The organism is Exiguobacterium sp. TDN 0502, from assembly GCF_050846835.1.
Taxonomy (GTDB): domain Bacteria; phylum Bacillota; class Bacilli; order Exiguobacteriales; family Exiguobacteriaceae; genus Exiguobacterium_A.
In genome coordinates this window covers 57,672-172,220 of sequence record NZ_JBOZGJ010000003.1, presented here as the reverse complement: position 1 = coordinate 172,220, position 114,549 = coordinate 57,672, and the positions used below count along the sequence as shown (strand labels likewise).

Sequence of the window (114,549 nt, the reverse complement as noted above, 5' to 3'; positions counted from 1 at the left end):
AGATGAAAATCGATCAGTTGAAACAAGTACTCGAAATGCTCGATCAGTCGAGTGTAAACGAACTCTCACTCGAGACGGATACGTATAAATTGAAGTTGAAGAAACAAGGAGAGACGGTGACGGTTTCGCATCAAGCGCCGGCTGCACCAGTAGCGACTCCAGCTCCTGCGAAACAAGCGGCAGCACCTGTTGAGGAAGAAGCGGTTGCAGACGAGACGGTCACGATCAATGCCTTGATGGTCGGAACGTTCTATTCGCGACCGAATCCAGATAAACCAGCATACGTCAAAGTCGGCGATCAAATTGAAGTCGGTCAGGTCGTCTGTGTTCTGGAAGCAATGAAACTCTTTAATAACTTAAACTCGGAAATATCCGGAACGGTCGTCGAAATTCTTGTCGCCGATGGAGATCTTGTTGAATTCGGTCAACCACTCTTCCGGATCCGTCCGTAAACGGAGGTGAACAGCATGGAAAAATTATTGATTGCCAATCGTGGAGAAATCGCGGTCCGGATTATTCGAGCGGCGAAAGAACTCGGAATACAGACTGTAGCAATCTACTCGACGGCGGATAAGGATGCTTTGCACGTCCGCCTAGCGGACGAAGCGTACTGCATCGGTGAAGCCAGTTCTGCATCGTCCTACTTAAACGTCACGAATATTCTTGCTGTCGCGACGAATCGTCAAGTGACGATGATCCATCCGGGTTATGGTTTCTTAGCGGAGAACGTCGATTTTGCCGAAATGTGTGAAGCGTGCGGCATTAAATTCGTTGGTCCGACGTCGGATGCAATCCGTCAGATGGGGATTAAGGACGTCGCGAAGAAGACGATGATCGAGTGTGGGGTTCCTGTCGTACCGGGTTCAGATGGAACGGTCACGGACGAAGAAGCGGTCGCGCTCGCGCAAGAGATCGGCTACCCGGTCATCATCAAAGCAACAGCGGGAGGCGGCGGAAAAGGGATACGTGTCGCCCGTTCGGAAGAAGAATTGATCAATGGCTTGAGTGAGACACGCCGTGAGGCAAAACAAGCTTTCGGTAACGGGGACGTGTATTTAGAACGCTTCATCGAAGAGTTCCGCCACGTCGAAGTACAGGTACTAGCGGACCGCCACGGGAATGTCATTCACCTCGGCGAACGAGACTGTACCGTCCAGCGTCGGATGCAGAAACTGATCGAGGAAGCACCGTCGCCAGCGGTCAGTGAAGCGACACGCCTGAAGATGGGGGAAGCTGCCGTTAAAGCGGCAAAGGCGATCCAGTACACGGGAGCCGGAACAATCGAGTTCATCTTCGTTGAAGAAACAGAGGAGTTCTTCTTCATGGAGATGAATACGCGGATTCAGGTCGAGCACCCGGTAACCGAGATGATCACGGGATTCGATCTCGTTCAAGCGCAATTGCAAGTCGCGCTCGATCATCCGCTTGCCGTCAAACAAAAGGATATCAAGTTCCATGGTCATTCAATCGAGTGTCGCATCAACGCCGAGGATCCAGACCATGACTTCCGTCCGTCTGCCGGGCGTGTCACACAATACGTGACACCAGGTGGTATGGGCGTCCGGATTGACAGCGCTGTTTATCCGGGATACATGATTCCACCATATTACGATTCGATGGTCGCGAAGCTGATCGTTCATGCGGAAACACGGGAAGAAGCATGTGCGAAAATGGAGCGGGCACTGGCTGAATTTTGGATTGAAGGTGTCAAGACGACGATTCCGTTCCATGAACGTGTCTTAAGTCACCCGGTATTCCGTCGTGGTACGTTCACGACGAAATTCGCCGAGCGTGAGTTGAAAGGAACGATCGTAAACTGAATCAGGACGGGAGTTTGCACGACGAACTCCCGTCTTTTTTTGGCGTTCTCTATGTTTTTTAAAAGAGGAATGTGCTAAACTAACTGATTGAGAACGACAAAAAAAGGAGCACGCAAAATCATGATGAAACGACACATGGCACGCGAACTCGCAGTCCAATCTTTGTTCCAAATGGAACTCTCGGATCTGACTGCACAAGAGGCCATTGAATTCGCGGTAGAAGGTAAGGAATACGATACATTCGTCGAGCAATTGGTGAACGGTGTCGAAGAGAACAAAACAACGATTGATCAACACATTCGCGAAGCACTCGTGAACTGGTCGTTCGAACGACTCGGAAACATCGAGCGGACGATTCTTCGCTTAGCCGTTTACGAATTATTGTTCGAAACGAACATCCCGGTTCGAGTGACGATCAACGAAGCCATCGAATTGACGAAAGCGTTCGCAGATGAAGAAGCAACGAAAATCGTCAACGGTGTTCTCGGTAAGGTCGCGCAAGGCGTCGTCAAAGAAAATTCGTAACCCGATGTAAAACCGAATAGAGACAAACAGACAGAAGAGTGAATCGAACTTTTTGGGGGAGTGGACAAATCATGGCAGTAGTAATCGATGGAAAACAGGTAGCCCATTCATATCGTATGAAGCTGAAAGAAGAAGTCGCACGTCTGAAAGAACAGCGGATTCAACCGCAATTGACTGTCATCCTGATTGGCGAAGATCCAGCCAGCCAATCTTATGTACGTGGGAAAGAAAAGGCGGCGAAGGAAATCGGCATGGATTCGGAGTTGATCCGGCTTCCGGCAGAAACAACGGAATCAGATCTCCTTCACCTGATCGAACGACTGAACGTTGATGCGAGTGTCCACGGGATTCTCGTGCAATTGCCGTTGCCTCAGCATATCGATGAGAGTAAGGTCATCTTTGCGATTTCTCCTGAAAAAGACGTCGATGGTTTCCATCCTGTCTCTGTCGGAAAAATGATGATCGGGGAACCGACATTTTTACCCTGTACACCAAACGGGATTCTTCATCTCGTCAAAGAGATGAACGTACCGATTGCCGGTCAACATGTCGTCGTCGTCGGACGGAGTCAAATCGTCGGTAAACCGGTTGGTATGTTGTTCTTGAATGAATCGGCTACCGTTTCCTATTGTCATTCAAAAACAAAAGATCTCGGTGCGATGACGCGCCAAGCAGATATCTTGATTGTCGCAGTCGGCGTACCAAAGCTGATTACGGCAGATATGGTAAAGCCGGGCGCTGTCGTCATCGATGTCGGTGTCAACCGTGTCGATGGTAAACTCGTCGGTGATGTTGAGTTTGACACGGTACAAGATGTGGCGTCGATGATTACACCTGTTCCGGGTGGTGTCGGTCCGATGACGATCACGATGCTACTGCATAATACGATTGAGGCTGCGCGATGAGCGAACCCCTTCACGTTTCCGATTTAGTCCACTATGTCAAACGGGAACTAGAAGGCGACGCCCTTCTACAACAAGTCCAGGTGGTGGGAGAAGTGTCGAACTTTAAACGACACTCTTCCGGTCACCTTTATTTTACGTTGAAGGATGAGCAGTCACGGATGAAAGCCGTCATGTTTGCCCGGGATGCCAGTCGAGTCAAGGCGGACGTCCGCGAAGGCATGCGTGTCGTCGTCACGGCGCGCTTATCCGTTTATGTGTCATCCGGCGAGATGCAGCTTTATGTCGAACGGATGACGGAAGATGGTGTAGGTGCGCTGTATGAGGCGTTCTCGCGCTTGAAGGGGGATCTCGAAGATCGCGGTTGGTTTGATCCGACGATCAAACAGCCGTTGCCTGCTTTTCCCGAGCGCATCGGGATCATCACGTCCCCAAAAGGAGCGGCGCTTCATGACATCGCAACGACACTCCGTCGCCGTTATCCGCAGGCAGCCATCGTGTTCGCCCCGGTCCTTGTACAGGGAGCGGACGCGGCACCGCAAATCAGTCGTGCCATTCAGTTGATGAATGAGCATGCTGCCTGTGACGTGTTGATCATCGGTCGTGGTGGTGGTTCAATCGAGGAGTTATGGGCATTCAATGAGATGTCCGTCGTGACAGCCGTGTTTGAATCCCGTATTCCAATCGTCTCGGCCGTCGGTCACGAAACCGATTTTACGATCAGTGATTTCGTTGCGGACGTTCGTGCTGCGACACCAACGGCAGCGGCAGAACTCGTCACACCGGAAGCGGCAGAACTCGTCCGCCGGGTCGAGGATGTACAGCGACGTTTAGAACGAACGTATGCCCAACTTATTAAGAGTAAGCAGGAACAAGTGGCGCGTCTTTCCGCGAGCTACGGTCTGAAGTCGCCACGCGTCCTACTCGGACTAAAACAGGAACAACTGGACCGGGCGGAGATGTCACTCCAAAAAGAAATCCAGTACGTCGTAACGCAAAACCGGCAGCGGGTGGAGCGTCTTCATACACGCTTAATGCGAGTACCTGTGCGGGAACGATTCGTGCAACAAAAGGCGACGATTGAACAGTCGCGTCGCCGACTGGAAATGATTCGCCGAATTTTGCAATCGAAACAACAGCAGGTGCGTCATGTGCTCGCGCGACTCGACTCTGTCAGTCCGACGCATGTTCTGATGCGCGGCTATACGTATGTCGAACAGGATGGACAAATCGTTCGCTCCGCGAAGGCATTGACTGCGTCTTCGTTCGATATCCGCTTCCATGATGGAACGATTCGTGCTAAACGAGAGGATGGGGAATAAGGATGGAGACGGAACAATCTTTTGAAGAGGCACTAGAACGACTAGAAGAGATCGTCACGTTACTAGAAGAGGGCGAAGCCCCTCTCGAACAAGCGATGGCTCTATATGAAGAGGGCGTCAAACTGACAGCTCTTTGCCAAGGAAAGTTATCTGTTGCTGAAAAAAAACTCGATCAAATCCTGGAACAAGATGGTACGCTGCGGGAAAAAGGAGGAGCGCAATGATTGCTTTGAATGAGTGGAAACTACAAGTTGAAAACAAGATGGCAGAATTCATGGAGCGAATTGACGCACCGGAGCGGTTACGCGACTCGATGCGGTATTCACTTGATGCCGGTGGAAAGCGGATTCGTCCAGCCTTGATTTATGCTGTACTTGATGCCTTCTCGATCGATCGTTCAAAAGGGGATGCGACTGCTGCGGCACTCGAGATGATTCATACATATTCACTGATTCATGATGATCTTCCTGCAATGGACGACGACGATCTCCGTCGTGGACGACCTACGAATCATATTGCTTTTGACGAAGCGACAGCGATTTTAGCAGGGGACGCCTTGCTTACGAACGCCTTCAGCTGTCTTCTTGAGACACCGGATTCGCCTGACGTGAAGCTTGCCCTTGTTGAACGGTTGGCAGCAGCAGCGGGTGCTGCGGGCATGGTCGGCGGTCAACTCGACGATATGCTCGGCGAACGTGGCGGCATCAATGATGTAGCGGAGCTTGAGTCGATTCACCGCCGGAAAACGGGAGCACTGCTCGTCTTTGCGGTCGAAGCAGGTGGATTACTTGCCGCAGTCAGTCCGACTGATCTTGCGCACCTGCACCAATACGGGCGTCACCTTGGAATCGCCTTCCAAATTCAAGACGACATTCTGGATGTAACCGGAGATGCCGAAAAAATCGGTAAACCGGTTGGAAGTGATGAAGGGAACGAAAAAGCGACGTATCCGAAACTCCTCGGTCTTGAAGGTGCAAAACGTGCACTGACCGCTCAGGTGGAAGCAGCGGAACAAGCGATTGATGCATTATCGGTCGAAGCGACGACACTTAAGGAACTGCTCGACTTCGTGGTCAAGCGCGACCATTAAGCAGGACGACGCATCTGCGTCGTCTTTTTCTATGCTGACAATGGCGCTCGATAGATTGTTCTAGTACAATGTAGGGTACAAACCCTATAAGATTGTAAGGAAAAGAGGCGGTAAGGTATGAAATTGACAGAAATACAGGATCCGTCATTTTTAAAGCGTATGTCGGTCTCCGAACTCGAAGTCCTCGCTGGCGACATTCGACGCTTTTTGATTGAAGAATTAGCGACGACAGGTGGACACTTGGCACCGAACCTCGGTGTCGTCGAGTTGACGCTTGCGTTGCATCGTGAATTCAACAGTCCGAATGACAAGTTCGTCTGGGATGTCGGACACCAAGCATACGTGCATAAGATTCTCACAGGACGTGCGAGCCAGTTCGATACGCTCCGCAAGCATAAGGGGCTCTGTGGGTTCCCAAAACGCAATGAAAGCGTACATGACGTCTGGGAGACAGGACACAGCTCGACGTCCTTATCAGCAGCAATGGGGATTGCTGTTTCGAATGAACTGAGCGGTAAGAGTGATCGTGCAGTCGCAATCATCGGTGACGGTGCGTTGACAGGTGGTATGGCGCTCGAAGCATTGAATCACATCGGCGCAGAACAACAAAACGTCATCGTCATCTTGAATGATAACGAGATGTCGATCGCACCGAACGTCGGGGCAATGCATCAAATGCTCGGACGGATTCGTTCCTCACGGAAAGTGCGTTATGCACAAGACGAACTCGAAACGTTGATCAAAAAGATTCCGGTCATTGGCGGACGCCTTGAAAAAGGAAGCGAGAAATTGAAGGAAGCCGTCAAAGGAGCACTTGTCCCTGGCATGTTCTTCGAAGAGCTCGGCTTTAATTACTATGGTCCGGTCGATGGACACGATCTCAATGATTTGATCGAACAGCTCAACTACGTGAAAAAAGAAGAAGGACCTGTCCTGCTTCATGTCATCACGAAAAAAGGGAAGGGCTACCGCCCAGCAGAATTCGATGGTGTCGGTACATGGCACGGTCTTGGACCGTACAAGATGGAGTCCGGCGAAGTCATTAAAGGAAAATCCAAAGCGCCAAGTTATTCGTTTACGGTAGCAGACACGTTGACGAAGATGGCACGCGATGATGAAAAGCTGACATTGATCACACCGGCAATGAGTGTCGGTTCAAAACTCGATTGTTTTGAAAAAGAATTCCCAGAGCGGATGTTTGATGTCGGAATCGCAGAACAACATGCTGTGACGTTTGCAGCAGGTCAAGCGACGCAAGGCATGAAACCTGTCGTATCGATCTACTCGACGTTCTTCCAGCGTGCGTACGATCAACTCGTACACGACGTCGCGCGTCAAAATCTCGACGTGACATTTACGATCGACCGGTCAGGACTTGTCGGTGCGGATGGAGAGACACACCAAGGGGTCTTCGATATCGCTTTCATGCGCCACGTGCCGAATATCCGGATCGTCATGGCGAAGGATGAGAACGAGCTGCAGCACTTGCTTTATTCTGCTGTCAAATACGAAGGACCGATTGCCGTCCGTTTCCCACGAGGCGAAGGAATCGGTGTGCCGATGGATGAGACGTTACACGAGATTTCGCTTGATACATGGGAAGTCGAACGTGAAGGAACAGATGTCGCGATTCTTGCATTCGGACCACAAGTGCAGGATGCACTCAAGATTGCGGATCTCCTAGCGGACGAACTGTCGGTTCGTGTCATCAATGCGCGGACGATCAAACCGCTTGATGAAACGATGCTGAATGCCCTTTACGCAGAAGGCATTCCACTCGTGACACTCGAAGAAGCCGTCCTAAAAGGTGGATTCGGATCAGCTGTCCTTGAGCATGCGAATGAGCAGGAAGCATTCCCGCGCGTCAAACGCTTCGGTATTCCGGATTGGTATATTGAGCATGGCGGTGTAAACGAATTACTAGAAGAAATCGGATTATTACCTGGACAAATCGCGGAAGAAGTACGCGCTTTCGTCAATCAAGGAAAGAAACAGAGTGTGTGACGATTCATGGAAAATGTAAAGAAAATCCGCCTCGACGTTCTTCTCGTCGAGCGCGGTTTGTTTGAAACGCGTGAAAAAGCGAAGCGGTCAATCATGGCGGGACTCGTCTTCAGCGGAACGGAACGATTGGAGAAGGCCGGGGAAAAGGTCAAGTCGGATATCGATCTGCACGTCAAAGGTCAACTGATGCCGTATGTCGGTCGTGGTGGCTTTAAGATGGAAAAAGCACTCCAAGTATTCGATTTTGATGTCTCGGGTAAAACGGGTCTCGACATCGGATCGTCGACGGGTGGTTTTACGGACTGCTCCTTACAAAATGGAGCAGCGCATATGTATGCGCTCGATGTCGGTTCCAATCAGCTGGACTGGAAGCTTCGCTCGGATGACCGCGTGACGGTGATGGAGAAAACGAACTTCCGGCATGCGACGCCAGACATGTTCCCGATCGCACCACAGTTCGCGACGATCGATGTTTCGTTCATCTCGTTACGGTTGATGCTTCCGCCACTGAAGACGATCCTTGTTGAAGGAGGAGACGTCATGGCGCTCGTCAAACCGCAATTCGAAGCAGGTCGTGACGATATCGGTAAAAAAGGCATCGTGCGGGATGAACGGATTCATGTCCGAGTGCTCGATGAGATGATCGAATTCTTCATTCAGCAGGGGTTCTACGTCAAGCAGCTCGACTATTCACCGATTACCGGGGGAGAGGGTAACATCGAGTTCTTGTTACATGCGCGCCTGGGTCAAGCTGGGCTTGATCCATCCGTCCATGCGGCAGAGACAGTCAAGCAAGCGCACGCGAGTCTTTAACCGAACAGATGAAAACGAAGGCGGATCCGGTTCATGGGTCCGTCTTCCTTGTGCTTTGGTCCAATGTAAACCGTATAATAAAATGGCAAACGTGGACTTTTAATGATTTATTGGATTACAATAGTAACATCGAAGAATACTGTGAGGTGCAGGAATGACAAAGGGGCAACGGTTGATTAAGATTCGGGAAATCATTACCCAATCGGAAGTAGAAACCCAGGATGAATTGGTAGAGGAATTACGGAATGCAGGATATAAGGTGACACAGGCAACGGTATCACGAGATATCAAGGAACTCCATCTCGTCAAAGTTCCGTTGAATGATGGGCGTTATAAGTACAGCTTACCCGCCGACCAACGTTTCAACCCGCTCGGAAAATTACGGCGTCTGCTTGGAGATAGCTTCATCTCGATCGATTCTGCTCAAAATCTGATTGTCATGCATGTCCTCCCTGGAAATGCGAATGCAGTCGCTGTCTTACTGGACCATTTGAGCTGGAGTGAATTGCTCGGAACGGTGTGCGGAGATGATACGATTCTGTTGATCGCACGAAGTGAGGAACAGGCGGAAGAAGTGACGGAACGAATATTAGAAATGCTGTAAGGAGTTGACAGGATGTTAGCTGAATTATCGATCAAACAATTTGCGATCATTGACGAGCTACAGATCGACTTTAAAAAAGGGATGACTGTCTTGACTGGGGAAACAGGTGCCGGTAAATCAATCGTGCTCGATGCAATCGGATTGTTGATTGGTGGACGTGGATCCGCGGAATTCGTCCGGTACGGGGAAGATCGGGCGGAACTCGAAGGATTGTTTCTGATTGAGGACGATCATCTTGTCTATGACCTCGCGGAAGAGTACGGCATCGATATCGAAGATGGCCTGATCATCTTACGACGTGATCTGTTCGCGACCGGAAAGAGTGTCTGCCGCGTCAACAATAAGCTAGTCACGCTGACGATCTTACGTGAGTTCGGACGTGTTCTCGTCGACATGCACGGGCAACATGAACATCAGCATTTAATGGATAGCGCGTATCATCAAGCGATTCTCGATGACTTCGCGCAAGAGGCAATCGCGCCGCTTCTTCAAGCCTACCAGATCGGTTACCAAACGTATGAAGAAAAACGGACGGCTTTGCAATCGCTCGCTCAAAGTGAACAGGAACTCGCCCAACGGATTGATTTATTATCGTTTCAGACGGAAGAGATCGAAAGTGCAAAACTTCGGGCGCATGAGGAGGACGACTTACTCGTCGAACGGAATCGTCTCGCGAATTTCGAGAAGCTATATGCGTCGTTGAAGACAGCTTATGATGCCTTACATGATGAGATGCGCGGCATTGATTCCGTTGGGGATGCGATGCGTGAGTTGCAGCAAGCATCAAGCATCGATGAACAGTTTTCTCAGCAAAGTGACGCGATCGCGAGCGCCTTTTATGGACTGGAAGAAGTCGGGTACGCGATACGGGATCAACTTGAAACACTTGAGTTCGACTCCAATCGGCTCGATGAGATCGAACAACGTTTATCGGTCTTTCAACAGCTGAAACGAAAGTATGGCGCAACAATTGAAGAAGTCATCGCATACGGTGAGAAGATTCGGATTGAACTCGACACGATGACGAACCGAGATGAACGCATCGAACGTCTAAAAGATGAAGTCGAACAGCTCGAAGGCGAATTGTTCGAGATCGGTGGTCGGCTCTCGCAACAGCGCCGAAAAGCGGCAATCCAATTAAGTGAAGCGATTCATTTGGAGTTGCGTGAGCTTTATATGGAAAAAGCACGGTTTGAAATTCGTTTCCTTCAAGATGGCAAGACACCGGCGTTGCGTAAGAATGGGATTGACCAAGTGGAATTCTTCATCATGACGAATGCAGGAGAGCCGTTCAAATCGCTTGGAAAAGTTGCATCGGGCGGAGAATTATCGCGCATCATGCTTGGACTGAAGTCAATCTTCTCGCGCTCCGTCGGGGTTGCTTCGATCATTTTCGATGAAGTCGATACAGGGGTATCAGGTCGTGTCGCACAAGCGATGGCTGAAAAGATCTATCGTTTGTCAGTAGACGGACAAGTACTGTGTATCACACACTTACCACAGGTCGCTTCAATGGCGGATCAACACCTCTATATTCGAAAGATCGAGGAGACGGATCGTACGACGACGCAAGTCAACGTGTTGTCTCAATCTGATCGAGGAAATGAACTCGGGCGGATGATCTCTGGCGCACATATGACGGATTTGACGTTACGTCATGCCGAAGAATTGATGGATCAGGCGAAGACGATGAAAGAATCGCTTAAAAATGGGGTGTAAGGATTGATTAAAGTCGGGATAGCAGATGATAATCGCGAAATGGTCGAACTGATTCGCCAACATATCACTGCGCAAGAAGACATGGAAGTCGTTTGCGTCGCCTACAACGGCGAGAGTTGTCTCGAACGGATGAAAGAACACGAAGTCGATGTATTGCTCCTCGACATCATCATGCCCCATCTAGATGGGCTCGGTGTCCTTGAAGAGTTGATGAAGAAAAAGAAGAATCCTGCTGTCATCATGCTGAGTGCCTTCGGTAAGGATGAGGTTTCGCAACAGGCGGTCACGCTCGGAGCATCCTATTTCTTAGTTAAACCGTTCAGTATGGATCAGCTCGTTCAAAAAATCCGGCTTGTGACGAATCAGGGACAATCGCCGACGGTCGAAACGATTGATTTAAAAGTCGGGACGACGCTCCGAGAAGTCGGAATCGCGCCACATATTAAAGGGTTCACGTATTTAAAGGACGCCGTGTTGATGGTACTCGAACGGGAAGATTTACTCGGTTTGATCACAAAAGAGCTCTATCCGACGATCGCGAAAAAACATCAAACGACGGCTTCTCGCGTCGAACGGGCGATGCGTCACGCGATTAAATCCGCCTGGAATGAAGGGATGCAGCAGCACAAACTGTTCAATGGTCGAATCGAACAGGAGAAAAGCCCGAAGAACTCGGAATTCATCTCGTATGTATCGAATCATATGAATCAGGAGCAATCTGGTTGAAGCCATACACCGTCTGTTTTGTAGACGGTGTATTTTTTATCCTATTTCCGTTCATAACGAACGACCGACACGCCATTAGGAAACGTTCTTTCCTCCATGACGTCCCAAGTGAGAGGAATCATCCCTTGATCAGGAAACAGACGTTTACCGGACCCGATGATGACAGGATAGGTGATCAAGCGTAGTTCATCGATCAAGTCAGCTTGAAAAAGCGCGTGTACGAGTTGACTGCTGCCCCAGACATGAAACGGTGGACCATCCTGTTGTTTTAAGCGCTCCAGTTCAGAAATCGGATGCTTTAAATAAGTCGTCGGCTGCCAAAGAACAGGTCGTTCATGAGGCGTGGCGACATATTTCATAGCACGGTCGGCTGCCGGCCAGATATCGGCATGGAGTGGCCAGTAACTCGACCATTGCTCGTAAGTCGTGCGACCAAGCAGCAGGGAGCAGTCCTCATGCATCCACCCGCGGATGATCTGACCGATTTCAGGATGCTGAAACGAAGCGGTCCAGCCACCTTGTTCAAACTGGTTACTTAAATCCTCGTCCTTACCACTCGGGGCCTGAATGACACCGTCTAATGACAGGTGTTCGAATACGATGATTTTTCGCATACAAGCGCTCCTTTCGATTGTGTTCTTCCTCCAGCATACAGCAGAGATCAAAAAAAAATAAAAGCGTTTACAAATAAATATTGCATAAACTGAAATGTTTGTTATAATAAAGATACCAAATGATTTGGCAAGACGTCAGATGAACGTCGAGTCGGCGAGGACTCCGGAAATCCCGTTGATGAACATCATCTCAGAACGCCAACTGTAAATGGCTCAAGAATGCCGGACGACATTCTCTTGGTAGAAGTCGTACCAAGGTATCTTGTTCATTCTAGATGGGAAATCTCGAATGAATGGGAGCTTCCATGATTTCGAAGCTAGGGAAAAGTGGAAGGTAACGGATCGTCTAAAATGAAAAGTACAGTTCGTGAAAAGGAGTGTTGTCTAGCAGTGATTGTTAGCAACCGAATGTTTGACTGCTTCAAGCGGATGACATTACGCTCCACCTAGGTCCCGAGTACAGTCAGATGATGGAACTGAAATACCATTCTATCGTTAGCCCGATAGCCAGATCTGATTTCTTTCCACCTCTTCATTAAGAGGAACACCTAAGGTTTTGGAGTACACGAATAGTTCTACTATGAGAGGAGTTCATCCGTAAGTGAAACCAATTTTATACGAGTAAAAGGTCCCGCGCTTGAAATGAGTTCAAGAGATGGGGACCTTTTTCTGTGTTCATTTTTTTTGATAACGGTCGGAGACTTTGCCGCGCTTACGATCTCGATAAAAGACATATCCTGCAACAAATCCGATGCCACCCATCGCTAGAATCAGACCAACGATACCTTGTAAGACATATACATATGCTGCATCGCCTAAGTATTTGAACGGGACTTGAGCAATCAGAAACACGCTATCGCGCATGAGTTTAATGCCGATTGCACCGATGATACCGGGAATCAGCAACGAGAGCAAACCAATGATACGCATAGGACGCCACTCCTTTCCAAGCGTATTGTATCAAAAAATCAAACGTTCTGCGAATCGGGTTTGCTTCCCTATTTTATTCCGAGTAGGATAGAAATGTAAGCAGTTTCAAAGGGGGAATTCATATGCATCATCTACTTGTCATTGGGGCAGGTCAAGGGGGAACAGAAATCCTACATGCGTTCCAACGTTCACCGCTATTGACGGTCATCGGTCTGGTTGACACGAACATGGACGCTCCAGCAATGGCGCTTGCTCGCCGGGCAGAGATCCGCATTGAGGCCGATTGGTCGGCATTTGAAGGAACAGACGTTGATTTCATTATCGATGCTACTGGAGAACAGGGAGTACTCGAACGTCTGATACATGATTTTCCAGGCGTGGCCGTCTTACCAGGCGAATTCGTCAGGGTCTTACTCGAGCGTCTGACAGAAAAAGAAAAGATGCTCGAAGCGATCATTCATTGTACGAGCGAGGCGATTTCCGTTGCCGATCAGGAGGGGCAGACGATGCTGATCAATCCTGCCTATACACGCATGACCGGCTTTACGGAGCGAGATGTCGTTGGAAAACCAGCCAGTGCTGACATCGGGATGCAGGAGTCGGTTCATTTAAAAGTCTTGAATACGGGGGAGAATGTGCGAGATGTCCGAATGAAAATTGGACAAGATCAACGCGATATCATCGTCAACGCGGCACCTGTCATCGTCGATGGACAAGTCCGCGGTTCCGTTGGCGTCATTCGGGATATTTCGGAAATGAAGGCATTAGCGAAAGAGTTGAAAGCAGCACGCCAAAAAATTCGGACACTCGAAGCGAAGTATACGTTTGACGACATCATCGCCGAGAGTGAAGCGATGCGCTTCGTCGTCGATCAAGCAAAGCTTGCGGCAACGATGCCCGTCAACGTCTTGATTCGTGGTGAATCGGGAACCGGAAAAGAGTTGTTCGCGCATGCGATCCATGCAGCGAGCGAACGCAAATATGAACAATTCGTCCGCGTCAACTGTGCGGCGATTGCACCGACGTTACTCGAAAGTGAACTATTCGGGTACGAGGAAGGCGCGTTCTCAGGAGCGCGGCGCGGCGGGAAACGGGGATATTTCGAAGAAGCACACGGAGGTTCGCTATTCTTAGATGAGATCGGCGAATTGCCACTCGACGTCCAAGCCAAACTGTTACGGGTGTTACAGGAAAATGAAGTCGTCCGTGTCGGTGGCACGAATGCGATTCCGGTCGATGTCCGGATCATCGCGGCGACGAATGCCAATCTAGAAGAAAAAATCATCATGAATGAATTCCGCGAAGATCTCTATTACCGAATTAATCGTTTACCGATCCACATTCCATCTTTACGCGAACGACCAGACGATATCGCACCACTGACCTTACATCTGCTTCGAAAATTGAATCAAAGTTACGGACGATCGGTCGGACGGATTTCGGATGATGTACTTGAAGCTATGAAAAAACAACCGTGGAAAGGGAACGTCCGTGAACTCGAAAATGTCATCGGACGGGCTTTGATCTTTACGGATAAGACAGAGACTGTCTTACGGAAAGGGCATCTCCAACTCGTCGCGCCACAAACGACGAAAGCCACGACGCGACAAAAAAAGGAAATTAAACATTTATCGGATGAGATGTCCCACGTTGAAGAACGATTGATTCGGGAAGCGCTTACTGCCTTTAATGGCAACAAAACAGAAGCGGCGAAGCAACTCGGGATTTCACTCCGGGCGCTCTATTATAAAGTGGAACGATTTAACATCTATTCGTAAGACGCAAATTTTTGCGTGCAATATATTGCAAAAAATGCAAAAGCGTGCAAAATTAAAGACGTTCTTGCTTGTCCTACCGTCTCTTTTGATTTGGCACGAAAATTGCTGTTACTATTTATGTATGACAGGTAAGGGGGGAATACGGTGAGATTCAGTGAAATGGTCGAGCAGGCAGCTCGACTCGAAGATTCCGTCGTTGCGATTGCGGCTGCGGATGACGAAGAAGTGATGGATGCTGTCGCATTAGCAATTGAAAACGATTTAGCTCGTTTTCATTTGTTCGGGGATGCGACGCGAATCCAGAAGATGATTCAAAAACGGGCATTACGGGAGTCACAATTCGTAATCACCCATACCTCTACATCGCAAGAAGCGGCGGAACGCGCCGCCCATGCCGTTCGCAAAGGGGATGCGAGCGTCTTGATGAAAGGGCTCGTTCCGACAGCAACGTTCATGAAGGCTGTCTTGAACAAAGAAACGGGTCTGCGTTCAGGAAATGTCTTGTCGCATGTCGCGCTGTTTGAAGTACCAGGACGTGAATCGGCGATTGGATTGACCGATGCAGCGATTCATATCCAACCGTCACTCGAAGACAAAGTGAAGATCATCGAAAACGGTGTCTCCGCTTTACGGGCGCTTGGGTACGGATTACCGAAAGTCGCAGTCTTAGCTGCCGTCGAAGTCGTTAATCCGACGATGCAGGCTACGATTGATGCTGCGCTTTTGACACAAATGAACCGCCGTGGTCAAATCAAGGATTGCCTTGTCGACGGACCACTCGCACTCGACAATGCCGTAAATCTCGTCGCTGCCCAGCAAAAAGGATTAACAGGCGATGTAGCGGGTCAAGCGGATTTACTCGTCGTCCCACAAATTGAAGTCGGGAACGTCATCTACAAATCACTCATGTATTTCGCACATGCCTCGGTTGCGGCGATTCTCGTCGGAGCACGGGCTCCAGTCGTCTTAACAAGCCGTGCTGATACAGCAGAAGCAAAAATGTACTCATTGGCCTTCGCGCTATTAAATGCGCAACAGACGAAAAAAGTAAAACAAACAACCTGAGGAGGAACTTAAAATGGTCGAAACAAACGTAGAATCACGCTTCAGTATCTTTGAAACAATGGAGATGGAAGATTACGAACAGGTCGTTTTTTGTCACGATAAAGTATCTGGGTTAAAAGCCATCATCGCGATTCACGATACGACACTCGGTCCGGCACTCGGTGGACTCCGTATGTGGAACTATGCCTCAGACGAAGAAGCATTGATTGATGCGCTCCGTTTATCAAAAGGAATGACATATAAGAACGCAGCAGCTGGCTTGAACCTCGGTGGTGGTAAAGCGGTCATCATCGGAGATGCGAAGACACAAAAATCGGAAGCACTCTTCCGCGCATTCGGGCGGTATGTTCAGTCACTGAACGGTCGTTACATCACAGCGGAAGATGTCAATACGACAGTAGCAGACATGGACTACATCCATATGGAGACGGACTTCGTTACAGGTGTCAGCCCAGCATTCGGATCAAGCGGGAACCCATCACCGGTTACGGCGTACGGTGTTTACCGTGGTATGAAAGCAGCAGCAAAAGAAGTGTACGGAACAGATTCACTTGGTGGAAAAACGATTGCGATCCAAGGTGTCGGTAACGTTGCCTTCAATCTATGCCGTCATTTGCATGAAGAAGGGGCGAAGTTGATCGTTACGGACATCAATCAAGAAGCACTGCAACGTGCAGAAGAAGCATTCGGTGCCTTGATCGTCGCACCAGAAGACATCTATAGCGTTGATGCGGATATCTTTGCACCATGTGCTCTCGGTGCAACATTAAACGATGAAACGATTCCACAATTGAAAGTCAAAATTATCGCCGGTGCGGCAAATAACCAACTCAAAGAAGACCGTCACGGTGACATGCTTGAAGAACGCGGTATTTTATACGTACCAGACTTCGTCATCAATGCCGGTGGTGTCATCAACGTTGCCGATGAACTTGACGGATACAATCGTGACCGTGCCATGAAAAAAGTTGAACTCGTCTACGATGCAGTCACGAAAGTGTTTGAAATCGCAAAACGCGATCATTTACCGACATACCGGGCGGCTGAGAAAATGGCAGAAGAGCGCATCGCAACGATGCGTAGTGCCCGCAGTCAGTTCCTGCGTCGTGATAAAAACATTCTAGGATCACGCGGCTGATCAGAGGAGGATATTCATGAGCGAACGTATTTTAACGATCAATCCCGGTTCGACGTCAACGAAGATCGGTATCTTCGAAGGAACGAACCAGGTGTTCACGAAGACGTTACGCCATCCAGCGGAGGCGGTCGGAGGACCGCTTCCAGCGCAGCTGGAGATGCGTCGTCACGTGTTACTCGAAGTGTTGGCTGAAGAACAGATTGATTTGAAAGCGCTTACGGCGGTCGTTGGGCGCGGTGGGTTACTCCGACCGCTCGTCAGCGGTACGTACGCCGTCAATCGGGAAATGCGAGAAGACTTACTCAGCGGTATTTTTGGCGTCCATGCATCGAACCTCGGTGGACTCCTTGCGGACGAAATCGCGCGGACACTCGACATCCCATCGTTCATCGTCGATCCGGTCGTCGTTGACGAGCTAGAGCCGATTGCACGGATTACAGGCTTACCTGAACTTGAACGAAAGAGTATTTTTCATGCCTTGAATCAAAAAGCTGTCGCGAAACGGTATGCGAAGGAAATCGGACGTCCCTATGAGGAACTGCGCCTGATCATCGCGCACATGGGCGGCGGGATTACGGTAGGCGTGCACCAAGAGGGGCGTGTCATCGACGTCAACAACGGACTTGACGGAGAAGGTCCGTTTTCGCCAGAACGCAGCGGATCGCTACCTGTTGGTCAACTAGTAGAACTATGTTATAGTACCAAGTATAAACTGGAAGAGATGAAGCGTCTGGTCGTTGGGTCAGGCGGACTTGTCGCGCACTTGGGAACGTTTGACGCGATTGAGATCGAGCGCCGGATTGAAGAGGGCGACGAAAAAGCGGCGTTGTTATATGACGCGATGGCGTACCGGATTGCAAAAGAGATCGCTGGTCAAAGTGCCGTCTTGTTCGGTCAGATCGACGCGATCATTCTAACAGGCGGACTTGCCTATAGTGATCGGTTGACGCGTGCGATCGAAGAACGCATCGCCCACCTCGGTCAAGTCGTACGTAGTCCTGGTGAAGATGAGTTACAGGCGCTCGCAGAAGGAGTGTTGCGTGTCTTACGTGGGGAAGAAGAAGTTAAGGAATATGGAGGCGAACCAACATGGCTAGAGAATTCGACGTCGTTGTCCTAGGTGGCGGACCCGGTGGATATGTCGCCGCGATCCGCGCGGCACAAGCCGGGAAGTCGGTAGCAATCGTGGAACAAGGAAAATTAGGCGGGACATGCTTACATCGTGGCTGTATCCCATCTAAAGCCTTTTTGAAATCAGCAGCAGTCTATCAGACGGTCAAACACGCTGCTACATATGGCGTGGACGTACCGGAATCGTTTTTACGATTCGAACAGGTCAAACAACGTAAACAAGAAATCGTAGATGGATTAGAAGCCGGTATTCAGCACCTGATGAAAAAAGGAAAGATTGAAGTCTTTCACGGTCGGGGTTCGATTCTTGGACCAAGCATCTTTTCACCGATGCCGGGAACGATCAGCGTCGAGCCGGAAGAAGGCGAAGGCGAATTGATCCTTCCGCGTCAACTGATCGTCGCGACAGGGTCGCGTCCACGTCCATTAAACGGACTCGCTTTTGATTCAGAGTATGTCCTCAGCTCGGATGATGCACTCGACATGGCAGACTTGCCGAAATCGATCGTCATCATCGGTGGCGGCGTCATTGGTGTCGAATGGGCATCGATGTTGACGGATTTCGACGTCGCCGTAACGGTCGTCGAATTCAGCGATCGGATCTTACCGACGGAAGATGTGGCAGTCAGCCGTGAAGTCGCCCGTCAGTTGAAAAAGCGGGGCGTCAAGATTCATACCGGCGCAGCTGCACAAAGTGATACGTTCCGGATGTCGGAAGACGGTGTCTCAATCGCGATCGACCGGAACGGCGAACAGACGACGCTTGAAGCGGATAAATTGCTTGTCGCCATCGGTCGAATGGCGAACGTCGAAGGCATTGGGATTGAAAACACGAATATCGTCGTCGAAAATGGCTTCATCCAAGTCGATGACCATTTCCGGACGAAGGATCAACATATCTATGCGATCGGGGATGTCATCGGTCGCTTACAACTGGCGCACGTTGCGTCAGCAGAAGGTGTCAAAGCGGTCGAGGCGATCGTAAACGGAACGACGACACCCCTTGAGTATGCGTTCGTACCACGTTGTATCTACAGCGTACCGGAAGCGGCATCGGTCGGTTTAACGGAAGACGAAGCAAAACGTGCCGGAATGGATGTCAAGGTAGGGAGCTTCTCGTTCAACGGGTTAGGGAAAGCACGGATCGAAGGAGAGGCGGCAGGCTTCATCAAGCTCGTCTCCGATGCGAAGACAGATGATCTCGTCGGCGTTCATATCGTCGGACCAAAAGCAACGGAACTGATCAGTGAAGGTGGATTAGCACTCGTACTGAATGCGACGGCATGGGAAGTCGGACAGCTCGTACATCCGCACCCAGCCTTGTCAGAAGCATTCGGAGAAGCAGCACTTGCCGTCGACGGACTTGCGGTTCACGCCTAAGGAGGAATTACGGATGGAAAAGATAGAATTCAAAGAATTAGTAGAACTCGGATTAACGGAACAGGACGCAATTCAGATGTTCGAAACGATGGTCCGTGCGCGGAAGATCGACGAACGGATGTGGAAATTGAACCGGGCAGGAAAAATTCCCTTCCTCGTCTCATGTCAAGGACAAGAAGCGGCTCAAGTCGGTGCAGCATTCGCCCTTGAAAAAGGAACGGATTACATCTTGCCGTATTACCGTGATTTAGGCGTCGTCTTGCACTTCGGTCAAACATCACGCGATATCATGCTGTCGGCATTCGCAAAGGCAGAAGATCCGAACTCAGGTGGTCGCCAAATGCCAGGGCACTACGGTTCACGTGCATTAAACATCGTCACAGGTTCAAGTCCGGTCACGACACAAGTCCCACACGCTGTCGGAATCGCACTGGCTGCGAAGATGCGTAAGGAACCACTCGTTGCCTACGTCTCGTTCGGAGAAGGTTCTTCAAACCAGGGAGATTTCCACGAAGGAGCGAACTTTGCCGGAATCCATAAGCTCCCGGTCATCTTATTCTGTGAAAACAATAAATACGCGATCTCGACACCTCTCTCGAAACAGCTGTCGGCGAAACACGTCGCTGACCGGGCAATCGGCTACGGAATGCCTGGTTATACGGTGGACGGCATCGATCCACTTGCTGTCTATAAGGTCGTCAAGGAAGCACGCGAACGTGGATTACGGGGCGAAGGTCCAACATTGATCGAGGTTGAAGTCGAACGCCTCGTGCCACACTCATCGGATGATGACGATAAATCATATCGTTCTGCTGAAGAACTCGATGCCTTAAAAGCACGTGACGGAATTAAACTCTTCCGTGCACGTCTGATTGAAATGGGTGTCCTGACGGAAGAATCAGCGACTGAAATCGAACAAGCGATGGAAAAAGAAGTCGATGAAGCGACAGCTTATGCGGAAGCAGCGGCTTACGACGCACCAGAAAATGCATTACGTTACGTGTACGACGAGGAGGAAACAAAATGACGACGTTAAGTTTAATCGAAGCGATCAACAGTGCAATCAAAGAAGAGATGGAACGCGACGAGTCTGTCTTCATCCTCGGCGAAGATGTCGGTGTCCGGGGTGGTGTTTTCCGGGCGACACAAGGATTGCTCGAACAATTCGGAGAAGAACGTGTCATCGATGCACCGCTCGCTGAAAGTGCGATCGCCGGTGTCGGAATTGGAGCTGCGATGTACGGGATGCGCCCGATTGCTGAAATGCAATTCGCTGACTTCATCATGCCAGCCGTCAACCAAATCGTCAGTGAAGCGGCGAAAATTCGGTACCGTTCGAACAATGACTGGACGTGTCCGATCGTCATCCGCGCACCGTTCGGCGGCGGTATTCACGGGGCACTCTATCATTCTCAGTCGGTCGAAGCGATGTTCAACTCGACGCCTGGTCTGAAAATCGTCATCCCATCGAATCCATATGATGCAAAAGGATTACTGAAGGCAGCGATTCGTTCGAATGATCCGGTCTTGTTCTTTGAGCACAAACGAGGCTATCGTCTGTTAAAAGGAGATGTTCCGGAAGGTGATTATACGGTCGAAATCGGTAAAGCAGACGTCAAGCGTGAGGGCGAAGACGTGACGATCATCACTTACGGGCTATGTGTCCATATGGCACTTGAGGCAGCAACACGCCTTGAAAAAGACGGAATCGATGTCCACATCCTTGACTTGCGGACCGTCTATCCAATCGACCGCGAAGCAGTCGTCGAAGCAGCGAAAAAGACAGGGAAAGTCTTGCTCGTCACGGAAGACAATAAAGAAGGTAGCGTCATGAGTGAAGTGTCGGCGATCATTGCAGAAGAAGCATTGTTCGATCTTGATGCACCGATTGAACGACTCTGTGGTCCAGACGTCCCGGCGATGCCATACGCTCCGACGATGGAGAAGTTCTTCAACATCTCAAGTGAGAAAATTGAAGATAAAATCCGGACGTTACACGCATACTAAGGGGGAACTGACCGATGAAGACTGAAACACTTACGATGCCACAACTCGGGGAAAGCGTCACGGAAGGAACGATTTCGTTGTGGCTCGTCAAACCGGGCGATACTGTCAAAAAATATGATCCGATTGCGGAAGTCATTACCGATAAGGTAACGGCAGAAGTCCCATCTTCGTTTGATGGTGTGATCGAGACACTGCTTGCGGAAGAAGGCGATACGTTGCAAGTCGGTGACGCGATCGTCACGATGCAGGTCAGCGGTGGATCAACGGAAGTTGCGGCGACCGAACAAGAAGTGCCGGCTGTCGAAGAGACGACGACGTCTGATACCTCGATGAAAAAACGCTATTCACCAGCGGTCTTGAAACTATCGGGAGAACATGGCATCGACCTCGAACAAGTGACGGGTACGGGAGCTGGCGGACGGATTACCCGGAAAGATCTGTTGAAACTGATCGAATCCGGCTCGATTCCAGCGCCACAAGCAACTGAACCAAAACCGGAAGCACAAGCATCTCCGGTAGCGACTCCAGCAGAAGCACCACCCGCACCAAAACGTCCAGCTAGTGCGCCACAGTCGACAGAGACGGGTGACATCGAGATTCCGACTGCCGGTGTACGTCAAGCCATCGCTTCGAACATGGTCCGCGCGAAACACGAAGCACCACATGCTTGGTTGATGATCGAAGTCGATGTGACGAACTTGGTCGAAGCACGGAACCGTCATAAAGATGCATTCTTCAAACAAGAAGGGGTCAAATTGACGTTCTTGCCGTTCTTCATGAAGGCGACGGTCGAAGGATTGAAGAAACATCCGATCATGAACTCGACATGGGCGGGAGATAAGATCATTCAAAAGAAAGCGATCAATCTATCACTTGCTGTCGCGACGCAGGAAGCTCTGTTCGTACCGGTCGTCAAGAATGCGGATGAACTAAGCATCAAGGGGATCGCACGCGCGATTGATGACTTCGGGAAACGGGCACAAGCCGGCACGTTGTCATCTGCAGAGATGCAAGGCGGGACGTTTACGGTCAACAATACGGGCTCATTCGGTTCAATCCAATCAGCACCGATCCTTAACTTCCCGCAGGCGGCGATTCTATCCGTTGAATCGATCGTCAAACGTCCAGTTTGGGTGAACGGCATGTTCGCAGCACGCGACATGGTCAACCTCTGTATGTCGATCGACCACCGCGTACTCGACGGACTCGTTGCCGGACAGTTCCTCCAAACCGTCAAACAAGCGCTCGAATCGATTGATCCGAACCAACTTTCCTTATACTGAGAGTTTCCAGTTGACAGGGAAGAAGAAGCATCGTAATATAAGAATCAACTCAACACACGATAGCAAAGACGAAGAGAAGTAACTTGTGAAACGATTCAAGAGAGCTGATGGGTGGTGCGAATCAGTATCGGGCAACAAGCGAATGGCCTTCTGAGCTTCAGACCGAATCCTTTCAATGGGTAGTAGGCTCTGACGGGTTCCTCCCGTTATCGGGGTCGACGAATCAGGACAACGGTCCGGTTCGTTTCAAAGGGGACGGTGTCAGCATCGTCAACGAAGGTGGTACCGCGGGTCTTCCCGTCCTTCATGTTCTGCATGAATGGGCGAGAAGACCCTTTTCGTATACAATCGAATCGAACAAATCGTAGAGTGAGTTAAGTAGCGAAACAACATCGGCGTTTCAGAGAGCGGAAGAATGGTGCGACTTCCGTACGGCGAGGTTTCGTGAATGGTCTCATGAGAGCGTGGCTGAACGAAGAAGTAGGTCGCGACGGATGCCCCCGTTACCGTAGGCTATGATGTCTCTTCTTTAGACGCATCAGACAGAGTGGGAACGGTCGAACCGTTCCAATTGAGAGGTGGCACCGCGAGATCATCGTCCTCCATACAGCATATGCTGTGTGGAGGACTTTTTTTATATTCCAGGAGGCGAACAGGGATGGTTCAGACAGATACACTTATCATCGAACAACTTGAACTAAACGGCGACGAGATGACGCCGATCATGATTTTTCAACAACTGAGCGGAACACAGAAATGTTTACTTGAAAGCTCCGCCCATACGGATCAAGGACGGTATTCAATCATCGGTGTTGATCCGGTGGAGATGATTCGGGCAGAGGGACGAACGGTGACACGGGAGGAGTTGACGACAGGTCAACAGACGCAGGAAACGGGTGATCCAGTACGCCTGATGCAACAGATGATTCTCCGCAAGGGTGTCAAAGAAGACCTTCCATTCTTAGCAGGCGGGATCGGATATGTCGGATACGACATGATGCGGGCGTATGAGACGATCGGAGCGGTGCCGGAACGAACGCGCCAATTACCGGACGCGCTGCTCGCCGTCTACGACCAAATCATCCTGTTCGATCATCTTGAGCACCGTGTCCATTTGATTCAGACGTCGCTCGGTGGCATCACTGATCGTGACGTCTTACGTCAACGTTTGGCAGAACGAAAAGCACAACTCGAGCAACCGCGAGAGCGAACGGACATCGAGCGACCACTCCGGGATGTCATCTATGAACCATTGATGGATCAAGAGACGTTTGAAGGGCTCGTTGAGCAAGCGAAGACACATATTCGGCAAGGGGATGTCTTCCAACTGGTTCTCTCGCAACGACTCGATGCGACGTTCTCAGGTAATCCGTTCCAATTTTACCGGAAGCTCCGCAAGGATAATCCGAGTCCCTATCTCTTTTATATCGACTTAGGGGAAGCCATCGTACTTGGTGCTTCTCCTGAAAGCCTCGTCCAAGTCAAAGGAGACCGGGTGACGACGAATCCGATTGCCGGTACACGTCGCCGGGGGAAGACGAAAGAAGAGGACGAACGACTGGCAGAAGAGTTGCTGCACGACGAGAAGGAACGAGCGGAACATCGAATGCTTGTTGATCTCGGGCGTAACGATCTCGGTCGGATTTGCCAGATCGGTACCGTTGAAGTGACACGATTGATGCAAATCGAGCGATTCAAGAACGTCATGCACCTCGTCTCGGTCGTCGAAGGGACGTTAGCAGTCGGTAAGACCGGAGCAGATGCACTCGTCTCTTGTCTCCCGGCAGGCACGGTCACCGGTGCTCCGAAAATCCGGGCGATGCAACTGATTGATCAGTATGAACAGGTCAAACGAGAAGTATATGCCGGGGCGGTCGGCTATTTCGATATTCGCGGGAATATGGATTTTGCCCTCGCCATCCGGACGATGGTCATCAAGGATGGCGTTGCCTCCGTTCAAGCAGGTGCTGGTATCGTTTATGACTCGATTCCACGCCTTGAATATCAGGAGACATTACACAAAGCAAAATCACTACTGGAGGTTTGGAAATGATCGTCCTGATTGATAACTATGATTCCTTTACCTATAACCTATATCAATACGCATCGGTTTACACGGACGTCCACGTCATTCGAAACGATGCAATCAGCATCGAAGCACTTCGTGAGATGAAGCCGGACGGTATCATTCTCTCACCCGGTCCCGGTCGTCCGGCTGACGCCGGCATCTGCATCGATCTGATTCGTCAACTATCCGGTCAAGTTCCGATTCTCGGCGTCTGCCTCGGGCATCAGGCAATCGGGGAAGCGTTCGGGGGACGTGTCGTCGAAGCACCGGTCATCATGCACGGAAAAACATCAATGATTCAACAAACCGGTCAACTCTTTCGTGAGATGACGGAAACGCTAGAGGTCATGCGCTACCATTCCCTGATCGTCGCGCGAAACGATTTACCAACGGAACTCATCATCACGGCAGAAACGGAGGACCGGACGATCATGGCGCTCGAGCACAAGACACATCCGACATTCGGCATGCAGTTTCATCCGGAATCCGTCGGAACACCACAAGGACAACAGATGATTAAACGATTCATTGAATTGACGAAGGAGTGACGAACGATGAAAGAGACGTTATTAAAATTAGCGGAAGCAAAACATTTACGATATGAAGAGATGCAACAGGCAGCACGCGAACTGTTTGCGGAAGACGTGACCGATAGCGAAATTGCCGCTTTTCTCGTTGCACTAAAAGCAAAAGGGGAGACTGCAGAAGAATTAGCCGGTCTCGCTTCAATCATGCGTGAGGTCGCACTCGACATTCCGGTCACAGGTGATTTCATGGATAACTGTGGAACAGGTGGCGACGGTTCACAATCGTTCAACATCAGTACGACAGCCGCCTTCGTCCTAGCAGGTGCCGGCATGAAAGTCGCGAAGCACGGGAACCGGAGTGTCTCGAGTAAAACGGGCAGCGCTGATGTGCTCGAAGCACTCGGGGTTTCGCTTGACGCAACACCGGAACGCTTAGCAGAACAGCTTGAGACGAACGGAATTGCCTTCTTGTTTGCGCAACGGATGCATCCACGCGTCAAGCAAATCATGAAGGTCCGCCGCGACCTACGGATTCCGACAATCTTTAACTTGATTGGTCCGTTAACGAATCCGGTTCCGCTTAAGACACAACTATTAGGAATTTACCGGGAGGATATGCTTGAGACGATGGCGTTGACATTACACCGACTCGGACGGAAGCGGGCGATCGTCTTGCACGGCGCAAACGGAATGGATGAAGCATCGCTTGCCGGAACGAACCAACTCGTCTTACTCGACGAAGGGGAATTGATCCGTTTCAGTCTTCACCCGGAGGAAGTCGGACTGAAGACAGCTCCACTTGAAGCGATCCGCGGTGGGAGTGCAAAAGAGAACGCGGCGATATTACTCCGTGTTCTGGGTGGAGAGAATGGTGCTTATCGCGATACCGTCTTACTGAACGCTGGGATTGCGCTCTTTGCAGCGAACCGGGCGAAGACGATCGAAGAAGGAATCGCTCTAGCAGCAGAGAGCATCGACTCAGGACGAGCGATGGAACGATTAAATCAATTAAGACAAATGACTCGGGAGGAAGCAATCGGATGAATATCTTAGAGCGCATCATCGAAACGAAACGGATAGAAGTTTTACAATTGAAATTAAACGGGGTCGAACGAACTGAGCGAGAGGCATTGAAGCCGTCCATCGCACAGCGATTAGTAGGCACTGATTTATCCGTCATCGCGGAAATCAAACGGGCTTCACCTTCTAAAGGGGCAATCGCACTCGACGTCGACGTCGTCGCACAGGCAAAACAATATGAATCGAGTGGTGCCACTGTCATCTCCGTCTTGACGGACGAGACGTATTTCAAAGGGTCGATGGACGATTTAGCGGCAGTCGCTTCAGCAGTCGATATCCCCGTCCTTTGTAAGGATTTCATCATCGATCGGGTTCAGATTGACCGAGCTAAAACACACGGCGCACGGTTGATTCTCTTGATTGTCGCTGCCCTCGATCAGGAAACGCTTGCTGACTTGTACGCGTATGCTTACGCGGAAGGACTTGAGGTCTTAGTCGAAGTCCATGACGAAGAGGAATTACGCCGGGCAGAGGCGATTGATGCGCAGATCATCGGTATTAACAACCGCAACTTAAAGAAATTCGAAGTCGATTTGCAGACATCGGTCGGATTACTGAAACAGAAGCAACCTGGTGTCCGGTACATCAGTGAAAGTGGGATTAAGACGGTCGAGGAAGCACAGCGGTTACACGCGGCCGGTGCAGACGGAATTCTCGTCGGCGAGACATTGATGCGGGCAGATGATCCGCAAGTCTTCATCCGAGAAGCGAGTGGCGTCCGCGTATGACACGGATTAAGTTTTGTGGTCTCCGGGAAAGAGACCATGTCGAAGCGGCAGTTCGCTTCGCCGATTACATCGGTTTTGTCTTTGCCAAGAGCAAACGACAGGTCACGCTGGAAGAGGCAGCACGTCTCAGACGCGACATTCCGAGTACGGTTCAAGTCGTCGGTGTGTTCGTCTCCCCGACTTATCAACAGGTGATTGACGCCGTCGAACAAGTCGAGCTGGATCTCATTCAAATTCATGGGACCATCCCGAACGGCAAGCTACCGGTTCCCGTCATTCAAGCGGTTCCCGTGACGGACATCACAGAAGCACAGCAACTGGCGGATTATCTGCTCGTCGACGCACCGGTTGCTGGAAGTGGCGAGACATTCGACTGGTCACAAGAGATTCAAACCAACCGTCCGCTGTTCATTGCTGGCGGTTTGACAGCAGGGAACGTCGAAGAAGCAATCAAACGTTATCACCCGTTCGCCGTCGATGTCTCAAGTGGTATCGAGACGGATGGACGAAAAGATCCGATCAAAATGCAGGCATTCGCAGATGCCGTAAAGGAGAGAAAACTATGAGCTACGCACAACCGGATACATTAGGTCAATACGGTAAATATGGTGGTCGTTATATCCCGGAAACATTGATGCACGCCGTGATTGAACTCGAGGAAGCATATGCAGCAGTGAAGGAGGATCCAGCGTTTCAAACACGGATGGACGAATTGCTGAAAGAATACGTCGGACGTGAGACACCACTTTACTTCGCTGAACATTTGACGAAAACAGTGGGAGGCGCAAAAATCTACTTGAAACGAGAAGACTTGAATCATACCGGTGCGCACAAAATCAACAATACAATCGGACAAGCATTACTAGCTGAACGGATGGGGAAGCGGAAAATCGTTGCCGAGACCGGGGCAGGGCAACATGGTGTTGCAACAGCAACGGTTTGTGCCTTACTTGATCTCGAGTGTGTCATCTTCATGGGGGAAGAGGACGTCCGGCGCCAGGAATTGAACGTCTTCCGGATGGAGTTGCTCGGAGCAACTGTCATCCCGGTCACACAAGGGAGTCGGACACTCAAAGATGCCGTCAACGAGGCACTTCGCTACTGGGTCAAACACGTTGACGATACGCACTACTTGATGGGCTCCGTTCTCGGACCGCATCCGTTCCCGCAACTCGTGCGTGACTTCCAAGCAGTCATCGGAAAAGAAACACGTCGTCAAATCATCGAAAAAGAAGGACGTCTGCCGGAGGCAATCGTCGCGTGTGTCGGCGGTGGCAGTAATGCGATCGGGATGTTCCATCCGTTCATCGATGATACGGACGTAAAATTGTACGGGATCGAAGCAGCCGGTAGCGGTGTTGAGACGGACAAACACGCGGCGACGATGACAAAAGGAGAGGTCGGTGTCTTGCACGGCTCGATGATGTATCTCTTACAGGATGCGCACGGTCAAGTACAAGAAGCACACTCAATCTCAGCAGGACTTGATTACCCGGGCGTCGGACCGGAGCATAGTTTGCTCAAAGATATCGGTCGCGTCCAGTATGAGGCGGTGACCGACGGCCAAGCACTGGAAGCACTACAACTATTAAGCCGCAAGGAAGGAATCATCCCGGCACTTGAATCAGCACACGCGATTGCCTATGCGACACAACTCGCTGCTGAGATGAAGAAAGATGAAGTTCTCGTCATCTGTTTGTCTGGACGGGGTGACAAAGATGTCGTCACTGTTCGAAACGCACTAAAGGGGGAAGCATGATGCGATTAGAAACAGCGATTCGTAGCGTTACAAGTAAAGGTGAAAAAGCCTTCATCCCGTACGTCATGGGGGGAGATGGAGGAATCGATCAACTCCCAGAAATCCTGACGTTCCTCGCTGAATCCGGCGCGACGGCGATTGAAGTCGGCGTTCCGTTTTCGGATCCCGTCGCCGATGGTCCGGTCATTCAAGAGGCGGGGCTCCGGGCGCTAGAAGCGAACGTCGGACTTGAGGATGTTCTTGAGGCAGTTCGGATTGCCCGTCAGACCGTCGATGTTCCAATCGTCTTGATGACGTACTTGAACCCGATTTTCCGATATGGGTTAACGGCGTTTCTAGCGACATGCCGCGAAGTCGGGGTCGACGGCTTGATCATTCCCGATTTGCCGCTTGAGCAGAGCGAACAGTTTTTCGAAAACGAGGACAAGTCAGACATCGCACTCGTTCAACTCGTTTCCTTGACGAGTCCGATGGAGCGGATCCAAAAGATTGCCGATCAAAGTGAAGGATTCCTTTATGCCGTCACAGTCAACGGAACAACAGGTGGACAGACGACGTTTGATACGACGCTCGAAGACCACTTAGCGAACGTCGCGGCCAACAGTCCAGTACCGGTCCTTGCCGGATTTGGGATCAGTACACCGGAACACGTCAAACAATTGAGTCGACCGGTTTCTGGTGTCATCGTCGGCAGTAAGATTGTCGACTTACTTCATCAGAACGATCGAGAAACGATTCAACAGTTGATGGCAGCACGTCTTGCGACGACTCCTTCACATTAATAAAAAGAGCGGATGATCACACGATCATCCGCTCTTTCGTATAGAGATTACTGTTGGACGAACTACTTCTGCAAGTTCGTATATAGCGGCTCGCTTCCGAGTTCCTCATAAAATGTTGCGGCCCGGTCGTTGACCGACCAAACATTTAAGCGAGCAGTATCGACCTTTCACTTGAGCGCGATTTCCTCCGCAACCTGCATTAACTGGAGACCAATTCCCGACGAACGGTGGGAATCCGTGACACCAACGTCAGTGATGTTCAAAATCCGAACGGGTGTAAACCGGTCGGGTGCCGGTGCAGTCCACATGCCAGACAAGTAATCAATGAGTGTTTCTCCGTCGAGCGCCGTCAGTGGAGGCAGAGCAGGGTGAATCATCACACCATAAAGACAATCATCGATTTTGTTTGAGGACTTCTGCGACGAGTCCAGATACATACGGACTGCCGCGATCTTCTTTTTCGACCGATTCGATCATGATGGCAACGAGAAGATCTTTTTTATCGTTATCGTAACCGACAAAGAAACCATTCTCTTTTCCGTCGGTTTCGCCTGCTTTTTTCAATTCTGCCGTACCTGTTTTACCGGCAACATCCACTTCCTTGATATCAGCCGGGAGCGTGTAACCGTTATGAACGACGTCATAGAGATCATCGCGAATCATCTTCGCGTCTTTCGCATCCAGTAGATCTTTTTTGAAGACTTGCTTCGTTTTTTCTTCTTGTAAAAGAGTCGGACGATAGATTGTTCCATCGGTCAGGAAAATTTCATACATCGATGCTAAGTGCAGAATATTCGTCAACATCTGTCCTTGTCCGTAGGACGTGTCCATCAGCTGTCCATCTGAAGCAATCGTGCCGTCGTTTGAGATCTGTGAGGCACGTAACGGATACGTAAACGGTAGCTTTTCGCCGTACCCGAGTGCTTCAAGTCCAGACGTGAACGCCTTCGTTCCGACCTGTTCGAGTGTCGAGCGGGCAAAGTAGATGTTATCGGAATAAACGAGCGCATTGTGCAGATTAACGGGTGCTGGCGTCTCATGAATCCGCGTGACGTTAAAACCATCGATCTTATTTTTCAGTCCATTGATTGTATAAGCTTTTTCGGGATCGAGCGTTCCGCTCTTCAATCCGACAGCAGCCGTCAGTGGTTTTTGAGTCGAACCGGGTGCGAAGGCACTCGTGAATCGGTTCAACAACGGTTGATCCGAATCCTGCGTCAGTTCATCGAGTCGTGCTTGCGAGATTCCTGACATGAGTTCGGAAGGATCAAAGCCAGGAGAGCTGAGTAAGACACGCGTCTCACCAGTCCGCGGATCAATCGCTGATGCCGTGCCCGGATCCTCCTGCATCGTGTCGTACGTTTTTTTCTGAAGGGCGGCATCAATCGTCAACGCGATATCTTCACCATCCGTCGGTTTCGTTTCGGCAACGGTAACGCTTGAACCGTCTTTTTTCTGTAAGGTGATTGTCGCCCCGGCTTTACCGCGTAAGCGATCATCAAGTACTTGTTCCAGCCCGCGTTTCCCGACTTGTTCACCGGCTTGGATTTGATTTTTCGATTCTTTAATTTCGTCCGCTGTTGCAGAACCGATATAACCGATTAAGTGTGAAGCCGCCTTCCCGAGTGGATATGTTCGGACTTCCGTCTCCTTGACGCTGATACCTGGAATGTCGCGCAATTTCGCAACCGTTGCTTCGTCGGTCAGTGTTTTGAGCGGAACGAATTGTCCATCTTTCACCCAGCTCGCCTTCAAGGAATCTTTGACCGAAGAGGTCGGGCGGTCGAGCAATTCGGCGACTTGTGCGACGTCTTTTAATTGCCCGGCTGTCGCGCCGACTTCATATCCTTTCCCGGAGGTCGCGAGCGGTTTATCGTTCGCATCAAGTATATCACCACGTTTGCCTTCGACGGTTTGCAGCTGGACTTTATCGTCCTTTTTAAAATCTTTTAGGACAAAAGAAGAATCCCAGTCGATGAACCAGTTTTCGGTCTCACCTTGTTTTTCAAATGTCAATGGAACTTGTTTATCGTAAGCGACGGATCCTGCAATCGTATCAAATGAGATTTGGACGGGAAGAGACGCTTTTTTATCATCTGTCGCTTCCTCTGCTTTTTTTCGCTCGACGGATAATTTTTTAATATCAAGCGATTTCGATAATTGTTTCGTCCGCTCGATAAATTCTTTTTTACCGTATTCTTTTTTAGTAGCCGTACTCGCATACGTATACATCTTATCGTAATCTTGTTTTTCCCAAAGTTTGATGTAGGCATCAAGCCGTTCTTCTGGTGTCGGCTGATCTTGACAACCGGCAAGTAACGCCACACCAAACGTTGCGGATAAAAGAAGAGGGGTCGTTCGTTTCATGTGTTTCGCCTCCGTTGTGGATTAGACTCATAATCATACCGTACCATTCCTGTCAGGAGATTTCATCTGAAATACAAAACCGGACTTCTCGCCATGAGAAGTCCGGTGAATCAAGCTTAGTTGAAGTAATTGAGGGGATTGACGCTGTTCGCAGCAGACGTTCCGCTGTAAACATAAGATCCGCGATGCATCTCGAAATGAAGGTGAGCACCGAATGCATTGCCTGTCGCGCCGACGGTTCCGATTTTCGAACCTTTAGCAATCGTTTGTCCGACTGAAACAGAGCGGCTATTTAAGTGTGCATATACCGTCGTATATTGGATGCCGTTGACCGTATGTGTCATCATGACGTGATTACCGTATGCACCGTAGTAACGAGATGTGATGACCTTTCCAGCAGCTGATGCGTAGACAGGCGTACCCGTCGGAGCACCAATATCGATGCCGTTGTGGAACGTATAACCGTAAACACCGCTCGCAGCACCGTATCCTTGTGTGATCGGACCGCTTGCTGGACGGGAGAAGCCAGTCGTTGCTTTTGTTGAAGTCGTTGTACTGTACTTTTTGACATATGTAGAAGAGACGTAGCGTGATGCACCACCATACGAAATTTTTGTCCATGAACCGGAAACACCAAGATAATTAAATGTCTGTCCTGTATTGACGCTACCGACGACTTTATAAGCTGTTGATGGACCTGTCCGGACGCGAAGTCCGTCTGCCATGACTTTTACTTTATATGTCGTTGCGGCCTCAACTTTCGAAGCACTCGTTGTCGCAAAACCGGAAACTACCAAAGCTGTCATTGTCATTGTTGTAAGTAAACGTTTCATTGAGTGTATTTCCTCCTTAAAAATCTGAAGCGACAGAACTGATCATTACAAAATTGTAAGAATTTATGTATATTTATTTATTTTAGGGAATGTTTTTTTGCTTGAGATGATTATAGCATCGTCAATAACACAAAAATATTTCAAATATGTTTCAAAATTACGCTTTGTTAACATATATTGTAATGGTTTTTTTAGTAAAAAAAGAACTGACAGTGCGTCAGTTCGTTGAAAGAGTAGACCTATTAAGGTGAATCAGGTGAGAAGACGGTCAAATGTTGGGGGAGAACTTCAACAGTAACGGGAACATGACCCGCTGTATCCCCATCAGCATTGATCGGGAGCTCCTCTTTCGAACGGATCTCGACACGTTTCGTCGTGAAGTGTTCGATTTGATCTGCTTTTGATAATCCGCCCGTGATGAGCTTCGGCAGTGCCTGGAGGGCATCAATGAACCCAAGTTTTGTGATGATGAATCCGTGGAGCAGTCCATCATCGACCTTTGCCTCTTCCGCAAATGATTCAAATCCGCCGACAGAATTCGTCAAAGCGATGATGAGCAAGTGTGCTTCTCCATCGAACTGTTTCTCATCAGAATGGATTTCAATCGGATAAGGACTGTGATCTTTAAAAGCTTTCAGACCTTCGATGAAATACGCAACCGATCCGAGTGACGTCTTTTGTTCGACACTGACCTCTTCGACTGCTTCGGCAATTAAACCGACGGCGATGACATTCATGAAATAGTGATCATCGTACTTGCCGATATCGAGAGGACGGGCAGGGGCGTCCGCTAAGATCCGGATTGCTTCTTCCGGATCCGTTGGAATCTTCAGTGCCCGGGACAAATCATTGACGGTTCCGAGCGGTACGATTCCGAGTGTTGGGCGATGTGATTGCTCGGCGATCCCGGTGATGACCTCGTTGACTGTTCCGTCACCCCCCATGGCGATGACAGCATCATACCTAGATTCGGCAGCGTGACGAGCGAATTCCGTCGCATCGTGTTCTTTTTCCGTGAAACGGACGTCAACGGTTTGAAAGCGAGTAGCGAGTGTCTCCTCGGCGAGCATCGCGTGTTTTTTTCCGAGTTCTTTACCTGACGATGGGTTGATGATCAGCATGACGTGAGACAAGATGAATTCCTCCTTCGATACAATCTGTTGACTTTTTCCCTGTCCGACGCAAACATAATCCAAGTTCTCTTTTTTAGCAGATTAAAAGCACCGAGTAGGCGCAAAGGCATACTCGGTGCTAAAGTTCGAAACGATAGATGATTTATTGGGAAGGTGGTACTTCACCAGCTGCAGGACGCGCTTCTTCTTCAACATCCCAGCACTCTGTATTTTCGATGCCGAGTGCTTTTGCTGAGAAGACAGGATCGAGTCCCTGCTTCCGTTGTTGCTGGTAGTCTTTGATGACTTTGAGGGCAATGCCTCCCAACAGAAGGATTGCCGTCATGTTGATCAACGTCATCCCTGCCATGAAGAGGTCGGCAAAACTCCAAACCATACCAAGGCTGAGAACGGATCCGATGAAGACGAAGCCCATTGTCGCAATCCGGAAACCGAAGACAGCTGCAGGACTCTGTTTGATGAACTCGATGTTCGTCTCACCGTAGTAGTAACTACCAACGATTGAACTGAAAGCAAATAAGAAGACGCTTAGTGCGATGAATGGTGGAGCAATCGCACCGAATTCCTCAGAGAGTGCGTTTTGTAACATGCCGATCCCTTCACCGTTTCCAGCAGCATAACTATCACTGAGAAGGATGATTGTTGCTGTCGCTGTACAGACGATCAACGTATCAAGGAATACACCAAGTGTTTGCAAGAAACCTTGTTTTGCTGGGTGTGAGACTTCAGCAGCAGCAGCGGCGTTCGGAGCAGATCCCATACCAGCTTCGTTCGAGAACAAACCACGTTTGACACCAAGTGAAATCGCAGCACCGACCGAACCACCGACTGCTTGTTCGATCCCGAAGGCACTTTTGAAAATCATTGCGAAGACACCAGGTAGCTCAGTGAGGTTCGTAACGACGACATAAAGAGCAGCAATCAAGTAAAGTCCTGCCATGATGGGAACGACGATCGCAGAAAACTTTGCGACACGGTGGACACCACCGAAGATGACAAGTCCTGTCAAGACGACGAGTACAGCACCGACAATGGCTGTATTGATACCGAACGCATTGTCAAAAGCAGCAGCAATCGTATTCGATTGAACGGAGTTGAAGATGAGTCCGAATGTAACGGCAATCAAGATTGCGAAGACGATTCCAAGAGCACGATTCTTTAAGCCTTTTTCGATGTAGTAGGCAGGACCACCACGGTATGCGTTCGATTTTGTATCCCGCACTTTGTAGACTTGAGCGAGTGTACTCTCGATAAGCGCTGTCGCACCTCCGAGTAACGCGACCATCCACATCCAGAAGACGGCACCTGGTCCACCAAGTGTGACGGCGATCGTAACACCGGCAAGGTTACCAGTACCGATCCGTGTCGCAGCCCCGATGAAGAATGATTGGAGAGAAGTGATGCTTTCTCCTGTATCATCCGTCGTTTGTTCACTCTTATCGAGTGTGACGCGGAACATCTCTTTTAAGTAGGTGAATTGAATGAAGCCGGTCCGGATCGTAAAGTAGATCCCGCCGCCGATCAAGACGGCAATGAGTACATATGACCATAAGATGTTGTTCGCGTAATCGACACTTCCTTGAATAACTTGCTGAATGGCATTCATGATGATGTATTCCTCCCAAAGAATAATAAAAAGCTATAAGCTAAATTATACGAATTTTCAGATAATAAGCAACAAAAAAATAAAATTAAATTTTAAAACTTAATAAAGTGAACTAAATCGATGTGGTTCAATCCTCAGAAAAAAGAACAAGACTGCCGTTCTCTAAAGGAGACGGCAGTCTTGTTGAAGGGACTCATTCAAATTGGAACAGCTGATCATATAAGGCATCGAGTTGTTGCTGAAGGGAGTTCGAAACCGTGTTGTTCGACCGTTCCTGTTTTTCGATTTTCCGTTCAAGCCGCTCAATCTGTTTTTCTACTTCATGTTGCGACAAACGTGTTGGGCTTTTGGGGATTGTTTTGCTTGGTGAAGGCATAGCTAGCACGGCCCGCTTTTGCTGGGCATAAGAATAGGTACCGTGATAGCGCGTCAGACCATGTTCTAGCCAAAAAATCTGCGAAAACAGACGATTCAAGAAATAGCGGTCGTGTGAGACAGCAATCAGTGTCCCGGAAAAATCTTCGAGGGCCTCTTCGAGTATCTCCCTAGATTCGATATCCAAATGATTCGTCGGTTCATCAAGAATCAATACGTTGACATTCGAATGAACGAGGACGGCAAGCTGCAGTCGTACACGTTCTCCGCCGCTCAGTGACAAGACAGATCGGAAGACAGTCGGTCCGAAGAACAGGAACCGGGCAAGAAGATGACGGGCTTCCGCTTCCGGAACGGCAATCCGTTGTCTGAACCAGTCGATCAATCGGGCGTCCTCTTCGAAATAGGCGTGTTGGGACAAATAACCGACATGATTCGATGGTCCGCACGTAAGCGTACCCGCGTCCGGTGACAATTCGTTCAGCAGCAGCGACAGCAACGTCGACTTTCCGCTTCCATTCGTTCCGACGATAGCGATTCGATCCTCTGCCATGATCTCGAACGAGATTGCATCAAAAAGTGGTCGCGTCTCGTAGGCGAAAGACAGGGTTTCAGCGCGAAAGACGACTTGGCTCGTGTGATCGGTAGAAGAGAACGAGACGTCAGCAGTTTTGGCTTCGAGCTGTGGTCGTTTAATCCGTTCGATTCGCGCGAGCGCCCGTTCCATCGATTTTGCTTTACGGAACAGCTTCTCACTCGGTGGAGAGGCTTCGTTCGCCCATTGCCTCAGTCGACGAATCGCTTCTTTCATCTTCTTGATTTTTTTCTGCTGCTCCTGATACGCATGGAACTGTTCGAGCAGCCGACGTTCTCTCTCGACGACGAACGCACTGTAATTGCCGGTATAAGATGTCAGTTTGCCATCTTCTAATTCGACGATCGAGGTGACGACGGCATCTAAGAACACTCGGTCGTGAGAGACGAGCAGGACGGTTCCGGTATAGTCCCGTAAAAACTGCTCCAGCCATTCAACGGCAGCTAAATCGAGATGGTTCGTCGGTTCGTCAAGAATGAGGAGATTCGGTGCCATCAGCAATATACGACCGAGACAAATCTTCGTCTGCTCACCGCCGCTTAACTGATGGAAGGGGCGAGTGAGTAACGGCCGAAGGTGCAGACCGTTCACCATGCGCTCGATCTTTGAATCGAGCAAGTAACCGTCTTGTTGTTCGAACGCATTTGTCGCTTCTGCATAACGCATCAGTAAAATATCGAGGCCGGCAGTGGGGGCGGCCATCTCTTGTTCTAAACGTTGCATCCGAGAACGGATCGCGAGGATGTCCTCAAACGCTGTCCAAAGGACGTCGAGTCCGGTCATCGTCTCACAATATACAGGAAGTTGTTCCAAGTAACCGATCGTCAAACCATTTTTTTGGTAGATGACACCACCGTCCGGCTGATCGAGTCGAGCCAGTAAGCGAAGCAATGTCGTTTTACCACTCCCGTTTCGTCCGATCAAACCGACGCGGTCGTGTTCGTTTAAGAAGAGGGAAACGTCCGTTAAGACCGTCTCGCCTCCGAATTGTTTAGTCAGGTGTTGAATGTCGCAAATCATCATTATCTATTCGATCCTTTCGCGCGCATCAAAAAAGGAGAGCGCAAATAGCACTCTCCATCACGTGTGAAAGATGCGCTTTGCTGTATTTTTCAGTCATGAAGTTCTAAAAAGGGCAGACGGGTGCCTTAGAACGCCATTCCATGAAAAATCGCGCGCAACAGATACAATTGTTCCATTAACCAATGTTTGCACGCGGCAAAGTCCATCTTTTCACACCACCTTCCGTTTCAGATACAGGTAGTTTACCATTATTTTGTCAGATGAGGAAGTCTGAATTATTTGAATACCCCGGCAATCGAGCTGAAGAAGTCACTTAATCCATCAAATAGTTTAGCGAAGAATCCTTTCGTCTCCTCGGACGTTGCAAAGGCGTGGATATCTTGACCGGCATTTTTCAGTCCGCTCTCGATTTGTCCCCAGTTGATGTTCGCTTGTTCCATTTGATTGAACAGATTCGTCAATCGATCCATTTGGGCGTCAGACAATTGAATATTGTTGTTTTGAATGACTTGGACGATCAGATTTTCAATCTCGACTTTCGTTTGCGGTTTTTGATTCGCGATCTCCGCCTTGATCTCGTTCATCAAGTCAGCGACTTTATCCGTTCCGACCGTCTTTCCGACGTCGGATGTGACTGACAATTCTTGCTGTGCTAGATCCTTGCGTTCGTCACTCAGCTTGATCCCAGTCTCAGCCGAAGTTTGATCGTATGCCTTCATGATTCCCGTCAGTGCCGATGTCCCGGTCACCTTGTACGGGGAAGTGATCGTGATGTCGGCATCTTTGACACCCGCCGTGACGAGAGCGTTAAGATACATGTCCTTCGTGACCCACGTGATGTTTTCCGTTGCAACAGAAAGCCCGTCGCCTTTTTCCGTCAACTCGATCTTAGCCGACGAATACATGTTGCCGCCTTTTTGCGATTGCGGGATGTTCTTCCCGAGATACTTTTCTTCGTCGGCAGAAGTGGCGATGATCGGCGTGATGCCTTCCGGTGCATTAAGACGTGAAAGCACCCAAGCTTTATCCTTCGCGCCGAGTGACTCACCGAGTGTGACGATGGTCTTGTCGACGACCTGCTCGGCGGATGCGGCTGTTGGGAGTAATAAAGCAGAAGCGATAACGGCTGACGCCATGATTTTTGTTGGTGTATGCATAATGAAATCCTCCAATTGTAAGTAACAGAATGAATTATAGTATCAGGTACTAAAGTAAGTGTACGAGAACGAAAGACGTTCGGAATCGGTCTACAGATGGAGAGGGCATCCGCCTTCTGACACTTCAATGTATAGCGGAACGAGGACAACTTGACTTCCATTTTCAGCATGCTATAGTGGATTTGAATCGAATAATGACCACTAGGGGAGTCGGTAGGCCGACTGAGACGAACGAAGACGTTCGGACCCTTTGAACCTGATTAAGTTCGTACTTACGGAGGGAAGTGGCGTCAAGTCTTGTTCTTCTTGCGCCATGCCCGTGTGTTTCGGGGTGGTGTTTTTTCGTTTCATAAAAAACGAGGAGGATGAGATCATGACATTTACACAAGAAATCAAGCAGGCGGCACAAGCGTACTGGGATAGTAGTTTTACGCACCCATTCGTACAAGGAATCGGAGAAGGGACGTTACCGCTCTCGAAATTTCGGCATTACGTCATGCAGGATGCCTATTACTTAAAACACTTTGCGAAGATACAGGCGAAGGCAGCGTCAAAAGCAGACGACTTTGCGACGATCGCAACGCTTGCCGAGCACGCGACGTCAACTTACGGAGCGGAATTGAGTCTCCATCAATCATTTTTTGAGCCGCTCGGGATCACGGAAGCGGATCTTGCGGCGTTCGAACCGGCACCAACAGCCTATGCCTATGTCTCGCACATGCATCATGCGAGCGAGGGAACACTCGGTGAGACGATTGCTGCCATTTTGCCATGTTACTGGCTGTATTACGAAGTCGGTCAACAGTTACTGACGTGTACACCGGAAGAAAAAATCTATCAGCAATGGATCGACACCTATAGCTCGGAATGGTTCGAAAAAGTCGTCTTTGAACAGATTGCCCGGCTCGATGCGCTGGCGGAACAAGCCAGTCCTGCGGAACGCGAGCGCATGAAACGGCATTTCGTGACGAGCTGTTATTATGAGTTGCTGTTTTGGCATATGGGCTGGACGGAAGAGACGTTTACGTCGGTCTATGAGACGATTCCGGCGCGAACCGTATCTTCTTGAACCAATAGATGGTAGAATTAGGTATATCTTGTAGCGAAAGTAGGGATGGAAGTGGGAATCGTCGTCATTTTGCTGGTCATTATCGCGGCCTACGTCGTGCAACGAATGCTTGGAAAAGCAAACGTTCGATTTGCTGGATACATCATTCCCATATTGATGACGGTGTATGGCACATATGCTACGATTTGGAATTTGAAGGTAACGTTTCAGTTTGAATTCAGTAGCGGTAGCTTCATTTCAACAGTCATAATGATTGTCATCTATGGACTGCTGATCTACTCGCTTTATCGCGTCTACCAGCGTGCGAAAGAAGAAGCGGAATATCCGTATCAATCGTTAAAAGACCGAGGCATCCTTTAAAGGAGCTTCGGTCTTTTCTGTATCACGCCCTCATTTTTTCCAGTTTTTAAAGCCGTCCCCGAATTCGAGATGGAGTTGATCGGTGAAAAGTCCATTCTTAAAGACCGGTACATCAACGGGTAAGGTTCCTTGCGGCTGAAACGTTCCGAAGATTGCGCGGATACCCGCAGGCAGGTTCGGTCCGGCGGATTTCAGATTGCCTGCTTCAGAGTCCGGTCCGTTCGGATCCCCTTTAAAGCCATAGACGAGGACATGTGCCGGTGCATCGGGTTGAACGGCGACGTCGTATGGATTACGGAGGCTGAGCAAGACAGAGGGGGTATTCGTTTGGTTCGCATAGCGGAAGATTGAAGCCGGTATCGCTTGTTCCGGTGCGGTTGATAGCAGTTTAGCGCTCGTATTGACGTTTGAGCCGACGATGACATAGTCCGCAACATCGAGTTGCGCTCGAAGAGTTGGATTTTGTTCAAGTGGTCGTGTAGTAGCTGAGTAATTCGCTGTCGTCACGTGCCAGTTTCGATTCTTCGGTAGGGATGCGATCGTCTTTTTCATGCTATCCGTCTGATCCGTTGCCGGAGCGATCACCAGAACGTGTGCGTTCTTTTTCGGTTTGAACGGTAACGTCCGCTGATCATTTTTCACGAGCGTGACAGCAGCTTCCGTCATCGCGCGTTCTTTGGCTTTATGGTCAGGACTACCGACGACTTGTTTGGCTTGCGCGAGTTTATCGGCTAGCGATGTCGTATCCGTCGTACCGTTCCAAATCCCGCGCTCTGCTTTGAGCGTCAGAATCCGTTCGACCGATTGGTCGATCCGTTCTTCCGAGAGTCGACCGTCTTTGACCGCTGCAATCACGTCCTTGAAAATCCGGTCGAGTTTTGCGACATCCTGCTCGGAACGAAGAATCGTCGGCATGAGGGCGATGTCGACACCGGCATCAAACGTTTTTAAGACGGCTTCTGATTCTGTAAAGTTATCAGCGATCGCCTGCATGTTCAACGCGTCTGTGATGACGATGCCGTCATAGCCGAGTTTTTCGCGAAGCACACCCGTGATGACGTCATCCGACAACGTCGCGGGTAAAGGGAAGGTACCGTTTTTCGAGGTGACGACTTCGGATTCGATTTGCGGCATTCCGATATGGCCGGTCATGACCATATCGATGTCTTCAGCGATCGCTCGCTTGAAGGGAACGAGTTCGACTTGCTCCAGTTCCTGAAGAGAGCGATCAACGACCGGTAAGCCATAATGGGAATCGGTTGCGGTATCGCCGTGTCCGGGGAAGTGCTTGGCAGTCGCTGCGACACCTTCAGACTGAATTCCCTTCATTAGAGCGGAACCGAGTCTGCCAACGAGTGCGGGATCACTTGAGAACGAACGGACACCAATGACCGGATTCGCCGGATTACTGTTGACATCAAGTACCGGACCGAAGTTGACATTGATGCCGAGCGCATGCAGTTCGGAACCGATGATATGCCCTGCATCATTCGCATAAGTACTACTCCGGGTTGCACCTAACGCCATATTGCCGGGTAAGTTCGTACCCGTTCCGAGCCGAGTGACGATGCCGCCTTCTTGGTCGATCGTGACGAAGAGCGGAACATCATTGCTAGTATCCTGCTTGACGACTTCTTGCATATCATGAACGAGTTTCGTCGTCTGTTCGGTTTCACTAACATTTTCAGCAAACAAGATGACGCCGCCTAAGTCATAACGGTCGATGATGTTTGCGACTTCTGGGGCAAGGGACGTATGATTACGTCCATTCCACTGCCGAAAGTCAGGCATGATCATCTGACCGATTTTTTGCTCGAGTGTCATCGCGTCAATCTTTTGATTGATCCGCTCTGCTGATGATTCTGTTGCTGCCATGACAGGCAAACTGCTTGAGACGAGTACTGCTGCAAGTCCGGCTGTTACCGTGAACCGTCGGATTTGTTTCATCGTATACATCCTCCTCTAATTGAACCATGACTGGAAATCCTTTTCGATACGGACAGTATAGCAAGGGGATTATTCTAAAACAATATTTTATTTGAAAACGATTACAAATTAAAATAAATTTCAGAAACTATCTATCGAATTACACAAAAAAGTGACTCCCCTGAAGAGGAATCACTTTCACGTAACACAATCGATTGATCAGCTATAGCGTTCGACGATGTTCGTCAACTGCCGTTCAACGAATGACTGATCTTGCAGTTCGCTATTGGATAGATGTAGCTGGATCATCGATTCATCGGCTCCGGCCATTTCACTGAACAGTGATCCAAGACTATGCGCACGACGGTCGACTTGGACGATTAAATCGATTCCGGAACGGTCTTGCAACATGATGATCTCAATCTCATCCAGTTTGTGAGCGTAGTGTGTATTGCGAGCTGAATACTCAAGTTCCTGGGCAATCGGTAAATCTTTACGGAACCGCCCGGGCAATTTTTCCGTATCGGCTTTTTTCAGACGGAAACCGAGGGATTCCATCGCATTCAAGACCGTCGTTTGGTAACGGTTTGCTTCAACGATGACAGCGTCCCGGTCTGACGGGTCAACGGCTTGTGCGATATCAAGACCCGTCTCGATCCATGATTTCGATTGGCTGACGGAAAGCGGTGTATTCAACGGAACACGTAATGTAAAAGGAATCTCGCGTTCGACGCCCGCTTCGATCGTGAACTTTGCTTCATTTAAAGCAAACCGGTCGAGCGTGAAGGTCGTGAACGTCGTGCTATCATTGACTTCTTGTTTGTACTGCGTGTTGAATGCTAGATAAATTCGATCAATTTCTTGATCGACGTTTCCGCCCTTGATATGGACGATACCGTGAATCTGACCGCCTGGTTCACAGCGGTCATCCGTCAAGCGTGTATCGACCGTAGCGGCACCGATTCCGATTTGTGAGAGAATTTTTTTGAACATGATGAATTCCTCCTTTTAATTACGTACGAATCATGAAGCGTGTAAACTTGTCGAACGGGAACGAATTTGCTACAGTTTCGAAAGAACATCAGAAAAGGACGGGACGACTAGTGGAACTACATGAATTAAATGCGAGCCTTGCCTCGCGTATCACGCAAGGAACACTGATCCATGCAACGATGAGTAATCCGCGTCAAAAATCAAATGATCTCCGGCGAATCAAAGTAAAACCGATTCTATTAAGAGATACGGTGATGATACAGGTTGAGTTTCAATTTGAACGCGTCATGAAGCATGAAAATATTTCGACCGAGGATTTCATCGGTCGTCTTAGTGACTGGTTTACGGAATTTCGGCAATTTCTTTTCCGCTTTGAAGAGGAAGAGTGGCAATTCCAGCTTTCGAAAAAGATGAAGGTTGCGATCAAGACATCAAAAAAAGAGCCGATGAAAGCTCTCTTGTCGCACGACCGGAAAAAAACCTATCTATTAGAAGACGGTGTACCGGTTCCGTTCTTGATCCGTCTTGGCGTCATGACGGAAGCGGGGCAGGTCAAAAAGCAGAAGTACGATAAGTTTAAGCAGATTAACCGGTTCCTTGAATTCGTCGAGGACAGCATCGCTGCCTTACCGAAAGGAAAAAAACTGCGGATCCTGGACTTTGGCTGCGGGAAGTCGTATTTGACGTTCGCTCTCTATCATTATTTGAAGGTCGTGAAAGGATTCGACCTTGAAGTGACGGGGCTAGATTTAAAGAAGGAAGTCATCGAAGAATGTACACAAATTGCACGTGATTTGGATTATACGGATCTGACCTTCCGCGTCGGAGACGTTCATGATTACACCGGTGAGACGGAAGTCGACCTGATGGTGACACTTCACGCTTGTGATGTCGCGACAGATGTTGCCCTCGCGCGAGCTGTCGACTGGAATGCATCGGTCATTCTGAGCGTACCGTGCTGCCAAAAGGAATTGAACCGTCAACTCGATTGTTCGCCGCTTGACGTCATGTTGCAACATGGATTGATCAAAGAGAAGTTTGCCTCACTCGCGACAGACTCGATTCGTGCCGAGTTACTGACACTCGTCGGGTATGAAGCGCAGTTGCTCGAATTCATCGATCTCGAGCATACACCGAAAAACGTCCTGATCCGGGCATACAAACAAAACAAACGACCGACGGAAGAGAAAATCGACCGCTACATCGCGTTCCGTGATCTGTTGCACGCGCGACCGTTTTTAGAAACTGAATTAAGCGGCAGACTTGGACAGATTTCACCGAAACTCGTACAATAAGAAGGAGAACGAATCAAAGGAGGCAATACGATGGATTTCCAAATGTATTTTGAAGATGTCGTCCAAACAGCCCGCAAAGAAGCGCAAGCTGCTGGATTTGAAGAATTAACGACGCCAGAGAGCGTGGATGAAGCAATGAAACGCGAAGGGCTAACACTTGTCCTTGTCAACTCAGTGTGTGGATGTGCCGGCGGGATCGCCCGTCCTGCTGCAGCGTATGTTAACCGGAAAGAGGGCATCAAGCCGGATCATTTCGTTACAGTATTCGCTGGACAAGATCGCGAAGCGACAGACCGTGCACGTGAGTACTTCGAAGGTTATCCACCTTCATCTCCATCATTCGCACTCATGCAGGATGGGAACATTCTCTCGATGGTCGAGCGGTTCGATATCGAATCGTTCACGGCAGAAGAAGTCGTCGAGAAACTCGAATCATTGATTGAAATTTACGCATAAGCGAGAAAGACTCCTGAAGAGGGGTCTTTTTTTGTGGTTTTATGAGATTAGCATAATAAAAATAAAAATTGAAAACGTTTGCAAAAGTGTATAAAAAGTCACTTATGCATGATTTATGAATAGAAAGTCAAAATAATTTATATATTTATGCTTTACAGTGAATAAATATTCGTATATCCTAAAAGCAATAGAACAGGTCAGGCTTTTCGGTATTGAATTGGACATACACATAAGCCATACTATTGTTAAAGTTCTGACAATTGAGCGTTGGAAGGGGAAAACTCGAATGAAAAAATTATTAGCAACGGCAATGGCAGGCATTCTGGCAGTCTCGATGGCAGCATGTGGGGCGTCGGAAGAATCAACAGGTGGATCAAGTAACAGCGATAAAGTATTGACGATGGGAACGTCAGCGGACTACTTCCCATTTGAGTACATCGATACGAAAAAAGGAGAGGATATCGTCGGTTTCGACGTTGCCATCGCCAAGGAAGTCACGAAAAATCTTGGGTATGACCTGAAAATCGAAGACATGGAGTTCGGTAGCTTACTCGGCGCCCTCAGCTCAGGTCGTGTCGATTTCGTCATGGCAGGGATGACACCAACGGAAGAACGGAAGAAAAACGCCGACTTCACGGATATCTACTTCGAATCGAAAAACTTAGTCATGACAAAAGATACAGCCATCAGTTCGGAAGACGAACTCAAAGGTAAAAAAATCGGTGTCCAACTTGGTTCAATCCAGGAAGGTCTCGCAAAAGACCGTTACAAGGATAGCGAAACGGTTCCATTGAACAAGATTCCAGAAATCATTCAAGAATTGAATACAGGACGAATCGATGCCCTCATCATCGAGGACGCGGTTGCTGTGAAGTACATGGATCAGGATGCATCCCTTAAAACGTACCAGATTGAAGAGGATGGTCCAGCAGGATCAGCGATCGCCTTCAAAAAAGGGGATAAGATGCGTGACGATTTCAACAAGGAACTGAAGAAGATGATCGACAGTGGGGAAATCGATAAATTAGCGGAAGAATGGTTCCAAAAAGAAGCAAAATAAGTCAAGTGCATGGGGGTGGGGGTAACCTCATCCCTTTTGTGCGACGTTAGGAGATTGATTATGATAGACTTTACAAAGATTCAAGATTCAATTCCATACATTCTCGAGGGGATTCCGGTCCTCTTCCAAGTCGTCATCGTCGCGGCGATTGCCGGGATGTTGATCGGGATCGTCGTCGCGGCACTGAAGATTACGAAGAATCGCTTCATCCGCTTCATCGGTCATGCCTATACGGCCATCTTCCGGGGGACACCGCTGATTTTGCAACTCGCAATCGTCCACTTCGGTTTACCGCAGTTGACAGGGTATGTCACGACAGGATACCAGTCGGCAATCATCGCCTTCTCGTTAAACTCCGGAGCCTATATCTCGGAAATCATCCGCGCGGGAATTCAAGCCGTTGATCGTGGTCAATGGGAAGCGGCAGATGCACTCGGTATTTCGTATTTCAAACAACTGCGCTCGATTATTTTACCGCAAGCCTTCAAAAACATTCTTCCGGCAATCATGAACGAATTGATTACGCTGACGAAGGAGTCGGCGCTTGTTTCGACGGTTGGTGTACTTGACGTCATGCGCCGGGCACAAATCGTCGGTGGAGAAAAAGCGATTTATTTCGAACCGTTGTTATTTGCCGGATTCGTTTATTTCGTTCTCGTCATGGGATTGAGCTTGATAGGCCAACAAGTCGAAAAAGCTATGAGAAAGAGTGGGTAATCAGATGGAACCTATGATCCAAGTCACCGATTTGCATAAGCAGTTCGGAAAATTAGAAGTATTAAAAGGTATCTCGACGACGGTGACGCGCGGAGAAGTCGTCGCTGTCATCGGACCGTCGGGATCCGGTAAATCAACGTTTCTACGGTGTATCAACTTACTGGAACAACCAACGAGTGGAACGATCATCGTCGATGGTTTCGAATTGACGAAACCAAAGGCGAACATCTCAAAAGCACGTCAGAACATCGGGATGGTCTTCCAGCAGTTCAACTTGTTCCCGCATAAGTCTGTCCTCGATAACCTGACGTATGCACCCATCAACGTCCTCGGCATCTCAAAGGATGAGGCGGTCAAACGGGCGGAAACGTTACTTGAGCGTGTCGGTCTGGCTGAAAAACGCGATAACTATCCGAACCAGTTGTCCGGTGGACAAAAACAACGGGTCGCGATCGCACGCGCCCTTGCGATGGAGCCGAACGTCATGTTGTTCGATGAACCAACGTCAGCGCTTGACCCGGAGATGGTCAACGAGGTACTTGACGTCATGAAACAGCTGGCTGAGAGTGGGATGACGATGGTCATCGTCACACACGAGATGGGCTTCGCTAAAGAAGTCGCCGATCGTGTCCTCTTCCTCGATGAAGGGATTCTGATGGAAGAAGGTTCACCGGTCGAACTCTTCGACAATCCGAAGACGGACCGAGCGAAAAAATTCCTCGAAAAAGTCTTATGATCACAGTACGCTAACTCTGAAAAAGGGTTAGCGTTTTTCGGTTTTTAGTAGAGGGGGGATAAGAATGAAAAAACTGCTTGAAGGTCATCATACTCGTTTGACGCGCTTTCAATCGGAAGATACTGAAGTGATGCAACGATTGCTTGACGACGCAACGTTTGCCCGTCACTTCAGTGCGACACCATTCCGTCATTTGTCGACGGACAAAATTGAAAAGATGATGGCGACGGATGCACCGGAGACGTTCCGGTTCGCAATTCGTAATTTTGAAGATGAGCGGATGATCGGCGTCGTTGCACTCGAAGATATACTGTACACACACGGCACGGCCTGGCTGATGATCGGAATCGATCCGGATTGTGAAGGACAAGGATATGCGACGGATGCCATAGCGACACTGCTTGAGTATGCCTTTTTAGAGTTGAATCTGTACCGGATTCAATTGACGGTCTTTGCGTATAATACACGTGCGATTGAATTATATGAACGACTTGGTTTCGTCGAGGAGGGAAGATACCGTGCTTTTTTACGTCGGGACGGAAAGCGGCATGACATGTTACTGTATGGATTACTCGAGCCGGAATGGAGGGAACGACGATGATTCAAGAAACGGAAATCTTCGTCCGGTCGTTTCATGCGACGGACTTTTCAGGTCATGACTACGCCCACATCGAGCGGGTGCGTCGTTTAGCGTTACATATTGCAAGACAGGAAGGCGGTGACACCCGGATCATCGAACTCGCTGCCTTGCTTCATGACGTCGCAGATAGCAAACTCGGAGGAACGACAGAGACGGTCGCAACCTTCTTACAAGGAAAGGTGACGGAGGAAGAACAGGAACAGATAGTAGACATCATCGCGAGCCTGTCCTATAAAGACGGTACACGCCCACCGATGCAGACGATCGAAGGGCAAGTCGTCCAGGATGCCGACCGCCTCGATGCGATCGGGGCAATCGGGATTGCCCGGACGTTTCAGTTCGCCGGTCGGTTCGGGGAGCCGATGCATGTACCTGGACTCGCACCACGAGCGCCCGGTGACCGGACGGGGGAGACGAGTGCCTTGAATCATTTTGAAGAGAAGCTATTTCGACTCAAAGATTTAATGAATACGAATACTGCTCGCGAAATCGCTGAAGAACGGCACCGTTACATGCTCGAGTTCGTTGCACGCTTTAGACAGGAGTGGGAAGGTGTTTAAACAAACAGCCCGGAAGAACAACAACGTTCGACCGGGCTGTTTCTGTTAACTTAAGATGATCGCTGTAATCAGACCGAGTGCTGCGAACAGACCAACGATCGAACCGCCTTCTTCGTGAGCTTCCGGCATCATCGTCGAAGCGAGCATTGCGATGATGCCACCGCTTGCAAAGCCGCCGATCATCGCGAATTGCATATCAGGTAACTCAGCTAGAATCGAATAGCCGGCGAGTGAAGCGAGAGCGGAAATCAGCCAAACGATTCCCCACATCAGGAGGACCTTCTTCTTCGAGAAGCCGTCCTTGCGTAACCCTGTCGTACTCGAAAGTCCTTCCGGAATGTTACTGACGAAAATCGCCGCGACGAGTGCCGCGCTGACATTTCCCGATAACAGACTGGCACCGATCATGATGGATTCAGGAATCGCATCGAGAATCGTTCCGAAGAAAATCGCTGTTCCCGTTCCTTCATTCCCGCCGGACGAGCGTTTCCGTTTACTCGCACCGCGGGAAGAAACATAGAGATCAAAACCGGTAAAGACGAGTGCCCCGACGATAAAGGAAATCGCGACGACAAGCGTCGTTGATTTTTTTAAAGCTTCGTCTAACAACTCGAATGTTGCTGCACCGATCAGAATTCCGGTTCCAAACGACATGATATACCCGATCAGCCGTTGTTTTAAGGGTAAGTACAATCCAAATAAAGCACCGATGACAACGGCACCACCTGCTAGCGCTCCCCAACCGAACGCACCCCACATACAATCGCCTCCTTCTTGTCCTTTCTACCTGTTCTAGATAATTCATAAACATAGTGAATAGAAAGAAAAATAGTTCGAGACGAATGTAAGGGGCTGACTCAAAAAAAGAATGCCGCGTCTTTTCATGCCCTTTCCTCAGGCGAGACACAAGCTGGTTTTCTGCTTCATTCAAGCAGGGAAGCGGATCTTGTTCGTCTCTGACAGCGCAAAAATGCGCTTTTTCCTTTAGGAGTGGCGTAAAACGCGTCATTCTTATCTTTATGGAAACTGACTTCTTAAGTCATTGAACCTCAATCATCAGAACGGTTGTTTATTTAACCAATGTCCACCGTCAAGAGCGATACATTCTCCGTTTAAATAACGCGCTTGATCCGATACCATCCACGCAGCAAGCGTCGCAATCTCTTCAGGTGTACCGAATCGGCCGAGTGGTACATTACGACGAATCCGCTCCGCGTGTTCCGGTGAGAGGGCTAGTTTATCAGCGCCGCCGGTCCGTTCGATCGGACCGGGACTGATTGCGTTGACTCGTGCCTGGTACTTGTAGCCCCATTCGACCGCAAGCGTCCGTGTCAGGTTCAGGACACCGGCTTTCGCAGCCGCACTCGGCGCGACTCCGGCACCTGCCTGCCACGCATATGATGCGACGATGTTGACGATCTGTCCGCCAACGACCTGGTCTTCTTGCCAGCCTTTGACAAGGGCGTGACAGCAGTTGAACGTACCGTTGAGGACGATATCGATGACCGTCTTCCAGCCATTCGGGGATAACTCATCCGTCGGGCAGATGAAGTTGCCGGCGGCATTGTTGATCAAAGCCTCAAGCCGTCCGAACTGTTCGCGTGCTTGGTTGACAGCAGCGAGACAAGCATCTGCGTCCCGGACATCCATCTGGATCGTCAAATGGTCCCCTTGAATCTGACCTAATGCTTCATCCATGAGTTGCAGACGTTCCGCATCGCGTCCCGTAACGACGACATTCCAGCCGGCTTCTTTCAAAGTGAGCGCCATCGCTTTCCCCATTCCGTTCGTTCCACCCGTCACCATGATGGTGTGTGTCATAATGAATCCTCCTTTATGTAATGAATGAACAGCCATTCATATTCTTTATTCAAAAAAGAAGGAGCGAACTCCTTCTTTTTTGATTTATTTCGTTGCGAGTGCCGTATCCGTCAAAACAGGAACGACTTGTTTTTTACGCGAGACGACACCTTCGAGGTAGACGAGGTTGTTCGTCGCTTCCAGTTCGTAGGCACGTTCGACAAGGTTCGCTTCCTGACCGAGAACGAGGGCGACCGAGTTGTTCGTCAAGATATCCGTAACGATGAAGACGAACAGATCCAGTTCTTTTTCAAGAATGACTTCGTTGATTGCTGTTTCGAGTTCTTCTTGACGAAGCAAGACTTCCGCCGTATCGACCGTGTTGACTTGAGCGATTTCGACTTTGAGTGTTCCCATCGTGAACTCTTTCGCGTCAAGCGAAATCAATTCAGGCACGGATTTCTTCGAGAGATCAGCACCAGCTTTAAGCATTTCAAGACCATAGACGTTCGCATCGACACCGGCGATTTCTGCAAGTTCACGGGCGGCGATGATGTCCTGCTCCGTGCAAGTCGGCGATTTGAACAGAAGTGAGTCAGAAATGATCGCTGATAACATCAAACCAGCGATTTCTGGTTTGATCGCAACACCATGTTCCTTATAGAGCTTGTTGAGGATTGTTGCTGTACAGCCGACTGGTTCTGCCCGGTAGTAAACAGGATCTGATGTCTCAAAGTTTGCGATCCGGTGATGGTCGATGACTTCTGTTACGGTAACGGCATCGATATCGTTCGCACTTTGTTGACGTTCGTTGTGGTCGACTAAGATGACGTGTGACGCTTCCGTCGCAACTTCTGTCACTAAACGTGGAGCTGTCGCTTTGAACGTATCGAGTGCGAATAACGTTTCGTCGTTCATTTCACCAAGGCGGATTGCTTCGGCATTGACACCGAGTGCTTTCTTTAATTCCGCATAAGCGATTGCCGATGTGATCGTATCGGTATCAGGATTTTTGTGACCGAAAACTAAAACTTTTTCCATGACGTGTTCACTCCTCAATGATTGTTGTCTCGCCCTATAGTGTATCATATCTCCGTTTTAGAAGGCGTTCATTTTCACTAGGATACCGGCGATTTTTTCGCTCCAGAACGGGTCGGACGCGTAAAAGACGTTCATCCCTTTTTGTTTGTTTCCGAGGTAGGCACCCCGGTAATACCGACCGTCCCGATTGAGATAGTCATTTGCGATGAAGCGGCCGGTCTGCTGAATCGAGTCCGTCAAGGATGTATAGACGGTCGCATCTTCTCCGGGGGCGGAATCCGTCGCATTGACGCCAAACAGATTGTTTTTCTCACGGGCAATCTCTGACCGTCCATAATCGGATTCATGGATGGCATGTGCGAGCAGGTAGGCAGCATTGACGCGGTATTTTTTTTCAACGGACTTAAAGACTTTTCCTTTACCAATCAAGGGGCTATCTGGAGCCTGACCCTTGATGAAGGCATCGAGCTGTTTGGCACTGAGACGCGTCGGTTTCGTCAAGTCGCGTGTCAGCGTCTTTGATTCGACATAAGCATTCGTCCGGGAAGTCGTCTTATTTGCTTCACCGGCGACGATCAATCCACCGAGCCCGCCGTCCGCGACGATGTAATGAAGGAGGCGGTCTCCTTTCGTCTGGTAATAGGATGCGTTCGAGACACGTTCTGCTGGAAACGGACGTAACCGGTCTGACGGCACATAACCGGTCACACCGGCAATGCTGACCCGGCTCGTCTCGTTCCCGAAATCGAGCAGCTGGACACGCGTGCCGGAAGCGACGTAGGTGAGTCGTTTCTTTAAGTCAGCATCACGATGGATCGAAAGAATACCGCGATCATCGACGATGCCGGTGCCTTTTCCACCGAGATAGACGTAGCGGTCATCCGATGAGCGTTTGACAGCACCGCGTGTTCCGGCATAGTCCTTTGCTTCCGCAAACGTCTGAAAATCCTGTTCAGTAATATCCCCGTCATCATAGCGTTCGGTCGTGTACGGTGCCGGCGGTGTTAAGACAGTCTTCGGTTCCTCCCGTAGCCAAAAGAACAGGAGGACACCAACTAAAAAGAAAAACAGTAATCCTTTTATCGACCCGGTCCGTCGTACAGGACGACCGGGTCGGATCGTGCGTGTCGTCAACGAAAATCACGTCCTTTAAAAAAGCGATGGACATTCACGTCCAACGTAGGTAGTCTAACAAAGAAAAACATCAGGGGGTGACATACGTGCAAATTGGTTACCGGACACTGAAAACGGCTGTCGCAGCTGCTGTTGCCATGTGGGTCGCCGAGTGGCTAAAACTCGATTATTACGTCTTCGCCGCCATCATCGCCATCTTAAGCATCCAGTCGACGCGCAAGAAGACATTCCGTTCTTCTTACGAGCGGATCATGGCATCGTTTCTTGCCATCATCCTCGGTTTTATTCTGTTTGAGGTCATCGGGTACCGACCGGTGACACTGTTGATCTATTTCATTTTATTTCTTCCGGCAGTGCAACGCCTCCGACTTCAGGACGGTTTCATCACGAGTGTCGTCATTCTGACACATTTATATACGGAACGACAGCTCAATGTCCATATTCTATTGAACGAGTCCTTATTACTTGGAATCGGTGTCGGTATCGGGATGCTTGTCAACATGTATATGCCGAGTCTTGATTTGTTGATTGACGACCGACGAGAAAAGATCGATCAACGGATTGCTGCCTTATTCTTCGAGGTCGCCGCTGCGATCGAGACAGGGCGGGTCAATCACCATGCGTTGACGCTAGATGAGACGGAACGTCTGCTACGTGAAGGAAAGGATGCCGCCTTAAAACGGATGGGAAACGCGATCGGTCGCCGTAATGATGACGAGGATTATGCGTATTTCCGGATGCGGGAGCAACAATTCGAGCTCTTACGCGGGATTGTCCATCATGCCGAAGAACTCGTCCTCGTCGTCGAGGAAGGAAAAAAAGTCGCCGGCTTCTTTCGGACGATTGGCGACAATGTCCGACCAGAAGCCGACGCAAGGGTGTACATTTCAGAACTAGAATTATTGCTGGCACAATTTCGGGCCTCTGCCTTACCCGTCACCCGGGAGGAGTTCGAGGTCCGTTCCGCCTTACTGCACATGTTGCAGGAAGCAGAACAGTATCTACGCCTTAAACAACGGTTCGTCAATCAAAAGAAATAGAACATCGTCGAAGCGAACGTACCGAGCAAGAAAATCGCCAGGATTCCGATTGTCGTCCATTTGATGATGCGTTGTTGTTTTGATGGTTTTGCCATGCTGTCATGCACTCCTCTCTTGAATTCAACTGATTATTGCCATTGTACAAACAACCTTTCAGAAGTGCAAACGTCTGTCGGGATGGTATACTGATAAAGCGCTAGTGGATTCATCAATATAAGAGGAGGGTTTTGACATGGTTAATGAACAACGCGTATTGGATACGTTTTTAGAACTCGTTCAAATCGATTCCGAATCAAAAGAAGAGGCACGGATTTGTGCTCACTTGAAAAAAACGTTCGAGGATCTCGGATGTGACGTGTTTGAGGATGACGCTTCGTCTAAGACGGAACATAAAGGAAATAACTTGATCGTTACGCTCCCTGCGACACAAGAAGGTGTCGATAAAATTTATTTCACTTCCCATATGGATACAGTGTTCCCGGGTCAAGGCATCAAACCGATCATCGAGGACGGCTACGTCAAAACGGACGGAACAACGATTCTTGGAGCGGATGATAAAACAGGTCTCGCCTCTATCATTGAACTCGTTCATGTACTCAATGAGACGAAACAGCCGCACGGTCAAATTCAGTTCGTCATCACAGTCGGTGAAGAATCTGGACTCGTCGGGGCGATGGTCCTCGATTCATCAAAAATCGATGCGGATTACGGTTTTGCACTCGATTCAGACGGGAAAGTCGGAGACATCATCACGGCTGCTCCGACACAAGCAAAAGTCAATGCGAAGATTTTCGGGAAAACAGCACATGCCGGTGTCGCACCGGAAAAAGGTGTCTCAGCAATTACGATTGCGTCAAAAGCAATCGCGAAGATGCCACTCGGTCGAATCGATGAAGAGACGACGGCGAACATCGGCCGATTCAGCGGTGGTGGCCCGTCGACGAACATCGTTTGCGATTACGTCGAAATCTTCGCGGAAGCACGGTCACTCGTTGCTCCGAAGATGGAGGCACAGACGGAGAAGATGAAAGCGGCGTTCGAAGAAGCGGCAGCGGAACTCGGTGGTCGTGCCGAAGTTGAAGTCAAAGTCATGTACCCGGGCTTCAAGTTCGAGGACGGGGATCAAGTCGTCGAAGTCGCAAAAGCAGCGATCACACAACTTGGACGCACGCCACGCCTCTTGCATTCGGGTGGTGGATCGGATGCCAACGTCATCGCTGGTTTTGGTATCCCAACGGTCAACTTGGCTGTCGGATATGAAGATATCCACACGACGAATGAGAAGATGCCAATCGAAGAACTCGTCAAAACAGCGGAACTTTGCGTGACGCTAGTCGATTACATCACGAACAAATAAGCTGGTAAAACACAAAAAAGAGTGTACCGCAACATTGCGGTACACTCTTTATCATTGTACGATTAAACTACTTGAGGACGATCCACATATTCCATAGACTCTAGAACGAGTTCTTCCGTACATAATAAGGTCGAAGCGATTTCATCGATTTGAATCGACTTTCCGTATTTTTGCCGATAACTCTCGTTCAGTTTGCGGGCTTCCCGGACGATGCGGGCATAAGTCCGTTCAATCTTAGTCATGGAAAAAACCACCTTCCAAATCTGAATAGGTACAGTTTACCATGCTTCATCAGACGAAAGGTGTATTTTGTGTATAAAAAATGCTAATTTTACGAAAAGGGGAAAAAGATGGAATTTTATTTTTTAGGGACAGGAGCCGGTATGCCGTCGAAACAACGGAACGTCACATCGATTGCCTTGTTACACCCCAAGATGACATGGTTGTTCGATTGCGGGGAGGCAACGCAGCATCAAATCCTGCATAGTCCGATCAAACCGCGGAAAGTCAATGCGATTTTCATCACCCATTTACACGGAGATCATATCTTTGGTCTGCCCGGTTTCATCAGTACACGGGCAGCATTAGAGGGGACAACCCCCTTGACGATATACGGACCGCCAGGAATCCGAGAGTGGATCGAAGCGACGTTGCGCGTCACGGGAACGTATTTACGGTATACACTCCGGATCATTGAAGTTGAGGACGGTCATACGTATGAACAGGACGGTTTTCTGATTACTGCGCGCCTGCTCGAACACCGGTTTTTGGCGTTCGGATACCGGCTTGAAGGACCGCAGGAGCGGGGCGCTTTACGCGTTGATGCCCTGAAAGCACTCGGTGTACCGTCTGGTCCGCTCTATCGCCGGATCACACAGGAAGAGACGTTCGAGTTCGATGGTACGGTCTATGCATCGTCCGACTTTTTAGAAGCACCGAAATCAGGTGTCAAGCTGGCTGTCCTCGGCGACACGATGCCATGTGAAGCATCGGTGACGCTTGCACACGGTGTCGATGTACTAGTCCATGAAGCTACCTTTGCAGACCGAGAAGTTGAACATGCCGGACGTTTCGGTCACTCGACAGCCCGACAAGCAGCTGAAATCGCTCGAGCGGCAGAGGCGAAAACGTTACTCCTGACACATGTATCGGCACGATATGTCGAACAGGAAGATTTGCTTGAGCAAGAAGCACGGGAAGTTTTTCCGAACAGTCACCTGATGCATGACCACCGGGTCGTTCCGGTCAAAGGATAGACGATGGATTTTCTCATATTGTGGGCGCTGTTCTTACTCGCTGCGAGTGGATTAGCATTTTTGCTCGAGCGGCGGACCGAAAAAGAAACATATTTGTACATGAAGTTCATATTCTATGCCTGCCTCGGTGCTGTATCCTTTCCGGTCTATGATATTCAGTTGCCGCTTGGGATCATCGTGTTCCTGATCGTCTTGCACCCGAAGAAGAACTCCCGTTATAAACGGTACATGGCGTTGTTCGGATTTTTATTTTTCCTGTTCCAACTGTTTCTCGGTCCCTTTGATGCAGGTGTGTTGCGGGAAGAAACCCAACAGATTGGCCGCGTAGCAATCACAGATGATTCGTTCGACAGCTTTCTTGCACAAATCGAGCGGCGCGTCGGTGAGGATGGTCTTCGGTTAGAGCAAAGTCAGTTGATGTTCGATCAGGGAGGTAATCTTCGGAACGCGTCGTTTGAGATGCTTGTCCAAACGCCAAAACGATTCATCCGCTATGATGTCAGCTATCAGGAACTGACAGGGGCGATTTCCTATCGGCCACGTGAAGAGTTGGCGACGAAATCATTGACATCGTATTATCAAAAGTTGATTGATGCCAGCCAATCATTTGAAACATTGCGGAAAGTGTCGATGCATGAGATTCTGCACGATTCCAAAACTCCGTATATCGAGATGGATCTTGACGGGCTTTATGAAACGTTCAGTCTGCAGGATGCAACGGTCTTTTTGATTGATGACGAAGGGAAGCTGATTCCCTATGTCAATACAGGGGATGATGTCTTAGCGAATGCGATTCGATTGACGTATTTGCGTTCTGATGGTCAATCCTTACGCGATAAAACCATTCTGCTATACAATTACAGCTTTGAGACATCAAGGCGAAAAGGAGTCGTACGATGAAAAAATGGCTATTTGCGGCAAGTATCGTGTTACTTGCCGGTTGCGCGGAAGCAAAAGAGGAAAACCAAACAGCGTCTTGTGAGGCGGAAGTCAAGGTATCGGTCGTCGATCACGTCATGGATAAGACGTTGTTTAATAAAGACGTATGCTTGAACGAAAAAGATACAGCACTGGATGCCCTGGAAGATACAACGCTCGATGTCGTCAAAACAGGTAAAGGTGAGATGGCATACGTAACGGCAGTCGATGGGATCCGTGAGAAATCGGCTGGAGCAGGTAGTGGCTGGGTCTTCGGGGTCAACGGCAAACCAGGCGAAGTCGGTGCCGGAAGTTTTGAACTGAAAAAAGGAGATCGTCTCGAATGGCGATTTGAAAAAGATGCAATGGCTTATTTTGAGTAAACCAGATCGGGAGCGACTTCACCCAGTGAACGTCGCTCTCTTTTTCATCGGTATGTTGACGATTCCGTTCGTCCTCACACATGATCAATCAGTGATCGTCGTCTATCATCTGCTCTTGTTCTTATTCGTTCAGGAACGAATGGTGTTTCGTTATTTAGTCCTTCCAGCTCTTTATGCGGTCATGATGTGTATACCGCTTCTTTATGGGGCAAGTATCGACACAGTAGCAATTTACGAAACGACAATCCGCGTAACGTTATTCGTCACCTCGAGTCAATGGATTTTTACGTTGGTTCGACTCGATCAGATGGGACCATTGTTTCGTTTCTTACCTCGATTGACACGATTGACGGGGATGGTGCTGGCGTTGATTCCGTCTTTCTTACGAACTTGGCCGGAAGTCAAGATGAGTCATCCGAAAGCGTCGCTTGCCGTTCGACTGGAGCGGATGGCCGCCTATCATATCCTACCAATTGAAGCGGCGCCGTCTCGCTTACGATCGGTTACGAGACGTGATGTTCAGACCGGAGTACTGCTGACAACGGGACTGATGCTTTGTTTCACACCATGGTCCATCATTTCGGCGCTGTTGCTGCCAATATCATTATTATTTACAAAAGGAGGAATCCGGGATGCCTATCATGTATACCGACACAAATCGCGAAGCGCGGCTACATCAACAGGCGAGCGAACATGAACAACCCGTCTTGACACCGGAGCGCTTGCTTCATGGACGTGTCCGGGATCTTCTGGCGACGGGTTCCTTGTTTCGGGCAGGAGAACTCGCGACCTTGCTTGGACTAGAAGCTTTTTTCGAAGCAGAGTCGAGTGAACTCTCATCCGGAGAACAACAGCTCGTCGGACTCGGTCATGCGTTGTCTTCGTCACCAAAGGCCTTGTTCTTGTCGGAACCGTTTCTCTTTCTTGATCATGTGAGGCGAAAGCGATTGATGGGATTGCTTGAAGAAATCGAACGACGGTTTGATTGTCAGATCCATTGCTCGATGACGATACAATCCGACTTGGCGATTACGAGTCGCGCTACTGAACTGACAGGTCGTGTCCTGAATCGGATCGAAAACGTCCAACACCGTTATCCGTTACAGACACGCTATGCACTCGTGACAGAAAAATTGTCGTTTCATCAAGGTGAACGCATTGCGATCATCGGTGCGAATGGTAGTGGGAAGTCGACACTACTTCGACTCGCACTCGGTGTCGAGCGACCGCTATACGGAAAAGTCCGTCGATCGGGGGAGACGCATTATGTACCAGCGCATCCGATGCTTGCGCCATTAGACGATCGAAGCGGTAGTTTTACGACGCAAAAAAAACGTCTCTTGGACGATATCGATTGGAGTAAAGACAGCTATTACTTTGATGAACCGACGGCTGGTCTTGATGACAGCGCACGAATGGCTTTCGTCGCATCGTGGAAGCAGAATCCGGCGAATCTGATTGTCATGGCGACGCATGATCCAGTTCTCATTCGGGCAGCACAGCGGATCATATATCTCGTGCACGGAGAAGTTGCTTTTGATGGACCGACGAAGGATTTTTTACAAGAAAGTCGGTTGTTCGTATGATCGTCGCAACGGTTCTAATCGTCTGTCTGTTTTTAGTCATGTTTGAGAGACTCCAGATGACGGATCAGCGATTACGATTCATCGCCATCATTACGGCGGCGGCAATTGTCGGACGGTTGTTGTTTTCTGGTTTGCCGAATATTCAGCCGGCAACGGCACTTGTCTTATTAGTAGCCGTCTTCGTCCATCCGATCGTCGGGGCCATTTCTGGGATGCTTGTCGTCGTGTTGACGAGCTTGTTTCTCGGAAGCGGTCCGTTCGTACTCTTTCAAGCGCTGGCGTATGCAACGATTGCCAGTCTAGGAATCGTTCCGTTTCTTCGTTACCGGATCGTATTGACTGGATATGGATTTCTAGCTGGTTTCTTATACGGATGGGTAAGTAATCTCGGTTTCTTAGTGTTGACAGATTTCTCGTGGCAGGCCTTTTTGACACTGCTTGTAACCGGGGGGACATTTGATATGCTTCACGGATTCAGTAACGCGATCTTCATTTGGATATTGTTTCCGATTTTTTTGCGAATTTTGCATTCATTCGATGAAAAGAAGGGTACAGAATAGTAACATACCGAACAGGAGGGAAGGCATATGCTGGGATCATCGATTTCGCTTGCTTATGTCGTCATGTTGCTCATCGTCTCGAGTGTTGGCTTAGTGTTTGGCAGTATCTTGTTGATGAAAGGTACGATTAGAGGACGTTACGCTGCTTGTTACTTACTTGCTGCCGCCATTTTCCCGAGTGCTATGCTGATTACCTCTTCACAAGGATTACTATGGCAACATTTACGGTTCGAGAGCTCCTGGTTCCTTGCGATCGTCTCCTGGTTACTCGTCTTATCGACGGGCTATATCGTCTCGATCACGGGTGCGCTCGTCATTCGTTATCTGTATCGCTATACGACGACCTTTGATCGCTTCAAACGTTATGCAACGCGGCGTTTTCGTCATTACGAGGCATAAATATAAAAACGGAAGAACCAGCTATCTGGTCCTTCCGTTTTTTTCATGAATTCGCGTACAGGAGTTCTTCTTCTGTCGACGATTCTTGCTGACGAGCAGGATCTTGAATTCGACCTGTCACTTCTGTCAGGAGACGGCGTGGCAAGAGACGGGACAAAGAAACCATGGCGCGGTTGCCCGCACCTGGCACGACGACGCGGCGTCCTTTGAGCATACCACGGTACCCGGCGAAGGCGACGAGGTGTGACGGCATACTCTTGAACGGCAGGGTGATGTTCGCCCGGTTGAAGAAGTTCGTATCAGTTGGTCCCGGGCAGAGGCAGCTCACGCTGACGCCAGAGCCATCGACTTCCGTTGCAAGTGCTTCGGAGAACGAGAGGACATAGGCTTTTGTCGCATAGTAGACACTCATGTAAGGTCCTGGCATGAAGGCAGCGACCGACGCGACATTCAAGATGCGTCCAAAGCCACGCTCAACCATTCCCGGTAAAAGACGTTTCGTCAAATCCGTCAAGGCGACGACGTTGACCTGGATCGAGTTGATGTCTTCTGTTGGATCAATTTCCGCAAAGCGTCCCGACGTGGCGAAGCCAGCATTATTGAACAATAGATCAACTGTCAATTCTTGTTCCTCTAAGTACTGCACGAGACGATCAACGCTGTCGCTTAGTGATAAATCAGCAGCGAATACATAGACCTTGATCTGATAGCGTTTTTCAAGGACCTGTTGCAGTTCCTTGAGTTTCTTTTCATTGCGGGCAACGAGGACACAATCGAAACCGTCTCGCGCTGCAAGGACAGCGAGATCGAGTCCGATTCCACCCGATGCACCGGTAATCAGTGCCGTTTTTCGTAACATAGGACATTCCTCCATTCGAAATCGTGAATCTGAGTCTAGTGTATACCATTCCATACCGTTCCCGCGAATCCTGTTTCGTAAGCATTTACTTTTCTTATCACTGGTCCAACCAGTATGATAGAACAGTAGAGGGGAAGTGGAACAAATGAGGAAAAAAGTAACCGTCGCGCTGTTGCTCGCGACGTTTTTAGCCGCGATCGAGGGGACAATCGTCGCAACGGCCACACCTGTCATGGCGAGTGAATTGAACGGGGCAAAATTAGTCAGTTGGATTTTTGCCGGCTTCTTGTTGTTCATGGCTGTCTCGACACCGATTTACGGCAAGATGGCCGATTTATATGGACGAAAACGTGTCCTGTTATTCGGAATTGGTGTCTTCACAGTAGCATCACTAGCGTGTGGACTTGCTCAATCGATGGAGATGTTAATCGTCTTCCGTGCCGTTCAAGGGATCGGGGCAGGAGCCGTGTTGCCGATCGCGATGACGATCATCGGTGATTTGTATACATATGAGGAACGCGGGAAAATCCAAGGCATTCTCAGTGCCGTCTGGGGGATTTCGGGTGTCGCCGGACCACTTGTCGGTGGATTCCTCGTCGAATCGCTTTCGTGGCGCTACATCTTCTTATTGAACGTACCGTTTGCCTTATTGTCGTTTTTCATGATCGTCGTGTACTACAAAGAGACGGTCCATGAAACGGAGCGGAAAATCGACTACCGGGGTGCTTTACTGTTTGCGCTTGGGATGAGCGCGTTTTTGTACGGTTTATTATCAGGCAGTGAATCGGAGACATTCCTACGCCCGATCATCCTAGCCAGCTTTTTCATCAGTTTCGTTTTACTGTTTACGTTTTATCGGGTCGAGAAAAAGGCGAGTGATCCACTCTTGCCGCCAGCAGTCATTCGCCATCCGGTCATTCTTGTGATTAACTTGGCCGTTTTCTTTTCGGCGTGGGTGCTTGTCTCGATGTCGGCATATATTCCGATCTTTGCCCAGGGGGTACTCGGCAAGAGTCCGACCGAAGCTGGGTTCATGTTGATGCCACTGTCGCTCTTTTGGACGCTGACGGCAATCATCGGGGGACGCACGATTGGTGTCGCTTCACCCCGGTACCGGACGATGACCGGGATGGGATTGCTGATCGTCGGAACGACGATTTTATCGTTGATTACGCGCGAGTCGAGTGATGTCTTTATTTATCTTGCTGTTTCACTAATCGGAATTGGCTTTGGTCTTTCGCAACCGGTCTTCATGGTTGTGCTCCAGACGTCCGTCGATTGGTCCCTTCGTGGATCGGCAACAGCCGTTAACTCATTCCTGAGTACGACGGGACAAACGCTTGGTGTGGCGATCTTCGGTACGATTTTCAACCTATCCATCCTTCGTTCGTTTGCAGCGTCGGACACGCTCTCAGGGTACGCGATTGATCCATTCTTCCAATCAAGTACGGCAAAAACGTTCGGACAAGACGTGCAGTATGCGGCAGAAATCGCATTGTCGCAAGGGTTGCGTTACGTCTTCATCGGTGGAATCATTTGTGCTGTTCTCGCGTTCGCGATGACATGGCGTTTACCGAAAGTTCGACCTGACGATCCACGATCGTAATGAAAAAGCGAACCAGGATGATGATCATCTTGGTTCGCTTTTGTTATTAGGAAGAGTGACCGCTCGCACTCTCACGCTGGGCGAGCTGTTCACGGATGTCACGTTCATTGCGTCGGAGGAACAAGCCGATTCCGATCAACAGTAAAGCGGCACCGGTGATTTGAATCCATGTTAGCTTCTCGTCAAACAGATAGTATCCGAAAATCATCCCCCAGACTGCCTCACCGAGAATCGTGATGCTGACGATGCTGGCACTGACACGCGCGAGCGCCCAGTTGAACAAGTTGTGACCGAGCAGCGTCGGGAAGACCGCCAGAAGAATATACAGCCACCAATCCTGTTGAAACGCAGCGACGAGATTCGCCGATTGAATCAATGATAACAAGAGCAAGACAAGTGACGCGACGGCATAGACACCAAACGAATAAAGGTTCGTTGAGACACTCGTCCGGACGTGTTGACCGAGTAACCAGTAACCAGCGACGAGAATCGTTGCCAGTAAAGCTAGACCGTCCCCAATCAAGGCGCGCATGCCGACAGCGATATCCCCGTAAGCGACGAGACCACCACCGAACAAGGCGACGGCAACGAACAGGAGTGCTTTGCGCGACGGGTGTTGTTTGAAAAACAACGCGTTACCGGCAAGGACAAAAATCGGACTCGCGGTCACGAAGAGCGTCGAGCTCGCAACTGTCGTATAATCAAGAGAGAGGAACCACAGCCAAAAATGTCCGGCGAGCAAAATGCCACTTAACAGCATATGCCGGATCGTTGACGAACTGAGTTGCAACAGTTCCTTCAATCGAATGAGCGGGAGCAACAACAAGGTCGAGAACAACATGCGGTAAAAGGCGACAGCCTCGACCGGGGTCTCCGCCCACTTGACGAAGATTGCCGATGTTGAAATAAAGAATAAAGCCATGAATAACGTAAAATAGGGCATGGGTACCTCCACATGTCTGAAGTAAGGAAATGAGGGTGAAACGTGTGCAATTGATCATTGCTGAAAAACCAAAACAAGCTGAAAAGCTGGCAGCCCCGTATCCGTCTGTGAAACGAGATGGCTACATCGAAATCAAGCCGTGTGACCGGTTTCCGCAAGGCGCAAAACTCGCCTACGCGGTCGGACACTTATGCGAACTGCAGGAGCCGGCGCATTATGACGCCAAATGGAAACGATGGAACTACGATCATCTGCCGATCATTCCGGAACGATTTGATTACCGACTGGCAAAGGGCAAGAGTAAACCGTATCAAGTCATCAAAAAATTATTAAACGAACGGACGACGACTTCCATCATTATAGCATCGGATGCCGAGCGAGAGGGAGAGGCAATCGTACGGTTGATTTTACGGCTTGCGAACAACGCAAAACCACTGCAGCGACTTTGGATTTCCAGTCTGACGCCGCAAGCCGTTGACCATGGGTTTGCGAACCTGCTCGATGGTAAGGAAACGGAGAACATTTTTCACGAGGCAATGAGTCGCGCTTGCGCCGATTGGTTGATCGGGATGAATGCGTCACGTGCCTATACGACGTTACTGAAGAAGAAGGGCATCGCCGATGTCTTTTCCCTCGGACGGGTCCAGACACCGACGCTTGCACTGATTGTCGAACGGGAAAAACAAATCGAGAATTTCCGACCGGAGACGTACTACGAAGTCGAGGCGGATTTTACGCGATACAAAGGAAAATACATCAATGCGAAGAAACAGACGAAGCTGAGTGACCGGGACCAGGCACAAGCGATCGTGGATCGGACAAAAGGAACCGGAGTCGTCGCATCAATCGAGAAAAAGCGGCAGACGGAACGACCACCGTTTTGGTTCAGTTTGTCACTCTTACAAACAGAAGCGAGCCGACGGTTTGGTCTCGGTGCAAAAGAGACGCTCGATATTGCGCAAAAACTCTATATCCGTGGTTGGATCAGTTATCCGCGAACGGACTCGTCCTTCGTGACGAAAGAGGAGGCTGGACAGTTCCCGGTCATTCTTGATCGGTTACTGAAGCAAGCGGAATATAGTCCAATCAAGGATGTCCTGACGAACAATCCAGCTAACGATAAGCGCTACGTCAATCCGGCGAAGGTCAGTGACCACTATGCGATCATTCCAACAGAAGAAGCGGGTGCCGTTGCGAAGCTCTCCGGACGAGATGCGCAAGTCTACGATTTGATCGTTCGCCGTTTTCTTGCTGCCTTTGCGCCGGACGCTGTCTCGGAGAAGACGGAAATCGTGACGACGCGTGAGATGGACCGTTTTTTGACACGCGGCAGTCGGACGATTGATCCGGGCTTTAAACAGGTCTTACAAATCGAGTCAAAGGAAGTCGAATTACCAGCCGTCGAACAAGGACAGGAGATGCCGATCAAAGGCTGTCGTCTGCTTGAGAAACAAACGGAGCCGCCGAAGCGCTATACGGAAGGAACACTTATCCTCGGTATGAAAACAGCCGGTAAATTACTCGAAGATGACCTACAGGCGATCATGAAGGAAGTCGAGGGACTCGGGACGGAAGCGACCCGTGCCGGGATCATCGACGGACTAAAACGGCGGGAGTACATCAAACTCGTCAAAAAAGAGATTCATCCGACGCCAAAAGGTCGGATCTTGATCGATGCCGTGACGGGAAGTATTCTTGCTTCGCCAGAGATGACAGCGAAGTGGGAAAGCCGTCTCGAGCAAATCGGCAAAGGGGAAGCATCTGCTGCCCAGTTCATCGAACAGGCAAAAAAATTATCAGAGCATCTCGTCGTTGATGCCAAACAACGAATCGAACAACTCGCTGTTGATCCGACGCAAGTCAAAAGCAAGTCTCCGCGCGGTGCAACGAATCGTCCGGTCGGTCCGTGCCCACTGTGTCAATCAGCGGTGCTTGATCGAGGGAAATTCTATGGCTGCAGTGGCTATCAGAAGAACAACTGTGGCTTTACGTTACCGAAAACGATCCTTGGTGCCAAATTGACACAAACGGAAGTCAAAAAAGTACTCGCAGGTCAAAAAACAAAGCCACTTGAGATGAAGAAGAATGCGCGTCAGTTCAAGGCGATGCTCTATCTCGAACGCGATCAATTAAAATTCGAATTCACGAAAGGGGAAGACTGATGCAATACGAACTGATTCAAAATCAAACGTTTCGTCCTGTCTTTGAACGACTGTTACAGGAAGGACGCCGCTTGACGGTCTGGTTTCCGGATCACATCGAAGTACAGTCGGCAGAAGGACTCGTCGAAGAAGCAGAAGAACTGTTTGGTGTGACAGCGGAAGTGATCGATGATCCACAATCATTCGGGAAACATATTTTGCTGCCGTATTTGACGGAAGTCGAGCACCGGGAGGACGGCTTCATCCGCTATGAAGCTGAGTTGACGGAAGAGTTACGCCATCTCGTGCGTGAATTGACATTGCCGATGCTGACAGAGGGTGATTTCGAGGTGCTGTATTCATATCAAATCGAGACGGAGACGGAACGGTTCTTCGTTGAAGACTGGTTCCAAGCGGAATTACAAAAAATTACCTAACGAGGTGAAACTTTCTTCAGCAGGATGACGTAATATGAGATAGCGTTATCATCCTATTCATGTTGGAGGGTTCATCATGTCCACACTAGCATTCATGGAAAGCGAATTAGGAGGCGACGGCTTCTTCTCGGGTATGCCGGTTTTCATGGTCGGCTTTTTTGTTCTTATCATCGGATTCATTCTATTTGCAGTCATCTCTGGCGTTTCAAAAGGAATTTCGACGAATTCAATGACGCAACAACTGCGCGAGCATGCGGCGCGTCTCGTCAGTCCAACGGAATCAGATGCACAGGACTACGTCGCTTACTTAGAAACGTTAACTAGTTTTCCGGTCGAAAAGACGAATCTCGAACCGTTACGGATTGCAACGGGTATTTTAAGGCTCATTCAGGGAGCAGATCAGATTTCCGAAACGACTGAAAAACAAGTCGTCGCCCAGTACTTACGACTTGGTATCTTGGATGCCGATCATTTAGCGGACGAACAGCCGGTCCATCGTCATAGTCATCACCACCATCATTGAAAAAGAGTCCGATTGGGGCTCTTTTTTTGTTGGAAACGATCAATCGTGATATCTAATTGTCATATACAACGATTTAGATTAAAGTTGTATGAATTTGAAATCTTTTTGAGCAAAATGCTGTGTATCGATTGAAAAAAGTTTACAATGAATGAACGGGAATACCTTTATTACTGGAGAAGGATAAAGGGAAAGGAGTTGAATTCTTTTATGAAAACTTGGTTGAATCGAACAATCGGACGGCAAATCATGTCTGCGTTCTACGTAATCTTCTTGACACTGCTGCTAACGACAGGTGGTGTTTATCTATATACGAAACAACAGGTGAATGATTCACGGCAGGAATTGAAGATGTTAAACGAACATCGGACACGGGCGACCGATTTATACGAATCATGGCAAAGCATGCAATACGAGATGCGTGGATTCGTTCTGCTTGGTGACGAAGAGATGTTGAAGGAAATCGAACAGAAGAAGAACGGCATTAACCGTCAGACGACGTGGTTCGAAAAAAACGCACGTTTTCCGGAAGAAAAGCAGTATGCAACGGATGCACGGGAGCTCTATACCGCATATACGCAACGGGTCATGCCGAGTCTGATCAATTATGTCGCGGCGAAAAAAGAGGGAGAAGTCACAGAACCATTCCTGAAAATGCCGACGCTTGGGAAAGTCACGAAAACGAAACCGCTCGATCCAGAACGGAAGTTCAACATCAAGACGAAAAGTGCCGCTGATATGAGTTCGAGTATCGTCGACATGGAAACGGTCTTTACGAAGTACCGGAATTCTCTGAATGACCAGGAGATGGCAGCGCAAGAACAGCTCGGCAAACAGGTCAATTCGTCGCAAATTCTCGGAGCGGTCAATATTGCGATTCTTTTATTGATTACACTTGTTTTCGTTCGACCGTTCGTTCGTCGCTTGACACGCCAGCTTCGCCAGCTGAACCGGGAAAGTGAACGGCTCGCAAAAGGTGAGGATGCGACGCCGATCAACGTCGTGAACCGTCAAGATGAGATCGGCGAATTAACGACGACGTTCAACGAGATGGCAGCTGCCATCTCGAACCAGAAATATCAGCTGGTCTCGAGTAATGATGAACTGCAAAGTCAACAGGAAGAATTAATCGCACAACAGGAAGAGTTGCAATCGCAACAGGAAGAACTGGAAGAGGCGCTCGATATTACCTTACGCAATGAGACCCATCTGCGTTATCGCAATGAGTTGACGGAGACGCTCGCTTCGCGTGAAACGTTGACGGCGTACCCGGCAATCATTGAAAAATTGATTACAATCACCGATGCCGAGCTGGGGGCGATCGTCTTTTTAGAGCAGGACCGGTATACGGATATCGTTTCATATGGGATGACGACGGATCAAGAACATCAGTTGCTGCATGCCTCGACCTCGTTACTGGAACGGGCAAGATTGCACAATCGTGCCGTTCGTTCAACGAAACAGGTCGCTAGTCACCATCCGCTCCCGTATCCGTATACGATGTATGAAATCGTCGTTCCCGTGATGGACCCGGCAACGAATACGATGATTGCTAGCATTTATCTCGTGCGCTACCGGGATGCGTTCACGGAAGATCAGACGAACGAAATCTGGTCATTCTCGCGTCAATTGGCACTTTCCTTACTCCGGATGCGTATTTTTGAGGAAATTGAGCGGGAACGTGAGAAAACGTCAAAACTTCTGAACTCGATTCGTGAGGCTGTCATCTATATCGAAGATGATCTGATTTTTGCGAATAAACCGTTACTCGCTTTATTCCATCACCCGGCACACGATCAAGTGACGGAAGAAGGATTGATGACGCTCGACGTCAAAATCGAAGACCTAGCGGTACAAGTCGATCAGCATGAGGCGTTCCTCGCGTACATGGATCAAGTATGCAGTCATGAAATTCCGACGGAAAGTTTATCACTCTCCTTAAACAAGGAAGAACGATTCGTTACGCTGTATGCAGAAGCAATCCATTACGGTGGCTGTTTCCGTGGAACGATGCTCGTCTTACGTGACGTCACGGCAGAGACGGAAATCGACCGGATGAAGTCGGAATTCGTTTCGACGGTATCGCATGAATTGCGGACACCGCTTGCTTCGATTTACGGCTATACGGAATTGATGCTTGCGCGCGACGTCCATGAAACAAAACGGCAACGGTATCTCGAGACGATTCATGCGGAAACACAGCGGCTGACGAACCTCGTCAATGACTTCTTGGACGTACAGCGGATGGAGTCCAGTCAGCAACAGTATGACTTTAAACCGCTTGATCTAACGAAAGTCATTCAGGAAACGGTCGAGTTCCATACGGCTTCGGCAAAAGACCATGACCTTGTCCTTGATTTCGAAGAATCAACGACGGGACGGATACACGCTGACGAACAGAAAATGCGCCAGCTGTTCACGAATCTGATCAACAATGCGATCAAGTATTCACCGGACGGTGGTCAAATCACGATTACGATGCGTCAAGTCGAAGACCGGGTCCAGTTGAAGATTGAAGACGAAGGGATTGGTATCCCGCGTCACGCGCTACCACAACTGTTCAGTAAGTTTTACCGGGTCGACAATTCGGATAGTCGAAAAATTGGCGGTACCGGTCTCGGTCTCGCGATTTGTCAGGAAATCGTCCGCTCCCATGAAGGGATGATCCATGTCGAATCAACGGAAGGGGTCGGTTCGGCGTTTATCGTCGAACTGCCAATCGTTCAGTCTGTTGTGCCGGTAACGGAAGCTGTCGATGAATGTTAAGGTCAAAAACGTCCTTTGGTTGTTAAATCAAAGGGCGTTTTTTTTTGTTGGTTTCGTCTGTGAAACGGGAACAGAATACTATCGAACAGAAAGGAAGTGAGGAGATGCAGCGTAGTAGATGGCCGTGTTAAGTAAGGCGACCAATCATCCTGTGGATACTCATTGAAAGTAGTAGTGCGTTCATTCCGGCTTACGTGATTGAACGCTTTTACTGGGAAGCACGCGGCATGCGTATTGTCGATGTCGTCATCGCTGAGATCGTTTTTGCTTGGGTGATGTTGATGTGTGAGGTGCCGTTTGGTCTATTATCGGATCGATGGGGCAGAAAACCGTTCATTTTGGCCGGATTCGTGTGCGAGTGGTTATCGTTTACGATACTGCTCGAAGCAAATGCGCTAGCTGCATTCCTCTTAGCGATGGTACTTGCCGGGATTGGTGGCGCAGCACTGAGTGGAGCGCTTGAAGCCCACGTCTATGAAACATTACGTACGTACGGGCTAGAGGGCCGGTTCGAGCCGGTGTGGCGAATGCTCTCGATCGGTAGTTTGCTTATGGCAGGACTTGCGGCACTCATTGGTAGTTATGCTGTCCGGTTCGTCGACTTGATCTGGCACTATCAAATGTCCTGGTGGGTCTTACTCGGAACTGTGTTGTTATCGTGTTTCCTGAAGGAGGCACCTCGGAGAGCAGCGGATAAGTCTCATTCCTTTTTGACGTTGCTCAAAGGGTTCTCGATCCGGCGTGTGTATGTTCGAATCCTTTGCCTCGTCTTGTTATACGCAGCAACGATGGATTTCGTTGATGAGTTTTGGCAACTTTATTTGCGTGACCAGTCGATCCCGATGATTTATATGGGACTCGTCTTCGTACTGTTTCAAATCATGCAGGCAATCGGTGCGTCCTTGTCACTGTTTCGGTCACCTGTCGGATGGGCGATGCTCTACATCGTCTGCCTCACCGGATTGTCGATGGCGTCACCGCTCGTCAGTATCGGGTTACTCGGTCTATTGTACTTGTGTTACGGCTGGGCAGAGCCGTATGTGACGACAATCATTCAAGAAGTAGCACCAGAAAACGGACGCGCGACGTTTACGTCGCTCATCTCGGTCATCGAACGTGTATCGGTTCTTGGAACCGGAATGTTGTTTGTCCTGATCGAACGTGTTTTCTCGCTTCAGCTGACATATGCCGCATTAGGGTTCGTCGCGCTTATGTTTCTCCTAATGTACGGTATAACGCGAACGCGTCGGAACTGAATTAAAAAGAAGGACAAAGGTGCGGGTGACCTTTGTCCTTTTGCGTAATGATTACGATACTTGTCGTTGTGTTGTGATCGAACGTTTTAACAACTGACGAGCCGGTTGCCACATGAATAAGGAGAGAACGCCAGCTAGTGCATAGACGAACTCAATCGCAAACAGATCAGCGAGCCAGCCGAACAGCAGACTGCCGAGACAGAAGCAGAGTGCGTAAACGGTTTGCTGAATGCTGTAGACATACGGTAACCGTTCGAGGGGTATCGTCGTTTGCAACAACGTATTCAGCTCGATCGCCCGGACTTGACTGGCGAAGCCTTGGAATAAGCAGGCGATCACGGCAAGCGTGACGATTGGAGCGAAAGCGAACAAGAAGGTCGCAACAATCGAAAAACCGATACTGCGATAAAGCAACGAACGCGTTCCACGACGACGTAACATCATGTAACTACCGGCGATCATACTCAGCAGATAGAAGGCATTGAAAATGCCCCACCAGCGTTCCGATAACTGGAAGTGGGTATCGATGTAGACGAGGAACAGAGCAGAAATCCACGCCGTACTGACGAACGCATCGATTCCGACGAGATACGTGTTGGCTTTCGCGAATGGATGCGCTCGCGTGTAGCGAATACTCGACCAGAAGGAGACGTCTTCCCCTTCCATCGAAGGGTCGGGTAGAGAGCGGACGCTTCGATAGAACAGATAGCTGATGAGACTGGCACCTAAAAACAGATCCGCCGAGAAGGACAAGACGGAAAGAGGCGATAACCAGCTGACCAGAATGGCACCGAGCGGCCACATGACGAGCTGAATCACTTGATTCGAACCTTGGACGAGACTGTTTGTCTTTTGAACGTCCTGGCATAGTCGAGGGATGAAAGCACTCTCGATTGGACGCGCAAATCCGTCGAAGCAGGCGATGCACCCAACGAGCGCGAGGACGAGTGGTAGTGGCAAATCAAGTCCCCAGATGATGCCTAACAGAATCGTCTTGAGGAGTTGACTACTAAACAACAAGGAAGCGTGCGGAACGCGTTGAGCGACTTGAGCGAATAAAAAGCCGCTTCCTGTCATCCCTGCTGTGACGAGAACAGGAAACAGGGCAGCGAGACTCGCTTGCCCTGTCGTTTGATAAATCATCGCGATCAGGGAGACGATATAGAGCGCATCTCCTGCATTCGCAATCCATTGACTGACCAATAAAAGCGTAAACCGGTTCATTCTGAATGACCTCCATATCGTACGTATTTAGTTAGGAGTGAGAATTCAGAATGATTTACATCGGACGCCCTCATTTCATGTTTTTTTCTAGTGTAAGAGGAAAAAAATGGATTGTCAATCAGAATCGTGATGGGATTTCAGTGCAACGGGTGTAAAAGGATCAACCATCGACGTCGCGGCTGCTTCGTCTTGGGCACGAGAGGGTGATCGTTTAATCGGTTTGAGTTGCTGGCGGAAACGGAAAGCCCGTTCGAGCCGACTCATGAATAGATTGCTGAAAAAGACGACCAGTGCTAGTCCGATCAGCGGAACGAGAAACATATGGTTGAACCAGGATGTCGCTGAGAATTGGTGGTAATAGTAACCGAACATCGAGGCCCATTCAAAAATCGAAGGTGCGATTCCTTCGTTTAAATTAACCGTTCCGGCGAAGAAAATACCAAAAAGTGATAAGTGAACGAGCAACATCAATGTTTGGATGAACTGTTGCATGAAAACGATCGTCAACGTCGGAACAAGGTGCGGCCAAATGTGCCGTCGGAACCGATACCATGGACTGCCGCCGAGTGTCCGGGCGACAATCATGAACTCTTGACTAAGCAACTGACGGGTCTCAGCAATCAGATAGAGTGACAAAGAAGGTAGACCGAGCAAAATCAAGACCGTCACCTCAAACGAGACACGATTGAATAAGGGTGGAACTACAGTCGAATCCAAGAAAATAAGAGAGGTGAAGAGGAGCAATAAAGACACTAACGAAAGCGGAAGAACTAAAAAGCCATCGAGTACGAGCTTCAAATAACGGTTCACTCGCGCATTCCGAAAAGCGAGCGGAACACCAATCGCAAGCGAGAGAAGCATACGACCTAAGGCTACGACGGTACAAGCACCAACGGTCCATTTGAACCCTTCAATCATCATTTGAAAGAGGTCATTGCCGGAGCGGTCCGTACCGAGCCATTGATCACTTGACGGTTTCAATGGTGACGTTGCAAGGAACGTACCGTCCTTGGAATAGAGGTTAGCGATGTGATCCACTTTCCCATCCCGGAAGATCGTATTCCCAAAACTGAGAAGCAGTAATCCGGTTAGCAGAAACAGACAAAACCAAAAGATTGGATCTCGTATAAGCGTGCGATGCATCAAATTTCCCCTTTCCAAGCATTCGGAATCAGCCATTCTGCCAGTAAATCAAGTACGAAAATAGGGATATAGATTAAAAGCAGGATGACCATTAAAATCGGCATATCGCCATTGTAAAGAATAAAACGAAATAATCCCTGTACTTCGAATGTGTATTCGATAATCAGTTGACTGGATAGGACCGTAATGATATTGGCTCGGAAAAACAAATAAAAACGATAGAACATCGTCGGTAATAAATGTTTCCAAAAAAGCGCGGCAGAGCGCATCCCCTTTGCCCGTGCCAGTTCAAGGAAGGGAGCAGATTCTTGTCCGAGTACTTGCGTCGTCAGCCATTTGATGAAGAAGAACAGTGTTGTCAACGTCAGCGTAAGAATCGGTAAAAAACGAATCGAATCCGCATAAGTTCCGGCAATTTCAATTTTGTCATAACCGGTCGTCTTGAATAGGTACAGAACGAGAAATTGTGAGAGGATGACCCAAAACAGGTCTGGAACCATCTCGAGTGTCCGTGTTGTTTGACTCAACACCTGGCGTGTTCGCTTGCCGCTTCTGTAAAACAAATAGACATAAAGGATTGCTGAGACAGCAGAAATCATCATCGCTGTCGTGAAGATAATCAATGTCTCTTGAATGAAAGGGCGAAGCGCAGGTAATAACGGGAATTTTTGTTGAGCGGTCACGTTGAAATAAGTAATCTCATCCAGCTTTGCAAGCTGCACAAACTGTTGCTTCAGACCTTCCCAGTAACTTGCCGGATTGATTTTCATTTGCACGACGAGCGCCGGAAGAGCGCTGATCGCAATCAGGACAAAAAATGCCACGATCAGCTGCATCGATTTTCGGGCGATAAATACCATAAAGCGAAAAACTCCTTTCTTTGGATCCTCAACCGATGGCGAGGATCCGATCATTGCCAATCTGGATCAACTGACTGTTCATATGTTTACGGCGCAGTACGTAGCGTTCGAACTGTTGTGTTGCGATGAACGAATCACGCGTCGAGACCGTCGAGAGGGTCATTAAGACATGTTTTAATTGTGGTTGTCCTTCTTGAAGTGAAAGATGTGTCATCCGGTTCGCTTCGTCGAGTCGATTGAGAAAGAGTTCAATCTTACAGCCTTCCTTGATCAATTCACTGATCAGAAACGCCGCTTGCTCGATGAATGTCTCGAAGTGTTGATGGAGCCCGTAACCGCTTGGAGACGATAAGTTCAAGGCAATCGTAAACGTATCCTGATTGCTCGTTTCGAACACTTTCGCCTGCAATCGACCGGTCTTCGCCGTCGCATACCAGTCGATCTCTTTAGACGGTTCTGCCGTATATGGTTTTGCACCAAGCTGTACGAGTTTATTCTTGAGCGGTGAGTACCGGTCCGGTCGGTCACCGATCCGTAAACGTTGCAAAAGAAGCGGCGTTGCTTGCGCCGTCAAGGACGGTAAGACGGTAAACGACGGATACGTATCAAACGTAAAAAGATAGACCCCCATCCTCCAGGGCAAGCGAATCGTCAAGATGATCTCATCGAATTCGGCCGGTCCACGGCGCACGGTCTGAATCGGAATCGTCACATCCTCTTCCGAGTCAATTACTGCATGAAATGTTGCTGGGTGAAGCGGGTCCATGTCAGGGAAGATGACACCGCCATCCGTATGCAACCGAAGCGTCGTTTCGAGTCCGAGCTGACGCAAGGATTCGACACCGAAGACTTGTAAGTGGAGCGACGTCTGTTCCTGATTGAACATCAATGATTCATAGTGTTTCCATTCGATCGCGACGTCCCGCCGGAGCTGTTTTTCTGTTCGCCCGACAACGAAATGAATCGTCGCCAAGGCTGCGAACAGGAAACCGAGGACGGAAAGACGTGGAATGAAGAGGAAGATGAACGTCATCGTGACGTACAGTGGAAAGAGTCGGCGTTCAAGCCAAAACGGGACGGAACGTTCAATCTGCATGAATCGTCACCCCATCTCAACCGGAACCGGTACGTCGTCAAGAATATGTGTTAAGACAGCTGCTTTCGTCGTCTTGATTCCGCCTTCGAGTGTCAACGTCAAACGGTGGGACAGGACATGTTTCGCAAGATATTTGATATCTTCCGGGATGATGAAGTCGCGCTGATTCAAGAACGCATAGCTTTGGGAAGCACGAAGCAGGGCAATCGCGCCACGCGGACTAACCCCGACTTCAACGAGTTCATGGTTCCGTGTCGCTTGAACGATGTGTAATAGATAATCGAGCACGTCTTGCGATGCGTGGACACGACGTGCTTCTTCCTGCCAGGAAATCAAGTCACCGCCAGACGCAATGCCGACAGCTGACCGACGGACGTTTGTCAGAATTTCAGACAATAAGCGGCGTTCGTTCTCAAAGTCCGGATAACCAACTTCGATTGCGACCATGAAGCGATCGAGTTGAGCGTCAGGTAGCGGGAACGTTCCTGCGGACTCGATCGGATTTTGTGTCGCGATGACGAAGAACGGGGCTGGCATCTGATAGGTTGTTCCACCGATCGAGACTTGACGTTCTTCCATCGCTTCGAGCAATGCCGATTGTGTCCGCGGAACGGCGCGGTTGATCTCATCGATCAAGACGACGTTCGCGAACAACGGACCGCGTTTATTCTCGAACTCCTGTGTCTTTAAGTTGAAGAAGTCCGAACCGATGACGTCTGACGGGAGAAGGTCCGCTGTGAATTGAATCCGCGAGAAGGCACTCTCGAAGCTTTGAGCGAGTGCTTTCGCAAGCATCGTCTTCCCAGTACCCGGCACGTCTTCAAGAAGAATATGTCCTTCCGCGATCAGTGCCGTCAGACAGAGATCGATGACGTCTGGTTTACCGAGATAGATGGAGTTGAGTTGGTCTTTTAATTGTTGTAGTTTCATAGGAAATCCCTCCAAGGTTAAAGTGATGAGTAGCGTGCTAATTGTTGTTCGAAACGAAGAATCTCATCGTTCGTGACGTTTGTTTCCGACATGTCACCATATCGGATATTCCGGTACAACTGGAAATCGACAGGGATCTTAATCCGACGTAACCAGTCTTCGAGCGTCTCGTTCGGGCGACGTTGCTGACTGCGTGGTAAGTGTTGTTCAAAGCGGATAACAAGATCGCGGACACGTGAAGACGAGTACGATGTATACAGATCAGGTGATTTCTTTAAAGCAGGAGGTCGAAAGATCGATTGAGCTACTGGAACGTCATCTGTTACATCACCTGTAGGATTGCGTCGTTTTTTCACGCGACGCGACTGAACGAGTTTCCAGATCATGAGACTAAACAAGCTGATTAAAATGATGTATTGCAGATAAAAAAATGGAGAATCAGACGCATCCGATTTAAGAGACTGCCAGAGCTCATTAGGACCAGGTATTCGTTCGATTGGACTAAAAGGTATCTTGTCTTTTGTTTTGAAATGAGAGTGACCAGGATCATTTTTACGATCAGTGTCTCCATCTACGTATCGCCAGTCAGATGGATTTTTGACAGGGTCTGGCATGATGTAATGCGTATAAATATACGTCGCGGTAGTTTGAAACAAGAATAGACCGATTAAAATGACACCAAGCGACATGATGAAACGTTGCCGTAACACACATATTCCTCCTCTCCGTCTTTATAAATAAAAGGAATAAGGATATGATGTTTCAATTGCTTAAGGAAAAAATATCCATATGTACTTAGGAAGATTTTAGCATACATGCTTAACGAATAAAAACAATTTTCTGAAAATAAGGATAAGGTAAAACGATTCATTTTCAAGCGCTGAGGGTATGATGGAAGCAATGGATCTTGAAAGGGAAAGGATGTTTTGTATGAAATTGATTATTTTTGGAGCAACTGGTCAAACCGGACAAGAGCTCGTTAAACAGGCGATCGATCACGGACATGAGGTCACGGCATTCGTCCGGAGTCCGGAAAAACTAACGCTCCGAGACGAACGGTTACACGTCGTCAAAGGCGACGTGCTCAATCAAGAAGAAGTGACGGCTGCAGTTGCTGGACAAGATGCCGTCCTGACGGCGCTTGGTACAGAGAGCCTTGCATATAGTGGTTTTTTAGAACGGAGTCTCGTCCGGATCGTGACCGCGATGAAAAAGCAGGGGGTAGAGCGGATTGGTTACGTCGCTTCTGCTGGTGTTGATGATGAGTTGCCTGGCGTGCAAGGGATGCTCGCTCAGCGGATTCTGAAGAACCCACTGAAGGATCACCGCCAAGCGATTGCACTCCTGCAACAAGCGGATTTGAATTATACAGTAGCACGACCACTCCGTTTACTGAACGGTCCGTTGACGGGACTCTATCGTCAAGCGGACACGGGTGTACCGGAGGATGCGAAACAAATCAACCGGGCGGATGTGGCGCATTTCTTGTTACAGGCAATCGAAATGGAAGAGCATGTGAAATCAAGTGTCGGACTAGCTGAATGATAGAGAAAGGTCTCTCCCGTATTACGCGGAAGAGACCTTTTAAGTGTTTATTGCTGACGATAGACGGAGACCGAACCACCGTTGACGAAGAATTGACCATAACCATCTTGGTTTATTGTGACCGATGCCGGATTGTTTCCAGTAATGTCCGTCCAGACTTCGCCTTTATTCTGAAGACCGACGTACATCCATTTGCTACCACCAGGACCGTCTGAGAGGATTGTCGCAAGACCTGATTTCGCGCGATCTGAAACTCCTTCCCGTGTCCAACCGATGATATCTTGGTTATCAAGATAATCGTTTTGTTTTCCGAACGCGAAGTCCTTCCGTGCTTTGAGCAACGGATCAATCTTCGAAGCGAGTGCTGGAATTTCGCGATTAGACGTACCTTTTGTTCCATAATAATCACCGTAGAAGACCGACGGATACCCTTGTTCACGTGTCAGGATCATCGCATAGGCGAGCGGTTTAAACCACGACTGAACCGTTGATTCAAGTGATTGTCCCGGTTGCGAATCATGGTTTTCAACGAGTGTGACGGCTTGGACCGGATTACTCTTGACGACTGTTCCATCAAAGATCGTCCGCATGTCGTAATACCCGCCACTTTTACTTGCCTGTTCGAATTTATAGTGAAGCGGTGCGTCAAAGACGGACTGTTGATAATTCGTCCGGCTCAGGTAATTTTGTAGTGTTCCGAGATCGTTCTGCCAGTATTCGGCGACTGTAAATAACGGTTTACCTGTCGTCTGGCGAACATTCGCGAGCCAGTCTGCCAAGTAGCCGTGTTTGATATGTTTGACGGCGTCGAGACGGAATCCATCGAGACCCAGCTCATTGACGTACCATTTCCCCCAGTTTTTCATTTCTTGTTGGACTTCCGGGTGATCAAAGTCGAGATCAGCATACATCAGGTAGTCATAATTGCCGTTTTCACCTGAAACGTCCGTATCCCATGCTTTTCCGGTTCCGCGGAATTTGTAGATGGCACTCTTAGAACGTGACTGATCCCAGTCGGTTCCGTCAAAATGGTACCATTTCCATTTGAAGTTCGAATAAAGATTGTTGCGCGCAGCAAAGTTAAAACCTGTCCATGCTTGAATTTGATAATCGCCGGAGACTTCCTGGTTTCGGTTTCCCGGATTGACTTCGACTGCCGTGACGGCTTCCGTAAAATCTGCTCCTCCTTTATGATTCATGACGACGTCGCCATAGACATCGATTCCAGCGGTATGCAATTGACCAATCGCCGTTTTTAACTGTGCTTTTGTACCATACTTCGTCCGGACGGTTCCTTTTTGATTGAACTCTCCTAAATCATACAAATCGTAAGCACCGTAGCCGACGTCGTTTTGTGAAGTTCCTTTGTACGCCGGGGGAATCCAGACCGATGTAATGCCAAGCTGATCGAGCTTCGTCGCGTCACTCCCGAGACGATTCCAGTGGTTGCCGTCATTTGGCACGTACCATTCGAAATACTGCATCATCGTGCCATTGTCGGCGGTCGCTCCGACTGCAATCGGTTGCGCAAGTGGCGCTAAAAAAGCAGCAGATGCGACGGTTGCTAAAATCCATCCTTTTTGTTTCACGTAAAGACCTCCTTGAGATTTGTGAAAGCGCTTGCATTAATAATTATAGGTAAGATCAGGAAGGCAGGCATATCGTCCCGGGTTCTTATTTGTCAGTGTCATTCGTTTATGACTTTCGAACCTAGAATATTTTTTGTAGTGAACTATTTTGGGTCTATTGATGTTTTGTCCGAAAAAAATCAGGACCATATCACCGTTGTCTTTCCGTCAAAAATCTGAATGGGGGATCCATGAGTGAAATACGGGTCTATCGTCCATCTTCCACCATGGTGGTATTCGATGTGAAAATGAGCCTGTAACACCCGCTTTCATACATACCATTCGAGGGGGAACACACATGAACTGGAAGTCAAAGGTCACAGGTGCACTTGCTGCCACACTTGCACTCGGGTCAATCGTCTTTACACCGGTTACAGCCAAAACAGTCGATCTAAAACAGGTATCGGCAGGACCGCAGATGGTTACGTCACAATCAACGATTGATGCGTACTATCTACCGGCAGCAGGAAAAACAGGGGCAGCGTTGAAGGCATCGCTGCACGATATCATCGACAATCATACACAGGTGTCATACGACACGGTGTGGACGGCACTCAAAGAAACGGATCAGGATCCAAACAATGCAAACAATGTCATCGAATTGTACACGGGGAAGTCGATTGCGAAGACAAGTAATGGTGGAAACGTTGGTCAATGGAACCGCGAACATGTCTGGGCGAAATCACACGGTGATTTCGGAACAGCAAACGGACCGGGAACGGATTTACATCACCTTCGTCCTGCCGATGTCGTCGTCAATAGTGCGCGGGGAAACCTTGACTTTGACAATGGTGGAACGAAATACAGCGGTTGCGATTGTTACCGGGATGGCGATTCGTGGGAACCACCAAACCGCGTCAAAGGGGATATCGCACGGATGATTTTCTATATGGCGGTTCGTTATGAAGGAGGCGGCGAAATCGATCTCGAGACTTCCGAGAACGTCAACAATGGCTCGAATCCGTTACACGGAAAGTTATCAACGCTAAAAGCATGGAACAAACTCGACCCAGTCGATAGCTTCGAGAAACGCCGTAATGACGTCATCTTCGAGAAGTGGCAAAAGAACCGGAATCCATTTATCGATCATCCGGAATACGTGACATCAATTTGGGGAAATTGATGGCGAATCAGTAAAATGAGTAAATGGGGTTGACTCAAAAAAGAATGACGCGTCTTTTCACGCCCTTTCCTCAGGCGAGACACAAGCCAGTTTTCCTGCTTCGTTCAAGCAGGAAAGCGGGTCTTGTTTGTCTCTGACAGCGCAAAGATGCGCTTTTTCCTGTAGGAGTGGCGTGTAATGAGTCATTCTTTTTTACGAAATAAGGGTGGCAGATCATCATTCTGCCACCCTTATCTTTGTAGATTGAGTCAGCCCCATTTTTTATGAAAGCTCAGCGGCATCGTCCTGAAACTTTTAGGACGAAACATACGTACAGCATAGCGTAAGTCATTTTTCATCGGAGAGGTCGTACGATATGATAAAACGCGCGTGTAGCAAACGAAATGTTAAATGGCTGGTCGGAAGCGGGCTCATCGCTTGTGTCGCTTTTTGGTACAGTGTCGGAATCTTCGTCAGTAGAGGGGAACGACCACTCGCTGATGGCACGTCACCCTATGTCATCGTCCTTGGCGCGGGTGTCAAAGGAGAAAAACCGTCACAAATCTTACATAACCGGATTCAAGCGGCAGCCGCATATGGAAAACAACATCCGAATGTCCGCTTCATCTTAAGTGGTGGGCAAGGTCCGGATGAAGATATTTCGGAGGCGGAAGCGATGCGACGGGGGATGGTGGCGTCTGGCATTAAAGAGGAACGCTTGATTCTTGAATCGCGCTCGACATCAACGATGGAAAATCTACAGTATTCAAAAGCCTTATTGCCAAAAGGTGTCCGTGATGTTTCGATCGTTACCTCGGACTTCCATCTGTACCGTGCTCGAAAAGAAGCGGCACAGCTTGGGTTACGGACGGATGCGATTCCGGCTGAGACACCACTGTCAGGAGTCCTCCGCTTCGGGATGCGTGAGCGCATCGCAATCGTTGTACAATTTTTACGTTAAAAACCCCGACGTGTCGAACACGCCAGGGTCACTTCAGAAGTGCATCTGAGTGATCAGATACCTTCACCTTTATGTTTTTCCTCAGTATTAGAAGAAGTACTTGTTTGTTGATTCGACGCATCATGCGCAGCAGGCGGTTCTTCTTTGCCGAGTGCGACATCCTTCGCTTCGACGACCTTACTGCTGATATCACTTAGGTCGCCTTTCGTCTCATTGACCGTGTCCTTCACTGTCGAAGCATCTGATTTTACTGTTTCTAGTTCTGTGTTCACTTTGTCATAGACGTTTTGGACGTCAGAAGCCACTTCTTGAATGATGCTGGAAGCACTCTTTACTTGATTGATGACTTGCGATGCTTTGCCTGACGGATCTTCCTTGATGGAAGACGCGAGCGTCGACACAGAATCTTTCGCACCACGTAAGCTTTGTTTCGTATTTTGGCGGGACGAAGAGCTAAGTAGCGTCAACAGACCGCCGACAAGGGCACCGAGCAACATCCCTGTGACGAGATTGACTTGACGACCGGATGATTCTTCCTGATCGAACTGACGATTCGGATGTTCTGCGTGCGTTGCATGTGGATCATGTTGAAGCTTCGGTTCCATAATGAACACTCCCTTGAGATAATATTTAGCCATGATATGGATATACCCTTGTAGACGAATCAAAAACATTTGAAAATAACATGCATTTGAAATGAATTAAAAAAAAGACCATCGTGATATGATGGTCTAAGAGGTTCATTTGTTGGAAGAATCATCATCATTTTCGTGACGAATTTTTCGGTTGATTTCATCATAATCGATTTCGATATCGTCTTTGTTGCCTTTATAGCCATATCCTTTTGAAATGACGATGATCGAGGCGACCAAGACGAATACGATGATGAGAATGGAGACGACATATAACCACATAGTCCACTCCTCCTTTCGTTCACTTTCTAGTATGACGGAAAACGCAGCATCCGTCTAAACGAAATTGCAGGTTGTGTGCTAAACTGATGTCAGATAAACATGTTAAAGGGAACGAGGTGACGGCGGGTGAGTATTTTGGTCGTAGATGACGAATTGACGAATTTAATGCTCTTAGAGCGATTGTTGGAAAATGAAGGCTATGATGTCGTCAAAGCGATGAGTGGGGAAGAGGCAATCTCATTAATGGAAGACCCGTTGTTCATTGAACAATTGGATGTCGTCCTGCTCGACGTCGAGATGCCGGGAATCAGCGGAATCGACGCGACGCGTTTGATTCGCAAACGGTTTGGTCTCGATGAACTGCCAATCCTGATCGTCTCCGGACGATCAAACGAAGAAGACATCGTCGATGGACTTGACGCGGGGGCATCCGATTATACGACGAAACCAATCCGGAAAACGGAATTGCTTGCACGGGTTCGTAACGCAGTCGGTCTGAAGCAAGCGATCGATGCGCGAAAACGTTATGAAAAAGTATTACAAGAAGATTTTGATTTGGCCCAAAAACTGCAACAGAGTGTCCTCAGTGCCAATATCGAGGATGATGAGATCCGGATCATGGCGACCTATATCCCGTCTAAGAAACTAGCGGGAGATATGTATGCCTGGTATCGCATCTCTCAGAATAAATACGGCATCATCTTGTTCGATGTCATGGGGCATGGTGTCTCTTCTGCCTTGATCACGATGGGGATGAGTTCGATTTTGTTCGAACTCGTACACCGAATTGGTGATCCGGCACAGGTACTGGAAGAGTTGAATCAACAGATGAGTCGTCTGTTCCCAGGAGACGAGACAGAAATCTATTTCACGGCCGTCTATCTTTATATCGACCTAGATGAGATGAAACTCAGCTATGCGAACGCAGGGCATCCACCTGGTTTACTGCGGATGAATGATCAAATCATTCCGCTTGAGAATACGGGACTTCCAGTCGGTATGTTCGAAGATTCGACGTATTCGAGCAAAACGATCGATCTCGTTTCACCAGGATGTGTTTACCTCTATACGGACGGTTTCATGGAACTTTACAGCAAAGGGATTGATGAAGGAATTTATGCGATCCAGAATCTGATTGAACAACAAGGACCAAACATCCATCAGTTGATTCAGCCGGATCAGAGTGATGAAGCGGATGATCTCTGTCTCGTGACGGTCGAAATCAATTAAATCGTAAAATGAAAAGACTCAGCGACGGAAACACCGTCACTGAGTCTTTTTTGCGTTTTCGAATCCATTTGTACTAGAAAAACCTTCTCCGCCATAAGATGAATGCGGCAAGTCCAGAGAAGAAAATCATCATGCCGAAGACGATCCAAAAACCGATGACTTCCCCTTCCCACGGAACATGGACGTTCATCCCGAACATTCCGGAAATCATCGTCGGAATCGAGATGACGATCGTAATCGAGGCAAGGAACTTCATGACGAAGTTGACATTGTTCGAGATGACGGAACCGAATGTATCCATCGTCGAACTGATGATGTCTTTATAGATTTGTGCCATCTCCATCGCTTGACGGTGTTCAACGAAGACGTCCTCAAGCAAGTCTTCATCGTCTTCATGTTTCTCGAGACTCGGTGTTTTGATGATCCGGTCGAGGACACCATCGTTTGATTTCAAGGAAGTCATGAAATAGACTAACGATTTCTGAAGGTTCATCAATTGAAAGATTTCTTGATTTCGCATCGAACGTTGCAGCTCTTCTTCGAGTTCGTCCATACGACGATCGATTTGGCGTAGAAAACGGAGATACGAGGAACTGACTTTGTAGAGAATCTGGAATACGAAGCGCGACCGGTAGTTCGTCCGGAAACCCCGGAGTTTTCCGCTTGAAAACAATGTCAAGACATCGAGCTGTTGTGAACAGACGGTGATGAAATGACGGGAGGTCACGATGATACCGAGCGGAATCGTATTATAACGGCGTCCTGATGATTCTTCCTCGATGTAGGGAACGTCGACGATCATCAGCAGACCTTCTTCATCTTTTTCAAAACGTGGCTTTTCCTCCACGTCCAAAGGGTCATAAATGAAATCCTCTGGAATATTCGTAGCAGCGATGACCTGGTCGGCTTCGTCCTTTGTCGGATTGACAAGATGGATCCAGGAACCCTTTGTGAACTCCTGTATCTCGTTGACTGCCCCGGTGACATCGCTTCGATAAATCGTCAACATATTGTCTATCCCTCCTGCTCTTCACTGTCTCATTATAGAAACAGAAGATGCGGTGTGTAAATGATTCTCCAATTTTTTTTTATGATGATTAATGTTAAGATGAAAACAGAGGAGGGGAAGATATGCCTTTTTTTAACGCTAAGAAGCTCGAAGAACTTCAATCGATCGCAGGAGGCGATCATGCGTTTCTTCAAAAAATCGGAGAGACGTATATCGCGCAGTTCGATCGCAAGTTTCCTGAACTAAAAGATGCCGTCGCTCAGCAAGACGCGGAGCAGACTGAAAAGCTTGCTCATTTGCTAAAAGGTGCTTCCTATTCCGTAGCCGCTGATGATTTAGCCGATGATTTCGAACTGCTTGAAAAAACAGCAGAATCCGGTTCGATGTCCGGAACACAGGAAATCGTCGATCGGATTGAGCAATGCATGGTGGAATTCCGTGTCGTCTGGCTCGATGTCTTTACTGGAAAAAACCTTGACGCGCTGCGTTGAGCAATCGAATAGATTAAAAAAGCCGACATGATGTCGGCTTTTTTTCTTATAAGACGTATGAATCGACCGTTTCGATCAAACGACCGATTTCTGGTTTCGTGATTTGCGCATTAACACCAACCGATTCCCCTTTGTGACGTAAATCATCGGAAATCAAGGAGGAGAAGACGATGATTGGCAGTTCCGCATACCGATCGTCCTCACGGAGCCGTTTCGTCAGATGGAGTCCATCCATCTTCGGCATTTCGATATCCGTGATGAGGAGATCACAGTTGCTGCCTTGTTCAAAGGCATCAAACGCTTCTTTCCCGTTAATGAACCATTTGAGTCCATGATAACCGGCTTCTTCGAGTGTTTCGATGATCAACGTCCGGAGCATTTCCGAGTCTTCCGCGATCCAGATGACTTTGTCGGACCGGTCGCGGGACTGGACGCGACGTCCTTCTTCGCGCGCAAAGATATCCTTGCGGGAGAGCTCAAGAGCGATTTTTTCATAGTCGAGCAGGATGATCATCTTATCGCCTGTTTTAACGACACCGTTCGTCAAACCTTCGATGCCACGCGCGAGTTCGTTTGGTGTATCAATCTGTTCCCATGAGATACGGCGGATTTCCGTCACGGAATCGACGCGCAGGACACTCTTTTCGCCATTGAATTCACAGATGATCAGACGATCCTCAGTTGCTTCGTCGTGGGGAACACCGATGACCGTCGGCAAATCAATGACCGTCATGACTTCACCGCGGAGTTCGATCAGTCCTTTGACAGCATCCGGTGTACCCGGGAGTGGTGTCATCGGCAGCGGAACGATGATTTCCCGAACTTTCATGACGTTGATCCCGAATGTATACGGACCGCAATGGAAGATGACGATCTCGAGTTCATTCGTACCGGCTTCTAATAAAATATCGTGCTGATTATACATGTAGTTGTGCCCCTTTCATTACCTTCACTTCACTTCTGACTAGTTATCGGCATAGTATGCTAAAAATTCTAGTTCTGAAATGATAAAAAAAGTATTGTAATCGCTTTCATAATGTGTTAAGCAAAAAGTTTGGCATTTGTCTGACCAATTGATTACAATAGGCTATGCAGCCACACACTGAAATGAGAGAGATAAAAATAAATGGAGGTAGAGTGGAATGACTACAGCAACAACCTACACATTTTTACTAGATGGACAATGGCATGAAAGTGAATCAAAAGAGACGATTGAAATCTCTTCACCATATAAAGAGGATCTTGTCGGTCGCGTTCAAGCGATGACGAAACCGGAAGTCGACCGTGCCATCGCTTCAGCAAAAGCGGCGCAAGCAGAGTGGGCAAAACAACCGGCCAACAAACGGGCTGAATTGCTTCACGCTTGGGCAACGGAACTCGAGAAACGTGCAGACGAAATCGGTGAAGTCATCATGCGCGAAGTCGGTAAAGGACGCGCGGATGGCGTCAAGGAAGTCAAACGGACAGCTGAAATCATTCGCTATACAGCAGAAGAAGGTCTTCGTTTCGACGGTCAGATGATGCAAGGGGACTCGTTCCCTGGCGGTAGCGCGAAAAAAATCGCGGTCATCAAAAAAGCACCGCTCGGCGTCGTACTTGCGATTTCACCATTTAACTACCCAGTCAACTTGGCAGCAGCAAAACTCGCACCTGCACTCATGACAGGGAACGCCGTCGTCTTCAAACCAGCAACACAAGGTTCGATCAGCGGCATCTTGATGGTCGAAGCACTCGTTGCAGCAGGTCTTCCGGCTGGACTCGTCAACATCGTCACAGGTCGTGGATCAGTCATCGGTGATTACTTGACGGCTCACCCTGGAATCAACATGATCACATTCACAGGTGGTACAGGAACAGGACAACACTTGTCGCGTCAATCGGCAATGATTCCACTCGTCCTTGAACTCGGCGGAAAAGACCCAGCACTCGTCCTTGAAGATGCAAACCTGTCGCTTGCGGCAGATCACATCATCAGTGGGGCGTTCTCGTACTCGGGTCAACGTTGTACAGCAATCAAACGTGTCTTCGTTCTTGATCAGCAAGCGGATGCCTTGATTGAAGAACTCAAGACACGGATCGCGAAATTGACTGTCGGTTCACCTGAACAAGACAGTGTCGTCGTACCGCTCATCGATACGAAGTCAGCGGACTTCGTCGAAGGATTAATCACGGATGCAACTGACAAAGGCGCAACGCTCGTCACTGGCGGCGGACGTACGGCGAACTTGATCGAACCAACGCTTCTTGACAACGTGACACGCGACATGCGCGTCGCTTGGGAAGAGCCGTTCGGACCAGTTCTTCCGATCATCCGTGTCAACTCGGTCGACGAAATGATCGCGTACTCGAACGAATCCGAATACGGTCTTCAAGCGAGTGTCTTCACGGAGAACATCGATGCAGCGTTTGCTGTAGCGGATGCGCTTGAAACAGGTTCTGTTCAGATCAACGGCCGGACGGAACGTGGTCCTGACCACTTCCCATTCATCGGTGTGAAATCGTCAGGTCTCGGCGTACAAGGTGTCGGACGAAGCCTCGCTTCCATGACGCGCGATAAATTAACAGTCCTCAACTTAAAATAAGTTTTTGACCGACCTTTCAATCTGCGGAAAGGTCGGTTTTTTTTGCATCCGTTTCTTACGTGCTCACGTATGCTAGATAACAAATAGTAGCCATTGACGCACAAAGTTTGGCGCTATAGCTTCATTCTCTCTATAATGAAAGAAAATGGACGAGAGAAAAGAGGCGTGTAGGCATGACTGTATCTGACGAAATCATTTCGATTCCGATTCCGACACCGTTCCCGGTGGGGGATGTAAACTGCTATGTATTACGAACGGAGGGGGAGAACCTCCTCATTGATTGTGGACCCGATACACTAGAAGCGTGGCAAGCGATGCAACAGACTTTGGCTCGACATGGTCTGCAAGTCGAGGATCTCGATCGTGTCATCGTGACGCATCATCATGCGGATCACGCGGGGATGGCGCACCGTTTTTCAGAAAAAGGCATCCCTGTCTATGGACATGCACGGTTGCGTCCGTACTTGGAGCAAGATGAGACGTTCTTAAACAATGGAGACGCATTCTTGCGTCGATTAGCGACATCATTCGGTGTTCCGGCAGCGATTCAAGAGATGTTGCCAAGTTATCAATCTGCCTTAAAATGGCTCGGAAAAGGGCAACTTGATTTCACATTACAAGAGGGGGATCCCGTCACACCGTCTGGGCGATACCGTGTCATCGAACTGCCGGGACATGCAAGTGATCAAATCGGTATTTTAAGTGATGATGGTGTCTTGTTCGCGGCGGATCATCTACTCGAACGGGTCGAACCGAACCCGTTGCTCGAGCAACCGCAACCGGGTGATGATGCGTTTGTCAAACGACCTGTCCTTGCGTACCTGAATTCTTTGGAGAAATTACAAGGAGAGCATATTCGAATTGCTTATACCGGACATGGCGAACCAATCCGGGATGTTGCATCGCTCGTCGAAGAACGGATGTTGCAACGGAAGGCACGCGGCGATCAACTACTCAAGCATTTTTCGAAAGAGCATACGTTATTCGAATTAGCACAAGTGACATATGGAAACCGATTAAAAAAATCATTCCCTCTTGTCATGAGTGAGATGAAAGCACGCCTTGATACACTTGTCGCACGCGGTGCGATTTCGGTCGAGAAACGATCCGGGATCCTCTACTATGTGAAGACGGAGGAAGCCTGATGCAACTCATCAATCGGACGATCGTTGTTACCGGGGCATCGAGCGGACTTGGGGAAGCGCTCGCCCGTGCTTTGCATAAAGAAGGCGCAAACTTGATTTTAATCGCTCGTCGCGAGGAGCGATTGCGTACGTTAGCGTCTGAATTACAGGCAGAGTATTACGCCTATGATTTAGAAAAGGAACCAGAAATACTTGCGCAGACATTGTACGCGCGGTACGGTCGAATCGATGTCTTGATTAACAATGCCGGATTCGGGGAATTCAGCTTTTTAGATGAAACCTCAATTGAGACGATCGAGTCGATGCAACGCATCAATGTGCTCAGCCCGATTCGCTTGACGAAAGCATGTCTGCCATTCCTCTCAAAGGGAGGGATGATCGTCAATGTTGCGAGTCAGGCGGGGAAGCTGCCGACACCGAAATCGACGATCTATTGCATGACAAAAGCGGCGATATTACAATTTTCGAATGCATTGCGTCTTGAACTTCGACCAAAAGGGATTCATGTCATGACAGTCAATCCAGGGCCGATTGCGACAGAGTTTTTCGTAAGGGCCGACATCAGCCGGAAGTACGAGCAAAACGTGGCATCGATCGTCCTCTCAAAAGAAAAACTCGCCCATACCGTCGTTCGAGCGATGAGACAACGGAAACGAGAAGTCAATGCACCGTGGTGGATGGAACTCTCGGCTAAGGGATACGGAATGATGCCGCGGGTCGTTGAATGGTTAGGTAAATCAGGGTTCGATAAAAAGTGATCATAAAGGAGAAAAAGAATGAAAACTAAAGCGATTAGCTTTCTTGCCATGGGGATTCTCCTTGCGGGATGCGGAACACCGGCAACGACGCCGGAACCGAAAAATGTATTAGGTACGAGCTATCAGACGATTGAGAAAGAAGCGGAAAAATCAACGGTTCGGATGTACATGTGGGGTGGCGATGACGGAATCAATGCCTATATCGATGAATACGTGGCGCCACGTTTGAAGAAGGAACACAACATTACATTAGAACGCGTTCCGATCGAGACGGCGGACATCATCCAAAAATTACGTGCTGAGAAACAAGCGGGTAAGGAAAAAGGCGTCATCGATGTCGTCTGGATCAATGGCGATAACTTCCTGAATGCCAAAAAAGATGACCTGCTTTATGGTGAGATCACAAAAGTTCTACCAAATATGAAGTATGTCGATGCTGCTGCTCAAAGTTCAGATAGCGGCACAAAAACAGACGGACTCGAAGCCGCATGGGGGAAAGTCCAATACACGTTGCACTATGATGCAGCCGATGTGAAGTCGCCACCAACCGACTTGAAAGCGTTGAAGACCTGGGTCAAGGAAAATCCGGGACGCTTTACCTATCCGGAAGTAACGGACTTTACAGGGAATGCCTTCGTCCGTCACGTCATGTATGGTGTCGAGTCAAACGCGACATTAAAAGATCCAAAAGCCGACTTCAAGAAGACGTGGGCATACTTGAACGAGATTAAGCCATACCTTTGGAAAAAAGGCAAGACGTATCCAAAGACGCTGGCACAACTCGACCAGTTGTATGCGAAAGGGTCTGTCGACTTTACGATGGGCTTTAATGAAAGACGGGCAGAACAAGAAGTGAAGTCAGGTACGTTCCCGAAACAAACACGTCCGATCGTCCTGAAGGATGGATCGATTGCTTCGACACATTTCCTTTCTGTACCATTCAATGCACCGAACCCAAAAGGAGCACTTGTTGCAATAAACACCTTGTTGTCACCAGAGGCGCAATTGAAAAAATATGAGGCGACGTATTGGGGAGACGGTACGAGCCTTGATTTATCGACACTTGATACAGCAGAACAAAAGCAGTTCGCTGAAGTACCGGCTGCAGCATCGACACCGAAACCGAGTGTCTTTGAAGGGAAGGTCCGGACGGAACTGGATCCATCCATCTTCGAGATGATCCGTAAGGAATGGCCATCTCGTGTGGCGCGGTAACGCATATCCCGCTGCACTCCTGATGGCAGGCATGGTCTTATACGGATTATGGGTCAGTGTTTCGATGACCTCATCTGCCGATTACCGCGACCTACTGACGGATGACGTTTTTTTAGAAAGTTTAGCCGTCAGTAGCTACGTTGCTATCGTCAGTACAGGCATCGCACTGATTATTGGCGTAGGGCTCGCGCGACTCTTAAGTAGAACACGACTAGCAGCGCTACTTGCGATCCCGTTATTCATCCCTCATCTAGGAGCGGCGTATCTTGCCATTCTTTATTTGAGTGATGTGCCTGTCATCGGACCACATGAAGGGAATTATTTTAGTGTCATTCTGACGTATCTGTATAAAGAAATTCCGTTTGTCTTTTTTTATCTCTTACCGGTGGTCCGGCGTCTCGATCCGCGTTATCAAGAACTTGGTATGATGCTCGGATTGTCGCCGGTGCGCCGTTTTTGGCATACGAGAGGGGTATTCCTGCTTGTACCGATGCTTGAAGCAGCATTTATTTTGCTTGCCTTTATCCTGTTTGCGTACGAGATTCCGGCATTACTTGGTGTGACCTATCCGAAACTGCTCGGAGTCTATGCCTTCGATTTGTATACACAGGGCGATCTATCAGAGCAGCCACTTGCTTTTGCGATGAGTGTCGTCCTGACAGGAGGACTCTTCCTCCTATTGTTGCTCATGACTGGTGTGACACGACCACTTGCAGCGAAGGTCAGTAGGGGGCGAAGCGAATGAAAAAAATCAGTGTGATCGTGTTCATTGTCCTCGTGTTCATCGTTCCTTTGATCGGATTGATTCCATCTGAGTGGAGTTGGAACCCACGTCTTGAAGCGACAATCGCGACAACGATCGGGATGATCTGTGCTGTCATCTTACTGAACCACTTATTCGGTTACATGGCAGGGAAAGCGATTGCCTTTCGAACAGGTAAACGAATCCGTTTGGCTGAATTTTTGATCAGCTTACCGTTGTTCGTACCTGTCTTATTGTTGTCTTTCGGGCTGTACTTGACCTGGATTCGGCTCGGTCTTGCGGACCGTTTTCTTGGCGTGCTGCTCGTTTTGCTCTTGCCGACGTTACCTTATACGGTTCGATTATATACGAACGGCTTTCAGGCACTTGGTGAGCGGATGCTTGAACAGATGATTTTGCTCGAAGGGAACCGGTTCAAGCGATGGTTTTATTTAACAGGTCCGATGATGCGTTCGACGCTTCAGTCGGTGACATTACTTGTTACAGTCATCACTCTCAGTCAGTATGCACTCGTCGCACTGATTGGTGGTGGAGTCGTCCGGATGATAGCAATTGAAGTCTTTCCGGCATATTCCGGCAATTCACAAGAGACGGCTCGGCTTGCGACCATCTGGTTGATTGGCTTACCTGTACTTCTTTATGCGGGACAGGCTATCATTTTTACGAGTTGGATACAAATCGTACGGAGGCGTTTAAATGGAAGTCACGATACAACAGGTCAGTAAACGGTTTGGAACGAAACAGGTCTTATCTGAAATTGATTTAAGAATCGAATCAGGACAGTGTGTCGCGCTCGTTGGACCGAGCGGGAGTGGGAAAACGACGCTTCTGCGTCTGATTGCGGGTCTAGAACGCGTGACGAACGGTAGCATTCGGTTTGGCGAGCGTGATGTGACGAAACTGGCACCGAATCAGCGCGGCGTGACGATGATGTTTCAGCGCTCTTTGCTGTTTCCGCATTTGAACGTGGAACAGAATATTCGTCTCGGTGCGAAAAGGCTAACACCGGTCGAACTCGATTCTTGGTTACACCGGGTCGGACTTGAAGGAAGAGGGCATAGCGCAGTCCATGAACTCTCAGGTGGCGAACAACAGCGAGCAAGTCTTGCACGAGCACTTGCGAGTCAACCTGACTTCCTATTGCTTGACGAACCGTTCTCGAGTCTCGATGTACCAAGACGGCGGGAACTCCGGACTTTGATTCGCAAATTGACTGAGGAACAAGGGGTCACGACACTCCTTGTCACGCATGATCGGGAAGAGGCGATGGCGATGGCGGATGTCGTCTATGTACTGGAGCAAGGCCGAATCGTCGACTATGGAACGCCGATCAACCTAAGTGAGACGAGTCCGTTTTTCGGCGAAGGCATACAGATTGAAGGAATCTGGTATCCGTTGACGGCAGTCAACTTGGTCTCAAGACCGACGAAGGAAGACGATGAACGTGTTACGATTACGAAAGAACTCATGCAATACGGTGTTCGATTCTACGAAGTAGAGCGGACGTCAGGAGAACGGATCGTGCTCTCGTCAGAAGAGATGATCCACCAGCAGGAAGGGTATATTGTTAGAAAGGAGGGGTGATATGTTAGATACGCGTGCGCGTAAACTCGTTCAACCCCTATTTGACCAAGGGGCGACTTTATTCAAGAAAATGGGGCTGTCAGCGACACAAGTGACGATCATTTCCGGCATCATCGGTGGAGCAACAGGCTTTTTTGTCTACAATGATATGATGGGAACGGCTATTATCTTACTATGGCTCTCCGGAATGCTCGATGTCATCGATGGTACGATGGCGCGAAAAGAGAAGACGACACCGATTGGGACGATCCTTGATCTTGTCCTTGACCGGATCGTCGAACTATCTGTTTTGATCGGTCTAGCACTTCGGTTTCCGGAAACGCAGGTCGTTATTCTTTTGCTCGTTGCATCATTCGTCATCGGCATGACGATGTTTCTTGCGATTGGAGCAGTCAGTGAAAATTATGGATATAAATCGTTTCAATATCAGCCGGGGCTCGTGGAACGGACGGAAGGGTTCTTGTTCTTGACGGCAATGTTGCTGTTTCCAGGCGCCATCATCTGGATTGCGATTGTTTTCCTGATTGCTGAACTGTATACGGTCGGAGAACGATTCCACCAAGCGTCGAAGGTGTTACGATGAGTGAACAGGAGATGATCATGACGGTGGACCGAAAGGGGAATCCGCTTGGTCCGCGTCCTCGCTCGGAAGTCCACGCACAAGGTCTGTGGCATGAAACATTTCATTGTTTCGTCTACGATCCAAAGCGGGACGTCGTGTTGCTTCAGCAACGGTCGATGCAAAAGAAGGACTTTCCGGGAATGATCGACATCACGGCAGCGGGTCACTTGCTTGCGAATGAGACCGTCGAGGATGGACTTCGGGAACTGGAGGAAGAAATCGGCCTGACGTGTACATTTGAGCAATTAATACCGCTTGGCGTCCAAGAAGAGGAACTCCGGGATGCGACGCTTTGGGACTGTGAGCGATGTCATGTCTTTCTCGCGCAGAGTGATCAAACAATGGAAGCGTACGTGCTCCAGGAATCTGAAGTGCAACGATTGATTGCTTTTTCAGTCGAACAGTTTGGGCGCATCGCCGATGTATCAATCGACCGCGTTCAAGATATGGCGGGAGAATGGTTTGAGCGTCATCAATTCGTTCCGCATCCTGCTTCTTACTGGTCACATGTAGGACAAGGAATCGAACGCTTACGTGAGCGAAGAACAGATTGAGAAAATGTTACACAGGGACCTGCGATCGAACTTCATTTCGAGAGCAGGTCTTTTTTTCTATTCGTACATTTGTTCGACACGGCAGTAGCGAAAACGAGGTATATTTGAGATAATTAAGTATATATACAAAAGAGGAAAGAAGGTGCAGCCAGTGGCATTACGATTTGCACTACTCGGGCTGCTGACCCAAGGGGAAGCGACCGGTTATGATTTAAGCGCGACGTTTAAAAAACAGATGATCCACTTCTGGACCGCACATCATACACAAATATACCGAGAGTTATTGAAAATGGAAGAGGCAGAACTTGTAACGAGTGTCCATATCGTCCAGGAAGACTTACCAGATAAGAAGGTCTATTCGATTACTGATAAAGGACGGACGGAACTTGTTGAATGGTTACGGACGCCGAATGAATTCAAACCGAAGATGAAGGATGAAAATTTAATGCGTGTTTCGCTCCTTCATCTTCTCCCGCCAGCAGAAGCAGTCGCTTATCTAGAAGAGTCGAAGCGACACCACCAATTCGCAGTCGAGATGATGCACAGTTGGCGTGACGATCATCTCGAAAACGGTGCGACACTAGGTGAGACCTTGACGAGTGAATACGGCTTGCGTATGATGTTGAATTACTTGGATTGGTGCGACTGGGCAATCGCGGAAATCAAAAAGAATGAAGCGAATGTCTAATGAAACTGGCTCGACCGTCACGTAGGAGACAGTCGAGCCAGTTGTATTTTGTAATGAGATATAGTGAGGAGTTATCTGATGTATTTTAATGATTATGAAGACTGGATCGAAGAAGAAGCGGAAACCTTATTCCACTTACACGAACAAGCGTTAATACGAGAAGCAACATCGTATTCACAATTTACGGCGTATGTCGAAGAGGCACTTCTCGAACCACTGTTGCTCAAATTACGCTGGCTCGGAGAAACGGAAGAAGAAGAGATCTTAGAACAGGCGGATGCCGTCGTATGGAAGAATGCCTCGGGCAATTCAGAATCTTCACTTCGTCGAGATGTTATACGACGGGTCGTCCGAAGAGATTTTACTGCGCATCTCCTTGCGCACCTGACACCAATTCTTGAATCTAGACAAACTGCTTATGAGGCGGAATTAGAACAGCTTCAACAGGCGCATGCTGAGCAAATGAATGAAGTCAAACAACATGAGCAACAGATTGAACTTGGACCGCCACCTGAGAAAATCAAAAAGTGGTGGTATCTCAAAGAGAAGGAAGTATCACGTTCTTTTACGAAAGAAGAACGGTTTGCATTGCAAGCGCAACAGCAACAACTCGAGGAAAAGTTAAAACGACTTGAACAAAAACAGCGCGAGGCGGAAGCTGATCTCGAACGATTGAATTCGCTTCACCACCTGTAAGTCACGACAAAAAATGGAGCATGCGACATGATGTCGCGTGCTCCATTTTGTATATAGATTGTCTGATTAAGCTTGTGTAGCGAGTTTCGCAAGAACAAGTTTTGCGACCGCTTCACTTGACGCTGGGTTTTGTCCAGTGACGACATTACCGTCGATAACAGCGAACTCTTTACCGGCATCCGATGTCAGGAAGGTAGCCCCTTCACCGCGAAGTGTCGTTTCGAGTAAGAATGGTACTTTGTCTTCAAGACCCGTTGATTTTTCTTCTTCATCCGTAAAGCCGTTGATTTGACGACCTGATACGAATGGTTTGCCATCAATCATGACATGCGCAAAGGCAGCGGGACCGTGACAGACTGATGCGACGACCCCATCTTTTTTAATGACGGCTTCAATGGCTCCTGCCACTTGTGGATTGTTCGGGAAGTCGACGACCGCACCGTGACCACCTGGGAAGTAGACGGCATCGAATGAGGCAGGATCTACCTCGGAGAGTGCTTTCGTGTCATGCAGCGCACGACGGGCTTCCTGGAACTTCGGTAAAATTTCTTTGACGATTGATGCTTTGTCGATTGGGACATCGCCACCTTTGATCGACGTGACCATCACGTCATGCCCTGCATCCTTGAACAGATTGTAAGGTGCTGCGAACTCTTCGAACCATAATCCTGTTTTATGACCATTCATGTCATCTGCACTCGTTGATACGATTAAAATACGTGCCATAATAAAACTCCTCCTCTGTATGAACGTTACAAAGAAGGAGATTCCCGGGGAAGTGAAGAGTTAAACCTCACCGGTGTTCGGTATAGTGATGAACTGGTAAGGTCGCAAGTGCCTGTTCAATCTGTGCTTGCGAAATCGGTTCTTTCATCGCTTGAACGTTGGCTTGAAGTTGCGACACGCTTGAGGCACCTGGAAGAACAACGGCAACTTGTTGATCGATTGCCTGCAAGGCAAGTGCTGGAAGCGGAAAGTCTTGTAATTGTTGTAGACTCGCTTCGAGCGTTTCTTTATCGAATTGTTCAAAATGATCGATTGACTGCAGACGGGAAGCGCTCTCGTGAGTCAATAACCCTTTTGCAAGAGGACCACGAGCGACGACCTGAATGTGTTTTTGCTCTAGACGCGGTAATAACTCTTCGATCCGACGGTCCAGTAATGAATAAGGTGTCATCAAGTACGAAAAATTACTATGTTCAAGCCAGTATTCGATGACGTTCGGGCGCAGGGATGAAAGACCGTAATGTTTAATCTTACCTTCAGCCTTCAAGTCTTCCATCGCACGAATGGATGCGTCGATATCATCATCGATCGTTCCGCCATGGACATAATACAAATCGAGGTAAGGTGTTTCAAGACGATTCAAACTTTCAAGACAAGCTTGCTTCAAATAGTCATAACTCGGATCCCACGTCCAACCGGTTCCGGTCGCGTTCATCCGGTTGCCGCCTTTTGAGGCGAGGAACAATCGACTGCGATCCTCTTGTGAGAAGGTTTGACCGATGATCGATTCGACTGCTCCGTTCGCGTAGACATCGGCAGTATCGAAGTGGGTGATACCGGCGTCGAGTGCCGTTCGCAGGATTGCTGTTGCTTCCTCCTGTCCGCGTTTTAAGATCGTCATCGTACCTAATCCTAATGACATGTGCAATTCCCTCTTTTCTCATGAACTGTAAGTTTGGAACTTCTGCCTTCTAGTGTATCATATTTGATGAAAAAGACGGTTTCGAAGTCTTGCGGCAATACGTTGAAAACGGCATACTTATCATGACAGAGAACGTAAATTAGGATAAAAAAGGGGAATACAGCCGATGGAAGAAAAAACGATTGAACGTGAAGTGATCTATGAAGGAAAAGTCTTTGATGTTGAGAAACATGTCGTTACCTTGCCGAATGGCAATACATCGGTTCGTGAACTGGTCTACCATAATGGTGCTGTCGCGATCATCGCTTTTGATGAACAAGGGGACCTGATTGTAGTCGAACAGTATCGGAAGGCGTTCGAAAGTCTATCGATCGAGATACCAGCAGGCAAACTTGAGAAAGGCGAAGATCCGCTTGATTGTGCCGGACGGGAATTAAAGGAAGAAACAGGATACGTCGCGAAAGAGTTACGACATGTGTTTGATTTTTACGGAGCACCCGGTTTTTGTAGTGAACGCGTACATATCTATGAAGCGATTGGTCTTACGGCCGGTGATCGCCAACTTGATGAGGACGAGTTCCTTGAGAATAAGACATTGAAGCTTACGGAAGCGCTCGAACTTGTAGCGGATGGAACAATCGTTGACGCAAAAACAATCATGGCAATCCAACATTGGCAGATTCGTACTTTAAAATGATTCTCGTTTAAGTGATTTTCAGTTGATAATCATTTTAATTTGAAAAACAATTGATTATCAGCTATGATAATAGCATCAGTTCGACCAAAGGGGGCGCTATGATGGAAAGTCGTGTAGAACGCATCAAAAAACAGCTAAGCGGTAAAGGATATAAGCTGACTCCCCAACGTGAAGCGACTGTGCGTGTCCTGCTCGAACACGAGTCGGATCACCTCAGTGCCGAAAATGTCTTTCTCCTTGTAAAAGAAAAGAATTCCGACATTGGACTTGCGACGGTTTACCGGACGCTCGAATTATTGACGGAGCTTGAAGTCGTCGATAAAGTCAACTTCGGAGATGGCGTATCGCGATTTGATTTACGACAAGAAGGTGCGAGTCATTCACATCACCATCTCGTCTGTATCGAATGTGGATCCGTCGAAGAGATTTTAGACGATATGCTAGAAGAAGTAGAGAAAGAAATCGTGTCCCGATTCCACTTCAAAATCAAGGATCACCGCCTGACATTCCATGGCGTCTGCCGTGTCTGCCAAGAGCGCCATGCTCGGGAAGCGTTGGAACAATCGCAAACACAAACAGTCTGACCGTCCGACGAAGTTTCGGATGGTTTTTCTTTTTCAATTTTTATAGGTCAGACCTCTTCACAACGGTTTACACCTTTGATATGATGGGAAAGTAAGCGATTTCGTAAACGAAGAGGATGAGTTCAGTGCGTGAACAACTGGAAGCATTTATCAATTATTTAGTGATTGAACGGCAAATGTCCGCGAATACGGCAGCTGCGTATCGAAATGATTTAAATCAATACTTACAGACGCTTGAAACAGCGGAAGTTTCCTCGTTCGAACAGGTTCACCGGCATCATATCGTTGACCATATTGAACGATTGCTTGAAGCACGAAAGTCACGCTCGACGGTTCGGCGGGCGACAAGCTCGATCCGTTCGTTCCATCAATATCTCATCGAAGAGCGGCTTGCAACACATGATCCGTCTCGTCATCTTGATTTACCGAAACCGGAAAAGAAGTTGCCAGTCGTCTGGAGTCAAACGGACGTCGAACGCTTGCTTGATTCGGTCGTCGGTGTCGATCCGCTTACACGACGAGATGCAGCGATGCTTGAGCTTCTTTATGGAACAGGGATGCGCGTCAGTGAACTGCTCCAACTGAAGTTAAACGATTTGCAACTCGAACTCGGGTATCTGTCGTGTCTTGGGAAAGGGAATAAGTCCCGTATCATCCCAATGAGTTCGACATCGATTGAAAGCGTCCGGACGTATCTTGATCTCGCACGCAACAGTCTTGGTGGTCAACAAACGGACGATGTCTTTTTGAACAGTCGCGGTGATCGCTTGTCACGACAAGGTTTTTGGAAGATGATCAAGCGACGGGCAAAGGATGCAGGGATCGACAAAGAGATCACGCCGCACGTCCTGCGCCATTCGTTCGCGACCCACTTGCTTGAGAACGGTGCCGATTTACGTGTCGTGCAAGAAATGCTTGGGCATGCCGACCTGTCGACGACGCAAATGTATACACACGTCAACAAGGCACGACTGCATGACGTGTATAAGAAACATCATCCGCGGGCGTGATGGTTCTATCTTTTAAAGGTCTGACTTCAGACAAATGATGCGTTTTGTCTAGTCTTTTTATGGGAAAAATCGTAACGGGAATCGCATAACTATAGTTCGTATATAGGAGGAACAGAAAATGGCTCAATCATTTAAACGTGTATTTTTGATCGTCATGGACTCCGTAGGTATCGGAGAAGCACCGGACGCTGAACAATTCGGAGATCTTGGTTCGCATACGCTCGGTCACATCGCGCGTGAACGTAACGGGCTCAACATGCCGAACATGGCAAAGCTCGGACTTTCGCATATCGAACCGATCGAAGGCGTCTCAGCTGAAGAGGCACCGCTTGCGGCATACGGAAAAATGCAGGAAGTATCTGCAGGGAAAGATACGATGACAGGGCACTGGGAGATCATGGGACTGCGAATCGATACACCATTTCGTGTCTTCGAAAAATTCCCGGATGATTTGATTCATCGCTTGGAAGAGTTCTCAGGACGGAAGATCATCGGTAATAAACCGGCTTCAGGGACGGAAATTCTCGACGAACTCGGACAAGAACATGTCGAGACAGGCGCCTTGATCGTCTATACGTCGGCAGACTCTGTTCTTCAGATCGCAGCACACGAAGAAGTCGTGCCATTAGAGGAACTGTACCGGATTTGTGAATACGCACGTGATATCACACGGGATGACCCGTACATGCTTGGTCGCATCATCGCGCGTCCATTCCTTGGTGAAGCAGGGGCGTGGGTTCGGACAGCGAACCGTCACGATTACGCACTTAAACCATTCGACCGGACGGTCATGAACGAACTTGAGACGGCAGGACTCGATGTCATCTCGCTCGGTAAGATTGCTGATATCTATGACGGCGAAGGTGTCACGGATGCAATCCGTACGAAGTCGAACATGGACGGGATGGATCAGCTCGTGACGCAACTCGATCGTGATTTCAACGGGCTTTGCTTCTTAAACCTTGTCGATTTCGATGCGTTGTTCGGACACCGCCGTGATCCGCAAGGCTACGGACAAGCACTCGAAGAGTTCGATGCACGTCTTCCGGAAGTATTTGCTCGCTTAAACGAAGACGATCTTTTGATCATCACGGCAGACCACGGAAACGATCCCGTTCACGCTGGAACGGATCACACACGGGAATACGTGCCACTACTTGCTTATCACAAGAACGGTGTCGCTAAACCGCTCGGTATCCGTGAAACGTTCGCTGATCTTGGAGCGACGGTCGCAGAAAACTTCGGCGTCAAGATGCCGGCACATGGAACAAGCTTTTTAACAGAACTATAATTCGAGGGAGCGATTCAGATGACAGTCAACTGGAATGAAACACGTTCGTTTTTAGAAAGCAAGATGCAGGCAAAACCGGAAATCGGATTGATTCTCGGTTCAGGACTGGGTGTCCTTGCGGATGAGATCGAAAACCCGATCGCGATTCCATATCATGAAATCCCGAACTTCCCGGTATCAACGGTCGAAGGACACGCGGGACAACTCGTCTTCGGTACTCTTGAAGGGAAACAAGTCGTTGCGATGCAAGGACGATTCCACTTCTACGAAGGATATTCGATGGACATGGTCACATTCCCTGTCCGCGTCATGAAAGCGATCGGTGTCGAGACATTGATCGTCACGAACGCGGCGGGCGCATGTAACGAAGCGTTCGAACCAGGTGATTTGATGTTGATCACGGATCACATCAACTTCTTCGGTACGAACCCATTGATTGGGAAGAACGTCGACGAGATGGGACCACGTTTCCCGGATATGTCGAAGCCGTATGATGCGGAATTACTTCGTCTTGCACAGGAAACAGCAGATGAACTCGGAATTCGTGTCCGTCAAGGTGTCTACTTCGGAAACACTGGTCCGACGTATGAGACGCCAGCAGAAGTCAAGATGGCCCGGATGCTTGGTGGCGACGTCGTCGGTATGTCGACGGTCCCTGAAGTTATCGTTGCCCGTCATTCAGACATGCGAGTCCTTGGGATCTCATGTGTCTCGAACATGGCAGCAGGTATCCTCGATCAACCGTTACACCATGATGAAGTCATCGAAACGACAGAACGTGTCCGGGCACACTTCCTATCACTCGTTCGCGGTTCGATCAAAAAAATGTAACGACTGTTTTAAAACTCACAAACCACTCCTGAGGAGGAACTAGATTATGCGTATGGTAGATTTGATTGCAACAAAACGAGACGGTGGCGAACTCGCAACAGCTGATATTCAAGCAATGGTAGAAGGATTCACGAATGGTGAGATCCCGGATTACCAAATGTCAGCGATGTCGATGGCGATTTTCTATCAAGGAATGTCAGATCGTGAAATCGCTGATTTGACGATGGCGATGGTCAACTCGGGCGACGTGATCGACCTTTCACGTATCCACGGGAAAAAAGTCGACAAACACTCGACGGGCGGGGTTGGTGACAAAATCAGTCTGATCGTCGCACCACTCGTTGCGTCAATCGGTATTCCGGTCGCGAAGATGAGCGGTCGTGGACTCGGTCATACAGGTGGAACGATCGACAAACTCGAAGCGTTCCCTGGTTTTGACGTCGAGCTTTCAGAAGAAGCGTTCGTCTCACAAGTCAACGACATCAAGATGGCGATCATCGGTCAAACGGGTAACCTGACGCCTGCAGACAAAAAACTCTACGCCCTTCGTGACGTCACGGCAACGGTCAACTCGATCCCATTGATCGCAAGTTCGATCATGTCGAAAAAGATTGCGGCAGGAGCAGACAGCATCGTCCTTGACGTCAAGACGGGTTCTGGTGCCTTCATGAAATCGTTCGAAGATGCCAAGGCACTCGCGACAGAGATGGTTTCGATTGGTAAGAGTGTCAATCGTAAGACGGTTGCCGTCATCACGGACATGGATCAACCGCTCGGCTTTGAGATCGGAAACGCAAACGAAGTCAAAGAAGCGATCGAAGTCCTTCAAGGAAAAGATGTTCGTGACTTGAAAGTCATCGCCTTGACGATTGCATCACACATGGCAGTCCTCGGTGAGTTCTACCCGACGTTCGACGAAGCATATGCCGATCTCGAAACGCGTCTCGGTAACGGCGCAGCACTTGACGTCTTCAAGAAGTTCATCGCAGCTCAAGGTGGCGACGCGTCACTCGTTGACGACATGACAAAAGCACTTGAAACGAAATACGAAAAAACATTCGTCGCTTCAAAAGCAGGTTATGTCTCTGAAATCATCGCTGACGAAGTCGGTGTTGCAGCGATGATCCTCGGTGCAGGACGCGCGACGAAAGCAGATGAGATCGATCACGCAGCAAGCGTCACGTTACACAAGAAAGTCGGCGACCGTGTCGAAGTCGGCGATGTCATCGCAACACTTCGTTCAAACAAAGAAACACTCGATCAAGCAATCGAAAAAATGGATCACGCGTACCACATCAGTGAAACGAAACCGGAAGCACGTCCGCTCGTTCACGCTGTCATTCAGTAATCCATTTGATACGCAATATCTCAGTAGTGGACTCCGTCCGCTACTTGAGACTGAAGACAAAGTGCAATTTTTCTCTAACGAGAAGGATTGCACTTTTTGTTCGTCTCGCATCGTTTTCCTGGGACAAGCATCGCGCCGCTTCACTTTGTTGCAGGGTCGCTCTTGCTTGTTTTTCCCTAGGAAGCGATGTCGAATGAACAAAACGCTCCTTTGATTTTTCTTCCGAATATCAAAAGAATGATGCGTTACACGCAACTCCTACAGGATAAAGCGCAAATCAAAGCGTGGGCAAAGTCGTTGCGCGAACAAAAGATTCTTCAACATATGACAGTCAAGGTCGATTATGTTTCGGAAAAAGGAGAATTGCTTGAGAACGGAGATTCGCTCTTCGTGAAGCTGTAAGATGGATGGAAAAAATGAGAGTGCGCGGTTCCTATTCGGTTTGTTATACTGGAAATACTTGTAATGAAAAAGGGGGAACTTTCGTGAAACCACCACGCTTACAAAAAGGGGATAAGATTGCCATCGTCTCGCCGGCGTCTGCTGTCGCAGCATACGTACCGCGTCGTCTTGCCCGCGGTATCGCAACACTTGAAAAAATGGGCTTCGAAGTCGTCTTGATGCCGAACGTAACAGCTGTTCATAGTCATACGGCAGGAACGATCGGCGAACGTCTGCAGGACTTACATATGGCGTTCGCAGATCCGTCGATTAAGGCGATCATCTCAACGGTCGGCGGATTTAACTCGCACCAGTTGCTCGATGAACTCGATTATGAACTGATTCGTAAAAATCCGAAGATCTTCGTCGGCTTCAGTGATATCACGGCACTCTTTGCGGGCATCTATCAGCAGACAGGATTGACGACGTTCGTCGGACCCGCGCTACTGACGCAGTTCGGTCAATTCGATGGTCTTGATCCGTATACCGAAGAATCGTTCAAACGTACGTTCATGCAGACGGAGCCGATCGGCCGGATCGAAGCGTCCGAGGAGTGGACGGACGAAATCTTACGCTGGGATGTCGCGGATGACCGAAGAAGAGAGCATCAGCCGAACGAGGGATACACGATCGTCAAGACCGGTGTCGCAGAAGGTCCGATTTTGACGGGGAACACGGGAACACTTTTACTGCTTGCCGGAACACCTTACTTGCCATCGTTTGACGGTGTCGTCTTGATGCTTGAGGATGACGAAAGTGAGACACCGGAAACGATTGACCGCTATTTCACGCAATTGCGGCACATGGGTGCCTATGACAAGATTGCAGCACTCGTCGTCGGACGTTTCCCGCGCAAAGTCGATTTTGATCCGGAGTTTCCGCTCAAAGACATCATCCTGCGTGCGACGCGCGGCTACGATTTCCCGATTATTCTTGATGCAGACTTCGGACATACGGATCCTGTTGCGACACTTGCGAATGGAATTCAAATTCGTGTCGAAGCAACGGATTCGGTGACACTCGATGTGTTAGAGGCGGCCGTCGAGTAAAAAGGACTGCACGACGCCTTGAAATTTGGTACACTGTACCATGGAATCACGATCTTGAATCGTGACGAATCTCCTGCTGAAAAGCACGAAAGGTTGGTCAAACATGCAAAAAACTGGTCATATCTTATTAGAAGATGGAAATAAAATCGAATTCGAATTGTTCAACGATGAAGCGCCGATCACGACTGAAAACTTCGAAAGCCTTGCAAACTCGAACTTCTACGATGGATTGAACTTCCACCGTGTCATCCCAGGCTTCGTCTCACAAGGCGGATGCCCGATCGGAAACGGTACAGGCGGTTCAGGGAAAACGATTCCTTGCGAAACGTCAACATCGTACCCACACAAACACAAAGCCGGTTCACTCTCGATGGCACACGCTGGTCGTAACACAGGATCAAGCCAGTTCTTCATCGTACATGAGCCACAACCGCATCTCGATGGCGTACACACAGTCTTCGGACAAGTGACTTCAGGTCTCGAGCACGCTCAAAAAATGAAGCAAGGCGCTGGCATCAAAGAAATCCGCGTCGAAGCGTAAGTTCTTGCTCCTCTTCGGACGTTCGAAGAGGAGTTTTTCTTTTTTTAGATCCGGGTACAATCAGTAAGGGAAGGTAACTCGAAAAGGAGTGTTTGGCATGCGTTTAGAAGGAAAACGAATCATCCAGGTCGTCAGCAATGACTTCGAGGATTTAGAATTATGGTATCCAGTCCATCGCTTGCGGGAAGAAGGCGCAATCGTCGACATCGTCGGTGAGAAAGCGGATGAGACATATATCGGGAAGTATGGCGTTCCGATTAAATCGAATAAAACGTTCGACGAGATCAACCCTTCGGAATACGATGCGATTCTTGTTCCCGGAGGTTGGTCACCTGACTTGTTACGTCGCTTTGACTCTGTCCTGAATATGGTCCGTCACTTTGACCAGAACAAACAACCGATTGGCCAAATTTGCCATGCTGGTTGGGTGTTGATCTCTGCCGGCATCTTAAACGGTGTTAATGTCACGAGTACACCAGGGATCAAGGATGATATGACGAATGCCGGTGCGATTTGGCATGACGAGGCTGTCGTCGTTGACGGACATATCGTCTCGAGTCGTCGTCCGCCCGATTTACCGGATTACATGCGTGCCTTCATCCAGGTGATGGAAGAACAAGCGTGATTCTGATGCAGGGGACGTCACGCGACGGACTCCTGCATTTTTGATGGATTATGAAAAAAGTGCAGTAATTCTGTGTCAGAAGGTGTAGAATGAATGAGTCTCAGTCGTTCATGATCCTGAGAGTTGTTGAAATTAGGAAGGTGTAGAATCACATGCTAGTAAAATATAAGAAGTTGAATGAACGGACCGCGATGGGGCTGATCGCCTTTTCGTGCGAAGTGAAGGATCCGAAGTATTTGCTTGAAACGGTTCAAGCCTATGAACAGGAAGAAGACCAACGCTTGTATTTGTACAAACAAGATGAGGATTTCGTCGGTATCATCGGGTTTCAATTAATGGATGGCCATGCTGAATTGAAGCATATCGCGTTATCGCCGTCGTTTCGTGGGGAACGCATGTCGTATCTCCTACTCGATGAAGCAGTCAAGCTCCTGCGGACGGATATCACGGGTGCGACCGAAGAGACACAACGCCTCGTCGACAAATGGAAAAATCAATAAAAAGACCGGTCCATGGCTCAGATGGACCGGTCTCTTCGGTTTTGTAGCGCTTCCTGACGTGCCGTGACGACGTCCGTCCGGTCCCGTAAGCGGTGTTTATGGGTCACGAAATCGAGATCAGGCGCTGTCGCTTCAAGGGCGACGGTCCGGATGACGTCTGGGAAGACCGGCAATGGAATGTGTCGATAGACCGGCTCCGTGAAATGGTCGTGCTGATCAAGCAAACGGGAGACGTCAATCCCGGACGCGATCAGGGTTGCCCGGTGGCGTTCAATCTTATCGAATGCTTTTTGATACGTCCGCTGTGCACCGGTCTGATTCCCCCGGCGGTGATGGTAGCGGGCGACGGCGAGCTGGATCAGGCCGACAAGTGCCTCATCCTGACGCTTGCCATCTTGCCAGACTTCCTCTAAGATTTCATGGCACTCGAAGTAGTCGTGCCGGATGTTGAATTCAAATACGAATCGTTCAATCGGATTCATCGAATCACCTCTTCCTTGGAATATAACATAGTCGAATCGACCCGTTGTATGGTATACTAAGGCGCAAAAAACGTTGATGGGCAGGGAGAATCATGGAATCATACAGTGTAAAGATGGATGCGTTTGAAGGCCCGCTGGACTTACTGTTACACTTGGTTGGTAAATTAGAAATCGATATTTATGATATATCCGTTTCCATGGTGACGGATCAATATGTGTCCTATATCCGTGCGATGCAGCATCTTGAACTTGATGTTGCTAGTGAATATCTTGTCATGGCAGCGACGCTGTTGCAACTGAAAAGCAAACAACTCTTGCCGATCGAACAGACGGAATACGACGAGATTCCTGATTTCGATGAGGAACCGACACGGGAAGGTCTGATCCAACAGTTGATCGAGTATAAGGCGTATAAGGAAGCCGCACTCGTCCTGAAAGAAAAGGAAGAGGCACGCCTTGAGCTGTTCTCGAAACAACCGGAGGATTTGATGCGTTATCTCGAAACGGACGCACAAGAGTACAACGGCACGTTATCACTGAGTGATTTATTACGTGCTTACGAAAAAATGCGCCAACGGGAAGCCTGGAAAGTCCGTCGCTCGAAGACGGTCAAACGGGAGGAACGGTCTCTTGAACAACAGATGGAATCCGTTGCCCGTTACGTCGCGACCCGGGAGCGGACGACATTTTTCGGCTTTTTTGCGGAGCAACCGACGGTCGAAGAACTGGTCGTCAGTTTCCTCGCCGTCCTAGAACTCGTCAAGCAACGGGTCATTGATTGTGAACAGATGACCGATGACATCTTGTTGCGGAGCATGGTGAAGGAGGAGAGTCAGATTGGCGTATGAACAGATCATTGAGAGCCTGTTATTCGTCGTCGGAGATGACGGCATCGATCCGCGCGGTCTCAGTCAAGCGTTAGAAATCAGTGAAGCGGCAGCGCGTGAGCAGTTGCTGGCTCTTCAGACGACGTTCGAAGCGGAACAACGTGTGCTGCAGATCGTGGAGTCGGGTGGTGTTTTTAAGATGGTGACTCGAAAAGAGATGTCACCGTATATTCAGGCGTATGCGGGTTCGCTTGCAGAAGATTCCTTGTCTCGAGCGGCGATGGAGACACTCGTCATCATCGCCTATAAACAACCGGTCACGCGTGCCGACATCGAGGTCGTCCGTGGTGTGAAGACGGAACGCGTCATCCATACGTTAAGTGCAAAAGGTTTGATTGAAGAAGCGGGCCGCGCGAAAGGTGTCGGCCGCGCGAAATTGTATAAAACGACGGATCATTTCCTGGACCATTTCGGTCTGAACAGCATCGAAGAGTTACCGCCACTCGAGTTCGAAGAAACGTTCGAGTCGGATGGCGATCTCTTCTTCCGGAATGATCCTTCATTAGAGGAGAGAGTGAATTAATGGAACGGTTACAAAAAATCATCGCGCAAGCAGGTGTCGCTTCACGGCGTAAAGCAGAGGAATTGATCACAGCAGGTCGTGTCAAGGTGAACGGTAAAACAATTACGGAGCTCGGAACAAAAGTCGGAGCGCGTGCGGAAGTCGAAGTTGACGGTGTCAAGCTTGAGCGGGAAGAGCACGTCTATTACATGCTCTATAAACCAACAGGTGTCGTCTCGACGGTGGAAGACGATAAAGGACGGAAGACGGTCGTTGACCTCGTACCACCGGGGCACCGTGTCTTCCCAGTCGGTCGTCTTGACTACAATACGAGTGGTCTTCTATTAATGACGAACGACGGAGAATTCTCGAACCTCCTGCTTCATCCGAAGTACAAGGTACCGAAGCGTTACATCGTGAAGATTAAAGGTGTACCGGAATACTTCCACGTCAAAGGACTGGAGAAGGGTGTCGTCCTACCGGATGGCTTCAAGACGGGCAAAGCGCGTGTCGAGATGCGTGATATCGATAAGAAAAAAAATACGGCAATCCTTGAAATGGTCATCTACGAAGGGCATAACCGCCAGGTCCGTCAAATGGTCGAGACACTCGGATCGGAAGTATTGAAGTTAAAACGTGAACAGTTCGGTTTCTTGACGCTTGCTGGTCTTACTTCTGGCGAGTGGCGTGAACTTTCAAAAAAAGAAGTCAATCAATTGCGTGAGCTAGCGGATCCAGCCGCTCCACCTACGAAAAGACGTAAGAACACAAAAAAACGTTAATTTGTAAAGCGAGAAGCTCATCCTCCGGGTTGAGTTTTCTTTTTTTGTGACAAAACGATTAACGAATTTCACATTTCGTCAACGTTTAAGCGATTTCAAGTACAATATGGGTGGAGGCGGTAAAATATGAAAAAAACGAAACAAAATCCGGAAGAACGCTTAGCGGCAGCCCAGCAAAAAAAGAAGAAACGGTCCTTCTGGCGTTTGATGATCATGACGATGGTCCTGTTCGCAGGAGCGCTCGTCATCATGCAGTTCGTCGATCAAGCGACACGCGATAAAAATGGTCGTGTCATGGCAGGTGATGATGCACCTGGTTTTGCGCTCGTTGATCTGTACGGTGAGAAACAGCACAAAATGGATGAGTACAAAGGAAAAGGACTTTTACTCAATTTCTGGGGCACATTCTGTGAACCGTGTAAAAAAGAGATGCCTTTGATCAATGACAACTACAAGATGATGCAGGATCAAGGTGTCAATTTCGTAGCGGTCAACGTCGGGGAGACGCCAGTTCGGGTCTCAAGCTTCATCAAGGATATCGGTGGAACGGACTATCCGATCCTCATGGATACGAACAGTTCTGTCGAGAAGGCTTACGGAATCTATAACTTACCTGTGACGTTCATCATCAATAAAAAAGGTGAGGTCGTCGAGAAATATGAAGGTGAGATTGATCAGGCGAAGCTGGAAGAGATGGTGAAGAAGGCGAACGAGTAACGCATCGAAGGGGGATTTAAGGATGCAGGAGCAAGAAAAATTCAAACAACTGGATATGCGTTACGAGGAAGCAGAACTTCGTTCGAAACGTAAAAATCCGTCTTGGATCGACCGGGCATGGACGTTCTTCTCGTCCGTCAAAGTCGGTCTGTGGTTGATCGCCTTGATCATCATCGCAAGCGGAGTCGGTACGATTTTTCCGCAAGAGATGTACATTCCGCAGGCGACACCACCGGAAGAGTTTTATAAAAAGGAATACGGTACAGCAGGTGATATCTATTACACGCTTGGATTCCACAACCTGTTTGAATCCTGGTGGTATATCGGACTGATTACCCTTTTATTACTATCGATCATCATCGTATCCATCGACCGGTTCTTCCCGCTCTATCGGGCATTGAAGAAACAACCGGTCATCCAGTCGGACCGTTTCATGAACGGTCAGCGATTTGGCGCTGAAGCGGCTGGAGACGTCAAAAAAATCGATGCGATTGCACCATTGCTCGAGAAAAGAGGGTATAAAATCCGTCGGCAGGACGGAGCTCTTTTGGCTGAGAAACAGCGATTCGGTCGCTGGGGGCCTTACATCAATCATATCGGTCTCGTTCTCTTCTTCGGTGGAGCGATGCTCCGGATCGTTCCGGGTATGCATGAAGATGAACTGCTCTGGCTCCGCGAAGGCGAGACGTTGCCGATCGAGGCGACGGATAATCAATACTATTTGAAAAACGAAGCGTTCAACATCGAGTTTTACGATCCTGAGAAAGTCGATGCGAAGTTCAAGAAATCGCTTGAAGCGGCGGGTGGAAGTGTACCGAAAAACTATGACACGAAGATGACGTTATATAAACGTGTCGGCGAGACATCGGATTTCAAACCGAAGCTTGAAGAAATCAAGTCGGGTGAGACGGCTGTCAACCAACCGTTTGAATTCGATGATTATCAGGTCTTCCAAGAACAATACGCGGCAGATCCTGAATTCAAGACGATGTCATTCAACATCGTCAATCAAAAAACGGACAAAGTCGTCGATACGATCAAGGTCGACTTGCGTGATCCGAAAGAAACGTATGCGTTAAAAGACGGCTATGAAGTCGAGCTAAAAGACTTCTTGCCAGACTTCGTCGTCAAGGATGGGCAACCGACAACGAACTCTGGGCGTCCGGTCAATCCGGCATTCGTCTTCAGTATCAAGTCTCCCGAACATCCGAAAGGGGAACGGAGCTTGATCGGAATCAAATTGAACGTCGGTGGGGATGAGAACCAGTACAAGATGGCATTCGCCGGTACGGAACTCTCGAACATCTCCGGTGTCCGGATCAAAAAAGATTTGACGCTCCCATTCCTGTTTGCAGGTGGAATCATCTTCATGGCAGGTCTATTGATCGGCATGTACTGGCCGCACCGTCGCCTCTGGCTACGGGAGAAGAACGGTCGGATTCAGATTGCCGGATTTACGAACAAAAATGCACTTGGGCTTCAAAAAGAAGCAAATCTCGCGCTGACGGAAGTTGATCTACCAGAACTTGAGGATCGACAAAAGTTGCGGGAAGAGGGGGAAGCTAAATGAACTTGCTTCAATTGAGCAGTAATCTGCTCCTTACGTCATTCATTGTCTACCTCGTCAGTACAGGATTTTTCGCTGTAGCGACGAGCGGGAAAAAAGGACCGACGCGTTCTGGTAAGATCGCTTATACGCTCGCGATCATCGGTTTCCTGGCACAGCTCGGATATTTCTTCACGCGCTGGGCGGGAGCAGGACACGTCCCGGTCTCGAACTTATACGAATATACGACGTTCTTCGGCATGATGATGGTTCTCGGGTTCCTGATCGTCTATGCCATCTATAAAAATAACGTCCTCGGCTTGATTGCGATGCCGGTTGCCTTGCTCGTCATCGCCTATGCTTCGATGTTCCCGGATGAAGTACAACCGTTGATTCCGGCACTTCAAAGCGTCTGGCTCAAGATCCACGTCACGACGGCTGCACTCGGTGAAGGGATTTTGGCCGTCAGCTTTGCGACAGGGCTGCTCTATCTGGTCCATGCAACGGATTTCAGCAAGGAATCGAAAACCCGGACGTGGCTTGAGATCGTCATGTTCTCGCTTACTTGTGTCGTCGGTTATATCCTGGTCGGTCTATTGTTCAAAGCGACAGGCTCAGCTTCGACGATCGAGTACGTCGCGAAAAACGGTGCAACGATGACCCATGACTACACGATGCCTGTTTTGACTGGTCCTGAAAACGGAAAAGTCTTATCCGGTTCAGGTGCCGTCATCGAATTACCGAACTTCTTGAATGCGAACAAGGTCAATACGGTTTTATGGTCAATCATCGGCGGAGTCGTCTTGTATGTATTGCTCCGGTTCGTAGTTCTTCGTAAACGGGTCGCAGAAAGCCTGAAACCGATTGCGCGGAAGATTGACCTTGAGACAGCGGATGAGATCAGTTACCGTGCAATTGCCATCGGTCTGCCGATCTTCATCTTAGGCGGTCTGATCTTTGCGATGATTTGGGCGCAAATGGCATGGAGCCGTTATTGGGGCTGGGACCCGAAAGAAGTGTGGGCACTGATTACGATGCTCTTTTACGTATTCTATCTTCACATGCGCATCCAGCGCGGATGGATTGGTAAAAAATCAGCCTGGTTATGTGTTGGTGGGTTTGCCGTCATCATGTTCAACCTCGTCTTCGTCAACCTCGTCGTAGCGGGATTACACTCGTACGCATAATACGAAACAAACGCAGCGGATCCGAAACGGTCCGCTGCTTTTTCGTCGTGATATGAGAAAAGAGTGCCTCTAAGGAGAAATCAGCCAGGAGAAGCCATTCTTTTCGTTTCATAGTATACTAAAAGAGTAGTAGGATAGAGGAGTAGAGTTTAGTTCATAGGAGGAGACAGCATGTCAGAAGAAGCACGTATTTTAGTCGTCGACGATGAAGAACGGATTCGTCGCCTGTTGAAGATGTATCTAGAACGCGAAAATTTCACGATCGAGGAAGCAGACAATGGAGAGACGGCGCTTGAGATGGCGCTTGAGACAGAATACGATGTCATTCTCCTCGACCTGATGATGCCGAAGATGGACGGGATGCAAGTCTGTGAAGAACTGCGGAAGACGAAAGCAACACCGGTCGTCATGTTGACGGCAAAAGGCGAAGAGACGAATCGTGTCCATGGTTTTGAGATGGGCGCTGATGATTATATCGTTAAACCATTTAGCCCACGTGAAGTCGTCTTACGGGTGAAAGCAATTTTGCGCCGTGCTAGCGCGACGAAGTTCCTTCATACGGATGCGAAGACGAAGGACGTCATTGTCTTCCCTCACTTGACGATCGATAATGATGCCCATCGCGTGACGGTTGAATCACAGGAAGTCAATTTAACGCCGAAAGAGTACGAATTACTTTATTTCCTAGCAAAACAAACCGATAAGGTCTTCTCGCGGGAACAACTACTGAAGGAAGTCTGGAACTATGAATTCTTCGGTGACCTCCGGACGGTCGATACGCATGTCAAGCGCTTGCGTGAAAAACTGAACCGTCTGTCGCCGAACGCCGCCCAAATGATTACGACAGTCTGGGGTGTCGGATACAAGTTCGAGAATAGTCCGACCTGACGATGAAGTGGTTGCAAAGTGTCGTCATTAAATTATGGGGGACGATTCTGTTACTCGTCTCCGTCGTCTTGATCGCCTTGACGATTTTATTGCTCGAATTCTTTAACTCGTTTCATATCGAACAGGAGCGGGGGCACCTCGCAAAACTTGGTCAACAGGTCGAGACCGTTTTTCAGGCGCATTCCGGGATTGAAGCAGGATCAAATACCGCAGTGGAGATTACGGATATCTACGGGGCGACACTGATTGCTAAAACTGAAGATGATTCCGTTGAAGCGAATATCTCACAAACGCAGGCGAACCGGATCATCCGGGAACTCGAGCGTCAGAACTGGAAAACGATCGATGGCGAAGAAGGCGAGACAGCGATCGGGAATTACGAGACGTTCGACGGGAAAGCGGCGCTCGCTTACCGGGCACCGCTCATTACGGATAATGGCAACGGAACGATCTATTTGATTGAACAATTGACGAACATCGAACAAGCAAACGAAGGAGCACGTCAAATTATTCAGTTGTGTGTCCTGTTAGCCATCATCGGGACGACGGTCTTCGCCTTCTTCCTTTCGACACGGATCACGGCACCGTTACGGACGATCCGTCAAGCTGTCGTCGAGGCCGGGGAAGGGAAATTCGATCAAAGTTTAACGCAACGTTCGCGCGATGAAATCGGTGATTTAGCGCTTGCCTTTAACGAGATGAGCAGTCAGCTCAACCAATACGTGACGGATCTCGATAAGGAACGGCATTTGCTTTCCTCGATTCTGCGCTGTATGGCAGACGGTGTGTTGACGTTCGCGAAATCCGGCGAGCTACTCGCGACGAATCCACCGGCTGAAGCTTTTCTTGCCGGATCGCCGGTACCGGATGAACTGATCGAACTATTCCAGACCGTCATGCAGGAAGAGACGGAAATGACGGTTTCCTTCGAACGGGAAGGGCGATTCTATATCATCATCGTCAGTCCGTTGCTCGAGCAGGAAGAACAGATCGGAGCGGTCGCTGTTCTGCGGGACATGACGGAAGCGCAACAACTTGAAAAGATGCGCGCAGATTTCGTTGCGAACGTCAGTCATGAACTGCGGACTCCACTCGTCATGCTGCAAGGATATTCGGAAGCAATCGTTGACGGGATGACCGAAAGTGACGAGGCAACGAAAGAATTCGCCTCCATCATCTATGATGAGTCGCAACGTTTGTCCCGTCTCGTCAACGATCTACTTGATCTCGCCCGGATGGAAGCGGGGTATCAGGAATTACGGATTGAATCCGTTGAAGCCGTCTCCTTCGCAGAACGGGTCATTAAGAAGTTCAAGCAGATGGGGCGCGACAAGAAGGTCAGCTTCGCAGTTTCCGGACCGAACATCGAGTTTGATGCCGATCCTGATCAGATGGAGCAGGTGTTGACGAATCTCCTTGGTAATGCTTTACGGTATACCGAGAATGGAGAAATCAAGATTAAGATTGATGAAGATAGGGAAAACATTACTTTATCCGTCATCGATTCAGGTGACGGTATTCCGGAAGAGGACCTGCCGTTCGTCTTCGACCGCTT

118 protein-coding genes, 1 riboswitch and 2 other annotated features (1 of these 121 cut by a window edge) are annotated in these 114,549 nt (G+C 49.0%); of the genes, 86 read left to right on the top strand and 32 right to left on the bottom strand.

The window, feature by feature from the left end; all coding sequences use genetic code 11:
- Positions 1-2 precede the first annotated feature (2 nt).
- From accB to spo0A, 12 genes are all read left to right on the top strand, one after another.
- Positions 3-452 carry an acetyl-CoA carboxylase biotin carboxyl carrier protein gene (accB, locus tag ACRPK8_RS05485; protein ID WP_432237289.1) on the top strand — a complete coding sequence of 150 codons (450 nt, stop codon included), beginning with the start codon at positions 3-5 and terminating at the stop codon, positions 450-452.
- A 15-nt stretch (positions 453-467) separates the two neighbouring features.
- On the top strand, positions 468-1,820 hold the full coding sequence (accC, locus tag ACRPK8_RS05480; RefSeq protein ID WP_432237288.1) for an acetyl-CoA carboxylase biotin carboxylase subunit: 1,353 nt from the start codon (positions 468-470) through the stop codon (positions 1,818-1,820).
- 123 nt (positions 1,821-1,943) lie between these two features.
- Positions 1,944-2,345, top strand: a complete 402-nt coding sequence (gene nusB, locus ACRPK8_RS05475) for a transcription antitermination factor NusB (protein ID WP_432237339.1) — start codon at positions 1,944-1,946, stop codon at positions 2,343-2,345.
- A gap of 71 nt (positions 2,346-2,416) precedes the next feature.
- The gene (gene folD / locus ACRPK8_RS05470) at positions 2,417-3,250 is read left to right on the top strand and encodes a bifunctional methylenetetrahydrofolate dehydrogenase/methenyltetrahydrofolate cyclohydrolase FolD (RefSeq protein ID WP_432237287.1); all 834 of its coding nucleotides are present in this window, start codon (positions 2,417-2,419) and stop codon (positions 3,248-3,250) included.
- Complete coding sequence (xseA, locus tag ACRPK8_RS05465) at positions 3,247-4,569, top strand: exodeoxyribonuclease VII large subunit (protein WP_432237286.1); 1,323 nt, start codon at positions 3,247-3,249, stop codon at positions 4,567-4,569. Before folD ends, xseA begins: the two co-directional genes overlap by 4 nt.
- A gap of 2 nt (positions 4,570-4,571) precedes the next feature.
- Positions 4,572-4,793 (top strand): exodeoxyribonuclease VII small subunit, encoded by a 222-nt coding sequence (xseB, locus tag ACRPK8_RS05460; protein WP_023467583.1) that lies wholly within the window; start codon positions 4,572-4,574, stop codon positions 4,791-4,793.
- A complete protein-coding gene (locus ACRPK8_RS05455; RefSeq protein WP_432237285.1) occupies positions 4,790-5,659 on the top strand; it encodes a polyprenyl synthetase family protein in 870 nt (289 codons plus the stop codon). Before xseB ends, ACRPK8_RS05455 begins: the two co-directional genes overlap by 4 nt.
- Positions 5,660-5,776: 117 nt before the next feature.
- Complete coding sequence (gene dxs, locus ACRPK8_RS05450; protein ID WP_432237284.1) at positions 5,777-7,663, top strand: 1-deoxy-D-xylulose-5-phosphate synthase; 1,887 nt, start codon at positions 5,777-5,779, stop codon at positions 7,661-7,663.
- A 6-nt stretch (positions 7,664-7,669) separates the two neighbouring features.
- On the top strand, positions 7,670-8,476 hold the full coding sequence (locus tag ACRPK8_RS05445) for a TlyA family RNA methyltransferase (RefSeq protein WP_432237283.1): 807 nt from the start codon (positions 7,670-7,672) through the stop codon (positions 8,474-8,476).
- Between the two features lie 154 nt (positions 8,477-8,630).
- Positions 8,631-9,080, top strand: a complete 450-nt coding sequence (gene ahrC / locus ACRPK8_RS05440; protein WP_432237282.1) for a transcriptional regulator AhrC/ArgR — start codon at positions 8,631-8,633, stop codon at positions 9,078-9,080.
- 12 nt (positions 9,081-9,092) lie between these two features.
- Positions 9,093-10,799 (top strand): DNA repair protein RecN, encoded by a 1,707-nt coding sequence (recN, locus tag ACRPK8_RS05435; RefSeq protein WP_432237281.1) that lies wholly within the window; start codon positions 9,093-9,095, stop codon positions 10,797-10,799.
- A gap of 3 nt (positions 10,800-10,802) precedes the next feature.
- On the top strand, positions 10,803-11,525 hold the full coding sequence (gene spo0A / locus ACRPK8_RS05430) for a sporulation transcription factor Spo0A (protein WP_432237280.1): 723 nt from the start codon (positions 10,803-10,805) through the stop codon (positions 11,523-11,525).
- Positions 11,526-11,566: 41 nt separating this feature from the next.
- Here the strand turns inward: spo0A and ACRPK8_RS05425 are convergent, their stop codons facing one another.
- Complete coding sequence (locus ACRPK8_RS05425; RefSeq protein WP_432237279.1) at positions 11,567-12,139, bottom strand: dihydrofolate reductase family protein; 573 nt, start codon at positions 12,137-12,139, stop codon at positions 11,567-11,569.
- A gap of 675 nt (positions 12,140-12,814) precedes the next feature.
- Entirely contained in the window at positions 12,815-13,069 is a 255-nt protein-coding gene (locus ACRPK8_RS05420) for a DUF2627 family protein (protein ID WP_432237278.1), read from the bottom strand.
- Between the two features lie 122 nt (positions 13,070-13,191).
- Between ACRPK8_RS05420 and ACRPK8_RS05415 the strand changes: the two genes are divergently transcribed.
- The 15 genes from ACRPK8_RS05415 to trpA all read left to right on the top strand — a co-directional run bounded on the left by ACRPK8_RS05415 (position 13,192) and on the right by trpA (position 29,795).
- Entirely contained in the window at positions 13,192-14,847 is a 1,656-nt protein-coding gene (locus tag ACRPK8_RS05415) for a sigma-54 interaction domain-containing protein (RefSeq protein ID WP_432237277.1), read from the top strand.
- Positions 14,848-14,991: 144 nt separating this feature from the next.
- Positions 14,992-15,912 carry a phosphate butyryltransferase gene (gene yqiS / locus ACRPK8_RS05410; protein WP_432237276.1) on the top strand — a complete coding sequence of 307 codons (921 nt, stop codon included), beginning with the start codon at positions 14,992-14,994 and terminating at the stop codon, positions 15,910-15,912.
- A gap of 13 nt (positions 15,913-15,925) precedes the next feature.
- Positions 15,926-17,050: a Leu/Phe/Val dehydrogenase gene (locus ACRPK8_RS05405; protein ID WP_432237275.1), complete on the top strand. Its 1,125-nt coding sequence runs from the start codon at positions 15,926-15,928 to the stop codon at positions 17,048-17,050.
- Between the two features lie 16 nt (positions 17,051-17,066).
- Positions 17,067-18,170: a butyrate kinase gene (buk, locus tag ACRPK8_RS05400; protein ID WP_432237274.1), complete on the top strand. Its 1,104-nt coding sequence runs from the start codon at positions 17,067-17,069 to the stop codon at positions 18,168-18,170.
- Positions 18,140-19,561: a dihydrolipoyl dehydrogenase gene (lpdA, locus tag ACRPK8_RS05395; RefSeq protein ID WP_432237273.1), complete on the top strand. Its 1,422-nt coding sequence runs from the start codon at positions 18,140-18,142 to the stop codon at positions 19,559-19,561. The genes buk and lpdA overlap by 31 nt, the downstream gene beginning before the upstream one ends.
- A gap of 13 nt (positions 19,562-19,574) precedes the next feature.
- Positions 19,575-20,588 carry a thiamine pyrophosphate-dependent dehydrogenase E1 component subunit alpha gene (locus ACRPK8_RS05390; RefSeq protein ID WP_023467595.1) on the top strand — a complete coding sequence of 338 codons (1,014 nt, stop codon included), beginning with the start codon at positions 19,575-19,577 and terminating at the stop codon, positions 20,586-20,588.
- On the top strand, positions 20,585-21,568 hold the full coding sequence (locus tag ACRPK8_RS05385; protein ID WP_023467596.1) for an alpha-ketoacid dehydrogenase subunit beta: 984 nt from the start codon (positions 20,585-20,587) through the stop codon (positions 21,566-21,568). Before ACRPK8_RS05390 ends, ACRPK8_RS05385 begins: the two co-directional genes overlap by 4 nt.
- Positions 21,569-21,582: 14 nt before the next feature.
- A complete protein-coding gene (locus ACRPK8_RS05380) occupies positions 21,583-22,851 on the top strand; it encodes a dihydrolipoamide acetyltransferase family protein (protein ID WP_432237272.1) in 1,269 nt (422 codons plus the stop codon).
- Positions 22,852-22,907: 56 nt separating this feature from the next.
- Positions 22,908-23,159 (top strand) — a binding site (T-box leader).
- 48 nt (positions 23,160-23,207) lie between these two features.
- Positions 23,208-23,457 (top strand) — a binding site (T-box leader).
- Positions 23,458-23,509: 52 nt separating this feature from the next.
- Positions 23,510-24,904 (top strand): anthranilate synthase component I, encoded by a 1,395-nt coding sequence (gene trpE / locus ACRPK8_RS05375; RefSeq protein ID WP_432237271.1) that lies wholly within the window; start codon positions 23,510-23,512, stop codon positions 24,902-24,904.
- On the top strand, positions 24,901-25,467 hold the full coding sequence (locus tag ACRPK8_RS05370) for an anthranilate synthase component II (RefSeq protein ID WP_432237270.1): 567 nt from the start codon (positions 24,901-24,903) through the stop codon (positions 25,465-25,467). The genes trpE and ACRPK8_RS05370 overlap by 4 nt, the downstream gene beginning before the upstream one ends.
- Before the next feature lie 6 nt (positions 25,468-25,473).
- Positions 25,474-26,490: an anthranilate phosphoribosyltransferase gene (gene trpD, locus ACRPK8_RS05365; protein WP_432237269.1), complete on the top strand. Its 1,017-nt coding sequence runs from the start codon at positions 25,474-25,476 to the stop codon at positions 26,488-26,490.
- Complete coding sequence (gene trpC / locus ACRPK8_RS05360) at positions 26,487-27,254, top strand: indole-3-glycerol phosphate synthase TrpC (RefSeq protein ID WP_432237268.1); 768 nt, start codon at positions 26,487-26,489, stop codon at positions 27,252-27,254. The genes trpD and trpC overlap by 4 nt, the downstream gene beginning before the upstream one ends.
- On the top strand, positions 27,251-27,820 hold the full coding sequence (locus tag ACRPK8_RS05355; protein WP_432237267.1) for a phosphoribosylanthranilate isomerase: 570 nt from the start codon (positions 27,251-27,253) through the stop codon (positions 27,818-27,820). The genes trpC and ACRPK8_RS05355 overlap by 4 nt, the downstream gene beginning before the upstream one ends.
- Complete coding sequence (gene trpB, locus ACRPK8_RS05350) at positions 27,817-29,013, top strand: tryptophan synthase subunit beta (protein ID WP_432237266.1); 1,197 nt, start codon at positions 27,817-27,819, stop codon at positions 29,011-29,013. Before ACRPK8_RS05355 ends, trpB begins: the two co-directional genes overlap by 4 nt.
- Positions 29,013-29,795, top strand: coding sequence for a tryptophan synthase subunit alpha (gene trpA / locus ACRPK8_RS05345; protein WP_432237265.1), 783 nt, complete (start codon positions 29,013-29,015; stop codon positions 29,793-29,795). Before trpB ends, trpA begins: the two co-directional genes overlap by 1 nt.
- A 167-nt stretch (positions 29,796-29,962) precedes the next feature.
- Here the strand turns inward: trpA and ACRPK8_RS05340 are convergent, their stop codons facing one another.
- The 7 genes from ACRPK8_RS05340 to ACRPK8_RS05310 all read right to left on the bottom strand — a co-directional run bounded on the left by ACRPK8_RS05340 (position 29,963) and on the right by ACRPK8_RS05310 (position 38,884).
- A complete protein-coding gene (locus ACRPK8_RS05340; protein WP_432237264.1) occupies positions 29,963-30,172 on the bottom strand; it encodes a GNAT family N-acetyltransferase in 210 nt (69 codons plus the stop codon).
- A 16-nt stretch (positions 30,173-30,188) separates the two neighbouring features.
- Positions 30,189-32,162 carry a penicillin-binding transpeptidase domain-containing protein gene (locus ACRPK8_RS05335; protein WP_432237263.1) on the bottom strand — a complete coding sequence of 658 codons (1,974 nt, stop codon included), beginning with the start codon at positions 32,160-32,162 and terminating at the stop codon, positions 30,189-30,191.
- A gap of 116 nt (positions 32,163-32,278) precedes the next feature.
- Positions 32,279-32,995: a peptidoglycan DD-metalloendopeptidase family protein gene (locus tag ACRPK8_RS05330; protein ID WP_432237262.1), complete on the bottom strand. Its 717-nt coding sequence runs from the start codon at positions 32,993-32,995 to the stop codon at positions 32,279-32,281.
- A gap of 242 nt (positions 32,996-33,237) precedes the next feature.
- On the bottom strand, positions 33,238-34,128 hold the full coding sequence (locus tag ACRPK8_RS05325; protein WP_432237261.1) for a diacylglycerol/lipid kinase family protein: 891 nt from the start codon (positions 34,126-34,128) through the stop codon (positions 33,238-33,240).
- A gap of 142 nt (positions 34,129-34,270) precedes the next feature.
- Entirely contained in the window at positions 34,271-35,734 is a 1,464-nt protein-coding gene (locus tag ACRPK8_RS05320; protein ID WP_432237260.1) for an alanine/glycine:cation symporter family protein, read from the bottom strand.
- A 193-nt stretch (positions 35,735-35,927) separates the two neighbouring features.
- Positions 35,928-37,727, bottom strand: coding sequence for a ribosomal protection-like ABC-F family protein (gene abc-f / locus ACRPK8_RS05315; protein ID WP_432237259.1), 1,800 nt, complete (start codon positions 37,725-37,727; stop codon positions 35,928-35,930).
- A gap of 275 nt (positions 37,728-38,002) precedes the next feature.
- Positions 38,003-38,884: a DUF1002 domain-containing protein gene (locus ACRPK8_RS05310; RefSeq protein ID WP_432237258.1), complete on the bottom strand. Its 882-nt coding sequence runs from the start codon at positions 38,882-38,884 to the stop codon at positions 38,003-38,005.
- 193 nt (positions 38,885-39,077) lie between these two features.
- A riboswitch (TPP riboswitch) is annotated at positions 39,078-39,184 on the top strand.
- A 73-nt stretch (positions 39,185-39,257) separates the two neighbouring features.
- On the opposite strand from ACRPK8_RS05310, the gene tenA reads away from it, so the two are divergent.
- Positions 39,258-39,953, top strand: a complete 696-nt coding sequence (tenA, locus tag ACRPK8_RS05305) for a thiaminase II (protein ID WP_432237257.1) — start codon at positions 39,258-39,260, stop codon at positions 39,951-39,953.
- 45 nt (positions 39,954-39,998) lie between these two features.
- Entirely contained in the window at positions 39,999-40,313 is a 315-nt protein-coding gene (locus ACRPK8_RS05300) for a hypothetical protein (RefSeq protein WP_432237256.1), read from the top strand.
- Between the two features lie 30 nt (positions 40,314-40,343).
- Here ACRPK8_RS05300 and ACRPK8_RS05295 read toward each other — a convergent pair whose 3' ends face one another.
- Both ACRPK8_RS05295 and ACRPK8_RS05290 read right to left on the bottom strand, forming a co-directional pair.
- On the bottom strand, positions 40,344-42,260 hold the full coding sequence (locus ACRPK8_RS05295) for a glycoside hydrolase family 3 N-terminal domain-containing protein (protein WP_432237255.1): 1,917 nt from the start codon (positions 42,258-42,260) through the stop codon (positions 40,344-40,346).
- A 198-nt stretch (positions 42,261-42,458) separates the two neighbouring features.
- A complete protein-coding gene (locus tag ACRPK8_RS05290) occupies positions 42,459-43,232 on the bottom strand; it encodes a sporulation protein (protein WP_432237254.1) in 774 nt (257 codons plus the stop codon).
- A 110-nt stretch (positions 43,233-43,342) separates the two neighbouring features.
- Between ACRPK8_RS05290 and ACRPK8_RS05285 the strand changes: the two genes are divergently transcribed.
- The 7 genes from ACRPK8_RS05285 to ACRPK8_RS05255 all read left to right on the top strand — a co-directional run bounded on the left by ACRPK8_RS05285 (position 43,343) and on the right by ACRPK8_RS05255 (position 48,696).
- On the top strand, positions 43,343-44,527 hold the full coding sequence (locus tag ACRPK8_RS05285) for a class I SAM-dependent methyltransferase (protein WP_432237253.1): 1,185 nt from the start codon (positions 43,343-43,345) through the stop codon (positions 44,525-44,527).
- Positions 44,528-44,557: 30 nt separating this feature from the next.
- Positions 44,558-44,983 (top strand): BrxA/BrxB family bacilliredoxin, encoded by a 426-nt coding sequence (locus tag ACRPK8_RS05280; protein ID WP_023467616.1) that lies wholly within the window; start codon positions 44,558-44,560, stop codon positions 44,981-44,983.
- A 286-nt stretch (positions 44,984-45,269) separates the two neighbouring features.
- Entirely contained in the window at positions 45,270-46,043 is a 774-nt protein-coding gene (locus ACRPK8_RS05275) for a transporter substrate-binding domain-containing protein (RefSeq protein WP_432237252.1), read from the top strand.
- A gap of 57 nt (positions 46,044-46,100) precedes the next feature.
- Positions 46,101-46,760 (top strand): amino acid ABC transporter permease, encoded by a 660-nt coding sequence (locus ACRPK8_RS05270; RefSeq protein WP_432237338.1) that lies wholly within the window; start codon positions 46,101-46,103, stop codon positions 46,758-46,760.
- A 13-nt stretch (positions 46,761-46,773) separates the two neighbouring features.
- Positions 46,774-47,496 (top strand): amino acid ABC transporter ATP-binding protein, encoded by a 723-nt coding sequence (locus ACRPK8_RS05265; RefSeq protein WP_041255311.1) that lies wholly within the window; start codon positions 46,774-46,776, stop codon positions 47,494-47,496.
- A 64-nt stretch (positions 47,497-47,560) separates the two neighbouring features.
- Positions 47,561-48,097, top strand: coding sequence for a GNAT family N-acetyltransferase (locus tag ACRPK8_RS05260; RefSeq protein ID WP_432237251.1), 537 nt, complete (start codon positions 47,561-47,563; stop codon positions 48,095-48,097).
- Positions 48,079-48,696: an HD domain-containing protein gene (locus tag ACRPK8_RS05255; protein ID WP_432237250.1), complete on the top strand. Its 618-nt coding sequence runs from the start codon at positions 48,079-48,081 to the stop codon at positions 48,694-48,696. Before ACRPK8_RS05260 ends, ACRPK8_RS05255 begins: the two co-directional genes overlap by 19 nt.
- 45 nt (positions 48,697-48,741) lie before the next feature.
- Here the strand turns inward: ACRPK8_RS05255 and ACRPK8_RS05250 are convergent, their stop codons facing one another.
- The 4 genes from ACRPK8_RS05250 to ACRPK8_RS05235 all read right to left on the bottom strand — a co-directional run bounded on the left by ACRPK8_RS05250 (position 48,742) and on the right by ACRPK8_RS05235 (position 52,671).
- On the bottom strand, positions 48,742-49,455 hold the full coding sequence (locus ACRPK8_RS05250; protein ID WP_432237249.1) for a ZIP family metal transporter: 714 nt from the start codon (positions 49,453-49,455) through the stop codon (positions 48,742-48,744).
- A 297-nt stretch (positions 49,456-49,752) separates the two neighbouring features.
- Positions 49,753-50,517 (bottom strand): 2,4-dienoyl-CoA reductase, encoded by a 765-nt coding sequence (gene fadH, locus ACRPK8_RS05245; protein ID WP_432237248.1) that lies wholly within the window; start codon positions 50,515-50,517, stop codon positions 49,753-49,755.
- Positions 50,518-50,601: 84 nt separating this feature from the next.
- On the bottom strand, positions 50,602-51,537 hold the full coding sequence (locus ACRPK8_RS05240; protein ID WP_432237247.1) for a manganese-dependent inorganic pyrophosphatase: 936 nt from the start codon (positions 51,535-51,537) through the stop codon (positions 50,602-50,604).
- Positions 51,538-51,594: 57 nt separating this feature from the next.
- Positions 51,595-52,671: an N-acetylglucosaminidase gene (locus ACRPK8_RS05235; protein WP_432237246.1), complete on the bottom strand. Its 1,077-nt coding sequence runs from the start codon at positions 52,669-52,671 to the stop codon at positions 51,595-51,597.
- Between the two features lie 86 nt (positions 52,672-52,757).
- Between ACRPK8_RS05235 and ACRPK8_RS05230 the strand changes: the two genes are divergently transcribed.
- Both ACRPK8_RS05230 and ACRPK8_RS05225 read left to right on the top strand, forming a co-directional pair.
- Positions 52,758-53,711: an aromatic acid exporter family protein gene (locus ACRPK8_RS05230; protein WP_432237245.1), complete on the top strand. Its 954-nt coding sequence runs from the start codon at positions 52,758-52,760 to the stop codon at positions 53,709-53,711.
- Positions 53,712-53,943: 232 nt separating this feature from the next.
- Positions 53,944-55,068 carry a M20/M25/M40 family metallo-hydrolase gene (locus ACRPK8_RS05225; protein ID WP_432237244.1) on the top strand — a complete coding sequence of 375 codons (1,125 nt, stop codon included), beginning with the start codon at positions 53,944-53,946 and terminating at the stop codon, positions 55,066-55,068.
- A gap of 62 nt (positions 55,069-55,130) precedes the next feature.
- Here ACRPK8_RS05225 and ACRPK8_RS05220 read toward each other — a convergent pair whose 3' ends face one another.
- Positions 55,131-55,310 (bottom strand): hypothetical protein, encoded by a 180-nt coding sequence (locus ACRPK8_RS05220; RefSeq protein WP_023467629.1) that lies wholly within the window; start codon positions 55,308-55,310, stop codon positions 55,131-55,133.
- A 108-nt stretch (positions 55,311-55,418) separates the two neighbouring features.
- On the opposite strand from ACRPK8_RS05220, the gene rnz reads away from it, so the two are divergent.
- The 7 genes from rnz to ACRPK8_RS05185 are packed head-to-tail and all read left to right on the top strand — an operon-like array spanning position 55,419 to position 60,170.
- Complete coding sequence (gene rnz / locus ACRPK8_RS05215) at positions 55,419-56,324, top strand: ribonuclease Z (RefSeq protein ID WP_432237243.1); 906 nt, start codon at positions 55,419-55,421, stop codon at positions 56,322-56,324.
- Positions 56,325-56,327: 3 nt separating this feature from the next.
- Complete coding sequence (locus tag ACRPK8_RS05210) at positions 56,328-57,224, top strand: hypothetical protein (protein WP_432237242.1); 897 nt, start codon at positions 56,328-56,330, stop codon at positions 57,222-57,224.
- Positions 57,221-57,625: a DUF4430 domain-containing protein gene (locus ACRPK8_RS05205; RefSeq protein WP_432237241.1), complete on the top strand. Its 405-nt coding sequence runs from the start codon at positions 57,221-57,223 to the stop codon at positions 57,623-57,625. The genes ACRPK8_RS05210 and ACRPK8_RS05205 overlap by 4 nt, the downstream gene beginning before the upstream one ends.
- Positions 57,603-58,322: a hypothetical protein gene (locus ACRPK8_RS05200; RefSeq protein ID WP_432237240.1), complete on the top strand. Its 720-nt coding sequence runs from the start codon at positions 57,603-57,605 to the stop codon at positions 58,320-58,322. Before ACRPK8_RS05205 ends, ACRPK8_RS05200 begins: the two co-directional genes overlap by 23 nt.
- Positions 58,258-59,211: an ATP-binding cassette domain-containing protein gene (locus ACRPK8_RS05195; protein WP_432237239.1), complete on the top strand. Its 954-nt coding sequence runs from the start codon at positions 58,258-58,260 to the stop codon at positions 59,209-59,211. The genes ACRPK8_RS05200 and ACRPK8_RS05195 overlap by 65 nt, the downstream gene beginning before the upstream one ends.
- Entirely contained in the window at positions 59,208-59,771 is a 564-nt protein-coding gene (locus ACRPK8_RS05190; protein WP_432237238.1) for an ECF transporter S component, read from the top strand. The genes ACRPK8_RS05195 and ACRPK8_RS05190 overlap by 4 nt, the downstream gene beginning before the upstream one ends.
- Positions 59,772-59,798: 27 nt before the next feature.
- A complete protein-coding gene (locus ACRPK8_RS05185; RefSeq protein WP_432237237.1) occupies positions 59,799-60,170 on the top strand; it encodes a hypothetical protein in 372 nt (123 codons plus the stop codon).
- Between the two features lie 43 nt (positions 60,171-60,213).
- Here ACRPK8_RS05185 and ACRPK8_RS05180 read toward each other — a convergent pair whose 3' ends face one another.
- The gene (locus tag ACRPK8_RS05180; RefSeq protein ID WP_432237236.1) at positions 60,214-61,029 is read right to left on the bottom strand and encodes an SDR family NAD(P)-dependent oxidoreductase; all 816 of its coding nucleotides are present in this window, start codon (positions 61,027-61,029) and stop codon (positions 60,214-60,216) included.
- Between the two features lie 145 nt (positions 61,030-61,174).
- Between ACRPK8_RS05180 and ACRPK8_RS05175 the strand changes: the two genes are divergently transcribed.
- On the top strand, positions 61,175-62,635 hold the full coding sequence (locus tag ACRPK8_RS05175; RefSeq protein WP_432237235.1) for an MDR family MFS transporter: 1,461 nt from the start codon (positions 61,175-61,177) through the stop codon (positions 62,633-62,635).
- Between the two features lie 46 nt (positions 62,636-62,681).
- Here the strand turns inward: ACRPK8_RS05175 and ACRPK8_RS05170 are convergent, their stop codons facing one another.
- Positions 62,682-63,578 (bottom strand): DMT family transporter, encoded by an 897-nt coding sequence (locus ACRPK8_RS05170; protein ID WP_432237234.1) that lies wholly within the window; start codon positions 63,576-63,578, stop codon positions 62,682-62,684.
- Between the two features lie 44 nt (positions 63,579-63,622).
- On the opposite strand from ACRPK8_RS05170, the gene ACRPK8_RS05165 reads away from it, so the two are divergent.
- The 5 genes from ACRPK8_RS05165 to ACRPK8_RS05145 all read left to right on the top strand — a co-directional run bounded on the left by ACRPK8_RS05165 (position 63,623) and on the right by ACRPK8_RS05145 (position 70,698).
- Positions 63,623-65,740 carry a DNA topoisomerase III gene (locus tag ACRPK8_RS05165; RefSeq protein ID WP_432237233.1) on the top strand — a complete coding sequence of 706 codons (2,118 nt, stop codon included), beginning with the start codon at positions 63,623-63,625 and terminating at the stop codon, positions 65,738-65,740.
- Positions 65,740-66,156 (top strand): hypothetical protein, encoded by a 417-nt coding sequence (locus ACRPK8_RS05160; protein WP_432237232.1) that lies wholly within the window; start codon positions 65,740-65,742, stop codon positions 66,154-66,156. Before ACRPK8_RS05165 ends, ACRPK8_RS05160 begins: the two co-directional genes overlap by 1 nt.
- A 76-nt stretch (positions 66,157-66,232) precedes the next feature.
- Entirely contained in the window at positions 66,233-66,679 is a 447-nt protein-coding gene (locus tag ACRPK8_RS05155) for a hypothetical protein (protein WP_432237231.1), read from the top strand.
- Between the two features lie 207 nt (positions 66,680-66,886).
- Positions 66,887-69,442, top strand: a complete 2,556-nt coding sequence (locus ACRPK8_RS05150) for an ATP-binding protein (protein WP_432237230.1) — start codon at positions 66,887-66,889, stop codon at positions 69,440-69,442.
- Between the two features lie 194 nt (positions 69,443-69,636).
- Positions 69,637-70,698, top strand: a complete 1,062-nt coding sequence (locus ACRPK8_RS05145; RefSeq protein ID WP_432237229.1) for an MFS transporter — start codon at positions 69,637-69,639, stop codon at positions 70,696-70,698.
- 51 nt (positions 70,699-70,749) lie between these two features.
- Here ACRPK8_RS05145 and ACRPK8_RS05140 read toward each other — a convergent pair whose 3' ends face one another.
- The 6 genes from ACRPK8_RS05140 to ACRPK8_RS05115 all read right to left on the bottom strand — a co-directional run bounded on the left by ACRPK8_RS05140 (position 70,750) and on the right by ACRPK8_RS05115 (position 76,661).
- Positions 70,750-71,922: an MFS transporter gene (locus ACRPK8_RS05140; RefSeq protein ID WP_432237228.1), complete on the bottom strand. Its 1,173-nt coding sequence runs from the start codon at positions 71,920-71,922 to the stop codon at positions 70,750-70,752.
- A 114-nt stretch (positions 71,923-72,036) separates the two neighbouring features.
- Positions 72,037-73,065, bottom strand: a complete 1,029-nt coding sequence (locus ACRPK8_RS05135) for an ABC transporter permease subunit (RefSeq protein WP_432237227.1) — start codon at positions 73,063-73,065, stop codon at positions 72,037-72,039.
- Positions 73,065-73,925 carry an ABC transporter permease subunit gene (locus ACRPK8_RS05130; RefSeq protein WP_432237226.1) on the bottom strand — a complete coding sequence of 287 codons (861 nt, stop codon included), beginning with the start codon at positions 73,923-73,925 and terminating at the stop codon, positions 73,065-73,067. The genes ACRPK8_RS05135 and ACRPK8_RS05130 overlap by 1 nt, the downstream gene beginning before the upstream one ends.
- Before the next feature lie 28 nt (positions 73,926-73,953).
- Positions 73,954-75,021 carry a DUF58 domain-containing protein gene (locus tag ACRPK8_RS05125; protein ID WP_432237225.1) on the bottom strand — a complete coding sequence of 356 codons (1,068 nt, stop codon included), beginning with the start codon at positions 75,019-75,021 and terminating at the stop codon, positions 73,954-73,956.
- Between the two features lie 6 nt (positions 75,022-75,027).
- A complete protein-coding gene (locus ACRPK8_RS05120) occupies positions 75,028-75,951 on the bottom strand; it encodes an AAA family ATPase (protein WP_432237224.1) in 924 nt (307 codons plus the stop codon).
- A 17-nt stretch (positions 75,952-75,968) separates the two neighbouring features.
- Positions 75,969-76,661 (bottom strand): hypothetical protein, encoded by a 693-nt coding sequence (locus tag ACRPK8_RS05115; protein WP_432237223.1) that lies wholly within the window; start codon positions 76,659-76,661, stop codon positions 75,969-75,971.
- A 220-nt stretch (positions 76,662-76,881) separates the two neighbouring features.
- Here ACRPK8_RS05115 and ACRPK8_RS05110 point away from each other — a divergent pair, with 220 nt between their 5' ends.
- Complete coding sequence (locus ACRPK8_RS05110) at positions 76,882-77,496, top strand: NAD(P)-dependent oxidoreductase (RefSeq protein ID WP_432237222.1); 615 nt, start codon at positions 76,882-76,884, stop codon at positions 77,494-77,496.
- 47 nt (positions 77,497-77,543) lie between these two features.
- Here the strand turns inward: ACRPK8_RS05110 and amyS are convergent, their stop codons facing one another.
- On the bottom strand, positions 77,544-79,067 hold the full coding sequence (gene amyS / locus ACRPK8_RS05105; RefSeq protein WP_432237337.1) for an alpha-amylase: 1,524 nt from the start codon (positions 79,065-79,067) through the stop codon (positions 77,544-77,546).
- A 355-nt stretch (positions 79,068-79,422) separates the two neighbouring features.
- Here amyS and ACRPK8_RS05100 point away from each other — a divergent pair, with 355 nt between their 5' ends.
- Together ACRPK8_RS05100 and ACRPK8_RS05095 are read left to right on the top strand one after the other, a co-directional pair.
- Positions 79,423-80,247, top strand: coding sequence for an endonuclease I family protein (locus ACRPK8_RS05100; protein WP_432237221.1), 825 nt, complete (start codon positions 79,423-79,425; stop codon positions 80,245-80,247).
- 355 nt (positions 80,248-80,602) lie between these two features.
- Positions 80,603-81,187, top strand: coding sequence for a YdcF family protein (locus ACRPK8_RS05095; RefSeq protein WP_432237220.1), 585 nt, complete (start codon positions 80,603-80,605; stop codon positions 81,185-81,187).
- 53 nt (positions 81,188-81,240) lie between these two features.
- Here the strand turns inward: ACRPK8_RS05095 and ACRPK8_RS05090 are convergent, their stop codons facing one another.
- On the bottom strand, positions 81,241-81,792 hold the full coding sequence (locus ACRPK8_RS05090) for a hypothetical protein (RefSeq protein WP_432237219.1): 552 nt from the start codon (positions 81,790-81,792) through the stop codon (positions 81,241-81,243).
- Positions 81,793-81,927: 135 nt separating this feature from the next.
- On the bottom strand, positions 81,928-82,101 hold the full coding sequence (ytzI, locus tag ACRPK8_RS05085) for a YtzI protein (RefSeq protein WP_432237218.1): 174 nt from the start codon (positions 82,099-82,101) through the stop codon (positions 81,928-81,930).
- Positions 82,102-82,227: 126 nt separating this feature from the next.
- Here ytzI and ACRPK8_RS05080 point away from each other — a divergent pair, with 126 nt between their 5' ends.
- Entirely contained in the window at positions 82,228-83,331 is a 1,104-nt protein-coding gene (locus ACRPK8_RS05080) for a PP2C family protein-serine/threonine phosphatase (RefSeq protein ID WP_432237217.1), read from the top strand.
- A 73-nt stretch (positions 83,332-83,404) separates the two neighbouring features.
- On the opposite strand, the gene ACRPK8_RS05075 is transcribed toward ACRPK8_RS05080, so the two are convergent.
- On the bottom strand, positions 83,405-84,340 hold the full coding sequence (locus ACRPK8_RS05075; RefSeq protein WP_023467658.1) for a magnesium transporter CorA family protein: 936 nt from the start codon (positions 84,338-84,340) through the stop codon (positions 83,405-83,407).
- A gap of 122 nt (positions 84,341-84,462) precedes the next feature.
- Between ACRPK8_RS05075 and ACRPK8_RS05070 the strand changes: the two genes are divergently transcribed.
- A complete protein-coding gene (locus ACRPK8_RS05070; RefSeq protein ID WP_432237216.1) occupies positions 84,463-84,831 on the top strand; it encodes an Hpt domain-containing protein in 369 nt (122 codons plus the stop codon).
- A 46-nt stretch (positions 84,832-84,877) separates the two neighbouring features.
- Here ACRPK8_RS05070 and ACRPK8_RS05065 read toward each other — a convergent pair whose 3' ends face one another.
- Entirely contained in the window at positions 84,878-85,756 is an 879-nt protein-coding gene (locus ACRPK8_RS05065; RefSeq protein WP_432237215.1) for a chemotaxis protein CheV, read from the bottom strand.
- 217 nt (positions 85,757-85,973) lie between these two features.
- Here ACRPK8_RS05065 and ACRPK8_RS05060 point away from each other — a divergent pair, with 217 nt between their 5' ends.
- The 11 genes from ACRPK8_RS05060 (at position 85,974) to ACRPK8_RS05010 (ending at position 95,438) form a co-directional block, all read left to right on the top strand.
- Complete coding sequence (locus ACRPK8_RS05060; RefSeq protein WP_294742610.1) at positions 85,974-87,413, top strand: NADP-dependent glyceraldehyde-3-phosphate dehydrogenase; 1,440 nt, start codon at positions 85,974-85,976, stop codon at positions 87,411-87,413.
- 173 nt (positions 87,414-87,586) lie between these two features.
- Positions 87,587-88,558 carry an MBL fold metallo-hydrolase gene (locus tag ACRPK8_RS05055; protein WP_432237214.1) on the top strand — a complete coding sequence of 324 codons (972 nt, stop codon included), beginning with the start codon at positions 87,587-87,589 and terminating at the stop codon, positions 88,556-88,558.
- Positions 88,558-89,316 (top strand): SDR family NAD(P)-dependent oxidoreductase, encoded by a 759-nt coding sequence (locus ACRPK8_RS05050; protein ID WP_432237213.1) that lies wholly within the window; start codon positions 88,558-88,560, stop codon positions 89,314-89,316. Before ACRPK8_RS05055 ends, ACRPK8_RS05050 begins: the two co-directional genes overlap by 1 nt.
- A gap of 18 nt (positions 89,317-89,334) precedes the next feature.
- Entirely contained in the window at positions 89,335-90,531 is a 1,197-nt protein-coding gene (locus ACRPK8_RS05045) for an ABC transporter substrate-binding protein (protein WP_432237212.1), read from the top strand.
- The gene (locus ACRPK8_RS05040; RefSeq protein ID WP_432237211.1) at positions 90,518-91,276 is read left to right on the top strand and encodes an ABC transporter permease; all 759 of its coding nucleotides are present in this window, start codon (positions 90,518-90,520) and stop codon (positions 91,274-91,276) included. The genes ACRPK8_RS05045 and ACRPK8_RS05040 overlap by 14 nt, the downstream gene beginning before the upstream one ends.
- A complete protein-coding gene (locus ACRPK8_RS05035) occupies positions 91,273-92,019 on the top strand; it encodes an ABC transporter permease subunit (protein WP_432237210.1) in 747 nt (248 codons plus the stop codon). The genes ACRPK8_RS05040 and ACRPK8_RS05035 overlap by 4 nt, the downstream gene beginning before the upstream one ends.
- Positions 91,991-92,878, top strand: coding sequence for an ABC transporter ATP-binding protein (locus tag ACRPK8_RS05030; protein ID WP_432237209.1), 888 nt, complete (start codon positions 91,991-91,993; stop codon positions 92,876-92,878). Before ACRPK8_RS05035 ends, ACRPK8_RS05030 begins: the two co-directional genes overlap by 29 nt.
- Before the next feature lies 1 nt (position 92,879).
- Positions 92,880-93,461: a CDP-alcohol phosphatidyltransferase family protein gene (locus ACRPK8_RS05025; protein ID WP_432237208.1), complete on the top strand. Its 582-nt coding sequence runs from the start codon at positions 92,880-92,882 to the stop codon at positions 93,459-93,461.
- Positions 93,458-94,054, top strand: coding sequence for an NUDIX hydrolase (locus ACRPK8_RS05020; protein ID WP_432237207.1), 597 nt, complete (start codon positions 93,458-93,460; stop codon positions 94,052-94,054). Before ACRPK8_RS05025 ends, ACRPK8_RS05020 begins: the two co-directional genes overlap by 4 nt.
- A 151-nt stretch (positions 94,055-94,205) precedes the next feature.
- Positions 94,206-94,742: a PadR family transcriptional regulator gene (locus ACRPK8_RS05015; protein ID WP_432237206.1), complete on the top strand. Its 537-nt coding sequence runs from the start codon at positions 94,206-94,208 to the stop codon at positions 94,740-94,742.
- 78 nt (positions 94,743-94,820) lie between these two features.
- Positions 94,821-95,438, top strand: coding sequence for a hypothetical protein (locus ACRPK8_RS05010; RefSeq protein ID WP_432237205.1), 618 nt, complete (start codon positions 94,821-94,823; stop codon positions 95,436-95,438).
- Between the two features lie 66 nt (positions 95,439-95,504).
- On the opposite strand, the gene ACRPK8_RS05005 is transcribed toward ACRPK8_RS05010, so the two are convergent.
- Both ACRPK8_RS05005 and ACRPK8_RS05000 read right to left on the bottom strand, forming a co-directional pair.
- The gene (locus ACRPK8_RS05005) at positions 95,505-96,164 is read right to left on the bottom strand and encodes a type 1 glutamine amidotransferase domain-containing protein (protein WP_432237204.1); all 660 of its coding nucleotides are present in this window, start codon (positions 96,162-96,164) and stop codon (positions 95,505-95,507) included.
- A 67-nt stretch (positions 96,165-96,231) separates the two neighbouring features.
- Positions 96,232-97,086, bottom strand: coding sequence for an aldo/keto reductase (locus tag ACRPK8_RS05000; protein WP_432237203.1), 855 nt, complete (start codon positions 97,084-97,086; stop codon positions 96,232-96,234).
- Positions 97,087-97,252: 166 nt separating this feature from the next.
- On the opposite strand from ACRPK8_RS05000, the gene ACRPK8_RS04995 reads away from it, so the two are divergent.
- The 11 genes from ACRPK8_RS04995 to ACRPK8_RS04945 all read left to right on the top strand — a co-directional run bounded on the left by ACRPK8_RS04995 (position 97,253) and on the right by ACRPK8_RS04945 (position 106,003).
- Positions 97,253-97,783 carry an NUDIX domain-containing protein gene (locus ACRPK8_RS04995; protein WP_432237202.1) on the top strand — a complete coding sequence of 177 codons (531 nt, stop codon included), beginning with the start codon at positions 97,253-97,255 and terminating at the stop codon, positions 97,781-97,783.
- A gap of 101 nt (positions 97,784-97,884) precedes the next feature.
- Complete coding sequence (locus ACRPK8_RS04990) at positions 97,885-98,367, top strand: Fur family transcriptional regulator (protein WP_023467675.1); 483 nt, start codon at positions 97,885-97,887, stop codon at positions 98,365-98,367.
- 125 nt (positions 98,368-98,492) lie between these two features.
- The gene (gene xerD, locus ACRPK8_RS04985; RefSeq protein WP_432237201.1) at positions 98,493-99,377 is read left to right on the top strand and encodes a site-specific tyrosine recombinase XerD; all 885 of its coding nucleotides are present in this window, start codon (positions 98,493-98,495) and stop codon (positions 99,375-99,377) included.
- Between the two features lie 118 nt (positions 99,378-99,495).
- On the top strand, positions 99,496-100,668 hold the full coding sequence (gene deoB / locus ACRPK8_RS04980) for a phosphopentomutase (RefSeq protein WP_432237200.1): 1,173 nt from the start codon (positions 99,496-99,498) through the stop codon (positions 100,666-100,668).
- An 18-nt stretch (positions 100,669-100,686) separates the two neighbouring features.
- Positions 100,687-101,499, top strand: a complete 813-nt coding sequence (locus ACRPK8_RS04975; RefSeq protein ID WP_029341181.1) for a purine-nucleoside phosphorylase — start codon at positions 100,687-100,689, stop codon at positions 101,497-101,499.
- 46 nt (positions 101,500-101,545) lie between these two features.
- Complete coding sequence (locus ACRPK8_RS04970; protein ID WP_029341182.1) at positions 101,546-102,847, top strand: pyrimidine-nucleoside phosphorylase; 1,302 nt, start codon at positions 101,546-101,548, stop codon at positions 102,845-102,847.
- Between the two features lie 237 nt (positions 102,848-103,084).
- On the top strand, positions 103,085-103,249 hold the full coding sequence (locus ACRPK8_RS04965; protein WP_432237199.1) for a hypothetical protein: 165 nt from the start codon (positions 103,085-103,087) through the stop codon (positions 103,247-103,249).
- An 83-nt stretch (positions 103,250-103,332) separates the two neighbouring features.
- Positions 103,333-104,337, top strand: a complete 1,005-nt coding sequence (locus tag ACRPK8_RS04960) for a S66 family peptidase (RefSeq protein ID WP_432237198.1) — start codon at positions 103,333-103,335, stop codon at positions 104,335-104,337.
- 103 nt (positions 104,338-104,440) lie between these two features.
- On the top strand, positions 104,441-104,878 hold the full coding sequence (locus ACRPK8_RS04955) for a peptidylprolyl isomerase (RefSeq protein ID WP_410502771.1): 438 nt from the start codon (positions 104,441-104,443) through the stop codon (positions 104,876-104,878).
- 97 nt (positions 104,879-104,975) lie between these two features.
- Positions 104,976-105,503, top strand: a complete 528-nt coding sequence (locus ACRPK8_RS04950; RefSeq protein WP_432237197.1) for a type 1 glutamine amidotransferase domain-containing protein — start codon at positions 104,976-104,978, stop codon at positions 105,501-105,503.
- 152 nt (positions 105,504-105,655) lie between these two features.
- Entirely contained in the window at positions 105,656-106,003 is a 348-nt protein-coding gene (locus ACRPK8_RS04945) for a GNAT family N-acetyltransferase (RefSeq protein WP_432237196.1), read from the top strand.
- 17 nt (positions 106,004-106,020) lie between these two features.
- On the opposite strand, the gene ACRPK8_RS04940 is transcribed toward ACRPK8_RS04945, so the two are convergent.
- On the bottom strand, positions 106,021-106,485 hold the full coding sequence (locus ACRPK8_RS04940) for a DUF309 domain-containing protein (protein WP_432237195.1): 465 nt from the start codon (positions 106,483-106,485) through the stop codon (positions 106,021-106,023).
- Between the two features lie 92 nt (positions 106,486-106,577).
- Between ACRPK8_RS04940 and ACRPK8_RS04935 the strand changes: the two genes are divergently transcribed.
- The 8 genes from ACRPK8_RS04935 to ACRPK8_RS04900 all read left to right on the top strand — a co-directional run.
- On the top strand, positions 106,578-107,333 hold the full coding sequence (locus ACRPK8_RS04935; protein ID WP_432237194.1) for a segregation/condensation protein A: 756 nt from the start codon (positions 106,578-106,580) through the stop codon (positions 107,331-107,333).
- Positions 107,323-107,895: an SMC-Scp complex subunit ScpB gene (gene scpB, locus ACRPK8_RS04930; RefSeq protein ID WP_023467687.1), complete on the top strand. Its 573-nt coding sequence runs from the start codon at positions 107,323-107,325 to the stop codon at positions 107,893-107,895. The genes ACRPK8_RS04935 and scpB overlap by 11 nt, the downstream gene beginning before the upstream one ends.
- Positions 107,895-108,656: a pseudouridine synthase gene (locus ACRPK8_RS04925; protein ID WP_432237193.1), complete on the top strand. Its 762-nt coding sequence runs from the start codon at positions 107,895-107,897 to the stop codon at positions 108,654-108,656. The genes scpB and ACRPK8_RS04925 overlap by 1 nt, the downstream gene beginning before the upstream one ends.
- A 126-nt stretch (positions 108,657-108,782) precedes the next feature.
- Positions 108,783-109,373 carry a redoxin domain-containing protein gene (locus ACRPK8_RS04920; RefSeq protein ID WP_432237192.1) on the top strand — a complete coding sequence of 197 codons (591 nt, stop codon included), beginning with the start codon at positions 108,783-108,785 and terminating at the stop codon, positions 109,371-109,373.
- A 22-nt stretch (positions 109,374-109,395) separates the two neighbouring features.
- Positions 109,396-110,943 carry a cytochrome c biogenesis protein ResB gene (gene resB, locus ACRPK8_RS04915; protein ID WP_432237191.1) on the top strand — a complete coding sequence of 516 codons (1,548 nt, stop codon included), beginning with the start codon at positions 109,396-109,398 and terminating at the stop codon, positions 110,941-110,943.
- Positions 110,940-112,106: a c-type cytochrome biogenesis protein CcsB gene (gene ccsB, locus ACRPK8_RS04910; RefSeq protein WP_432237190.1), complete on the top strand. Its 1,167-nt coding sequence runs from the start codon at positions 110,940-110,942 to the stop codon at positions 112,104-112,106. Before resB ends, ccsB begins: the two co-directional genes overlap by 4 nt.
- 171 nt (positions 112,107-112,277) lie before the next feature.
- The gene (locus ACRPK8_RS04905; RefSeq protein WP_035408876.1) at positions 112,278-112,994 is read left to right on the top strand and encodes a response regulator transcription factor; all 717 of its coding nucleotides are present in this window, start codon (positions 112,278-112,280) and stop codon (positions 112,992-112,994) included.
- A 2-nt stretch (positions 112,995-112,996) separates the two neighbouring features.
- A protein-coding gene (locus tag ACRPK8_RS04900; protein ID WP_432237189.1) for an ATP-binding protein crosses the window boundary here: on the top strand, positions 112,997-114,549 show its 5' portion. The gene runs 175 nt beyond the window's last position; only the first 1,553 of its 1,728 coding nucleotides appear in the window; it begins with the start codon at positions 112,997-112,999; the stop codon falls past the right edge of the window.

What these genes read in the sequence shown, in the direction of transcription:
- accB (WP_432237289.1), top strand. Translation starts at nt 3, where the DNA reads ATGAAAATCGATCAGTTGAAACAAGTACTCGAAATGCTCGATCAGTCG.
- accC (WP_432237288.1), top strand. Translation starts at nt 468, where the DNA reads ATGGAAAAATTATTGATTGCCAATCGTGGAGAAATCGCGGTCCGGATT.
- nusB (WP_432237339.1), top strand. Translation starts at nt 1,944, where the DNA reads ATGAAACGACACATGGCACGCGAACTCGCAGTCCAATCTTTGTTCCAA.
- folD (WP_432237287.1), top strand. Translation starts at nt 2,417, where the DNA reads ATGGCAGTAGTAATCGATGGAAAACAGGTAGCCCATTCATATCGTATG.
- xseA (WP_432237286.1), top strand. Translation starts at nt 3,247, where the DNA reads ATGAGCGAACCCCTTCACGTTTCCGATTTAGTCCACTATGTCAAACGG.
- xseB (WP_023467583.1), top strand. Translation starts at nt 4,572, where the DNA reads ATGGAGACGGAACAATCTTTTGAAGAGGCACTAGAACGACTAGAAGAG.
- ACRPK8_RS05455 (WP_432237285.1), top strand. Translation starts at nt 4,790, where the DNA reads ATGATTGCTTTGAATGAGTGGAAACTACAAGTTGAAAACAAGATGGCA.
- dxs (WP_432237284.1), top strand. Translation starts at nt 5,777, where the DNA reads ATGAAATTGACAGAAATACAGGATCCGTCATTTTTAAAGCGTATGTCG.
- ACRPK8_RS05445 (WP_432237283.1), top strand. Translation starts at nt 7,670, where the DNA reads ATGGAAAATGTAAAGAAAATCCGCCTCGACGTTCTTCTCGTCGAGCGC.
- ahrC (WP_432237282.1), top strand. Translation starts at nt 8,631, where the DNA reads ATGACAAAGGGGCAACGGTTGATTAAGATTCGGGAAATCATTACCCAA.
- recN (WP_432237281.1), top strand. Translation starts at nt 9,093, where the DNA reads ATGTTAGCTGAATTATCGATCAAACAATTTGCGATCATTGACGAGCTA.
- ACRPK8_RS05425 (WP_432237279.1), bottom strand. Translation starts at nt 12,139, where the DNA reads ATGCGAAAAATCATCGTATTCGAACACCTGTCATTAGACGGTGTCATT.
- ACRPK8_RS05420 (WP_432237278.1), bottom strand. Translation starts at nt 13,069, where the DNA reads ATGCGTATCATTGGTTTGCTCTCGTTGCTGATTCCCGGTATCATCGGT.
- ACRPK8_RS05415 (WP_432237277.1), top strand. Translation starts at nt 13,192, where the DNA reads ATGCATCATCTACTTGTCATTGGGGCAGGTCAAGGGGGAACAGAAATC.
- ACRPK8_RS05405 (WP_432237275.1), top strand. Translation starts at nt 15,926, where the DNA reads ATGGTCGAAACAAACGTAGAATCACGCTTCAGTATCTTTGAAACAATG.
- buk (WP_432237274.1), top strand. Translation starts at nt 17,067, where the DNA reads ATGAGCGAACGTATTTTAACGATCAATCCCGGTTCGACGTCAACGAAG.
- lpdA (WP_432237273.1), top strand. Translation starts at nt 18,140, where the DNA reads ATGGCTAGAGAATTCGACGTCGTTGTCCTAGGTGGCGGACCCGGTGGA.
- ACRPK8_RS05390 (WP_023467595.1), top strand. Translation starts at nt 19,575, where the DNA reads ATGGAAAAGATAGAATTCAAAGAATTAGTAGAACTCGGATTAACGGAA.
- ACRPK8_RS05385 (WP_023467596.1), top strand. Translation starts at nt 20,585, where the DNA reads ATGACGACGTTAAGTTTAATCGAAGCGATCAACAGTGCAATCAAAGAA.
- ACRPK8_RS05380 (WP_432237272.1), top strand. Translation starts at nt 21,583, where the DNA reads ATGAAGACTGAAACACTTACGATGCCACAACTCGGGGAAAGCGTCACG.
- trpE (WP_432237271.1), top strand. Translation starts at nt 23,510, where the DNA reads ATGGTTCAGACAGATACACTTATCATCGAACAACTTGAACTAAACGGC.
- ACRPK8_RS05370 (WP_432237270.1), top strand. Translation starts at nt 24,901, where the DNA reads ATGATCGTCCTGATTGATAACTATGATTCCTTTACCTATAACCTATAT.
- trpD (WP_432237269.1), top strand. Translation starts at nt 25,474, where the DNA reads ATGAAAGAGACGTTATTAAAATTAGCGGAAGCAAAACATTTACGATAT.
- trpC (WP_432237268.1), top strand. Translation starts at nt 26,487, where the DNA reads ATGAATATCTTAGAGCGCATCATCGAAACGAAACGGATAGAAGTTTTA.
- ACRPK8_RS05355 (WP_432237267.1), top strand. Translation starts at nt 27,251, where the DNA reads ATGACACGGATTAAGTTTTGTGGTCTCCGGGAAAGAGACCATGTCGAA.
- trpB (WP_432237266.1), top strand. Translation starts at nt 27,817, where the DNA reads ATGAGCTACGCACAACCGGATACATTAGGTCAATACGGTAAATATGGT.
- trpA (WP_432237265.1), top strand. Translation starts at nt 29,013, where the DNA reads ATGCGATTAGAAACAGCGATTCGTAGCGTTACAAGTAAAGGTGAAAAA.
- ACRPK8_RS05340 (WP_432237264.1), bottom strand. Translation starts at nt 30,172, where the DNA reads ATGATTCACCCTGCTCTGCCTCCACTGACGGCGCTCGACGGAGAAACA.
- ACRPK8_RS05335 (WP_432237263.1), bottom strand. Translation starts at nt 32,162, where the DNA reads ATGAAACGAACGACCCCTCTTCTTTTATCCGCAACGTTTGGTGTGGCG.
- ACRPK8_RS05330 (WP_432237262.1), bottom strand. Translation starts at nt 32,995, where the DNA reads ATGAAACGTTTACTTACAACAATGACAATGACAGCTTTGGTAGTTTCC.
- ACRPK8_RS05320 (WP_432237260.1), bottom strand. Translation starts at nt 35,734, where the DNA reads ATGAATGCCATTCAGCAAGTTATTCAAGGAAGTGTCGATTACGCGAAC.
- abc-f (WP_432237259.1), bottom strand. Translation starts at nt 37,727, where the DNA reads ATGATGATTTGCGACATTCAACACCTGACTAAACAATTCGGAGGCGAG.
- ACRPK8_RS05310 (WP_432237258.1), bottom strand. Translation starts at nt 38,884, where the DNA reads ATGCATACACCAACAAAAATCATGGCGTCAGCCGTTATCGCTTCTGCT.
- tenA (WP_432237257.1), top strand. Translation starts at nt 39,258, where the DNA reads ATGACATTTACACAAGAAATCAAGCAGGCGGCACAAGCGTACTGGGAT.
- ACRPK8_RS05300 (WP_432237256.1), top strand. Translation starts at nt 39,999, where the DNA reads ATGGAAGTGGGAATCGTCGTCATTTTGCTGGTCATTATCGCGGCCTAC.
- ACRPK8_RS05295 (WP_432237255.1), bottom strand. Translation starts at nt 42,260, where the DNA reads ATGAAACAAATCCGACGGTTCACGGTAACAGCCGGACTTGCAGCAGTA.
- ACRPK8_RS05290 (WP_432237254.1), bottom strand. Translation starts at nt 43,232, where the DNA reads ATGTTCAAAAAAATTCTCTCACAAATCGGAATCGGTGCCGCTACGGTC.
- ACRPK8_RS05280 (WP_023467616.1), top strand. Translation starts at nt 44,558, where the DNA reads ATGGATTTCCAAATGTATTTTGAAGATGTCGTCCAAACAGCCCGCAAA.
- ACRPK8_RS05275 (WP_432237252.1), top strand. Translation starts at nt 45,270, where the DNA reads ATGAAAAAATTATTAGCAACGGCAATGGCAGGCATTCTGGCAGTCTCG.
- ACRPK8_RS05265 (WP_041255311.1), top strand. Translation starts at nt 46,774, where the DNA reads ATGATCCAAGTCACCGATTTGCATAAGCAGTTCGGAAAATTAGAAGTA.
- ACRPK8_RS05260 (WP_432237251.1), top strand. Translation starts at nt 47,561, where the DNA reads ATGAAAAAACTGCTTGAAGGTCATCATACTCGTTTGACGCGCTTTCAA.
- ACRPK8_RS05255 (WP_432237250.1), top strand. Translation starts at nt 48,079, where the DNA reads ATGGAGGGAACGACGATGATTCAAGAAACGGAAATCTTCGTCCGGTCG.
- ACRPK8_RS05250 (WP_432237249.1), bottom strand. Translation starts at nt 49,455, where the DNA reads ATGTGGGGTGCGTTCGGTTGGGGAGCGCTAGCAGGTGGTGCCGTTGTC.
- fadH (WP_432237248.1), bottom strand. Translation starts at nt 50,517, where the DNA reads ATGACACACACCATCATGGTGACGGGTGGAACGAACGGAATGGGGAAA.
- ACRPK8_RS05240 (WP_432237247.1), bottom strand. Translation starts at nt 51,537, where the DNA reads ATGGAAAAAGTTTTAGTTTTCGGTCACAAAAATCCTGATACCGATACG.
- ACRPK8_RS05225 (WP_432237244.1), top strand. Translation starts at nt 53,944, where the DNA reads ATGGTTAATGAACAACGCGTATTGGATACGTTTTTAGAACTCGTTCAA.
- ACRPK8_RS05220 (WP_023467629.1), bottom strand. Translation starts at nt 55,310, where the DNA reads ATGACTAAGATTGAACGGACTTATGCCCGCATCGTCCGGGAAGCCCGC.
- rnz (WP_432237243.1), top strand. Translation starts at nt 55,419, where the DNA reads ATGGAATTTTATTTTTTAGGGACAGGAGCCGGTATGCCGTCGAAACAA.
- ACRPK8_RS05210 (WP_432237242.1), top strand. Translation starts at nt 56,328, where the DNA reads ATGGATTTTCTCATATTGTGGGCGCTGTTCTTACTCGCTGCGAGTGGA.
- ACRPK8_RS05205 (WP_432237241.1), top strand. Translation starts at nt 57,221, where the DNA reads ATGAAAAAATGGCTATTTGCGGCAAGTATCGTGTTACTTGCCGGTTGC.
- ACRPK8_RS05200 (WP_432237240.1), top strand. Translation starts at nt 57,603, where the DNA reads ATGCAATGGCTTATTTTGAGTAAACCAGATCGGGAGCGACTTCACCCA.
- ACRPK8_RS05195 (WP_432237239.1), top strand. Translation starts at nt 58,258, where the DNA reads ATGCCTATCATGTATACCGACACAAATCGCGAAGCGCGGCTACATCAA.
- ACRPK8_RS05190 (WP_432237238.1), top strand. Translation starts at nt 59,208, where the DNA reads ATGATCGTCGCAACGGTTCTAATCGTCTGTCTGTTTTTAGTCATGTTT.
- ACRPK8_RS05185 (WP_432237237.1), top strand. Translation starts at nt 59,799, where the DNA reads ATGCTGGGATCATCGATTTCGCTTGCTTATGTCGTCATGTTGCTCATC.
- ACRPK8_RS05180 (WP_432237236.1), bottom strand. Translation starts at nt 61,029, where the DNA reads ATGTTACGAAAAACGGCACTGATTACCGGTGCATCGGGTGGAATCGGA.
- ACRPK8_RS05175 (WP_432237235.1), top strand. Translation starts at nt 61,175, where the DNA reads ATGAGGAAAAAAGTAACCGTCGCGCTGTTGCTCGCGACGTTTTTAGCC.
- ACRPK8_RS05170 (WP_432237234.1), bottom strand. Translation starts at nt 63,578, where the DNA reads ATGCCCTATTTTACGTTATTCATGGCTTTATTCTTTATTTCAACATCG.
- ACRPK8_RS05160 (WP_432237232.1), top strand. Translation starts at nt 65,740, where the DNA reads ATGCAATACGAACTGATTCAAAATCAAACGTTTCGTCCTGTCTTTGAA.
- ACRPK8_RS05155 (WP_432237231.1), top strand. Translation starts at nt 66,233, where the DNA reads ATGTCCACACTAGCATTCATGGAAAGCGAATTAGGAGGCGACGGCTTC.
- ACRPK8_RS05150 (WP_432237230.1), top strand. Translation starts at nt 66,887, where the DNA reads ATGAAAACTTGGTTGAATCGAACAATCGGACGGCAAATCATGTCTGCG.
- ACRPK8_RS05140 (WP_432237228.1), bottom strand. Translation starts at nt 71,922, where the DNA reads ATGAACCGGTTTACGCTTTTATTGGTCAGTCAATGGATTGCGAATGCA.
- ACRPK8_RS05135 (WP_432237227.1), bottom strand. Translation starts at nt 73,065, where the DNA reads ATGCATCGCACGCTTATACGAGATCCAATCTTTTGGTTTTGTCTGTTT.
- ACRPK8_RS05130 (WP_432237226.1), bottom strand. Translation starts at nt 73,925, where the DNA reads ATGGTATTTATCGCCCGAAAATCGATGCAGCTGATCGTGGCATTTTTT.
- ACRPK8_RS05125 (WP_432237225.1), bottom strand. Translation starts at nt 75,021, where the DNA reads ATGCAGATTGAACGTTCCGTCCCGTTTTGGCTTGAACGCCGACTCTTT.
- ACRPK8_RS05120 (WP_432237224.1), bottom strand. Translation starts at nt 75,951, where the DNA reads ATGAAACTACAACAATTAAAAGACCAACTCAACTCCATCTATCTCGGT.
- ACRPK8_RS05110 (WP_432237222.1), top strand. Translation starts at nt 76,882, where the DNA reads ATGAAATTGATTATTTTTGGAGCAACTGGTCAAACCGGACAAGAGCTC.
- ACRPK8_RS05100 (WP_432237221.1), top strand. Translation starts at nt 79,423, where the DNA reads ATGAACTGGAAGTCAAAGGTCACAGGTGCACTTGCTGCCACACTTGCA.
- ACRPK8_RS05095 (WP_432237220.1), top strand. Translation starts at nt 80,603, where the DNA reads ATGATAAAACGCGCGTGTAGCAAACGAAATGTTAAATGGCTGGTCGGA.
- ACRPK8_RS05090 (WP_432237219.1), bottom strand. Translation starts at nt 81,792, where the DNA reads ATGGAACCGAAGCTTCAACATGATCCACATGCAACGCACGCAGAACAT.
- ytzI (WP_432237218.1), bottom strand. Translation starts at nt 82,101, where the DNA reads ATGTGGTTATATGTCGTCTCCATTCTCATCATCGTATTCGTCTTGGTC.
- ACRPK8_RS05075 (WP_023467658.1), bottom strand. Translation starts at nt 84,340, where the DNA reads ATGTTGACGATTTATCGAAGCGATGTCACCGGGGCAGTCAACGAGATA.
- ACRPK8_RS05070 (WP_432237216.1), top strand. Translation starts at nt 84,463, where the DNA reads ATGCCTTTTTTTAACGCTAAGAAGCTCGAAGAACTTCAATCGATCGCA.
- ACRPK8_RS05065 (WP_432237215.1), bottom strand. Translation starts at nt 85,756, where the DNA reads ATGTATAATCAGCACGATATTTTATTAGAAGCCGGTACGAATGAACTC.
- ACRPK8_RS05060 (WP_294742610.1), top strand. Translation starts at nt 85,974, where the DNA reads ATGACTACAGCAACAACCTACACATTTTTACTAGATGGACAATGGCAT.
- ACRPK8_RS05055 (WP_432237214.1), top strand. Translation starts at nt 87,587, where the DNA reads ATGACTGTATCTGACGAAATCATTTCGATTCCGATTCCGACACCGTTC.
- ACRPK8_RS05050 (WP_432237213.1), top strand. Translation starts at nt 88,558, where the DNA reads ATGCAACTCATCAATCGGACGATCGTTGTTACCGGGGCATCGAGCGGA.
- ACRPK8_RS05045 (WP_432237212.1), top strand. Translation starts at nt 89,335, where the DNA reads ATGAAAACTAAAGCGATTAGCTTTCTTGCCATGGGGATTCTCCTTGCG.
- ACRPK8_RS05035 (WP_432237210.1), top strand. Translation starts at nt 91,273, where the DNA reads ATGAAAAAAATCAGTGTGATCGTGTTCATTGTCCTCGTGTTCATCGTT.
- ACRPK8_RS05030 (WP_432237209.1), top strand. Translation starts at nt 91,991, where the DNA reads ATGGAAGTCACGATACAACAGGTCAGTAAACGGTTTGGAACGAAACAG.
- ACRPK8_RS05025 (WP_432237208.1), top strand. Translation starts at nt 92,880, where the DNA reads ATGTTAGATACGCGTGCGCGTAAACTCGTTCAACCCCTATTTGACCAA.
- ACRPK8_RS05020 (WP_432237207.1), top strand. Translation starts at nt 93,458, where the DNA reads ATGAGTGAACAGGAGATGATCATGACGGTGGACCGAAAGGGGAATCCG.
- ACRPK8_RS05010 (WP_432237205.1), top strand. Translation starts at nt 94,821, where the DNA reads ATGTATTTTAATGATTATGAAGACTGGATCGAAGAAGAAGCGGAAACC.
- ACRPK8_RS05005 (WP_432237204.1), bottom strand. Translation starts at nt 96,164, where the DNA reads ATGGCACGTATTTTAATCGTATCAACGAGTGCAGATGACATGAATGGT.
- ACRPK8_RS05000 (WP_432237203.1), bottom strand. Translation starts at nt 97,086, where the DNA reads ATGTCATTAGGATTAGGTACGATGACGATCTTAAAACGCGGACAGGAG.
- ACRPK8_RS04995 (WP_432237202.1), top strand. Translation starts at nt 97,253, where the DNA reads ATGGAAGAAAAAACGATTGAACGTGAAGTGATCTATGAAGGAAAAGTC.
- ACRPK8_RS04990 (WP_023467675.1), top strand. Translation starts at nt 97,885, where the DNA reads ATGGAAAGTCGTGTAGAACGCATCAAAAAACAGCTAAGCGGTAAAGGA.
- deoB (WP_432237200.1), top strand. Translation starts at nt 99,496, where the DNA reads ATGGCTCAATCATTTAAACGTGTATTTTTGATCGTCATGGACTCCGTA.
- ACRPK8_RS04975 (WP_029341181.1), top strand. Translation starts at nt 100,687, where the DNA reads ATGACAGTCAACTGGAATGAAACACGTTCGTTTTTAGAAAGCAAGATG.
- ACRPK8_RS04970 (WP_029341182.1), top strand. Translation starts at nt 101,546, where the DNA reads ATGCGTATGGTAGATTTGATTGCAACAAAACGAGACGGTGGCGAACTC.
- ACRPK8_RS04965 (WP_432237199.1), top strand. Translation starts at nt 103,085, where the DNA reads ATGATGCGTTACACGCAACTCCTACAGGATAAAGCGCAAATCAAAGCG.
- ACRPK8_RS04955 (WP_410502771.1), top strand. Translation starts at nt 104,441, where the DNA reads ATGCAAAAAACTGGTCATATCTTATTAGAAGATGGAAATAAAATCGAA.
- ACRPK8_RS04950 (WP_432237197.1), top strand. Translation starts at nt 104,976, where the DNA reads ATGCGTTTAGAAGGAAAACGAATCATCCAGGTCGTCAGCAATGACTTC.
- ACRPK8_RS04945 (WP_432237196.1), top strand. Translation starts at nt 105,656, where the DNA reads ATGCTAGTAAAATATAAGAAGTTGAATGAACGGACCGCGATGGGGCTG.
- ACRPK8_RS04940 (WP_432237195.1), bottom strand. Translation starts at nt 106,485, where the DNA reads ATGAATCCGATTGAACGATTCGTATTTGAATTCAACATCCGGCACGAC.
- ACRPK8_RS04935 (WP_432237194.1), top strand. Translation starts at nt 106,578, where the DNA reads ATGGAATCATACAGTGTAAAGATGGATGCGTTTGAAGGCCCGCTGGAC.
- ACRPK8_RS04925 (WP_432237193.1), top strand. Translation starts at nt 107,895, where the DNA reads ATGGAACGGTTACAAAAAATCATCGCGCAAGCAGGTGTCGCTTCACGG.
- ACRPK8_RS04920 (WP_432237192.1), top strand. Translation starts at nt 108,783, where the DNA reads ATGAAAAAAACGAAACAAAATCCGGAAGAACGCTTAGCGGCAGCCCAG.
- resB (WP_432237191.1), top strand. Translation starts at nt 109,396, where the DNA reads ATGCAGGAGCAAGAAAAATTCAAACAACTGGATATGCGTTACGAGGAA.
- ccsB (WP_432237190.1), top strand. Translation starts at nt 110,940, where the DNA reads ATGAACTTGCTTCAATTGAGCAGTAATCTGCTCCTTACGTCATTCATT.
- ACRPK8_RS04905 (WP_035408876.1), top strand. Translation starts at nt 112,278, where the DNA reads ATGTCAGAAGAAGCACGTATTTTAGTCGTCGACGATGAAGAACGGATT.